Here is a 115,343-nt window from a genome sequence, read left to right on the forward strand (position 1 = left end):
CGGCAATCCGGAAAAATCCTTGCTGGAGATTGAAACCTATGTGCATACGCTGCTTGCCGACGGAAAAATTCCGATGGGCATGGGCGGCGAGCATTTGGTGTCACTTCCGGTCATGAGAGCAGTGGCCAGCAAATATGACGATTTGGCGATCATCCATTTCGATGCCCACACGGATCTCCGTGAGCATTATGAAGGCGAAGAATATTCGCATTCGACGCCGATCCGCAAAATCGCGGATCACATCGGACCGGCGAATGTCTTTTCATTCGGCATCCGTTCCGGCATGAAAGAAGAATTCGCGTGGGCAAAAGAGCAAGGCATGCACATTTCGAAATTCGAAGTGCTGGAGCCGTTGAAGGAAATCTTGCCGACGCTTGCGGGACGTAATGTCTACGTGACGATCGATATGGACGTTCTCGATCCGGCGCATGCACCGGGTACAGGCACAGTCGATGCAGGCGGCATCACATCGCGTGAGCTGCTCGCTTCCATCCATGCCATCGCGGCATCGGGTGTAAATGTGGTCGGATTCGACCTCGTCGAGCTGGCACCTGTATACGACCATTCCGATCAGACGGCGAACACGGCGAGCAAGCTGATCCGTGAGATGATTCTGGGTTGGGTGAAATAAAGAAAAGCGAAATCTAGACACGAACACAAATCAATTTACGAGCCGGCCGGCATATTCGCGGCCGGCTGTTTTTCTGTTTTATTTGGAATCGACGATAAACGGTTAAGAATCGACGATAAACGCTTGAAAATCGATGATAAACCGGAAAGAATCGACGATAAATGTTTCAGAATCGACGATAAACATTTCGCCGGCGCAAATAGCTTATCCCCAGAAAAGAGATTAGCTGCTTTTCATTTATGTCGAAATTGAAACTTAATTGAAAAAAGCCGATTACTCAGGCTATAATATAAAGGTTATCAACAAACGGGGAGGCGGTAATTATGGAAAAATCAGTGAATATTAGCCTGACGACAACCATCCGCCAGCCGGATATGGAAGAGCAAGTGATGAAGCTGCAATCCCGCGGTACGCTGACGGAAAAAAATAATCGCCGTTATCTTAAATACCAGGAGCAGCAGGATGAACTTGAAATCCGGACTATTGTGAAATTCAATGAAGAAGAAGCAGTGATCATGAGAAGCGGTGGGCTTCAGATGAGGCTGCCGTTTTTATTGCATAAAGAACAGACGGGGAACCTGACAAACGCGCAGGGGTCGTTCATGCTTACAACGACCGCACACGAGTTGTCGGTGAGCGGCAGTCATTTTAAAGTCCGTTATGATATGGCACTGGGTGCTGAACATGTCGGCGAATATGAAATGGAAATTCAATTTATGGAGGCTAAAAAATGAATGCAGTTGAGAAAGTTGAGCATGCCATTAAATTGGCGATAGCGGAAGCGGTAGAAAAAGCAGAATTGACTGCGGATCCGGTGGAAGTCCATCTGGAATCACCGAAAGATAAAGCGAACGGTGATTATGCGACGAATATTGCTATGCAATTAACGCGCGTTGCAAAAAAAGCGCCGAAATTGATTGCTGAAGCGATCGTTTCCAATATTGACAAGGAATCAGCGAATATCGAGAAAATCGAAATCGCGGGTCCTGGTTTTATTAATATCACGATCAAAAAAGATTACCTGCTGGACGTTGTGAAAACAGTTTTGGAACAGAAAGAAGAATATGGCCGCACGAATGCTGGCGCCGGTGAGAAAATCCAGGTCGAGTTTGTTTCCGCAAATCCGACAGGAGACCTTCACCTGGGGCACGCGCGCGGTTCGTCCGTCGGTGATTCGCTGTGTAACGTGCTTGATCTTGCGGGTTATGATGTGTCCCGTGAATATTACATCAACGATGCCGGCAATCAGATCAATAACTTGGCGCTGTCGATTGAAGCGCGTTATTTTGAGGAGCTTGGAAAAGGTGACAGCATGCCGGAAGACGGCTACCGTGGCCAGGATATCATTGATATCGCAAAAGCACTCGTTGCGGAGCACGGGGACAAATTCCTGAACGTGACACACGAAGAGCGTTACGCAGAATTCCGCAAACACGGTCTGAAAGTGGAACTTGCGAAACTGCAGAAGGATTTGGCTGATTTCCGCGTTGAATTCGATGTCTGGTTCTCGGAAACTTCCTTATATGAAAATGGCAAGATTGACGTGGCATTGCAAAAACTGCGTGACAATGGCCATATTTTCGAAGAAGGCGGAGCAACCTGGTTCCGTTCGACGACATTCGGCGACGACAAAGACCGCGTGCTGATCAAGAACGACGGATCATACACATACTTGATGCCGGATATCGCTTATCATGAAGATAAGATTTCACGCGGTTTCGAAAAACTGATCAACGTGTGGGGAGCCGATCACCATGGCTATATCCCGCGTATGAAAGCTGCGATCGAAGCGCTTGGCTATGACCGTGACACGCTTGAAGTGAGCATTATACAGATGGTTCAATTGTATAAAGACGGCGAAAAGATGAAAATGAGCAAACGTACCGGTAAAGCGGTGACGATGCGTGAATTGGTTGAGCTGGTTGGCCTTGACGCTGTCCGTTATTTCTTCGCCATGCGTTCAGGCGATTCGCATATGGATTTCGACCTGGATCTGGCGGTATCGCAATCAAACGAAAACCCGGTTTATTATGCGCAATACGGCCATGCCCGCATCGCTTCGATTCTGCGTCAGGCAGAAGAGCAAGGATTCACGGCTTCAACAGAGCGCCTTGAATTATTGGCGACTGAAAAAGAAATTGATGTGCTGAAAAAAGTCGGCGATTTCCCTCAGGTCATCGCGGACGCTGCGAAACAGCGCGCGCCGCATCGTGTGACGACTTACATCCAGGAACTGGCTTCCCAGTTCCACAGTTTCTATAACGCCAATAAGGTTTTGGATGCATCGAATGAAGACATGACCCGGGCACGTCTTGCGTTGATCACCGCAGTGAAGACGACACTTGCCAACGCACTCAAAACTGTCGGTGTTTCTGCACCGGAAAAAATGTAAGAGACATTCAGAAAATTTTCTGTATAATGAAATAGGATAATAAAATTGAATATCAATCATAAAGGTGCTTATGTCTAAGAACATGAGTTAAAAGGGAAGCCGGTTCGAATCCGGCGCGGTCCCGCCACTGTAAGTGTGAGCTGTCTGTCGAATGCCACTGGAATAAAATCCGGGAAGGTGCAGAATGCAATGATCACGAGCCAGGAGACCTGCCTTTATGGAACACCCATAAGCTTGCGAGGACAGGCTGGATGCGCATGTCTTTTTATGGCGTCCTTTCAGACCTCCCGCAAGTATTGTGGGGGGTCTTTTTATTTATCTGAGCAGCGACTGGCGGATACCCCCTCCGCTGGATCATTGCTGAACCGCAAATATGGAATTGGAGGAATACATAATGAAGAAGTTTTGGAAATTCGGGTTAAGTGCAAGTTTGGCAGCAGTATTGATGGCTGGCTGCGGTGGAGAAAACACGGCAACCGAAGAACAGGAAATCGAAACACCGGCAGAACCGCCGACGGAAGTGGCGGAAGCCGAGTTTCCTGTGACATTGACTGATGCTATGGGCACAGAGGTGGTAATTGAAGAAGAACCGGAAGCGATTGTATCAATGATTCCTTCCAATACAGAAATTGCCTATGAACTGGGATTGGGCGACAAAATCGTGGGTGTATCCGATTTCGACAACTATCCTGAAGAAACTGCGGATGTGGAAAAAATCGGCGGCCAGGAATTCAACGTTGAAAAAATAATCAGTTTACAGCCGGATATTGTATTTGCTCATGAATCCGGTCTTGGAATGGGGACAGAAGGGCTTGAACAGCTCACGGACGCGGGACTTACAGTATTCGTTGTCGAAAATGCAGAAAGTTTCGATCAAGTGTATGACACAATCACTGTCATCGGCCAAGCTACAGGAGCCACTGATGAAGCGGATGCACTGGTGGAACAAATGGAAGTGCAGGTTGAAGAAATCACAGAACAGGCAAGCAATGTAGAAGAAACCAAAGCTGTTTTTGTGGAAGTTGGAAGCGACCCTGAGATTTTTACAACTGGCTCAGGAACTTTCATGGATGAAATGCTGCAAATCATCAACGCTGAAAATATAGCAGGCGATCAGGAAGGCTGGGTCAGCATGGATCCGGAAGCTGTTGTAGCAGCCAATCCTGATGTGATTGTGACTACTGAAGGCGGCTATATCGAGAATGCTGAAGAATTGATCAAAACGCGAAGCGGGTTTGCAGAAGTTACAGCGGTTCAGGAAGATGCTGTCTACAGTGTCGATTCGGATGCAGTAACGCGCTCGGGTCCACGGTTGACAGTGGGCTTGCTTGAATTGGCACGCGCCGTTTACCCGGAGGTCTTCAGTGAGTAAAAATGTTCTGGCATATATCGTTTCTCTGTCGCTTTTAAGCGGAGCGATTGTGCTGGGTGTAACGATCGGCACGGTTTCGATTTCACCTGTCGTTTTATGGAATCCGGCATCGGATGAAGCAGCAGCCAATATCCTTTGGAATATCCGGATGCCGCGTGTGGTTCTGGCAGGTCTTGTCGGTGCGGCTCTTGCAATAGCAGGAGCAGCATTCCAGGGTCTTTTGAAAAACCCGTTGGCCGATCCTTACACTTTGGGAGTGTCTTCCGGTGCCTCTGTCGGCGCCGTGATGACACTCTTTTTCGGCATTTCGATCCCTTTTCTCGGTTCTTTCACGCTTCCTGTAATGAGTATGATCGGTGCGTTACTGACCATGATTTTGGTTATGGGTTTTGCCCGATTGGTTGACCGGTCGATGAAAATGGAGACTGTCATTTTAACAGGCATCATCTTCAGTTCGTTTCTGGGATCTGTCATTTCGCTGATGATTGCTTTAACCGGAGAGGAATTAAGACAGATTATCGGCTGGCTGCTCGGCAGTGTTTCGATGCGGGGATGGCCGTATGTTCAGATGGCTCTGCCTTTTATTCTCGTCGGCTCTTTCGTTCTGTGGCTGAACCGGCGGGAATTGAATGCTATGCTTTTCGGTGAAGAACGTGCGCAGCATCTTGGTGTGGATGTGAAAAAAAGAAAGTGGTCAATATTGATCGGCGGCTCGGTGCTGACCGGAGCAGCAGTTGCGGTGTCCGGTACGATCGGATTCGTCGGATTGGTCGTACCGCATATGACGCGACTAGTATGGGGGTCTGATCATCGCCATTTACTCCCTTTATCATTTATCAATGGGGCGGCGTTATTAATCGTCTGTGATCTTGTAGCGAGAACGATTATTTCGCCGACTGAATTGCCGATAGGGGTAATTACAGCATTTATAGGAGCCCCTGTATTTGCCTTTATATTTTTCCGCCAACGCAAGGGAGGAACAGCAAATGCTTGAAATTAGGAATTTGTCAGGCGGTTATGGAGAGAAGAAAATTATTGAAGATGTTTCTTTCGAAGTGGAAAGAGGCACAGTACTCGGAATACTCGGTCCAAATGGCAGCGGGAAATCGACGCTGATGAAGCTCATGAGCGGGGTATTGCCTTTTGAAAATGGAATAGTATCGATTGATGGAAAAAAAATTACTGACTTCCCGCCGAAGGAGCTTGCCAGAAAAATGGCGGTTCTCCCTCAGCTTCATGTCCATGCTTTTTCGCATACTGTCCGTGAAACGGTATCACTTGGAAGATATCCCCATCAAAGCGGCTGGTTTTCCTCCTGGTCGGAAGAAGATGAACGGGCAGTTGTTGAAGCGATGGAGCTGATGGATATCAGCCATTACGAAAAGACGCAAATTGATCAATTGTCGGGCGGGGAACAGCAACGGGTTTTTGTAGCTCAGGCACTTGCACAAAACGCTTCGATTTTATTGCTTGATGAACCGACGAACCATTTGGATATCAATCACCAAAAAGAATTACTTGATACCATCAAGAAGCAGGCTATTGAAAAAGACTTAACCATCGTTTCGATTTTTCATGATATTAATCTGGCTTCCATGTACTGTGATAAATTATTACTGCTGGATAAAGGAAAAGTCTTCCGTATCGGGGAACCGCATGAAGTGGTCAAAGAGCATTACGTGGAGACTGTGTACAAAACCAGGGTCAGCAATCACCCGCACCCGGAATTGCCGAAGCCGCAAATCACTTTGCTGCCCAATGTAAAAAGAAATATCTCCATGACACAAATCAGAGCAGAAGAATTTTCTGTTTCTGCGGAAATGGTTTTATTCAAAAGCAGCATTCCATTAAAAACTGTTTCTTCTGCAATAGTGAATCCGGGCGCAGGCTGGTTCCGAAATTTCATGAACCGCCATGTTGATGCTGCTTATAATATCGATAACAGCCTTGAGGAAATGAAGGCATTTATTGAAAAAAATGGTTTAAAATCAACCGATACAGTAGGCATGATGACAGCAGTGCAAACCCGGCACGCCATTGTGAAAGAATATGAAGGTCCTTTTGGAACCATCGTCATTGCAGTTACAGCCGGTGTAGGCAATGGAGTTGATGTGTCCAAAGCGGTTGAGCGGGCTATGCATGTCGGCACGATCAATACCTGGATCATGGTGAATGGGTCTTTGTCTGATGAAGCTTTTATCCAGGCGATGATTACAGCGACTGAAGCAAAAACAAAAGCTTTGCAACAGGAGCAGGTATTGGATCCTTTGACTGGTACAATTGCAACAGGAACTTCAACGGACAGTTGTCTTGTGGCCTCAACACAGCAGGGTGAATATTTGCCTTATGCGGGTCCTGTAACAGAAATCGGTAAATTGATCGGCCTTGGCGTATTTGAATGTACAGTGGAGGGCATCAAACTTTATCGGGAGGCAAAGAAGGCATGATTTTCCATTTACTGGCGATTACGCTTGGTTTATTGCTGGATCGTTTGATCGGTGATCCGCCGCATTGGCCGCATCCTGTTCGCTGGATCGGGAATTATATTTATAAAGTGACCCAATTATTAAATAAAGGTCCTCATGCTTTTCGGAATGGCTTCCTGTTAGTAGGGTCACTGATCGTCATTGTTTTTGTGGCCGTTTCAGGTGCCGTATTCCTTGCCTATTCGACCCATCCCGTTTTCGGCGTTGCAATAGAGGCAATTTTGATTGCCACAGGTTTGGCACAAAAAAGTTTGCAGATTGCTGCCGAAGAAGTTTATAAACCTCTGCTGGATAAAAATCTGCCAGAAGCACGTCAAAAGCTGTCATGGATTGTTGGCCGGGATACGCAGCATCTGGACGAAAGTGAAATTACTCGCGGTGTGGTGGAAACCGTGTCAGAAAATATCAGTGATGGCGTGACGGCACCGTTATTCTGGGCGTTTTTGCTGGGAGCTCCCGGATTATGGATCTATAAAGCGGTCAATACATGCGATTCGATAGTAGGTTATAAAAATGAGCAATTTCGGCAATTCGGCTTTGCATCTGCCCGCCTGGATGATGTGCTGAATCTTATTCCGAGCCGGATCACAGGATTGCTGATCTTGCTGCTGACAGTGAATAAACGAAAACTGACGATGCTGGAACGGATAAAAGAGTGGATTCAATATGCCCCGAAGCATCCGAGCCCGAACAGCGGCTGGCTGGAAGCGGCAACTGCTGTGCAACTCGGGATTCAGCTGGGGGGCGAAAATTCCTACGGAGGAGTTTCTTCTTTCAGGGCATATATGGGCACACCGGTTTATAAACTTGAAGCAGACCATATCAGAGAAACGGTGGTCCATATGCAAATTGCGGCATGGGGATTTTTCATCTTATTTGCGATAGGGGGAATAATAATTGAGTTTGCCTAATCACGGTGCCAATCCATTGATTCTTTATAAACAGGCAGGGATTGAGCCACCTGAAAACTTCCTGGATTTCAGTGAAAATATCCATCCATTTGGTCCGCCTGCATTTATAGAAGAAAATTGGGCCGGATTTTATACATTATTGAATACATATCCTGACCCGGACGCTGAACCGTTCCGAACCGCGGCAGCTGTCTACCATCAAATAGAGAAAAATCAGCTCGCTGCTGCAAACGGTGCTGCCGAAGTGTTCACTTGGCTTGCCAGACGCTATCGCGGAAAACAAGTGGCGCTCCTGGAACCGGCGTTTTCCGAGTACCGCAAAACTTTGGAAGCAGAAAATGCAGTCATCAGAGAAATTCAATTATCTTCCGACAGTGACTGGCAAATGACTGCTGCTGGAATCAATTCACACTTAAGCGGCTGCGAGGCTTTGTACATTTGCAATCCGCATAATCCTACCGGGCTTTTATTGACAGCAGAAAAACTGAAAGAAATCGCGGATCACTGCGCTGACGCAAAGTGTGAATTGGTCATAGATGAAGCTTTTGTCGATTTTATCGATGAGGAAGCATCATTTACTGAACATTTGTCTTCCTGCCCGCATGTTATCATTGTCCGTTCAATGACAAAGATGTACGCAATCGCCGGTTTGCGCTTGGGCTATGTAATGGCAGCACCTCGAATTATAGAAGAATTAATCGAAGGCGCAGCCCACTGGAATGTCAACGCTTTGTCTGCTTCAATCGGATCCCGCTGTTTTCCATTAAAAGATTATCGCGAAACCATCAGGCAAGCTGCCAGTGAAGAACGAAGGAACATGATGCAGTTCCTGGCAGAAAAAAATTGCCGCTTCACAGATTCCAGAGCCAATTTCCTTTCATTCTGTTTGCCGGCAGGCAAAGATCCGGATCTTTTTTTTCAGGATATGCTGAAAAAAGGAATCGTCTTGCGTCACACCTATTCATTTAAGGGCATGGATGGACGCTGGTTCCGCATAGGCATGAAAGCGGACACAGCGATGCAGCGTCTTCGAAAGGAGATGGCCGAATGGCTCGCGCAAAATTGATCTTCATCAGCGGCGGAGTGCGCAGCGGAAAAAGTGCCTATGCCGAATCGCTGGTCCGCGATTTTTCCGCGCAGCGAAAAATCTATCTGGCGAGTGGACGCGCCGGCGATCCCGAAATGACGGAGCGCATTGAGCGCCACCGCAAAGACCGTGAAATGGACGGCTGGCATACAATCGAACAGCCAGTCCGTATGGAAGAAGTATTGCCGTATATTCTAAAAAAAGACGCGGTGCTATGGGATTGTGTAACCACCTGGCTGGCGAACGAATTATATGAAGGCTGGGAGCGCAATGAAATGTGTTCGGAAATTCCAGGATGCATGGAACAGAAATGGATCCAGCTGCAGGACACTTTGCTGAAGCTTCTGGACACGGCTGAATTTTTGACAGTCGTTTCGAACGAAGTGCTGGATGATTTTGTCCGGGATGATCTGTACATGCGCTGGCTTGGACGTATCCATATCTGGCTTGTGAAGCAAGCGGACCAGGCTTTTGAAATGGAGAACGGCATGGCGTTCAGAAGGAAGTGAAGAGATGCGAGGAGTAATGATTCAAGGAACGTCTTCGGATGTCGGGAAAAGTATGATCTGTACAGCTTTCTGCCGAATATTGTCGGATCAGGGCTATTCGGTGGCACCGTTTAAATCACAGAACATGTCAAATAACTCCTATGTAACGGTGTTGGGTGAAGAAATTGGCCGTTCCCAAGGGATTCAAGCGGAGGCTGCAAGAACAGTCGCCAAGGTGGAAATGAATCCGATTCTCTTAAAACCGGAAAATGACATGAAATCCCAAGTCGTGTTGTTCGGCAAAAAACTGAAAGCGATGGACGGCATGAAATACCGGGACGAATTTTACGGGCAGGGCTTGGCCGCAATCGAAAAAGCCCTGGCTGAATTGGAGAAAAACTACAGCCACCTTGTCATCGAAGGGGCAGGAAGCCCGGCGGAAGTTAACTTGAACGATCGGGATTTAGTAAATATGAAAGTTGCAGAATTGGCGGATGTTCCGGTTATTTTGGTGGCTGATATCGAACGCGGCGGTGTATTCGCTTCTATAATCGGGACGCTGGCTTTGGTTCCGAATCCTGAACGGATCAAAGGCATTCTGATTAATAAATTCAGAGGCGACATCGATTTATTTGAAAATGGCATTGAATTTCTGGAAAATTATACGGGTTTGCCGGTGCTCGGAGTTATCCCTTATCTGTCAAAACATGAAATCGGCCAGGAAGATTCGCTGGGGATCAGGGAACTCGCAAAAATCAAAAACGATGCCCCTATTCGGATTGTCGTCTGCAAACATCCTTATTTATCAAATTTTACGGATATCGAACCGTTTTTACTGGAACCGGATGTCTCAATCATTTGGGCAGATTCAATAGAAGACATCGGCGTTCCCGATATTTTGATCTTACCCGGAACGAAAAGCACCATTGCAGACCTGCGTTTCTGGAAACAGCAGGGTCTGCAGGAAAAGCTCGAATCTTTAAAAGGAAATATTTGGATTGTCGGCTTATGCGGCGGTTTTCAGATGCTGGCGGAAACTCTGGCTGATCCATCAGGTTACGATGGAACCATTGCAGAAGAAGAAAGCGGATTCGGATTGATTGCAGGAATGAGAATTGAGTTTGCGGAAGAGAAATGGGTAGAGCGACGAACCGGTAAAACTGTGCTTACTGGCCGGAAAACGGCTGTAACCGGCTATGAGATCCACAGCGCCCGCGTTCAATCTTCACAGTGGCCGCTGATCGAATACCCTGATGGCAATGAAGGCTATTTGCACAACCGGATACTCGGTACGCATCTTCACGGATTATTTGATTCAGCTGAGTTCCGCTCAGCTTTTCTGGAGCCTATCCGGATTGCGAAGGGATTGCCGATTCCTGATTCAGTAATCGAATATGATCGCTTTGATAGATGGGCGCAGCATGTGAAAAAACATATCGATTGGCAAAAAGTCGAACAGTTACTGGGGGAAAGCTGATGAGCAGGAACTTAACAGTTGGTTTGTTGCTGGCATTGCAGTTTTTCTCGGTAATTCCCGTTAAAAAAAATTTACCGATGGAAAAAGCACAGCTGACGGCGATGTATGCCGTGTTGCCATTGCTCGGACTGTTATTTGGCAGTGTGCTCGCTTCTGCAACGCTGTTAATCAGGGAAACAACAGATGTCAGTTCGCTGCTCATGGCTTTTGTAATAGTTGCAGGAAGCATCATTTTGACCGGCGGCCTCCATTTGGATGGGCTGGCTGATGTCGGAGACGCTTATTTTTCCTATCAGGACAGGGAAAAACGCCTTGAAATCATGGGGGATCCGCGGATTGGCGCATTTGGTACAATGGTGTTGATTCTTTTTATGATCGGTAAAGTCATTGTCATCAGTGAAATGGCTATGAACATTTCGTTATGGACCATCGTTTTTATCCCGATTGTTTCAAAAATCGGTTTGATGCTGCTTTTCAGCTCAACCGCTTCCGCAAAAAATACAGGGCTTGCCGCTTATTTTCAAAAGTCGGCTGACAGAAAACGAATTGCAGGAGCCGCTTCGATCTGGCTTTTGATTGTTGCGACGGCAATGGTCTTCCTGATGGGGTGGCAGATAACTGGAGCTTTATTGATTGCTGCTGCAATTTTTTCTGTTATTTACCGGCAGTGGTGCCGGAAAAATTTCGGAGGCGTCACAGGCGATTTGTTCGGCGCTTATGTGGAAGGAACGGAGCTGCTGTTATGGACGATGCTTTTATTATTCATTTGATTCGCCACGCGCCAACCGCTGGCAATTTGAAAAAACAGTATATCGGTTGGACCGACGAACCGGTTTTGCCGTTCGAAGCGGTGGCGGATTTCAGAACGAAGAAAGTATGGGGCAGCGATTTGCAGCGCTGCCGGCAGACAGCTGAAAAGCTGTTTCCGTATGCTAATTACACAGCTGACCCGGATTTCCGCGAATGCCATTTCGGCGATTGGGAAATGAAAACTTATGAAGAACTGAAAAATGAACAACGTTATCGTAACTGGATAGATAATCCGGGGAAGCTTTCCCCGCCGGGAGGCGAAAGTTTCAGTAAATTGGCGGAGCGGGTCGATAAAGCTTTTGGACGCCTTCCGGAAGGAAATGAATTTACGATTATCATGCACGGCGGACCGCTCCGTTACATGCTGGCATGTGCGCGTGGACAGGAGTTTCAGGAGCAAATTGCGTTGCATGGTGATTGCCATACACTTGTATGGAGCAGCCGGAAAGCGTTTGAGGAGAGAGCAATATGCACATCATATTCGGCGGCGCCTTTAACGGCAAACGTCAATACGTAAAAGAGCGTTTAGCTGGAATGGATGTTTCCTGGCATGAAGGCCGTCTGCCGGAAACGGAAAATGGGAATGGCTTCATCGTAATAGCTGGTTTGGAACTTTGGGTAAAAGAGCAGCTTGGCCGAGGCGTCAATGAAGAACGGATCCTCGTACAAGTGAAAAAAGCTGTGGCTGAGATGCAGCAGGATCATTTTTGGGTTTTGACCGATATGAACCGCGGTATTGTTCCGGCAACTGCGCTGGAGCGTGAAATGCGGGATGTCATCGGCAGGCTCTATCAATATCTGTTTGCACAGGCGGAACAAATTACACGCATTTGGTACGGTATTCCACAAACAATTAAAGGGGCGGATCAAAATGAAAATTTACACAAAAACAGGAGATAAAGGGCAGACAGGTTTAATCGGTGCGCGGGCAGATAAAGATTCGCCGCGCATTGAAGCATACGGCACGATCGACGAAGTCAATTCTTTCATCGGCAAAGCGATGACCGAACTCGAACCTGAAAAATATGCGGATTTGTTGGTGGATCTGGAAGCCATCCAAAATGAATTATTCGATTGCGGCGGCGATTTGGCGGATGTCCGCAACAAGCCGCAATATAAAATGACGGAAACACCTGTGGAAGTTCTGGAAAAGCGCATCGATGAGTTAGTGGAAGAACCGCCTTTACTGGAACGCTTTATCCTGCCGGGTGGTTCGCCTGCAGCGGCGACGCTTCATATCGCACGCACAATTACGCGGCGCGCAGAACGACAGACCGTTACATTGATGAAATCAGGCGAAGATTTTCCGATGGTGGTCCAGCGCTATTTGAACCGCCTTTCCGATTATTTATTCGCGGCGTCTCGTGTTGTCAATTCACGTGCCGGTGTGCGGGATAACGAATACGTTCGAAGTGCAAAAGTGTTCAAAAATGTCGGCCAGGCAAAAAAGGAAAATTAATATGGCTACGAAGAAGATCGCGCTGGCCGCTTTATTCATCAGCTTATCTGCAATCGGCGGAATGGTGAAGATTCCGCTCGGCATCGCATCCATCGCGCTGGACTCGATGCCGGCAATTATTGCTATACTGTTTTTATCGGCACCGCTTGCGGGAGTTGTGGCGGCTTTCGGGCATATTGTTTCAGCATTGTTCGGCGGCTTTCCGCTCGGTCCTTTTCATGTAATCATCGCTGCTGAGATGTGGATTGCCGTTTGGGTATTCGCCAAAATGCATGCAGCGGGTTTGAATAAATGGAAATGGATCATCTTTATCGGCTTGAACGGAATTGCGGCGGCTGTCCCTTTTTATTTTCTATTATCGCCGGCATTTTTCTATGCCTCCGTTCCAGGTCTGATCATTGCTTCTGCCATTAATGCGGGAGCAGCGGGAATTGTCATGCCCTACATGAATAGATTCAGAGAGAGGGCATTTTGATGCGGCATGAATTGCAATTGGATGGCTGGATCATTACTACAGATAATTCAGCAGGAATCGGTGAAAAACCGTTGGATGCAGTAAAAGCTCCTGCTTTTATTACCGCCAAATTCGCGGCTCGTGTAGCATTGCTGGAACAATGGGCAGCAGGAAGCGAACCGCAGGCAGTGCTGCTTCAGAACTTTAGCGGTGCGAGCCAGTGGGGCCGGTATATTGCCGGTATAGAAGAACTTTTTGAGGAAGCTGGCTTGGACCTCATCCCCATTACCGGCAGTTCAGAAACGAATATGGAAACTTTGCAGTCAGGAATTGCCGTCACGATGCTGGGGAAACGCGTGCGAGATATCGGATATTCGGATTTGCAATGGTTCGCATACGGAATGCCGCTCGCAGGCGATGAAGTTTTGAAAAATATTGATCAAATCGCTGACTTGAAGAAAATTCACGGGGCTGTCCAACAAAAAATGATCAGCAGGCTGTGGCCAGTCGGTTCCAAAGGAATTGCGGCTGAAGTGGAGTTGATGATGGGCAAAGCTGTTTCGGTGACGGCTGATCTCGACCTCGTGGCTTCCGGAGGTCCCGCTGCTTCTGTGCTGATCGGGATCCGCGAAGAGAAGGTTGAAGCGGCAAAAGAGTATCTTGGCGAACCTTTTTATCCTTTATTCTTTAAATAGAATGACGAAGCATCGCCTTGAGCGATGCTTTTTTGTTTTTGCTGTTTTAAATTAAAAATGAAAACCCTTTCAATAGAACTATTGACTGAATGCTCATTCATATTTTAATATAGAACTAAGCATCGACAATCGATGGGAGTTCACGTAAACTTTGAATAAGGATTTTTGGAATATATTTTTAAGGGGGAGTACCAATGGAGCCATTGCTCATCGCTAACTGGGTCTTGTTTTTGGCTGTTACGGCATACGCAGTTTATCTGTTCATCTATCTGCTGAAATCACGCTATGATTACATCAAGCTTGGTAAGAAAGTGGAATTCGAAGATAATTTCAACGAACGTATCCGCAAAGTCATGGTCAACGTTTTTGGCCAGAAAAAATTAATGAAGGATAAGAAAAGTGGGACCATCCACGTCATGTTCTTCTATGGCTTCCTGCTTGTTCAAGCCAGTGCCATCGACTTTATCATCAAAGGCTTGGCACCAGGTTCTCATTTACCGCTTGGACCGCTCTATCCGGCATTTACATTTTTCCAGGAAATTGTTACTTTAACAATCCTGGTTGCCGTAATATGGGCGTTCTACAGACGTTATATTGAAAAGCTGGTACGTCTGAAACGAGGCTGGAAATCAGGTCTTGTATTGATTTTCATCGGCGGCCTGATGGTTACCGTTCTTGTAGGTAATGGCGCCGGCATGGTCTGGCAGGGCCACGAAGCAGCTTGGACAGAGCCGGTTGCATCTGTATTCGCAATGGTCTTCGGTGCAGCTTCGACGACAGTTGCCGCAACGATCTTCTATGTTATGTGGTGGGCACATCTATTGTTCCTGTTGACATTCCTTGTTTATGTACCACAATCTAAACACGCTCACCTGATCTTCGGACCGGTCAACACCTGGTTCCACCGGGTTGACCATGTCGGCCGCTTGAAGCCGATCAATTTTGAAGAGATGGAAGAAGCGGATGATGACGACCCGGACGCCATGCCTTCATTCGGTGTCGGCAAAATCACGGACTTTACACAAGCGCAGATGATCGACTTCTATGCTTGTGTGGAATGTGGACGATGCACGAATATGTGTCCGGCAACTGGCACAGGGAAAATGCTGTCGCCAATGGATCTGATCACGAAACTTCGCGATAACCTGACAAATACAGGTGCCGTAATGACCCAGAAAAAACCGTGGGTGCCGGCAATGGCATTCAGCAACACACAAGGGAATCAGCTCGCGATGGCTGCCGGCGCTGAAGGCGTTACAATCGATGACCTTTACAGCCCGAGCCTGATCGGCGATGTAATCACAGAAGAAGAAATCTGGGCATGCACGACTTGCCGTAACTGTGAAGACCAATGTCCGGTTATGAACGAGCACGTCGACAAAATCATCGACCTTCGCCGTTACCTTGTAATGACGGAAGGAAAAATGGATAAGGATGCTCAACGCGCGATGACCAACATCGAGAAGCAGGGGAATCCTTGGGGTCTTAACCGTAAAGACAAAGAAAACTGGAGAGATGCACGTGAAGACGTTCATATCCCGACTGTCAAAGAAATGAACAAAGCCGGCGAAGAATTCGAATTCCTGTTCTGGGTCGGTTCAATGGGCTCATTCGACAGCCGCTCTCAAAAAATCGCTTTGTCATTTGCTCGCCTGATGAACGAAGCGGGAGTGAAATTCGCAATTCTCGGCAATAAAGAAAAGAACTCCGGTGATACACCGCGTCGTCTCGGAAACGAATTCCTGTTCCAGGAACTGGCGACAGCGAACATCAAAGAGTTTGAAAAAGCGGAGATCAAGAAAATCGTTACAATCGATCCGCATGCATACAATATCTTCAAAAACGAATATCCGGATTTCGGCTTCCAGGCTGAAGTCTATCACCACACTGAAATGCTGTTCGAATTATTGCAGCAAGGCAAGCTGAAACCGAAATACGCAGTCAATGAAAAGATTACTTTCCATGATTCCTGCTACCTCGGCCGCTACAACGATGTCTACGACGCACCGCGTGAGATCCTGAAATCGATCGAAGGCGTTGAACTCGTTGAGATGGTCCGCAACCGCCAGGACGGCATGTGCTGTGGCGCAGGCGGCGGATTGATGTGGATGGAAGAAGATGCCGGTCACCGCGTCAACGTTGCGCGTACCGAACAGGCACTTGAAGTCAATCCGACGATGATTTCTTCCGGCTGTCCGTACTGCCTGACAATGCTGTCAGACGGAACGAAAGCGAAAGAAGTTGAAGAAACAGTAGGCACATACGATGTTGCTGAACTTCTGGAAATGTCGATCTTCGGCAATGAAACACCGATGCCGGAAGAGACGATTGTTCAGTAAGATTCAATAAATATTGCCAAAACTTGCGGAATTCTATAAGATGAAAGATAAGAAGAGGGAGTGTAAAAGCTCCCTTTTTTCACGAGAACTTGTCGAGCGAGCGTTCGGTCACCCAAAAATCCGGACGTCATCAGGCGATTTGATTTGTGACGAAGCTAGTGAGGCGAAGCCGAGGCAAGTATTGCCTGTCACTAATTATAGAAGCGGGGAACCCTTTGAAGCTAGTAAGGCATTGGAATTTTATCAGCGGTTTTTTAGAGTTTATCAGCGGTTTTCAGAGGTTTATCAGCGATTTTTTGGCGTTTATCAGCGATTTTTTAGAGTTTATCAGCGATTCTGGTATTTATCGTCGATTCCAGGAAATAAGCCACATCCAATATTTTTTCATTCCATTTGAAAACGTTTACAACGATAGGGAGGAAAATAATCATGGCAAAAACAGTTATCATTGATGGCGCACGTACAGCATTCGGAAAATTCGGTGGTGGGCTGAGTTCAGTTACAGCAAGCGACCTCGGGGCAGCAGCGATCAAAGAAGCGATGAACCGCGCAGGCATCCAGCCGGAAGATGTACAGGAAGTCATCATGGGCAACGTGCTCCAGGCGGGCCAGGGACAGATTCCCTCAAGACAGGCTGCATATAAAGCGGGCATTCCATATAACGTTAAATCGGAAACCATCAATAAAGTCTGTGCTTCGGGTCTCCGTTCAGTGACGATGGCCGATCAGATCATTCGCCTCGGAGACGAGGAAGTGATCGTCGCAGGCGGCATGGAATCCATGTCGAATGCACCTTACTACTTGCCGAAAGCCCGTTGGGGTCTCCGCATGGGTGATGCGCAAATGATCGATGGCATGGTTCATGACGGATTATCGTGTTCATTCCATCCCGATAAAGTCCATATGGGCACTTATGGAAACTCGACGGCCGAAGAGCATGGCCTGACGCGTGAAATGCAGGATGACTGGTCTGTCCGTTCACATGAACGGGCATTGAAATCGGCTGGCATTTTCGCTGAAGAAATCACGCCGGTCGAAGTGAAACAGCGTAAAGGGGATCCGCTTCAAGTAAAACTGGACGAAGCACCGCGCAAAGGCACGACTGCTGAAGCGCTGGCGAAATTGAAGCCGGCATTCGGCAAAGACGGCACGATTACAGCCGGCAACGCACCGGGCATCAATGACGGAGCGGCGGCGCTCGTATTGATGAGCGAAGAACGTGCGCAAAAAGACGGCAAAACGCCGCTTGCTTATGTGCTGGCACATACAGAAGTCGCAGTGGAGCCGCATCGTTTCCCGGAAACGCCGGGTCTTGTCATCAATGAATTGTTGAAGAAAACAGGCAAATCATTGGAGGATATCGACCTTTTTGAAATCAACGAAGCATTCGCGGCAGTTGCACTGGCGAGTTCGAAAATCGCAGGACTGGATGCAGAAAAAGTTAATGTCAACGGCGGCTCTGTCGCACTTGGCCACCCGATCGGCGCAAGCGGCACACGCATCATCCTGACGCTGGCATATGAGTTGAGACGCCGCGGAGGCGGCATCGGAATCGCTGCCATCTGTTCAGGCGGCGGACAAGGTGATGCAATTATGATTGAAGTTCCCAAGGAGGCAAAATAAGCATGGCAATTCAGAACATGATGGTGATTGGCGCCGGACAAATGGGTTCCGGCATCGCGCAGGTTTGCGCACAGGCAGGATTTAATGTGAAATTGAACGATATGAAACAGGAAGCATATGACCGCGGGATTGAAGGCATCACGAAAAACCTTTCCCGCAACGTTGAAAAAGAGCGCATGACCGAAGAAGAGAAAATGGCGGTTCTTGGCCGCATCACCCCTTCGCTTGATTTAAAAGACGCACATGATGTCGACATCGTCATCGAAGCCGCTGTTGAGAATATGGAAATCAAACACAGCATTTTCAAGACGCTTGACGAAGTGGCGCCGAAGCACGCGATTCTTGCGACGAACACATCTTCACTTCCGATTACGGAAATCGCAGCTGTGACGAACCGTCCGGAACAGGTGATCGGCATGCATTTCATGAACCCGGTGCCGGTGATGAAATTGGTTGAAATCATTCGCGGCCTTGCGACAACGGATGAAGTTTATAAAACAATAGAAGAAATGACATTGAAACTATCGAAGACGCCGGTGGAATGCAACGACTTTCCTGGATTTGTTTCGAACCGAATCCTGATGCCGATGATCAATGAAGCGGTGTTCACGCTTCAGGAAGGCGTCGCGACGAAAGAAGCGATCGACAGCATCATGAAAATGGGCATGAACCATCCGATGGGACCGCTTGAACTGGCTGATTTTATTGGCCTGGATACGTGCCTGTACATCATGGAAGTGCTTCATGAAGGCTTCGGCGACAGCAAATACCGCCCAAGCCCATTGCTGCGTCAATATGTGAAAGCCGGATGGCTTGGCAAGAAAACTGGCCGCGGATTCTACGAATACAATTAATCGAGGGGGGAACCCGCAATGGATTTACATTTTACAGACGAACAAATTATGATGCGCAATATGGTGCGTGATTTTGCAAAGGAAGAAATCGCCCCTTTCATTGAAAAGATGGAAGAAGGCGAATTCCCGAGGGAAATCGTAAAGAAAATGGCGGGACTGGGCCTCATGGGCATCACAGCTCCTGAAAAATACGGCGGATCGGAAATGGATTTCACTTCCTATATCACGGCCATCCACGAATTATCGAAAGTGAGCGGCGTGGTGGGAGTCATCCTTTCGGTGCATACCTCCGTCGGCACGAATCCAATCCTGCATTTCGGAACCGAAGAACAGATTGCGAAATACGTGCCGAAACTTGCGAGCGGTGAATACCTCGGCGCATTCTGCCTGACTGAACCAGGCGCCGGATCCGATGCCGGCAGCCTGAAGACGAAAGCGGTTCTTGACGGTGATGAATACGTGCTGAACGGTTCTAAAGTGTTCATCACGAACGGCGGTGAGGCGGATACTTACATCGTCTTCGCTTCGACGAAACCGGAAGCCGGATCTCGCGGCATCTCCGCATTCATCGTCGAAAAAGATTACCCGGGCCTGATCATCGGCAAAGATGAGAAGAAGATGGGTCTTCACGGTTCCCGTACAGTGCAATTGACGTTCGACAATATGCGGGTGCCGGCTGAAAACCTGTTGGGCACGGAAAACAAAGGCTTTTCCATCGCGATGGCAAATTTGAACGTCGGTCGCATCGGCATCGCTGCCCAGGCGCTTGGCATTGCGGAAGCGGCATATGAGTACGCGGTTGCCTACGCCAAAGAGCGTGAGCAATTCGGCAAGCCGATTGCCCAGCAGCAGGGCGTCGCGTTCAAACTTGCGGACATGGCAACTCAGGTCGAAGCGGCGAAATTGCTCGTCTACAATGCAGCCAGCCTTTATTCCGAAGGCAAGGATTGCAATAAAGAAGCGTCGATGGCGAAACTATATGCATCGAAAGCCGCCATGGATATCGCGATTGAAGCGGTCCAGGTATACGGAGGCTATGGCTATACAGAAGATTATCCGGTGGAGCGACTGTTCCGCGACGCCAAAGTGACGGAAATCTATGAAGGCACGAGTGAAATCCAACGTATCGTCATCAGCAAACAACTACTAAAATAGCAGGGGGAAATTGACAATGAATTTCAAATTAAGCGAAGAACATGAAATGATCCGTAAAATGGTGCGCGACTTTGCAGTGAACGAAGTGGCGCCGACTGCAGAAGAACGTGACGAAGAAGAACGTTTTGACCGTGAAATTTTCGATAAGATGGCGGAACTGGGCCTTACGGGTATTCCGTGGCCGGAAGAGTACGGCGGAATCGGTTCCGATTACCTGGCATACTGCATCGCGGTTGAAGAATTGTCACGCGTCTGTGCTTCAACTGGCGTAACACTTTCTGCGCATACGTCGCTTGCGGGCTGGCCGGTATATACATTCGGGACAGAGGAGCAGAAACAGAAATACCTTCGTCCGATGGCGGAAGGCACGAAAATCGGTGCTTACGGTTTGACTGAACCGGCTTCAGGTTCTGACGCTGGCGGCATGAAAACTTCCGCTAAGGAAGACGGCGACCACTACATCCTGAACGGTTCGAAAATCTTCATCACAAACGGCGGCATCGCAGATATCTATATCGTTTTCGCAGTGACTGATCCGACTTCAAAACATAAAGGGACGACTGCGTTTATCGTAGAAAGCGGTTTCGAAGGTTTCTCGGTCGGCAAAAAAGAGCGCAAACTCGGCATTCGCTCAAGCCCTACAACTGAAATCATTTTCGATAACTGCCGCGTACCGAAAGAAAACATGCTCGGCGAACTTGGCCAAGGGTTTAAAATCGCGATGCAGACACTTGACGGCGGACGTAACGGAATCGCTGCACAGGCAGTCGGAATCGCTCAGGGCGCAATGGACGCTGCCGTCGGTTACGCGAAAGAGCGTGAGCAATTCGGCAAGCCGATCGCTGCAAACCAGGGGATTTCCTTCAAACTTGCGGATATGGCGACTTCGATCGAAGCTTCACGCCTGCTGACTTACCAGGCGGCATGGCTTGAGTCGAATAAATACTCATACAGCAAAGAATCGGCGATGGCGAAATTGATGGCCGGCGACACAGCGATGAAAGTTACTGTAGAAGCAGTCCAGGTATTCGGTGGTTACGGCTATACGAAAGACTATCCGGTTGAACGCTTCATGCGCGATGCGAAAATCACGCAAATCTATGAAGGCACACAGGAAATCCAGCGTCTGGTCATTTCCCGTATGGTCACTAAATAATCGGAGGCAGGCCAATGAATGAAAAGCGTGCAATACAGTCTTCCGTTAAAGATGAAAGCCTGATCGAAAAGCGCCGGGCGCAGATGATCCGCGGTGCTGTCACGCTTTTCAAGGAAAAGGGCTTTCACCGGACAACGACACGGGAAATCGCCAAAGCCGCCGGTTTCAGCATCGGCACTTTATATGAATACATCCGGACAAAAGAAGACGTTCTTTATCTCGTTTGTGATTCGATCTACGACGAAGTGCATTCACGCCTAGGTGCGGTCGATCTGAAAAATGGTTCAGTCGAGGTGCTTGTAACGGCGCTTGAACATTATTACGGTTTGATCGACGAAATGCAGGATGAATTCGTGGTCATGTATCAGGAGTCGAAATCATTGCCGAAGGATGCGCTGGAATATGTGCTGAAAAAGGAAATCGAAATGGTTTCCCTTTTCGAGCGCCTGTTGACGGAATGCGCCGAGCGCGGCCAATTGAATCTGACACCGAAAGAAATCGTATTGGCGTCTCATCATTTATTCGTTCAGGGCCAGATGTGGGCATTCCGCCGGTGGGCCCTGCGCGATTTCACCATAGAAGAATTCATCAGTATGCAAACGAAATTCCTTATGCAGGGGATGGCAGGGGAAAAAACCACGATAACAGGGGGCTATTAATAAATGGCTACAATCCAGGAAACAAAAGCGTATCAGCTGAAAAATCACATCCGTTTCGTGACGGCTTCGAGTCTTTTCGATGGCCATGACGCATCGATCAACATCATGCGCCGCATTCTGCAGGCAAGTGGAGTGGAAGTGATCCATCTCGGACATAACCGTTCGGTGGAAGAAGTCGTCAATGCCGCAATCCAGGAAGACGTGCAGGGAATCGCAATTTCCTCTTATCAAGGGGGCCATGTCGAATACTTCAAATATATGTATGATCTGCTGCAGGAAAAAGGCGCCGGCCATATCCGCATCTACGGCGGCGGCGGTGGTGTAATCCTGCCGCGTGAAATACAGGAACTTGAAGAATACGGCATCGCCGGCATCTTCTCTCCGGAAGACGGGCGTAAAAAGGGCCTTCAGGGCATGATCATGGAGATCGTCGAGGAATGTGATTTTTCAACGATTAAACCAGATCAGCCAATCGAAGGGTTAGCAGCGGACAACCCGGTGGCACTTGCAAATTTCATCACGGTTGCCGAAGAAGCGCATACGCGTGAAGTCGATACGGACGAATTGCTGGAAGCGGTTCGGGCCCGTTCGAAACACACCCCGGTTCTAGGCATCACTGGAACAGGCGGCGCCGGGAAAAGTTCGCTGACGGATGAATTGATCCGCCGTTTCCTCTCTGAACTGCCGGATAAGAAAATTGCGATCCTGTCGATTGACCCGACAAAACAAAAAACAGGTGGCGCCCTTCTCGGTGACCGTATCCGCATGAACGCCATTTTCAACAACCGTGTTTTCATGAGAAGCCTTGCGACACGGGGTTCGCGCTCAGAGCTTTCAGGCGCGATCGGTGACGTTTTGGATGTCGTGAAAGCGGCAGGGTTCGATCTGATCATTGTTGAAACAAGCGGCATCGGACAAGGGGATGCGGAAATCGCCAACTTCTCCGACGTATCGATGTACGTCATGACAAGTGAATTCGGTGCACCTTCACAACTTGAAAAAATCGACATGATCGATTATGCCGATTTGATTGTCATCAATAAATTCGAGCGCAAAGGTTCTGAGGACGCGCTTCGCCAAGTCCAGAAACAATTCCAGCGCAGCCATCTGTTATGGGATAAAGATTTGGATTCGATGCCGGTATTCGGTACGATCGCGAGCCAGTTCAACGATAAAGGAACGAACTCGTTATTCGCAGCTTTGGTTGCTGTCGTCAATGAAAAATGCGGCACAGACTGGACAACGGATTACGAGCAGTTCGTCAAAACACAAAAAGAGAATTTGATCATCCCGAACGAGCGCCGTTATTACCTCCGGGAATTGACGGATACCGTTCGCGGCTATCATGCGAAGGCGAATGAGCAGGCAGCCTTCGCGCGCCGTCTCTTCCAATTGGAAGGTGCGATCGATGAAGTGAAGAAAAACGCACCGGATGATGCATTGGTGAAATCACTCGAATCATTGGCCGAAGGCGTTAAAGCCGAGCTGACCAACGAATCAAAACGCATCCTTGAAAACTGGGATGCACTGAAAGAAGCCTATACAGGCGATGAATTTGTGACAACGGTGCGTGACAAGGAAATCCGTACGATTTTACGCACGGAAAGCTTATCAGGCTTGAAGATTCCGCGTGTCGCTCTTCCGAAATTCGTGGATTATGGTGAAATCCTGAGCTGGGTTTACGCTGAAAACGTACCGGGTTCATTCCCTTATACGGCTGGGGTGTTCCCGTTCAAACGTGCAGGTGAAGACCCGAAACGCCAGTTTGCAGGCGAAGGGACACCGGAACGTACAAACAGAAGATTCCATTATCTGTCAAAAGACGATGACGCGAAACGTCTGTCGACGGCATTTGATTCTGTAACGCTTTACGGCGAAGATCCAGACCACCGTCCGGATATCTACGGCAAAGTCGGCGAATCAGGGGTGTCCATCTGTACACTTGACGATATGAAGAAATTATATGACGGCTTTGACCTTTGTGCGCCGTCGACATCCGTGTCGATGACGATCAACGGCCCGGCCCCGATCATCCTGGCGATGTTCATGAACACGGCAATCGACCAGCAGGTCAAGGTGAATGAAGAGAAATTCGGCCGTCCGTTAACGATGGAGGAATTTACAGAAGTCCGTGAAAAGACGCTGCAAGTGGTGCGCGGAACGGTTCAGGCCGATATCCTGAAAGAAGATCAAGGTCAGAACACATGCATCTTCTCGACTGAATTTGCGCTTCGGATGATGGGCGATATCCAGCAGTACTTCATCGACCATAAAGTGCGCAATTATTATTCGGTGTCGATTTCCGGTTACCATATTGCGGAAGCTGGAGCGAACCCGATTTCACAGCTTGCGTTCACATTATCGAATGGTTTCACGTACGTGGAGTATTATTTGAGCCGCGGCATGAATATCGATGACTTTGCACCGAACCTGTCGTTCTTCTTCTCGAACGGCCTGGATCCGGAATATACGGTGATCGGCCGTGTGGCTAGACGCATCTGGGCAATCGTCATGCGCGACAAATACGGTGCCAATGAACGCAGCCAGAAACTGAAATACCATGTTCAGACTTCAGGTCGCAGCCTTCATGCGCAGGAAATCGATTTCAATGATATCCGCACGACGCTGCAGGCATTGATGGCATTGCAGGATAACACGAACTCGCTTCACACCAACGCTTACGATGAAGCCATCACGACTCCGACGGAAGAATCCGTTCGCCGCGCAATGGCGATCCAGATGATCATCACGAAAGAGCATGGCTTGTCGAAAAACGAAAACCCGCTGCAAGGCGCATTCATTGTCGAGGAACTGACGCAGCTGGTGGAAGAAGCGGTAATGCAGGAATTCGACCGCATCAACGACCGCGGCGGCGTTCTTGGCGCGATGGAAACGCAATATCAGCGCGGTAAGATCCAGGAAGAATCGATGCATTACGAAATGCTGAAACATACAGGCGAATTGCCGATCATCGGAGTCAACACTTACTTGAACCCGAATCCGCAATCGGATGAAGACATCAACTCGATGGAAATCGCCCGTGCCACAAAAGAAGAAAAAGAGACGCAAATTGCGAATCTGCGTGCTTTCCAGGAGCGCAACGATTCGGCTGAAGCACTTGAACGCTTGAAGCAGGTCGCTAAAACCGGCGGCAACATCTTCGAAGAATTGATGGAAACTGTCAAAGTGGCGAGTCTCGGCCAGATTACGACTGCCTTATACGAAGTCGGCGGGCAATATCGCCGGAATATGTAAGAGAGTGGAGTGGAAACCCGTTTGCATCCAGGTGCAGGCGGGTTTTTCATATGTCGAAATGGTGGGAATCGGGTGTTCGGGGTTTTAGTTCCTGCATTTTCTCAGGCACCCTTTCCGTATCCGCAAAGTGATTCGATATATTCAGGAAACTTCGTTATAATAGAAGGAACTAGTCAGCAGGACATAAAGGATGTTTTAAATCATGCCGAAATATTTAAATTACCTTATCGTTATTCTTTGTATCATCTTGATCGTTTTTCTGTACAATAGGGCATTGGGTTCGATTCCGTTTATCATCCTGTCATTGTACTTGTTCTATTACGGCTGGAAAGTATTGGGGAAAAGAAAAAACAAGTCACGGTAGCGGACTGCAGAGACTTTGTATATAATGAATTAAGTTAAGAGAGAAGAAGGGACGTGGACTAATTGAAATTACGTGAATTATCCAGAGAAGAACTGATCGAAGAGTCGTTTGTCGACTTAACATATGCATTATTGGAAGAAACTCATGAAACAAAAACATACCCGGAAATCGTTGAGGAAATTGAGAATTTGCTTGGACTTTCGAAAGAAGAGATGAAAGCGCGCCTTGTACAATTCTATACGGATATGAATATTGATGGACGCTTCCTGATCCTTGGCGAAAACCGCTGGGGCCTTCGCGAATGGTATCCGGTCGAGCAGATCGAAGAAGAATCGGCTCCGACTGTCAAAGCCCGCAAGAAGAAAGCTAAAGTTGCGGATGACGAGGAATTCGACGAAATGGACCTTGAGATGGAAGACGAACTCGATTTTGATGATTTCGATGAAGACGACGAAGATGAAGACGATGAGGACATCACACCGAAACTTGGTGAAGAAGTGGAAGTTCTCGACTTTGATACAGTTCCGGATGAAGACGAAGATGAAGAGGATGTCGACGTACTTGTTGAAGACATCGACGGAAACATCATTGACGAAGATGAAGACGATGAAGATGAAGAAGACGAGTTGAAGTAAGCTGAACTTTTTTTACCTTGACTTTAACCGCTGGTCCGGATAAGATTTTACTGGGCTCCTTAAAATAGGAGATTGATTCGGAACAGTTTATGCGCTCCCTCTGCACGCAGCAGGAGGGGCGCTTTTTATTTTTCCCCGGGTCATATAAGTTGGAATAAAAAAATAAAAATATACCGCTTCGTCGCTTTGGACTAAGCTCCCGCAATAAGCCGAGAAAACCACTCGTCTTATTGCTCCGCTCCGTCCTGGCGCGCTCCTTCGCTGGAGTCGACTTCTGGATATAAGAGAAAATAAGTGGACTCTTGAAAAAGTATCTAGCTGTAAAACACTCGGGCGAATACCCGAGTGAGCGAGCTCTATCACAATCGCATTTTATAAACCGATCCTCTCTGCAGTGAACTTCCTGAAGATATGGAGTAGAACAGCGAAGACTCCTGCGGCTTAGCGACGCGACCGATACACCGCAGGGAGCGAAGCGGACGAGGAGGATTGGGCGGGAGCCAAGACATTGTCCGAAGCTTGCGAGGGCAAGTCTTTGCGACGAAGCAGCGCAGCGATGCAGGAGCACGGGTTTTGGAAAGCGAAGCAGTTATGCGGAATATCGATTATTTAAAATTATTAATTCAGCTTATAAAGCTAAGTAAACCATCTTCTTTCAAAATCGAGGAGGAAACAAACATGACAAAGTATATTTTCGTAACCGGCGGCGTAGTATCGTCGCTTGGCAAAGGAATCGTAGCCGCTTCGCTGGGGCGTTTATTGAAAAACAGAGGGTTGAACGTAACGATCCAGAAATTCGATCCGTATATCAATATCGATCCGGGCACAATGAGCCCCTATCAGCACGGGGAAGTCTACGTGACGGACGACGGCGCGGAAGCCGACCTGGATCTTGGCCACTACGAGCGTTTTATCGACATCAACCTCAACCAGTATTCGAACGTGACGACAGGGAAAGTCTACTCGACCGTCATCCAGAAAGAGCGCCGAGGTGATTATCTTGGCGGAACGGTCCAAGTGATTCCGCATATCACGAATGAAATCAAAGACCGTCTCCTGCGTGCTGCGAAAACGGCGAAAGCTGACGTTGTCATCACGGAAATCGGCGGGACAGTCGGGGATATCGAATCCCTTCCGTTCCTGGAAGCGATCCGCCAGATGAAATCGGATCTTGGACGCGAGCAGGTCATGTATGTCCACTGTACGCTGATTCCGTTCCTGGGGGCTGCAAAGGAAATGAAGACGAAACCGACCCAGCACAGTGTCAAGGAATTACGCAGCCTGGGTATCCAGCCTAACCTGATCGTTGTCCGTACGGAGCATCCGGTGCCGCAGGATATGAAAGACAAAATTGCGTTGTTCTGCGATATCAAAGCGGAGGAAGTAATCGAATCACGCGATGTCGATGTGATTTATGAAATCCCTCTCCGCCTGAAAGAGCAAAACATGGACCAGATCGTTCTGGATCATTTCGGCATCGAAGCGCCGGAAGCGGAAATGGGCGAATGGTCAGAGCTTGTTGAAAAAGTGAAATCCTTGAAGAAGACGGTCCGCATCGGACTGGTCGGAAAATATGTCGAGCTGCAGGATGCTTATATTTCTGTAGTGGAAGCAATGAAGCATGCCGGTTTCGCTTTCGATGCTGAAATCGAAGTGGACTGGATCAACGCCGAACACATCACCGCTGAAAATGCGGCTGAACTGCTGAAAGACTCTGACGGAATCCTTGTTCCTGGCGGATTCGGCGACCGCGGTATTGAAGGCAAGATCGCTGCGATCAAATATGCGCGTGAAAACAAAGTGCCGTTCTTCGGTATCTGCCTCGGCATGCAGCTGGCTTCTGTTGAATTCGGCCGCAGCATCCTCGGCATGGATGACGCCAACTCTTCCGAATTGAATCCGAAAACACCGTATCCGGTCATCGATCTGTTGCCGGAGCAAAAAGATGTTGAAGACCTCGGAGGCACGCTTCGCCTTGGACTTCAGCCTGCCAAATTGCAGGAAGGGTCGAAAGCACATGAAGCTTACGGCGAAACATTGGTTTACGAACGCCACCGTCACCGTTATGAGTTCAATAACGAATACCGCGAGCAGTTTAAAGCAGCCGGCTTTAAATTCTCGGGCACAAGCCCGGATGGCCGCCTTGTCGAAATCATCGAGCTTGCCGATCACCCATGGTTCGTGGCGAGCCAGTTCCACCCGGAATTCATCTCACGCCCGAATCGCCCGCAACCATTGTTCCGTGAATTCATCAAAGCTTCTTTGGATAAGAAACAAGTGTAAGACAAAACAAAAGCCTTTCCGAAATATGTTTTCGGAAAGGCTTTTGTTTATTCTGCCAGCATCTCTTTGATCATCAACTGAATGCTGTGATAGACATACAGCGCCGCCATTGCATGAGGCACGATGGGACGGCCGCCGGTTTCACTTGTCCTGATGCCTTTGTCGATGCCGAGCGACAGGAAGACTTCGGGCAGGTCACTGTTATAGGATTCTGCACACAGCATGGCAAATGGGATGGCAGCATCCGACAGTCTGCCTGCCAGTTCATCCCCTTCGTCTTTTTTTGCTAGAATAAAGACACGGTCTGTGCTTGTCACCAGGCTGTCGGGTTTCCAGGCCCTTGCAGCAGCGAGAGGTTCGGCCCCGTCGATTGCTGCGGCCAAGACGGCTTTCATTTCACCGAAGGCTGCAATGTGAATTATGCCTTCGCTGACAGCTGCCTGGGCAAGGAGACGCGCGATATCTTCAACTGTTTCCTCATGTCCTTCGATGTGCTGGAAGAGACCGGTCAATTGTGTGGACAGCATTTTCAAATCTATCACCTCATGCAGAATTATAACAGATGAAAAAAGTCGGAAAGCAGGATCAGGAGGGAATCTAATGAAAAAGATTATGATTGTGGACGATCAGCTGGGTATCCGGATGCTTTTGGAAGAGGTTTTCTCAACGGAAGGATTCACGACGCTTTCTGCGGGCACCGGTCAGGAAGCGCTCGATATTTTCAAGAATGAACGGCCGGAGCTCGTCCTGCTGGATATGAAAATTCCGGGAATGGATGGCATTGAAATCCTGAAGCGAATGAAACGGGAATGCAAAGGCGCCCAGGTCGTGATGATGACGGCTTACGGAGAACTGGATTTGATCGAAGAAGCGAAGAACTGGGGAGCTGTCTGCCATTTCACAAAACCGTTCGACGTCTTCGAGTTGCGCGAGACTGTAAAGAATTTGTTAGACGACTGATACACTGGGAAGTGGCGTAGTGATACAGTTTTTGTTATGATGGGATAGGTATTTGCTTTATTCGACAGCTGAGGAGGAAATTTGGCATGGCATTAGTTTCAATGAAAGAAATGATGATAAAAGGTAAAGAAGAAGGATATGCGATCGGTCAGTTCAACCTGAACAACCTGGAATTCACACAGGCGATCCTGCAGGCGGCACAAGAGGAGAATTCTCCGGTCATTTGTGGTGTTTCTGAAGGAGCAGCCCGATATATGGGTGGATTTACAACGGTTGTGAATATGGTCAAAGGGCTGATCCATGATTATAAAATTACTGTGCCAGTGGCAATCCACCTGGATCACGGTTCAAGCTTCGAAAAGTGCAAGGAAGCGATTGATGCCGGTTTTACCTCAGTTATGATTGACGCATCACACCATCCTTTTGAAGAAAACATAGAAATTACAAAACAAGTCGTGGAATATGCACATAAACATAACGTTTCGGTTGAAGCGGAACTTGGCACTGTCGGCGGACAGGAAGATGACATCATCGCGGATGGCGTCATTTATGCGGATCCTCAGGAATGCAAACAGCTGGTTGAAGAAACTGGAATTGATTGCTTGGCGCCTGCTCTAGGTTCTGTCCATGGACCTTACAAAGGTGAACCGAATCTTGGCTTCAAGGAAATGGAAGAAATTTCACAGCTATGTGACGTGCCGCTTGTTCTTCACGGTGGTACAGGGATTCCAGTGAAAGATATTCAACGTTCTGTATCGCTTGGGACTGCGAAGATCAACGTCAACACGGAAAACCAGATTGCGTCTGCAAAAGCGGTCCGTGAAGTATTGGACAATGACAAAATCGTTTATGATCCGCGCAAGTACATGGGTCCTGCCCGTGAAGCGATCAAAGCGACTGTCATTGGAAAAATGCGCGAATTCGGAAGTTCGGGCAAAGCGTAATAGATTGAATTAAAATAGATGGAAGAGAGAAGAAGCGACCAAATCATCGCCTTCTCTTTTTTCCGTACTACAGGAGGAAAATTGATTATGAAATTTTTTATTGATACAGCGAATTTTGAAGAGATTAAAGAAGCGCATTCATGGGGCATCCTTTCAGGTGTTACGACTAACCCGTCATTGGTTGCGAAAGAGAAGAACGTATCTTTCCACGATCGTTTGAAGGAAATCGCGGCTCTTGTCGACGGTTCGATCAGCGGGGAAGTTATCGCACTTGATGCAGAAGGCATGATCAAGGAAGGCCGCGAACTGGCTGACCTGGCACCGAATATCACAGTTAAATTGCCGATGACGCCGGACGGCTTGAAAGCTTGCTCGGTTCTTGCAGCAGAAGGCAAGAAAGTCAACGTGACATTGATCTTCAGTGCGAATCAGGCATTGCTGGCAGCACGCGCAGGCGCAGCTTACGTATCCCCATTCCTTGGACGCCTTGATGATATCGGCCATAACGGCATGGATCTGATTGCGACGATCGCTGAGATATTCGCAATCCACGACATCGATTCTGAAATCATCGCTGCATCGATCCGCCACCCGCAGCACGTTACTGAAGCGGCGCTTAATGGTGCACACATCGGTACTATGCCGATTAAAGTTATGGAACAGATGTTCAAGCATCCGTTGACAGATAAAGGGATCGAAGCATTTTTGGCTGACTGGGAAAAACGGACTGAAGGATAAAGGAGAATTATGATGGACGTTTATAAAATTACAGGAGGCAAACGCCTTTCCGGTACGATAAAAGTCAATGGAGCAAAAAACAGCGCCGTAGCTCTGATTCCAGCTTCGATCCTAGCGAATTCACCTGTTCAGATTGAAGGCTTGCCCGGTATTTCTGACGTGTGGACGCTGAAGAGCATCTTAGAGGAAATCGGTGGCGAGGTCAGTTTTGAAAATGGCACGATGACCATCGATCCGACAAAAATGATCGATATGCCGTTGCCGAACGGCAATGTGAAAAAATTGCGGGCTTCCTATTATATGATGGGGGCGATGCTTGGCCGTTTCAAACACGCGGCTATCGGTTTGCCGGGCGGCTGTTTCCTTGGGCCGCGCCCGATCGATCAGCACATCAAAGGCTTTGAAGCGCTTGGCGCCAAAGTGACGAATGAGCATGGTGCCATTTATCTGCGGGCTGATGAACTGCGCGGCGCGAAAATTTATCTGGACGTCGTTTCAGTAGGCGCTACGATCAACATCATGCTGGCAGCCGTTTTGGCGAAAGGCCAGACGACGATTGAAAATGCTGCGAAAGAACCGGAAATCATTGATGTCGCAACTTTATTGACAAATATGGGTGCGAAGATCAAAGGTGCCGGAACGAATGTCATCCGCATCGATGGGGTGGAGGAGCTGCATGGCACTAACCATACGATTATCCCTGACCGCATCGAAGCGGGAACTTTCATGATCCTGGCCGCAGCTGCGGGAGATGGCATTACGATCGATAACGTGATTCCTTTCCATATGGAAGCTTTAACTGCCAAATTACGTGAAATGGGTGTTGAAGTACAGGAAGGCGAAGAATCGATCTATATTCCGAAACCTGAGAAATTGCAGGCGATAGACGTCAAAACCCTGGTATACCCTGGTTTTGCGACAGACCTTCAGCAACCATTTTCAGTGCTGATGACGCAGGCGGAAGGTTCGTCGATGATAACGGATACCATCTATTCGGCCCGTTTCAAACACATTGATGAACTTCGCCGCATGAATGCGAGCGGCAGAGTCGAAGGCCGGGCAGCGGTCATCACCGGTCCGACTCCTTTGACTTCAGCCACTGTGGTCGCTTCCGATCTTCGGGCAGGTGCAGCGTTAGTGATTGCCGGACTTCTTGCTGAAGGTGAGACGGAAATTCGTGAAATCTACCATATCGAACGCGGTTATGCTGAAATCATTGAGAAATTGCGCGGCCTGGGGGCAGACATCCGGAGAGAGACGATCGATCCGGTGACAAGTGTGAAGTCTGACCTTAGTACAGACGCTAATTAACTCGGATTTGGCTTTACAATATATGTTATAATTTGATGGATATATAGTGAGCTGAACGGGAGGAACAGATGATATGGAACGCAGTTTATCAATGGAATTAGTGCGTGTAACTGAAGCGGCAGCAATCGCTTCCGCAAGATGGATGGGCCGCGGCCTGAAAATTGAAGCGGATGATGCGGCCACTTCGGCTATGAGAACCGTATTTGATACGATCCCGATGAGGGGCGTCGTCGTAATCGGCGAAGGTGAAATGGACGAAGCGCCGATGCTTTACATCGGAGAAGAGCTTGGTACAGGCAATGGTCCGGAAGTGGACGTTGCAGTTGACCCGCTGGAAGGAACGAATATTGTAGCGGCGGGAAGCTGGAATGCGCTGGCGGTTTTAGCCATTGCTGACCGGGGGAATCTTTTGAATGCACCGGATATGTATATGGATAAAATTGCGGTCGGCCCTGAAGCTGTAGGGAAAATTGATATCAATGCACCGGTCATCGATAACCTTCGTGCTGTGGCGAAAGCCAAGAACAAGGATATCGAAGAAGTGGTCGCTACGGTTTTGAACCGTGAACGGCATGCCGGGGTCATCCAGCAGATCCGCGATGCCGGAGCCCGCATCAAACTCATCAACGACGGGGATGTTGCCGGAGCCATCAATACGGCTTTTGATCAAACAGGTGTGGATATCCTGTTCGGCATCGGTGGAGCACCTGAAGGGGTTATTGCGGCTGTAGGCCTGAAATGCCTGGGCGGAGAACTCCAAGGCAAGCTGATCCCACAGAACGATGAAGAGAAACAGCGCTGCATCGATATGGGGATCGACATCGATAAAGTTCTGATGATGGATGATCTTGTCAAAGGCGACGACGCAATTTTTGCGGCTACCGGTGTAACTGATGGTGAGTTGCTGCGCGGCGTTCAATTGAAAGGCGGCTTTGCAGAAAGCCATACCTTGGTCATGCGCGCGAAATCAGGGACGGTCCGCTTTGTAGAAGGGCGCCACAGTCTGAAGAAAAAACCGAATCTCGTTATGAATGATTGATCAATGAACTTCAACTTGAGTCCGGCTGACTGCCGGGCTCCTTCTTTACAATCTTCCAATCCATAACCCCAAAACCCAAACAAAAAATTAGAATAAGAGTGGTGTCCTCATACATGTCAATGATTACAATTTCCGCTTTGGAAAACATGACCCTGAAAGAACTTTATAATTTAGCAAAAGAGTACAAACTGGTTAACTACAGCAAGCTCTCAAAAAAAGAATTGATTTTCGCGATCTTAAAAACCCGGGCTGAACAGGAAGGCTTCTTCTTTATGGAAGGGGTTCTTGAAATCATCCAATCCGAAGGTTTCGGATTCCTGCGCCCGATCAACTATTCACCAAGCTCACAGGATATTTATATTTCTGCATCCCAGATCCGCCGCTTTGATCTGCGGAACGGAGATAAAGTTTCAGGGAAAGTTCGTCCGCCAAAAGAAAATGAACGCTATTTCGGGCTTCTTCAGGTAGAAGCGGTAAATGGCGAAGATCCGGAAGTCGCAAAAGAACGCGTTCATTTCCCAGGTCTGACACCACTGTACCCTGACCGTCATATCCGTCTCGAAACAACGCATCATCATTTGTCTACACGCATCATGGATCTGGTGTCGCCAGTCGGTTTTGGCCAGCGCGGCTTGATCGTGGCACCGCCGAAAGCCGGCAAAACGATGCTGCTGAAAGAAATCGCCAACTCCATTACAACCAATCATCCTGAAGCCGAATTGATTGTACTGTTGATCGACGAGCGTCCGGAAGAGGTGACAGATATCGAACGTTCAGTGAATGCGGACGTCGTCTCTTCGACATTCGATGAGATTCCTGAAAACCATGTCAAAGTGGCTGAACTGGTGCTGGAACGTGCGATGCGCCTTGTCGAACATAAACGTGACGTCATCATTCTCATGGACTCGATAACGAGATTGGCTCGTGCATACAACCTGGTGATTCCACCGAGCGGCCGTACCTTGTCGGGCGGGATCGACCCTGCAGCTTTCCACCGGCCAAAACGTTTCTTCGGTGCTGCGCGCAACATTGAAGAAGGCGGCAGCCTGACGATTCTGGCGACTGCGCTTGTGGAAACAGGCTCCCGTATGGATGAAGTCATTTATGAAGAATTTAAAGGGACCGGTAATATGGAGCTGCATCTAGATCGCTCCTTGGCCGAGCGCCGCATTTTCCCGGCACTTGATATTCGCAGATCCGGGACGCGGAAGGAAGAATTGTTGATCGGAAAAGAAGAACTTGATAAACTGTGGAAAATCCGCAAAACGTTTTCGGATTCACATGATTTCGGAGAACGTTTCCTGAAGAAATTAAATCAGACGGAAACAAACGAAGAGTTTTTCGAGCAATTATCCACAGAAATGAAAGCACACCGGACATCCAAGAAGATGATTTAATTTCTTGCAATCATGACCGAAACTTGTTATTATAGTATCAATGAGTCAAAAGCAAAGCTATTGCATATACGGCCTAAAGAGCCGTGTAAGGCAATAGTAAAATAGATTAAACTCTGTTCCGGATGGTTCAGGGCGAGAGGAGAAAAACACAATGAAAACAGGAATTCACCCAGAATACAAACAGGCAACAGTAACATGCTCTTGCGGTAACTCTTTCACTACAGGTTCTGTAAAAGAAGATATCACAGTTGAGCTTTGCTCGGAATGTCATCCATTCTACACTGGCCGCCAAAAATTCGCAGCTGCTGACGGCCGCGTTGACCGTTTCAACAAAAAATACGGTCTTAAAGAAGAAATCAACAACGAAGAAAAATAAAAACGAAAAGCGAAAGCGCCCGTTAAGCTCTGACAGGCATAAGATGGATCAGCGAAGTGGCCTTGGCCGTGCAGCTGAGCTGGCTTATGACCCGAAGAGCTGGGCCGCTTGAGTCTGGACACTTCAGAAAAAATACCTGCCTTGCGCGAAAACGCCGGGCAGGATTTTTTTTTGCTTTTTATCACAAAAATGCCTACATAATCTTAAAAAAATAGAGTAAACGACGCTGGATTTAGGTATTATTAAGAATAACCAAGCGTTTGAAAGGGGTCCCTACAATGTATGTAATGAAACAGACAGGCTGGGTGGAAGTGATCTGCGGAAGCATGTTTTCCGGTAAATCGGAGGAATTGATCCGCCGTGTCCGCCGCTCGCAATTCGCCAAACAGAAAATCGCCGTCTTCAAACCGAAAATTGATGACCGCTACAGTAAAGAAGCGGTCGTATCACATAATGGCACAACAGTTATCGCATTGCCGATCACCCATTCAGAAGAAATGTGGGAGCATATCACTGACGAATTTGATGTGATTGCCATCGACGAAGCACAATTTTTTGACGAAGGCATCGTTGAAAACGTTCAAAAGCTCGCGAACCACGGTTACCGGGTGATTGTAGCCGGTCTCGACCAGGATTTCAGGGGTGCGCCATTCGGACCGATGCCGGCATTGCTCGCAATTGCCGAACAAGTAACAAAACTGCAGGCAGTCTGCACGGTCTGCGGTTCACCGGCGAGCCGGACACAGCGCCTGATTGACGGAAAACCTGCCGGGTCGGATGATCCCATCATCCTGGTCGGTGCCTCAGAAGCATATGAGCCAAGATGCCGCCATCATCATGAAGTGCCGGCAGGCGTAACCGTTTCTAAATAGAAGCCTATCTGCTTTTTGGTGTCACAGTGACAGCTGCAAATGGTTTCGCTGCTCCTGCATCGCTGCGCTGCTTCGTCGCAAAGGAGTTGCCCCAAAATCCCTTTTGGGACAACTCCTTGGCTGACGCTGGGACCCGAAAAAGTGAAGCCAAAAGAGAAAGTGACACTGTACTTTTACGCTAAGGGCAGAAAGTATATAATATAGAAAGAACTTAAAATCGCAACAGGAAAAAGAGGTGACGGCGATGTTTGATCGTTTGCAGTCTGTAGAAGATCGATACGACCGTTTGAATGAATTATTGAGTGATCCCGATATTGTCAGCGATACAAATAAGCTGCGCGAATATTCGAAAGAGCAATCCGATCTGCAGGAAACAGTGGAAGCCTATCGTGAATATAAAGAAATACAGTCGCAATTGGCTGACGCTAAAGCGATGTTCGATGACAAAATGGACGCCGATATGCGTGAAATGGTCAAAGAGGAAGTAAATGAATTGGAAGATAAAGTGGAGGAGATTGAAGCGCGTCTCCATATTTTATTGATCCCGAAAGATCCGAATGACGATAAGAACGTCATCATGGAAATCCGCGGAGCAGCGGGCGGAGATGAGGCTGCGCTGTTTGCTGGTGATCTTTACCGCATGTACAGCCGTTTTGCGGAATCGAAAGGCTGGAAAGTGTCGATTATGGATTCTTCTCCGACAGGTCTTGGCGGTTTCAAGGAAATCGTCTTCATGGTTTCCGGAAAAGGCGCTTATTCCAAATTGAAATTCGAAAACGGCGCTCACCGCGTGCAGCGTGTCCCGGAAACGGAATCAGGTGGACGGATCCATACGTCGACAGCAACGGTGGCTTGTCTGCCGGAAGTTGAAGAAGTGGAAGTCGAAATCCATGATAATGACATCCGTGTAGACACATATGCGTCATCAGGCGCCGGCGGACAATCGGTCAATACGACGATGTCAGCGGTCCGGTTAACGCATATTCCGACAAATACGGTCGTAACGTGTCAGGATGAAAAATCACAGATCAAGAACAAGGCGAGTGCCATGAAAGTCCTTCGTGCACGCGTCTACGATAAATTCCAGCAGGAAGCACAAGCGGAGTATGATGCTGTCCGTAAATCAGCAGTCGGAACGGGTGACCGTTCTGAACGTATCCGCACATATAATTATCCACAGAACCGGGTGACGGACCACCGTATCGGATTGACGATCCAGAAATTGGATCAGATTCTTCAAGGGAAAATGGATGAAGTGATTGACGCATTGATCGTGGAAGAGCAGTCTGCAAGAATGGAAAGCCTCAACAATGCATAAGAAAGAACAAATTTTTGAGGCCCTTAACTGGGCTTCTTCTTATTTATCGGAGAATGCGCGGGAAGAGGCGGCGGCAAGGATCCTTCTGCAGCATGTGCTTGGCGTCAGCCATGCGGGATTACTGGCTTCTCTGCGGGATGAGCTTGGTGAACTGGATAGTGAACAATTCTGGAACCTTGTCAGGCAGTTTGCAAAAGGCACGCCTGTTCAGCATCTGACCGGCTATGAAATGTTTTATGGCAGGGAATTTTCCGTTAATCCGGATGTGCTTATTCCCCGTCCTGAAACGGAAGAATTGGTGGAAGAAACACTTGCAGCCATCCGCGTCAATATCAGGGTCCCATCGCCGAAAATCGCTGATATCGGGACAGGCAGCGGGATCATCGCGATTACGATGAAAAAGGAATTGCCGTCTTCGGAAGTCACTGCGACTGATATTTCCCCGGAAGCCCTGGCTGTGGCCCGGCAGAATGCAGCGGCCCTGGAAGCGGACATCAATTTCAAACTGGGTGACTTGCTTGATCCGCTGAAAGGCCGGAAATGGGATGTCATCCTGTCGAATCCACCTTATATCGCTCATTCAGAGGCAGATGGGATGGCAGATACGGTTAAGGACTACGAACCGCATTCCGCTTTATTTGCTGAAGAAAATGGCTTGGCCCTGTATCATAAGATGATGGAAGGCATTCCTGATCTGCTGAATAAACCCGGTATTGTCGGAGTGGAAATCGGACATCTGCAGGGAGAAGCCGTAAAAACGATGATGAAAAAAGCTTTTCCACAGGCTGAAATTTATGTAAAGAAAGATATCAACAAAAATGACCGGATGGTTTTCTGCATCAACAGGTGATTTGTGCACAAAATGGGTATAAGTTTGACAGACTTACCCACATTTGTGGACAATCAGAGGGGAACCTAAGGAAATAGGAGTTGCTGAGATGAACACGGAAGTAATTCTTGTGGACAAGAATGTGAATAAAGAAGAAACTTATACACAAGCTGTGGATATCATTCGCGGCGGCGGAGTAGTGGCGTTTCCGACTGAAACTGTCTATGGGTTGGGGGCAGACGCTACGAACGGTGAAGCCGTCAGTAAAATATTCGAAGCTAAAGGGCGGCCATCAGATAATCCATTGATCGTACATGTGGATTCGAAAGAAGCGGCTGTCCAATGTGCCGACTCTGTTTCGGACAAGGCATTGCAGCTGATGGATGCGTTTTGGCCAGGGGCGTTGACATTGATCCTGAAATCCAGACCCGACTTGTTTGCACCCAATGTCACTGCTGACCTGGATACGGTAGGGATACGTGTGCCGAACCATCCGGTGGCGCTGAATTTACTGAAACGTGTGCAATTGCCGATTGCAGCGCCAAGCGCCAATACGAGCGGGAAGCCGAGCCCGACACTCGGGGAGCATGTTTATCATGACATGGAAGACAAGATTCCACTGATACTTGATGGAGGGGCGACAAAAATCGGCATCGAATCGACAGTCATCGATATGACAGCCGAACCTCCAGTCATCCTGCGTCCGGGAAATGTGACGAAAGAGCAGATTGAAGGCGTCATCGGGACTGTCAGATTATCTGCTGAAATCCATGGCAATGCACCGAAGTCTCCGGGCATGAAATATACGCATTACGCGCCGGATGCACCGGTTTATCTGATTGAAGATGACAACAAATTAATCACCATGGCTATCGGGCATTTACAGGGCAAAGGCAAAAAAGTGGCGGTATTGAGCCCGACAGAATATCCGGAGGCCGATTACCATTTTCCTCTGAGTGCAGAAACTTTATACAGCAGCCTCCGCAAATGTGATATGACCGATGCCGATTTGATCCTGGCGGGCGTTCCGGCTGACCGGGACGACAATGATTTCATGATGAACCGTCTGGAAAAAGCGGCAGACCATAAATGGTTCAGCTGAATGAATGATGGAAAGCGGGTGACAGGATGAAAATCGTATTTGTTTGCACGGGAAATACTTGCAGAAGCCCTATGGCCGAAGCGATTCTTGCGTCAAAAAAACTTAAGGGCATCGAAGTTCGTTCTGCTGGAGTTTTCGCAGGCAGCGCACCGATTTCCGTGAATGCCGGAGCAGTTCTTGAAAATCAGGGGATTGAATTCGATCATACTTCGCGGCCGTTGATGACGGAAGACCTCGAATGGGCGGATATCATCTTAACGATGACTTTGTCGCATAAGCAATTGATACTTCAGCAGCATCCGGGCGCTTCGGACAGATTATTTACATTGAAGGAATATGTTTCAGGTGCAGCCGAAGATGTCAGCGATCCATACGGGGGTTCCTATTCCATATACGAAAAAACATATGAAGAATTGCGCGGATTGATCGACAGGCTGGAGCAGAAATTGCTGATGGCCAAATAAATCCGAAAGTCAGCCACCGGCATTTATGCGGGTGGTTTTATTTTTCTACTATTATTAAGCAGAGCTAAATATTAAACAGAAGGCGATATTCCGCAAAACAGCTGCGCTTTCCAAAACACGTGCTCCTGTCTCTGTCCCCAGTGAATGAAGGTTCTCTTTATAGGCTTTTACACATAAAGGTGTTAAAATGAAAACAAAGTGCAAGAGCTCCAAAGCTTTTGTGCTGACAGAAAAGGAAAGAGGGTTAATTATGAAAATCGCTATTTCTTCAGATCATGGCGGCAACAATCTCCGCAAGGAAATCGTCAATCTTTTAAACGAGATGGGGATGGAATATAAAGATTTTGGCCCGCATACAGACGATTCAGTGGATTATCCGGATTACGCCACTCCGGTTGCAGAAGCAGTGGTGAACGGAGAAGCGGATCGCGGGATCCTGATCTGCGGCACCGGCATCGGCATGTCGATCGCAGCCAATAAAGTCAAAGGGATCCGTTGTGCCCTTGTACATGACGTTTTCAGTGCAAAAGCGACGAGAGGCCATAATGACTCGAATGTCCTCGCTATGGGTGAACGCGTTGTAGGTCCCGGGCTTGCGCGTGAAATTGCCAGAACATGGCTGACTGAGGAATTTGAAGGCGGCCGCCACGATAAACGCATTCAGAAAATCACAAACTTAGAAAAATAAGGGGTGGTGGACATGCAAACTTTATGGCAATTGCAGCTGGAAGAAACTTTGGGTGAACTGGAACAGGATATCATTTTCAGAAAAGGCCAGGTCTTTGTAGTCGGCTGCTCCACTTCGGAAGTCATCGGAAAGAAAATCGGCAGCGGAGGCGGAATGGACATTGCCGAAAGTTTGTATGAACCGCTTCAGAAATTTGCAGAACGCCATAAGCTTTTTTTAGCATTCCAAGGTTGTGAACATATCAATCGCGCGCTGACCGTCGAACGGCACGCCGCTGAGAAATATGGGTGGGAGCCGGTATCTGTCATACCGGTGGCAAAAGCCGGCGGTTCGATGAGTGCTTATGCATACAGCCGGATGAATGATCCGGTAGTCGTCGAAGAAATCCAGGCGCACGCTGGTATTGATATCGGACAGACGATGATCGGCATGCATTTAAAAAGAGTGGCCGTTCCGGTACGCACATCTGTTAAACTGATAGGAGATGCGATTGTTACTACCGCAACCACCCGCCCTAAATTGATCGGCGGCGAACGTGCCAGTTACAGTCGTGAGTATGTTCAATTACAGGAGGGAAATCTAGATGGAATTGATTAAAGCGCAAGATCAGGCAGTATGGGAAGCGATGAATGCGGAAAAAAACCGCCAGGAAGCGAATATCGAACTGATTGCATCAGAAAACTTTGTCTCGCAGGCTGTTATGGATGCACAGGGATCGGTATTGACCAATAAATATGCGGAAGGCTACCCGGACAAACGTTATTACGGCGGCTGTGAATATGTGGATATAGTGGAAAACATTGCAAGAGATCGCCTGAAAGAAATCTTCGGAGCGGATCATGCAAACGTCCAGCCGCATTCAGGTTCACAGGCTAATATGGCCGTGTATACTGCTGTTCTTGAAAAAGGCGATACGATTCTGGGGATGAACCTCAACCACGGCGGCCACTTGACCCACGGCAGCAAAGTGAATTTCAGCGGCATGCAATACAATTTCGTGGAATACGGTGTAGATGAAGAAACACACTTGATCGACTATGAAAAAGTACGTGAAGCGGCACTTGAACATAAGCCTAAAATGATTGTAGCTGGAGCAAGCGCTTACTCGCGCAAAATCGATTTTGCGAAATTCCGTGAAATCGCTGATGAAGTGGGTGCCTATCTTTTCGTGGATATGGCGCATATCGCCGGCCTCGTAGCTGCCGGTGCCCATCCAAACCCGGTGCCGCATGCTCATTTCGTCACTTCCACCACTCATAAAACCCTTCGCGGTCCACGCGGCGGACTGATTCTCTGCAAAGCGGAATTCGCTAAGAAAATTGATAAAACAATTTTTCCGGGAATCCAGGGCGGGCCGCTTATGCATGTGATCGCTTCCAAAGCAGTAGCTTTCGGTGAAGCACAGCAGCCCGAGTTCAAGGAATACATTGAACAGGTTGTCAAGAATGCCAAAGCTCTGGCTGAAGGCTTGATGGCAGAAGGCGTCGATATCGTTTCAAAAGGAACCGATAATCATCTGATGCTGATCGATACGCGTTCACTCAATCTGACAGGCAAAGTGGCTGAAAAAGTCTTGGATGAAGTCGGAATTACAACGAATAAAAATACGATTCCGTTTGATCCGGAAAGCCCATTTGTCACATCAGGGATCCGCCTGGGGACACCGGCCGTTACGTCACGCGGCTTCAAAGAGCCTGAGATGAAGGAAATCGCTTCGATTATCGCAATGCTTCTGAAAAATCCTGAAGATGAAAAAGCGAAGAAGGAAGCGGCAGATCGCACTGCTAAATTGACTGCCAGTTTCCCGCTATACAAATAAGATGGATGCAGCAGCTGTCAAATAAGGCAGTTGGCTGCATTTTTTCTCAATTCACTACGAAAGCAGGGGTTCCTGATGCCAAACAATAAAATAGAAAAGGAAAAATATATAATTATTGATTGGCTCAGTCGCCTCGGTGTCGAATTTCAGACAGGATTTGTCGTTGTCAATTCGGAACAGGAAGATCAGCCGATTCTATATGCGAATAATGCATTTTATGAAATGACCGGTTATTCCGAAGAGGAAGTGCTCGGAAAAAATGGCCGATTTTTACATGGTGAAAAAACAGACAAAATAGTGAGTGAAAAAATCCGGGAAAGTTCGATTTCGGATAAGGCAGGGACTTTTGAAATCGTCAATTATCAAAAAGACGAAAAACCGTTCTGGAATGAAATTACGGTTCAGCCGATCAGCGTAGAAGGCGGCAAGCACCGGTACACACTCATGTTGATGAAAAACATTGATGACCGGAAACGGGAAGAGGCTTTGATCCAGCTTCAGCAGGAAGCATATACCGGTATCGAAAAAGGTTATATGCTCAATTCGCTGCTGGAGAATGTCTGCAGGATCATCGAATCGTTCTTCAAAGATGGCACCACATGCACGATCCTGTTCATCGATGAAAAAAACAGGTTCCGGGACGTGGCAGGGAAATCCATGCCTAAAAAATTCCGTAACCACATTAACGGCCAGGAAGCAAGACCGAACTCGGGATCTTGCGGAGCAGCTTTCCACAGCGGCCAATCGGTGATCGCTGAAAATATGCTGGAGGATGACTTATGGACAGAATACCGCGATTTGGTCATCGAGCATGGTTTCAAATCAAGCTGGTCTGTTCCGTTTCTGGATAAAGACGGAAATGCCATCGGCACACTGGGCATTTATTTCCCTTCTATTACAAAGCCTGAGGAGAAGGATTATAATTTCCTGGAAAGAATTGCACCCACTATTTCATTGACTGTAAAGTATTCCCGTCAACAGGAGGAAATGCTGAAACTTGCCTATATGGACCGGGCGACAGGACTTCGCAACCGCAATTACTTCATGATCGAACTGGCTTCACTGCTTGAAGAGAACAAGGAAGGCATGATCGCTTTCTTGTCGGTGGATGAATACTTTAAAGTGGTGGATCAATATGGCCACCGTGCAGGAGATCAATTGATCCAGGAAATCGGCAAACGTTTCAGTATGGCGACTTCTTCACGGGAAGCATTGATCGCCCGTTTTTCCGATTCTACATTAGCGCTGGTCAGCCTGATGCCGCTGGATCAAATTCCGGATTACCTGGAAGAGCTGTCGAAATTATTGACCGAACCGATCACAGTCAGAGATATGGAATTGTTCCTGTCGCTGAAAACCGGGGTTTCCATCATTACTGCGATGCAGCAGGATGTGGAAGAGTTGATCCGCCATGCAGACAGTGCCTTATCGAAAGCGAAATTGCTGGCAGGGGATTCGATCTGTTATTACGAGAACGAACATGATGAATACATGATGCGCAATCTCCGTATCGCGAACGAGTTGTCAGCAGCGCTGAGACGTGATGAAATCAAAGTTCATCTGCAGCCGAAAGTGGATATGCAGACGGGGAAGATCCTGAGCTTTGAAGCGCTCGCCCGTTGGAATTCCCCGGAACTCGGCAATATAGCACCCGATGTTTTCATTCCGGCGGCAGAAAAGAACGGCAAGATCCGGATGCTGGAACAAAATGTCCTGAATCGGGTGCTGGAATGGCTGCAAAAGCGGAAGCAGCAAGACCAGGAACTGATGCAGGTGGCCATCAATATTTCAGCGGATCATTTCTTCCATCATTCATTTGTTCCGAACCTCGTGGATATGACAGAGAGATACGGCATCGACCGCAGACTGATCCAACTTGAAATTACGGAGCGCATCGGGTTTGTAGATATCGAGGCAGCCCGTAAGATCTTTAAACAATTGACGAATTATGGATTTACAAGTTCAGTGGACGACTTTGGGACCGGCTACTCTTCTTTAAGCTATTTGCAGAAGCTGCCGGTCAGCGAAGTGAAGATCGACCGTTCGTTCATCTCCAAAATGCATGAGCGGGATACGCTGGCAATTGTCCGTACCATCATTCAACTGGCGGAAAACCTGGGGCTCACATCTGTCGCTGAAGGCGTAGAAACGGAAGAGCAGAAGGAGCAATTGCTGAAGCTCGGCTGCCGCATCGGCCAAGGGTATTATTTCTATCGCCCGATGCCGATGGATGATGCAAATATTCTATAGGATAAAATTGGTTTCGCTGATGCGAAGCCTTTTTTTATTGGCTTGAATCGTGAAATTTCGCAACGGGACAAAACTGTCGGCCTGCCGAACATTTAAATGGAAAAAAGTCAGAAAAATTACAATGCTTGCTGAGGACTTCAGAGCTTAATGATTTCTGTTATACTATTGAATGATAATGTGGAAAAAGGAGAGATGCGCCGTGGGAAAAGTACATGTTTTTGATCACCCGCTGATTCAGCACAAACTGACATACATCCGCAATAAATCGACAGGAACCAAAGAGTTCCGTGAACTGGTGGATGAAATCGCAACGTTGATGGCCTTTGAAATCACCCGGGATCTGCCGCTGGAAGAAATCGAAGTGGAAACACCAGTGCAGCTCGCTAAGTCTAATGTTCTGGCTGGCAAGAAATTGGGCGTTGTTCCGATTCTGCGCGCTGGCATCGGCATGGTGGACGGTATCTTAAAATTGATCCCTGCTGCAAAAGTCGGGCACATCGGTCTTTACCGTGATCCAGAAACCTTGATGCCGGTCGAATATTATTTCAAAATGCCGTCGGATGTTCAGGAACGGGAATTGATTGTTGTCGATCCAATGCTTGCAACTGGAGGCTCAGCGATTGAAGCTGTCAATTCATTGAAAAAACGCGGAGCGGTGAAAATCCGGTTCATGTGCATCATTGCAGCTCCGGAAGGCGTCGAAGCTTTGCAGCAGGCGCATCCAGATGTGGACATCTACATCGCAGCGCTTGATGAAAAATTGAACGACCACGGCTATATCGTTCCAGGTCTTGGAGATGCCGGAGACAGATTGTTCGGTACAAAATAATATAGAAAAGCGACGGCACCCGTTTAGCCCCGACAAGCGCTGGAGAGCTTGAAAGTAATGGCGTCTTTTGCCATTACTGGCAAGACCGAAGCGACTCGAGGGGCTGGGTCGCCGGAGTCTGGACAAAGAAAAGCGACAACGGCCGTTCAGCTCCGGCAAGCGTAAGACGGTCCGGCAGAGTGGCGTCCTTTGCCACGGCAGCTGGACTGGCTTACGACTCGAGGAGTTGGCCCGTTGGAGTCTGGACACATAGAAAAGCGACGGCAAAGAGATGGCCCAAGGTTTATGGGCCCATCTCTTTGCGACGAAGCAGTGCAGCGATGCAACTTTTAATCCTGCAGCAGCTGGAGTTTAGAAAATGATAAAGTGAGGCTGATCCACTTGACCAAGAAATTGAAAGTCATGACGATCTTCGGTACACGTCCGGAAGCCATCAAAATGGCGCCGCTTGTACTGGAACTTCAAAAACATCCCAACACGATCGAACCGCTTGTGACAGTAACTGCCCAGCACCGTGAAATGCTTGATCAGGTACTGGAGACATTCAAGATCACACCGGATTTCGATTTGAACATTATGAAAGACCGCCAGACGCTGATCGATGTGACGACCCGTGCGCTGGAAGGCCTGGATAAAGTGATGAAGGAAGCGAAACCGGATATCGTTCTGGTGCACGGCGATACGTCGACGACTTTCGTCGCCAGCCTGGCCGCTTTCTATAACCAGATTGCGGTAGGACATGTAGAGGCAGGTCTTCGCACGCATAATAAATTCTCGCCTTATCCGGAAGAGATGAACCGGCAGTTGACCGGCGTCATCGCGGATCTGCATTTTGCGCCGACTGAAAAATCAGCGCAAAACCTGCGGACAGAGAATAAAAAGGAAGAAGCGATTTATATCACCGGCAATACGGCAATCGACGCATTGCAGACAACGGTGAAAGAAAGCTATTCACATCCAATTCTCGAGAAAATCGGTTCTGATCGCATGATCCTGCTGACGGCACACCGCCGTGAGAATCTCGGGGAACCGATGCGCAATATGTTCCGTGCGATCAAACGCCTGATCGAAGAGCATGAGGATATCCAGGTCGTCTACCCGGTGCATATGAATCCGGCAGTTCGTGAAGTGGCGGACGAAGTGCTTGGCCGTGACCCGAGAATCCATCTGATCGAACCGCTTGAAGTATTGGATTTCCATAATTTCGCGGCACGTTCCTTCATTATATTGACGGATTCCGGCGGTATTCAGGAAGAAGCGCCGTCACTGGGTAAACCGGTATTGGTGCTGCGTGACACGACTGAACGTCCGGAAGGCATCGACGCAGGCACATTGAAGCTTGCGGGGACGGATGAAGAAACGATTTATGGTTTGGCGAAAGAGCTATTGACAGATGAAGCGGCTTACAAGGCAATGGCCCATGCCTCAAATCCTTATGGTGACGGCAAGGCGTCTGCACGAATAGTGGAAGCGCTTCATGAGTATTTCAATAAGAAATAAACGATACATTTAAAAAGAAAAAGTATCCTTGATATACCGCTCAGTCCATAGGCGCGCCTGTGCTAGAGAAGTCTTTAGAGATATGGAGCAAAACAGCGAAGAGTTGACCGACGCCTGCGAGGGCAAATCTTTGCGACGAAGCAGCTCAGCGATGCAGGAGCAGTGGCTATGCCAAAGCTTAGGTAAAGTCTTCGGAGCTGTTTTGCGGAATATTGGCAACCATAGATTTTCGCTTAATTTTATTAGTTGTGAATTTTTGTCCACAATATGTCAGGTGCGATTTGCTTGTGAAGTTTTTCACTTCTATCAATTGACATGATTTTACCCCTATTGTATGCTTACAAAGGGTATGCATGAGAAGGTTTTTTTACATAATATTTTATGCTAAAAGCCTGATGCGACTGCTCTTTTTTAGGGGTAAAATGTCAAATCAACGAATTTCGAGGGGTTTATCATGCACCCAAAAAAAAGTCCCTTACAAGCGATGGCACTTTACAGCGCCATCCTCTCACAACTTGTCGGGTCCGTACTCATCGGTGCGTTCACAGGTATGTGGCTCGATCGACAGTCCGGAACCGCCCCGCTCTTTCTTATCATCTGCCTTTTCGCAGGCATTACCACAGGCGTCTGGGCAATGCTAAAGACCGTCCAAAAATTCGAATCAGGAGACAAGTGAACATGGATGGACTCAGAGAGATTTTCGCAAGACAAAAAAGGATAATTTATATTATCCTCGCTGTGTTCGTACTTGGCTGGGGATTCACCTCATACCAGGACATCTTCGCGGGTCTGATCATCGGAACTTTATTCGGCATTTATAATATGTGGATACTGGTTCGGCGGATGGACAAATTTGACCGGGCGGTGGCTGAAGGCTCGAAGGTTCGTTCCCTTGGAACGGCATTACGGTTTGCATCAGGTGTTGCAGCTGTTGCGATAGCGATATTATTCGCAGAGCACATTCACTTGGTCAGTACGGTAATTGGGTTGATGATCCCTTATGTCCTGCTTTTGGCAGAACGGATCATCTACCACGTGAAACACCATTAAGAATGTGGAAAGAGAGGTGAAACTATCGTGGATCATGGAGCTCCAATGTGGCAAGATCCGCTGTTCGGTCTGTGGTTCAACTTATCCAACGTTATGATGCTTATCGTAGCTGCGGTTGTCGTGTTCCTTATTGCGTTCATTTCGACACGGAACTTGAAACTCAAACCGAGCGGGATGCAGAACTTCATGGAATGGATCATGGATTTCGTGAAGGGCATTATCAAGAGCAATATGGACTGGAAAGACGGCGGGCGATTCCATGTACTCGGAATTACGCTGCTCATGTTCATTTTTGTCTCGAATATGCTGGGACTGCCGTTCAACATCATTATTGAAGGAGATCTTTGGTGGAAATCACCGACAGCTGATCCGACAGTAACGATGACGCTTGCAGCAACAATCATCATTTTGAGTCATTATTACGGTATTAAGCAAAAAGGTCTCAAGGGCTATGGTGCAGATTATCTGAAACCGATGCCATTCCTATTCCCGTTGAAAATCATCGAGGAATTTGCGAATACGCTGACACTTGGTCTGCGTCTTTACGGGAACATCTTTGCCGGGGAAATCCTTTTGGGCTTACTCGCAGGTTTAGGTGGAGCAAGTATTTTCGGCTTTTCAATGGCATTCCTGCCAACAATGGCATGGCAAGGGTTCTCGATCTTTATCGGTGCAATCCAAGCATTTATTTTCGTTATGTTGACGATGGTTTATATATCGCATAAAACTAGCGAAGACCATTAAGTATAAAAATGCCTTTGTCGGGCATAACACAAAAAAACAACTATCCTGAGGAGGACACATTACAATGACAGGTTCATTAGGTTTATTAGCAGCAGCAATCGCAGTAGGTTTAGCAGCACTAGGCGCAGGTATTGGTAACGGTCTTATCGTTTCAAAAACAGTTGAAGGTATCGCTCGCCAGCCAGAAGCTCGTGGCGCACTTCAAACAGTTATGTTCATCGGTGTTGCTTTGGTAGAGGCACTTCCTATCATCGCAGTAGTTATCGCGTTCATCGTTATGAACCAATAGTAGAGAAAAGCGGAAGCGCGCGTTCAGCTCTGACAGGCATAAGACAGACCAGCGAAGTGGCGATCAGCTGCGCAGCTGGGCTGGCTTATGACCCGAAGAGATGGGCCGCTGGAGTCTGGACAGCATCATAACCCAGACACGAAAGCTAAATGGCGAGAATGCTTCGGCATATTATCGCCATTTACGCTTGTATGCATCATTTTACGACTGAAAAAACATCTTAAAAGATCTTACTATAGAAGAAACGTATATTTAGGCTCTTGAAGGGAGTGAAACAATCGTGTTTTTTGATCACCTCGTACTCGGTGCAACCGGGGAATTTTTGAATGCTGGAGATATCCTATCAACATTAGTGGTGTTTATCGTATTGATGTTGCTATTGAAAAAATTCGCATGGGGACCTTTGATGGGCGTTATGCAGCAGCGTGAAGATTTGATCGTAAGTGAAATCGAAGCAGCTGAAAACAGCCGTCTTGAATCCCAAAAAATGCTTGATGAACAGCGCAGCCTTCTGAAAGAAGCGCGTACACAAGCACAGGAAATCGTAGAGAATGCCAAAAAGCAAGGCGAAGTTTCGCGTGAGGAAATTATCACGACGGCACGTGCTGAAGCTGGGCGCATGAAAGACGCAGCAGTTCTTGAAATTGCGAACGAAAGAGACAAAGCGATTTCTGCAGTACGTGAAGAAGTTGTGGCATTGTCATTGCTTGCAGCTACTAAAGTGCTTGAAAAAGAAATCTCTGAGGAAGACAACCGCCAGTTGATTAATGAAACGATTGCGAAGGCAGGCGAAGTGCAATGAGTCTAGCTGCAGAACGCTATGCATTAGCATTGTTCCAAACGGCACAGAAACATCAGGTAACCAGTGAAGTTGAACAGGATCTGCGTGAAGTGAAAAAAGTTTTCGCAGGAACTCCTGAACTTTATGAGTTGATGGTGTCACCGAAGCTATCAGCTGAAAAGAGAGTCAATCTCATCAATGAATTGTTCAAGCAAGGCAATCAATATGTGATCAACACGATCCAATTGATCGCTGAGCGCGGACGTCTGAATGAAGTTGGAAACCTGGTCGATGCTTACATCAGCCTCTCCAACGATGCACAGGGAATCCAGGATGCAAAAGTATACTCGACACGTCCATTGACGGAAGAGGAACGCGCATCAATTTCTTCTGTGTTTGCACAAAAAGTAGGGAAACAATCATTGCGAATTGAAAACATCATCGATCCATCGTTGATCGGTGGATTGCGTCTTCAAATCGGAAACCGTATTTATGACAGCAGCGTCAGCACGAAAATGGCTCGCCTGCAGCGTCAATTGATCGGTTAATTAATGAAATTATGAGAGGGTGACATACATGAGCATCAAAGCTGAAGAAATCAGCAGTCTGATCAAGCAGCAGATTGAAAATTACCAATCAGAGATGAAAGTTGACGACGTCGGTACAGTAATCACAGTTGGTGATGGTATCGCTCGCGCTCATGGCCTCGACAACATCATGGCTGGAGAACTTGTTGAGTTCTCTACTGGTGTATTGGGTATGGCACAAAACTTGGAAGCCAACAACGTTGGTATCATCATCCTTGGGCCATTCGCAGACATCAAAGAAGGCGATGAAGTGCGTCGTACAGGCCGCATTATGGAAGTACCGGTAGGAGAAGAACTTATCGGACGTGTAGTAAATCCGCTTGGACAGCCAGTTGACGGCCTAGGCCCGATCAACACAACGAAATCCCGTCCAATCGAAAGCCCTGCACAAGGGGTTATGGCACGTAAATCAGTTCATGAACCACTTCAAACTGGTATCAAAGCGATTGACGCATTAGTGCCGATCGGCCGCGGACAACGCGAATTGATCATCGGTGACCGCCAGACTGGTAAAACATCTGTAGCGATCGATACAATTTTGAACCAGGCTGACCAGGACATGATCTGTATCTATGTTGCAATCGGACAAAAAGAATCGACAGTACGTAACGTAGTTGAAACTTTCCGTAAAAATGGCGCGTTGGACTACACAATCGTCGTGACGGCATCTGCTTCTCAGCCGGCACCATTGTTGTACCTTGCACCTTACGCGGGTATCACTATGGCCGAAGAATTCATGTTCGAAGGCAAACACGTTCTTATCGTCTATGATGATTTGACAAAACAAGCATCAGCATACCGCGAACTTTCGCTATTGCTTCGTCGTCCTCCAGGCCGTGAAGCTTACCCTGGTGACGTTTTCTACTTGCACTCACGCCTTCTTGAGCGTGCAGCGAAGTTGAACGAAACTCTTGGCGCAGGTTCGATTACAGCATTGCCGTTCGTTGAAACGCAAGCTGGCGATATCTCTGCTTATATTCCAACAAACGTAATTTCGATCACTGACGGACAAATCTTCCTTCAGTCGGATCTATTCTTCTCGGGTGTACGCCCAGCGATCAACGCCGGTCTTTCTGTATCACGTGTAGGTGGTTCAGCTCAGATCAAAGCGATGAAGAAAGTTGCGGGTACGCTGCGTCTTGACCTGGCTGCATTCCGTGAACTTGAATCATTCTCCCAATTCGGTTCAGACCTTGATGCTGCGACAGCTGCTAAGCTGGAGCGCGGTAAACGGACTGTTGAAGTTCTTAAACAGGACTTGAACAACCCGATCAAAGTTGAGAAGCAAGTTGTTATCTTCTATGCATTGACTCAAGGTTTCCTTGATGACATCGCGATTAAAGATATTTCTCGTTTCGAAGCAGAACTTACAAGCTGGTTGGATTCGAACCACACAGAAATTTTGGAAACGATCCGTACAACGAAAGGTTTGCCTTCTGACGAAGCATTTGGCGCGGCAATCAATGATTTCAAACGCACATTCGCAAAATCAGAGTAAACGTTTCAGCTGGATCAGAAGAAAAAATTATAAGGTGGTGAAATACCAGTGGCATCTTTACGCGATATAAAAAACCGAATTACGTCAACAAAGAAAACAAGTCAGATTACAAGAGCCATGCAAATGGTTTCAGCTTCTAAATTGAACCGTGCTGAAATGAATGCGAAAGCGTTCGTTCCATACATGGCGAAAATTCAGGACGTCGTAGCTTCGATAGCTGCCGGATCGAATGACGCAAGCCATCCGATGATGATCACTCGTCCTGTGAAGAAAACTGCATATCTTGTAATCACATCCGACCGTGGGTTGGTTGGCGGATACAACAGTAACATTCTGCGTACTGTGAGCAACAAGATCCGTGAACGCCATGCGTCTAAAGATGAATTTGTTATCCTGTGCATTGGCCGTAAAGGTCGGGATTTCTTTGCGAAACAAGGCATGACCATCCTGGACAGTGCTATCGCACTTCCGGACCATCCTTCATTCGCGGATATCAAAGAAGTTACGCGCAAAGCTGTTGGTATGTTCTCAGAAGGTGCATATGATGAAGTTTATATGTACTATAATCACTTTGTCTCAGCAATTCAGCAGGAAGTCACTGAAACGAAGGTACTGCCATTGACGGATATCAAGCCGACCGGAGCGACTTCTACTTATGAATTCGATCCATCAGCTGGAGCGATCCTGGAAGTTCTTCTTCCACAATACGCGGAAAGCCTGATTTTTGGTGCCGTTCTTGACGGCAAAGCAAGTGAACATGCGGCTTCAATGACAGCGATGAAGAGCGCGACCGATAATGCGTCTGAATTGATCGACGGATTAACACTTTCATATAACCGTGCGCGTCAAGCTGCGATCACACAGGAAATCACTGAGATCGTCGGCGGGGCAGCGGCTTTAGAATAACGAAAAGCGACAGCGCCCGTTAAGCGCTGACAGGCATAAGACAGGACAACGAAGTGGCCTTGGCCGCGCAGTTAGGCTGGCTTATGACCCGAAGAGCGGGGCAGCGGGAGTCTAGACACACGAAAAGCGACAGCGCCCGTTAAGCTCTGACAGGTATAAGACAGGACAACGAAGTGGCCTTGGCCGCGCAGGTAGGCTGGCTTATGACCCGAAGAGCTGGGCAGCGGGAGTCTGGACACTCGAAAAGCGACAGCGCCTGTTAAGCTCTGACAGGCATAAGACAGAATAACGTAGCGGTCCTGACTGCGCAGTTAGGCTGGTTTATGACCCGAAGAGCTGGGCAGCTGGAGTCTGGACACGCGAAAAGCGACAGCGCCCGTTACGCTCTGACAGGCATAAGACAGAATAACGTAGCGGTCCTGACTGCGCAGTTAGGCTGGTTTATGACCCGAAGAGCTGGGCAGCTGGAGTCTGGACACTAACGAGAAAACAAACATTAAAGCAACGACGCCCTTTTTAGGCGTCCGCGCTTATGAATTTGATTCAATAAAAGTAAGACAGGAGGGAATTGCATGAACACAGGACACGTTCTTCAAGTTATGGGTCCGGTTGTAGACGTAAAGTTTGCTGATGGACATCTTCCAGAAATCTACAACGCCCTAACTGTAAATATTGATCGTCCCGGTCAGGCACAAGTCGTTTTGACACTTGAAGTGGCTTTGCACCTTGGCGACGATTCAGTTCGCACAATTGCGATGGAATCCACTGATGGATTGCAGCGCGGTTCAGTCGTAACCGATATGGGCAGCGCAATTACTGTTCCAGTTGGAGAAGCGACATTAGGCCGGGTATTTAACGTACTTGGTGAAGTTATCGATTTGGGTGAAGAAATCCCGGCATCAGAACGCCGCGATCCGATTCACCGTTCTGCACCAACATTCGAACATCTTTCAACAGAAGTTCAAATTCTTGAAACAGGTATCAAAGTTGTTGACTTGCTTGCCCCTTACATTAAAGGTGGTAAAATCGGTCTCTTCGGTGGTGCCGGTGTAGGTAAAACAGTTCTTATCCAGGAATTGATCAATAACATCGCTCAAGAGCACGGCGGTCTTTCAGTATTTGCCGGTGTTGGTGAGCGTACACGTGAAGGAAACGACTTATTCCACGAGATGAGCGATTCCGGCGTTATCAAGAAAACAGCAATGGTCTTCGGTCAAATGAACGAGCCGCCTGGTGCACGTATGCGTGTTGCCCTGTCCGGTTTGACAATGGCTGAATATTTCCGTGACGAACAAGGCGCGGACGTACTATTGTTCATCGATAACATTTTCCGTTTCACACAAGCAGGATCTGAGGTTTCCGCGTTACTTGGCCGTATGCCATCTGCCGTTGGTTACCAGCCGACACTTGCTACAGAAATGGGTCAATTACAGGAACGTATTACGACGACAAGCACTGGTTCTGTTACTTCAATTCAAGCGATCTATGTACCAGCCGATGACTATACGGATCCGGCTCCGGCTACAACTTTCGCCCACTTGGATGCGACAACCAACCTTGAGCGTAAACTTTCCGAGATGGGTATCTACCCTGCGGTGGATCCACTTGCTTCAACTTCACGCGCATTGTCGCCTGAAATCGTTGGAGAAGAGCATTACGCAGTGTCCCGTCAGGTTCAGGAAACGCTTCAGCGTTACCGCGAACTTCAGGATATCATTGCGATCCTTGGTATGGATGAGTTGAGCGATGAAGACAAGTTAACGGTTAACCGTGCTCGCCGCGTTCAAAACTTCCTGTCCCAGAACTTCCACGTTGCTGAGCAGTTTACAGGCCAAAAAGGTTCTTACGTACCTGTTCAGGAAACGATCAAAGGATTCCAGGAAATCCTTGCCGGTAAATACGATCACTTGCCTGAAGATGCTTTCCGTTTGGTTGGACGCATTGAAGAAGTTATCGCTAAAGCCAAAAGCATGGGCGTAGAAGTCTAAAATCAGGGACCAGGAGGGAAAAAAATGAAGACCATTACAGTCAATATTGTCACTCCCGACGGCCCGGTATACGATTCAGATGTTTCCATGGTAATTGCGGTTACAGCATCCGGTGAGATGGGCGTCCTGCCTGGACACATCCCGACAGTAGCACCTCTTGGAATCGGCGCAGTCCGGTTAAAGAAAGACAACTCGACGGAATTGGTAGCTGTAAGTGGCGGATTCCTTGAAATTCGTCCTGAAAAAGTAACAATTCTTGCTCAATCAGCAGAGCGCGCGACTGACATTGATGTTGCTCGTGCTCGTGAATCTGCCAAACGCGCAGAATCATTGCTTCAGGCGAAGAAAGATGAAGTCGACTTCAAGCGGGCTGAGCTTGCTTTGAAGCGTGCGATGAATCGTATCAACGTTTATGAGGGTAATATATAAAGAAGAAAAGCGACAGCAAGAGATTGCCCATAATCGTTTGGGCAATCTTTTGCGACGGAGCAGCGCAGCGATGCAGGAGCAGCTTTTTCCTCAGAGTTGGCAGCTGAAATCTAGACACAGTAAAAAAAGCGGGCAAAAGTGATATCAACTTTTGTCCGCTTTTTTATAACTTTATCTCCGAAGGAGTGATCGAATGGAAATCATGATAGGGCAGCAGGCATTAATATCCATCTTTAGCCATATCTTTTTTACAGGTGTCTCATTTTATGCGCTCCGGGCTGTCATGTTCGAAAAATGGATCCGTAAGCATAATGTATTACAGGCACAAATATTATATATATTCCTTAGTATCGCATTGGGTACAGCAGTTTCAACGTTCTTTTTGAATGTTTCATCATGGTCACGGCAATTGCCTTATCTCTTCTAAGAGTTGGCAATTCGGCCTGAATCTGTTTTTCAGGGGTAGGCCCAATTGCCAAATTATAGTTTTTCTACAGGAAATAAATCAAATATCTATGTTTATTCTCCTATAGAGGGGGAAAATATTCATTGTAATCAAATTGTAATATTAAATGCGTCCCGACGGACAGAAAGCGAAATGTTATGACGAACCATATGAATAGGAACATATTAGATGCTTTTAAATGATCTGCCGGATACTTGTTATTTTAATAAAATACATGTATCATAGTAAAGGTTTTGTTTTTTAAAAATAACATTGGACTTTTATATATTATTATATTGAAAACGACAGATTTTTTACAGATTATTTTATACTTGGAGGGCGTTGCAGTGGAACAGATCATCGTAAGAGGCGGCAGTAGGTTAATCGGTAAAGTGAAAGTGGAAGGTGCCAAGAATGCAGTTCTTCCTGTCCTGGCGGGAGCTTTACTTGCTGGTTCAGGAAAAAGCATCATCAAAGAAGTTCCGCATTTGGCGGATGTGTATACGATTCAGGAAGTGTTGAAAAGCCTGAATGTAAACATCGAATACTTCCCGGAAAAGAACGAAATGCATATCGATTCTTCACAAACTTTATCAAGTGAAGCTCAATTTGAATATGTAAGAAAAATGAGAGCTTCGATTCTGGTTATGGGACCGCTTCTTGCTCGAAATGGATTTGCTCGTGTGGCGCTTCCAGGAGGCTGTGCAATCGGCTCGCGTCCAATCGAACTTCACTTAAAAGGTTTTGAGGCGATGGGCGCGAAAATTACGTTCGGCAACGGTTTTGTAGAAGCGGATGTAAATGGAAGATTACGCGGAGCACGAATCTACTTGGATTTCCCAAGTGTCGGAGCTACTGAAAATATCATGACCGCTGCATCGCTTGCAGAAGGTGTGACGATTATCGAAAACGCAGCGAAAGAGCCTGAGATTGTTGATTTGGCTACTTTCATCAACGAAATGGGCGGCAAAGTCTATGGTGCAGGTACCGATACGATCCGTATCGAAGGCGTTGAAGCATTACAGGGTGCAGAGCATTATATCATTCCTGACCGTGTAGAAGCCGGAACTTTCATGGTGGCAGCAGCCATCACTGAAGGCGATGTCACGATTGAAAATGCAGTTCCTGAACATATGGCAGCATTGATCTCAAAACTTGGCGAAATGGGTGTACGCGTAGATGAAACACCTGAAGGCCTTCGTGTCCGGGCAACTCGTCCGCTTCGTTCGATCGACATCAAGACGATGCCGCATCCTGGATTCCCGACGGATATGCAGTCTCAGATGATGTCATTGATGCTTACTGCCAAAGGCAACGGCATCCTGACTGAAACGGTATTTGAGAACCGCTTTATGCACGTGGAAGAATTCCGCCGCATGAACGCTTCAGTGAAGATTGAAGGACGCTCTGTTATTATGGAAGGGCCTTCGAAATTACAGGGGGCGGAAGTGTCGGCTACGGATTTGCGTGCGGCAGCTGCCCTGATATTGGCAGGCCTTGCTGCTGAAGGAATTACCCGTGTCAATGAATTGCAGCATTTGGATCGCGGATACGTAAATTTCCATGGAAAATTGGCGGCCCTCGGTGCAGATATCGAACGCGTCAACACAGAAAATTCAACTGTCACGGAAGAACAGACGGTCTGATACTTTCATTCATAATCATATCCGAACCCGCTGGCAAAATTGCCGGCGGGTTTTTATATGGAATAAATGAAAAATTTCCCGGGAAATAATCAGATGATGTGCTACATGGTGAAGGACGATATTTTCTTATTACTACTGCTTTTCTAAAATAACAAATATTTTTAGAAATATTATGCAGGAGGGAGAGGCTTTGTGATAAAATACTCAGTTAGGAGAGTCTTTACAGAGAGAAATATAATAAGTAGTACTTTTACCGGAAGGGGAAGCAGGTATGTTGTTTTCAAAAGATATAGGAATTGATTTAGGGACGGCGAACGTTCTTATCTATGTTAAAGGGAAAGGCGTAATACTTAATGAGCCCTCAGTCGTTGCGCTGGACCGAAAAACGCATCAGGTGATAGCTGTCGGAGCAGAAGCGAGAAAGATGATCGGCCGGACGCCAGAGAATATCATCGCTGTGAGGCCTTTAAAAGAAGGTGTGATTGCAGATTTTGACGTAACGGAAATCATGCTCAAGTATTTCATCGATCAGTTGAAGGTGAGAGGCTTCATGAACAAACCGCGCATCCTTATTTGCTGTCCGACAAATGTTACGAGTGTTGAACAGAAAGCGATCCGCGAAGCGGCTGAAAAATCAGGAGGCAAAAAAGTCTATCTTGAAGAAGAGCCCAAAGTTGCAGCGATTGGTGCCGGTATGGATATCTATCAGCCATCGGGCAATATGATTGTGGATGTCGGCGGCGGGACTACTGATGTGGCAGTATTATCGATGGGCGATATCGTAACGAGTGAGTCGATTAAAGTCGCAGGTGATGTGTTCGATAATGACATTCTTCAATACGTGAAGAAGCAATATAAATTACTGATCGGTGAACGCACAGCCGAGAATATCAAGATTGAAATCGGAACTGTCTTTAAAGGCAGCCGTAAAGAAGAGATGCAAATCCGCGGACGTGATATGGTTTCAGGTTTGCCGCGGGTCCTCACCATCCATTCGGAGGAAATCGAACTGGCTTTACGTGAATCTGTGAATCTGATCGTAGCATCGGCTAAAAATGTTCTCGAGAAAACGCCGCCTGAGTTGTCTGCGGACATTATCGACAGAGGCGTCATCCTGACTGGCGGCGGTGCCATGCTGCACGGCATCGATCAATTATTGGCCGAAGAATTGAAAGTTCCTGTTTTCATTTCTGAAGATCCGATGAACTGTGTTGCGAACGGTACAGGAATCATGCTTGCTTCCCTTTCCCGGAAATCAAAACCTTAAATAGAACAATCTCAATTATATATGCAGAAACCACGAATTTTTAGTATAATGGCAACATGTGAACGTAACTTGTTTAAGGCAGTTCAGAATTGTGGATGCTAAGACTTAAGGCATTGAGTCAGCATCATTGGAAAGGTTGACGACGTAAATGACAGAGCCGACTAAAAAAGTTTCTTCCCGCAAAGAACATAAAAAGGGAGATGCGAATGACGGGAAAAAACAGAAAAAAACATGGTGGGTGCAGATTCGCTTATTCCCCATCTGGCTGCGCATCATATTGGTCCTTGTTTTAATCGTTTTGGCAGCGGCTCTGGGGGCGATGGTCGGTTACGGGGTAATCGGAGACGGAGAACCAAGAGATGTACTGAAATGGGAGACATGGCAACATATTATTGATATCATTAGCGGTAAGAAATAACAGGGATACTTTTTGTATCCATTTCATAATAGGGGGTTGGCATCTTGTTGACGACAGAACAGATCAAAGCGATCCTGCCGCACCGTTATCCATTTTTGATGGTGGATCGGATGTTGGAGCTGGAACCCGGAAAAAGGGCAGTTGGCCTGAAAAATGTATCGGCAAACGAGGAATTCTTCAATGGCCATTTTCCAGGTTATCCTGTAATGCCCGGTGTGCTGATAGTGGAAGCTCTGGCACAGGTCGGTGCTACTGCAGTCCTGAAGATGGAAGGCAACGAAGGGCGCCTCGCATTCTTTACCGGCATTGATAATTGCCGTTTCAAACGGCAGGTGGTTCCAGGAGACCAGCTAAGGCTGGAAGTGGAACTTACGAAACTGAGAGGACCAATGGGCAAAGGCCATGCCATTGCGACAGTGGATGGGGAAATCGCTTGTGAATGCGACATCCTTTTCGCATTGGGGCCGGTCGCATCTACTGAAGGATAACAGCAGCTGCACAGGGAGCAATAAAACCAAAAAATTAAACGATAATTCCTGCGATTAGTTTTTTGATCGAATATGGGGGGCATCTTATGTATAAGACATTACCGACTTCAGTAAAAAGCAGTATAACCCGCTCGATTTCCAAACAGTTCGAGCAGTATATGGCAGGGATTGAATGGAAAGAAGAACGCTTTGATATTGAAAACTTCCTGAAGGTATGGAGAAGATACATACTCGAAAATGCAAAATGGTACGATGAACTTTCAGATGAAGTAAAATCGAGCAGTGAGTTCCATGCAGATCTGGCGGAGAAGATGAATCAGACAATCTCAAAAATGCTGTCGGAGCCGCCATCAGCTGAGCAAGTTGAAAAGCTGGAAGCACTCCAAAAAGAAAAAAATATTGCTGAAGATTATTCGTGCAAAGCAGAAGCGGCATATATCCTGAACAAATGGAATAAATAGATTGAAAAAGACTTGATGAGGAAAAGATCCCTCATCAAGTCTTTTTATTTATCCGTTTGCTTTTTCGTCTTTACGGAGCACTGGCCGTGACCGCATGTCGCTTTCAAAACGCTCCAGCAATTCTTCGCCTTCCAATCCATCCTCCAGCAGTTCGGATAGGAGTGTCTCCGCATATTTGCGGCGTGCGCGTTTCAATGTCCCTTTCATCAGGACAGAAATATGATCACCGATTTGCTTCACTGCATAAATGCCGACTTCAAAAGTGGCGGGCTCGTTTTCAGGATAGGAAATGACGACTTTGACATCGTAGATTTTGCCGGATTCCATCAAACTTCTGAATTTCTCTTCATAAGCGACATCCATCAGCATCTCAAGGACCCAGGAACGGTGGCTATTTTCCTGATTTATGATAATCCCGTCTTCCAATGGGAATTTGGTGACATCATCATTCTCGACAAGTCCCATGGACAGCATCTTAAAGGTCTTCATCTTTCTGCCTCCTCAAACCAATCTTTTTTTCCAGTATAGCATAGCCGGCTTTTTTTAGGCGCCGAAGAAAACAAATCGAAAGCTTGGAAAATCCTGATTTGCATTTCCTCAAAAAGTTCAGGAACCATGCAGATCCCAAAGGAAAAGAATAAAAAACTTTTTTTATTCCAAATCAAAATAGAGATTTGAACCGCCGAAAAGCATCAAAAATCAGATTTCACCTTTTGCATAAAATTCAGTTTATTTAGTATGCTGACTTTACCGGAAGGAGGTGAAAATAGATGAATCAAGTGGGGCTGGTTGGCAGATTGACCAAAAATCCGACGTCACGGACACTGAGCGAAGGGCGTGTACATACTACGTTCATTGTCGCCGTTTCCAGAAACTTTAAAAACCAGAAAGGGGAAATCGAAAGCGATTTTATGCTTTGTTCCACTTGGGGAAGGCCAGCCGTCAATGTGGCGAAGTTCTGTGTAAAAGGTTCGCTGGTCGCAGTATCGGGAAGGCTGCAGTCCCGGCATTATGACAAAGAAGACGGTACCAGGATTTACGTCACCGAGGTCTTAGGGGACCAGATTCGTTTTCTGGACAGAAGAAAAACACAAGAAGAAACCGCTCCCTTGCAGAAGGAACCGGAATCTGTAGAAGATTTTGATTTCCCTTCGCCGGAAGCGGCAACGATCAACGCATAAGTATTTAAATTTGATGGGAGGCACTTAGCCATGCCAAAAGACGTTCAACAGCAATTAGAAGTGCACATGGAGCAACTGATCCGCCTAACAGCTCTGCTCCATCGACGATTGGCGGAGGCGGAGCGGGAGCTAAGTGAACTGAAGGAAAATTTCCGTTCCGTCACCAAGGTTTGAAATTTCACTCATAAGTTCAGCAGAGCATGGAGGGGTGGGGACCCGGCCATGCTCATTTTGGAATTATAAATTATATAAATTATGCAAAGAAAATTCCCATTTTAAACCGCTTCGGCGCTATGGACAAGCCTCCCGCAATAAGCCGAGAAGAGCACTCGTCTTATTGCTCCGGTCGGCATTCGCCTGCTCCGGAGCCGCGCCTTAGCTTAGTTCTACTTCTGGATATCAAGTGAAGGAGTATAGACTTCTTTAAGTTCGGCGTGGCGTTGAGCACCCACTCGGACGAATGTCCGAGTTAGCTTATGGAAACCACGAAACCACTTTAGCACTAGAAACATTTCTAAGATATGGAGCAAAATAGCGAAGACTTCATGGTGATCAGCGAAGTGCTGACATCCACTCGGACGAATGCCCGAGTTAGCTTATGCAAACCACGAAACCACTTTAGCACTAGAAACATTTCTAAGATATGGAGCAAAATAGCGAAGACTCCATGGTGATCAGCGAAGTGCTGAGATCCACTCGGACGAAGTAGAACGAGTCCGAGTTAGCTCAGTGCAAGCCACCAGGAAAGCGGAGCTGTTTTGCGGAATATCGGCTACTATAGCGAATAAGTGAATAGTTCCTTCAGCTCATTATCAGAAAGCTCGGTCATCCACTGGCTTGACTGGATGAATTGCTCAGACATTTCCTGTTTTTGCGTGAGCAATGAATCGATTTTCTCTTCTATCGTACCGATCGTCACAAATTTATGCACATGCACAAATTGCGTCTGTCCGATTCGGTAAGCACGGTCCGTCGCCTGGTTTTCAACAGCTGGGTTCCACCATCTGTCAGCATGCAATACGTGTGTTGCGGCAGTCAGGTTCAATCCAGTGCCGCCAGCTTTCAATGACAGGATGAAAATCGGGAATTTTCCTTGCTGGAAAGCATTTACCAGAGAATCCCGCTGGTTTTTCGGCATATTGCCCGTCAAGAACGGAACTTCATGGCCGTATAGTTCGTTGATCGCCTGCTGCAGAAGATGGCCCATCCCGATATATTGCGTGAAGATGAGGCATTGTTCACCGCGTTCGGCAATTTCTCCGGCAAGGGTGACGATCCGTTCAAGTTTTTGGGAGCGCGGAAGGATTTCTTCCGCCGATGTATAAGGCTCTTTTAAATACAAAGCCGGGTGATTGCATAATTGTTTCAGCTTGCTGAGCATTTTCAGTACAAGCCCTTTTTTCTCGAAGCCGCTCAATGTCTCCATTTTTTCGACCGTGTCCTGTACAAGCCCTTCATAAAGAGCGGCCTGTTCCGGAGTCAGCGGACAGTATTCAAGCTGTTCCTGTTTTTCAGGAAGGTTCAGCTGCAGGTCAGGATCTTTTTTCGTACGGCGCAGCAGGAACGGCTGGATGCGCTGACGCAATTTTTCCTTCGCTTCTTCAGAATCGTCGCGTTCAATCGGAATCATGAACGTTTCCTGGAATTGTTTGATGCGGTATAAATAGCCTTTATTGATAAAGTCGAAAATCGACCACAGCTCAGACAAACGGTTTTCAATCGGCGTACCAGTCAGCGCGATGTGATGCTGTCCTTTGAAACGGCGGATGGTGCGCGATTGTTTCGTATACATATTCTTAATGTTCTGTGCTTCGTCGAGAGTGATGCTGGTCCATGGCAGGTCCTGCATCTCTTCTGCATCGGATGAAGCGATGCCGTATGTCGACAGCACGACATCCGGCTGCTCCTGTTCAAGGAAACGTGCAAACTCTTCGTCTTTCGGGCGAACGGGACCGTAATGCATATACACTTTCAGGTCCGGGGCAAACCGTTCGAGTTCTTTTTGCCAGTTCCCGAGTACGGAAGTCGGACAGATGATGAGGGACGGCTGCGCTTGTTTTTCCTTATGGACGTGGAGCAGATAGGCGATCAGCTGAACCGTTTTGCCGAGGCCCATATCATCTGCAAGGCACAGGCCGAATCCTTCTTCCCGCATGAAGACGAGATAGTCAAAACCGGTTTTCTGATAAGGACGCAAATCCGTCAGCAGGTTTTCAGGAATTTCAGTGGCCGGCAGATCGCGTTTATCCAGCAGTTTATCCAGCAGGACTTTTAATGATTTGTTCAGATTGAATTCGACAAGCGGATCATCTTCTTCAACCGCTTCTTCCAGCATAATTTCCGGCACGTTCTGGAACAGCATGTCTTTGATGGTCCAATCCGCATCTTCCGCTTCATCGATCATTTTACGAAGCTGCATCAGCAAATTGGAATCGACGCGCACCCATTCATTGCCGATGCGGATGAATTCCTTGTTTTCGGAAACGAGGCGTTCAAAATCCTGCATGCTGAGTTCGTGGCCATTCAATGAAAACTGCCAGTCAAAACGGATAATCTGATCAAGTCCGACAACCGATGCTTTTTTGGCAGGGGAGTGGACATTCGCTTTCACGCGCACTTTCGATTCCTGGACAGCCTGCAGCCAGGATGGAATCGATACTTCAATGCCGAAAGCCTGGAGGATTTCCGTATCATCCCGGAGGAATTGGAGCACTTGCGCATCGGACCATTCGCTGTGGTAAAGAATCGTTTCATCAAAGCTGTCGACGGACGGGCACAGACTCAGAACCAATGCCTGTTTCTCCGCGATTTCAGCGTGGCGGCTGCGCCATTTCTCCGGCAGCACTTTCTCGAGCGGTTCATTCATACGGCGTTTTGATGGCGTCCAATATACACTGCCGCGTTTTGAACGGAGTACGACTTTGAATGACCAATCCGGTGTTTCGTCCGGTTCGCTGAGTTGCACGGCCATTACATAATCATCCGCAGGTTCCAGTCCATCCCAGCCAGCCTGCTGGATAAAATGCTGGATATAAGGAAGCTGGGCAGTCGATAAACCTTTTTGGCGGAGCTGCTGAGAGATGGTGTCACTCAGAAATGCCTGAATATCCGCATCGCCGTATTTGCTGTCGATAAGGATATCTTCGCCCTCAACTGTTACATGCTCCCAAAGGTGGGGATCGTTCAGTGAGTTTGATACTTTACCGGCAATATCCAGCCAGGCGGCATCTTCTTCAGTCTGCCCGATGAACGATACGTAATGATGCTCTTCGGCAGAAAACAGCCTGACAAAATCGGCAGGCGACAGTACGAGGTCAAGGCCATCCATTTCCGACTTCAAGCCGAAAAAGCTGTCCTTATCCATGAAATATAAAAAAGGAGTCCATATTTCCGGGGGGATCCGATTTCCATTTTCGTTGATGGCCTGGATGCGGAAGCTGTTTCCCTTGATGACTTTTAAATAATAGATGCGGCTTCCTTCTGTTTGGAATTGAGTCATACCAGATTTCCTTTCTCAATCTCTTCCTGCAGTGCACGGAGACGTTTATTCTGTGTCCGGATTTCTTTCATATAGGATTTCCAGAATTCCATTTGATCGCTCTTTTTGCAAGCGGCTTTCATTTTCTTCCAGATCCGCACGGCCTGTTTATAGCTGCTGCGGCTGCGTTCGTCCAAATGTGACATCGCGTAGCGGTGGTAGAGCGGCAGGACGTAATCCGGTGCCGCTTCCTGCACTTCCCTGAGTCCGCATTCTTCAGCGAAATACAAAGGGGAGCTATGCATATGGTGTAATTCTGCCCATTGCTTGAACAATCCTTTTTCGATCAGATAAGTGGAATAGGCAGGCAGCCCGTAGTGGCCGAATTGGCGGAACAAGTCTTCCCACTCCGCTTCATCCAGATTGATGAGTGAGAACAGGCGGCTGAGTGTTCGGACATACTGATGGCGATACTGTGTATATAAGCCTTCAAAAAGGAACGTTTTCACATGCGGGCGGACAGCGGTCAGAATCACTTGAAGCGCTTGAAGATGCTGTTCCGTTTCCGCCAGGATGGCCAGCTGGATCCAGTCATGGGCATCATTGGCTGTTATCTTTTTCGGTTCCACCTCTTCTTTCAGCAGAATGGCGAAAAAGATATTGATGCGTTCATCAGGCCGCGGGAAAGCTGCCAGTTCCTGTTTACGCAATTTGTCATTGGTGAACAGATTGGTCCAGAACAATTGGTAAACGGTCAAGCGCTGTGAAGACGAACCGTCTTTGATGGCAGCAAACGAACGCACCATCTCCTGGAGCCCATCAAAGAAAGCGTCCGATTCGAATGTCCGGTGCTGGTTATGCAATTGGTCGAGCAAATCGCGGAGATCCTGCAATTCGTCTTCGAACCAGGTTTTGAAAAACGAATGATGGACATCATTCGTACCTGATATATACGTCGGCCAGACTTCAGCCAATGAAATGAAGTGGGCATATGCCCGGAACAGTGTTTTCCACTCGCGTTCGAGCGGGACAAAGGACAAAGCATTTTTCAATCGGCCTTCATACATCTGTTCAAAGTAAAAGTAATTTCTTGTCGTATAATCCGGGATCGGATCGCGCCAGACGCTGCGGATCACTTTGGTCCATTGCTGCGGCGAACGCTTATTGCCGATTGTAGAGAGCTGTTCTTTTTGCTGGTCTCGCCAGTCGGCAACCCAGGCGGATAAAGAACCGATTTTTTGATAGAGTGCGAAGATGACAGCAAGCCTGTGACGGCAAAGCTCTTCCTGCGGACATGCACAGACAGCCGTCAGTTTATCGAAGTTCATGACGACTTTTACTGAATGGGCGTCTTTCACTATCGCTTCCAGCAGCAGCCGTTCTTCATTGAAAGACTGGATTTGCACACCATCATGGCGCACTAAAAAAACTGCTTTTCGAACCATTTCCTCATCCAGCGCACGCGCAGGATTGAGGGACTTCTCGATAGCAGCCATATAATTGTGGATTATTTCTTCATATTGTTGTGCCAGGGATTGAACCGTAGCCATTTGCATCGCCCCAAAATAAAACTTTCCTTCTATTATACTGCTTTCCGCCTTGCCCGTAAATGCAGAAGGAAAGTTCGGCACTTATCGTTGTTGTAAATATATTTTTCAATAAGGTTCTTTTTTGATACAGTATAGATTATACTGGATAAAAAGTAATTCAATTTACCTAATAAAATTAGACAGGAGAATGACTTTGGGCCATTTGTATGTGCTGGGGATCCCTGATTTACAATTCGTATTAAATCAGGAAGATATTGCTGTATGGGAACTTTTTTTATTGAACCATGAAAAACGATATGAGAAAATCCATTTTCAGGTGACAGGCGATGAAGGCTGCTACACGTTTAATGATATCGGCACATGCAATGGACCGCTCGACACTGTGCAAATCGATTTTGAGGATAATAAAGTGAAGTTCAGGAAAGGGGCGGCATCGGGCAAGGAATTTGAAAAATTTCTATTTTATATGCTCACCCAGCTGTTTGTAAGAATTGAGAAGGACAGGATCCAGTTCCTGACTACGCCGCCGGTGAAGAGCGTTAAAAGATTGAACACAAGAAGCTGATTCTTGTGTTTTTTTAGTTACGGAATGGGGAATATATGGTATGATTAACTAAACAGAATATTCTAAATTCAGAGAGGGGGGGAACCGTCATGTTGCACGTCAAAATGATGAAACCATTCTATACAAAGAAAGAAAATCATCTGGTGAAATTCGTCTTTGCCTATCAATACCTCTCCATTATGAAAGATGATGAATTATTTCATTTCATCCCGGTTGAAGGAAAAGAGATCGTAGTCAATACGAATACTTTCCAGGTTGAAAATTTGTCTGATGTATTCGTTTTCCAAAAAGGGAACCGCTTTATCCGATTGCCGCTCTATCAGCTGCTGCTGGTATCCGATATCCATATGCATCTCCAGTCTATTTTGCAAGGTGAAAGTGCGGGCATCGCTGAAATTCCGGATCAGGCCAAAACAGAAGCTATGGAAGTGATCGAGGAACTGGAACACGAAAATTTCGAGCGGATGATCGATTACGCACTTGAGTCAAGAGACGAAGTGATGTTCAACGAACTTATCGCATTACAACAGCTAAATGGAGGTCTGCCAAGTGAAGCTTGAACCATCCCTTGCCAATTTCATATCTGACTGACTGCGCCTGCCCGGAATAGAAAAGGGAAGGCGCTTTCGTTTGCCCTTTTTTAAATGCTAAAACCCTTTTCCTGTAAATGCGGAAAAGGGGTTTTATGGTTTATGAATATACATGATCCACCTCTACATCATTGTGAAAAAGTTGACGATCAGCATTACGGCCGCTGAGCCCCCGATTCCCAAAGCAAGATCTTCCCATCCAAGTTCAAGCACTTTTTCGAAATTCATCCCAATCCACTCCTTCTGTGTGTTCTAAGTTAGTTATAGAAGATCTTGCGTGCAAGCCATAGAATCCAGCTGGATTTATAACTTAAATTGATTGTATTCAATTATCAAAAATTTGTCATGTTACTTTATTACTAAAAATTCTAAATAATAAAAAAACTACGCGTGAATAGGCTTTTTACTACTGAAGTTACATTATTATCAAATATTATATTGAAATATTCAAAATAGACTGGTATATTTAATAAAAGAATTTTCAAAAAATAGGAAACCGACTACACAGAGGAGCTTGCACATCATGAAATTTTACTTATCGATGGATATGGAAGGTGTCACAGCTTTACCGGATTATACATATGTGGATTCGAAGGAACATAATTACGAACGGGGACGCAGGTTGATGACGCAGGATGCAAATGCGGTCATCACCGGCGCTTTTCAGGGTGGTGCAGAAAAATTTCTGGTCAATGACAGCCATTCGAAAATGAATAATCTGATAGCAGAAGATTTACATGAAGACGCTGAACTCATCACAGGCGGCGTGAAAGCCTATTCCATGGTGGAGGGGCTGGATGCCTCTTTTGATGGTGCTTTTTTTGCCGGATATCACGCAAGAGCCGGTCAAAAAGGTGTCATGTCCCATGCGATGATTTTTGGCGTGCGGTCGATGTGGATCAACGAAGTGGAAATCGGGGAACTTGGGCTCAATGCATATGTCGCTGGCCATTTCGGGGTGCCGGTCCTGATGGTTGCGGGAGATGACTGCGCCTGCCGGGAAGCGGAAGCGCTGATTCCGAATATCATCACGGCCGCTGTGAAGGAATCATTGACACGTTCAGCCGTCAAAACGCTGCATCCGAAAAAAGCGCAGCAATTGCTGCGGGACAAAACAGTGGAAGCCATCGAAAACCGCTCTAATGTGAAACCGCTTACGCCGCCTGAAAAACCGGTGCTGAAAATCGAATTTACGAATTATGGGCAGGCGGAGCTCGCCGCAATGATGCCGGGCTGCACGATTGAAGAAGGGACGACGATTGTCCGTTTCGAAGCCGAAGACATATTGGAAGCTTACCGGGCGATGCTTGTCATGGTTGAACTGGCGGCGCAGTCTCAGTTCAATTAAAAGGAGGGTCTGAAAAAATGGCATTATACATATTCAAACGTTTTTGGATGATGCTCGCGACGATCTTCATCATTGCGACGCTGACATTCTTCCTGATGCACGCCGTTCCGGGCTCACCGCTCGAAGCGGAACGTACGACGAACGAAACGATCCAGGCGAATCTGGAGAAGTTCTATAAACTGGATCAGCCATTGCACATCCAGTATTTCGATTATATGAAATCCATCGCGACTTTCGACTTCGGACCATCGATCAAAGACCCGAACCGGACAGTCAATGAATTGCTTGAACGCGGTTTCCCGATTTCCTTTGAACTCGGTATCATCACGATTCTCGTCGCTGTCATATCAGGGATCCTGCTGGGCACGATGGCGGCGCTGCGGCACAATAAAATGATCGATTACGCGGCGATGGCATTTGCGGTCATCGGGATTTCGATACCGAACTTCGTGCTCGCGACGCTGCTGATCCAGCAATTGGCCGTAACCTGGGGAATCTTTCCGCCGGCCACCTGGAAAAGCCCGATGCATATGGTGCTGCCAGTTTTGGCGCTTGCGACCGGTCCGATGGCGATCATCGCCCGTCTGACGCGCTCGAGCATGCTTGAAGTTCTGACACAGGATTACATAAAAATGGCGCGTGCCAAAGGCATCAAACCGATTCGGATCGTATTGCGCCATGCGCTCAGAAACGCATTGATGCCGGTAGTCACCATCATGGGGACGCTGCTTGCCGGTATTCTGACCGGTACATTCGTCATTGAAAAGATTTTCGCGATACCGGGAATGGGTAAATATTTCGTCGATTCGATCAACAATCGGGATTATCCCGTTATTATGGGAACAACCGTATTTTACAGCGCATTCTTGATCTTCATGCTGTTCCTCGTGGACATCGTTTATGGACTTCTAGATCCGCGCATCAAGCTCCACAAAAAAGAAGGTGATGTGTGATGACACAGGTCCGTGATGAGTGGTTCCGTCCACTCGAAAAAGACGGAGATGAAAAAGAGCAAGTCGTCCGCCCATCTTTATCCTATTGGAAAGATGCATGGCGGCGGCTGAAGAAAAATAAATTGGCAATGGTCGGACTGGGCTTTCTGATCTTCTTGGCAGTCATGGCGATATTCGGCCCGATTCTGTCGCCTCACTCGGTGACGACGCAGGATCTTCCGAATCAAAACCAGCCGCCGAGCGGTACACATTGGTTCGGCACGGATGAAGCCGGACGCGATGTCTTTACGAGAACCTGGTATGGTGCACGGATTTCTCTGTTTGTGGGATTGATGGCTGCCTTGATCGATTTTACGATCGGCATCATCTACGGGGGCATCGCCGGATATAAAGGCGGCAGAACCGATACGCTCATGATGCGCATTGTCGAGATCCTTTACGGCTTGCCGTATTTGCTCGTGGTGATTTTATTGCTTGTCGTTATGGGTCCGAGTCTGACTACGATCATCATCGCCTTGACCATCACCGGCTGGGTCGGCATGGCCCGGATTGTGCGGGGACAGGTGCTGCAGGTGAAAAACTATGAATTTGTGACGGCGTCGAAATCGTTTGGCGCGAAAACGTCACGGATCATCCGAAAAAATCTGATTCCGAACGCCATGGGCCCGATCATTGTTCAAATGACATTGACGGTGCCGAGTGCGATTTTCGCTGAAGCGTTCCTGAGTTTCTTGGGGCTCGGGATCCAAGCCCCGTTCGCGAGTTGGGGCGTAATGGCGAATGATGCCTTGCCGGTCATCATTTCCGGTGACTGGTGGAGATTATTCTTCCCGGCATTGTTCATTTCTTTGACGATGTTTGCATTTAACGTATTGGGTGACGGGCTGCAGGATGCGCTCGATCCGAAAATGAGGGGGTGACAGCATGACTGGCAAACAGATAGCAGATGAACTCTCACGTTCCCGACTTGAAGACGGAGCGGAAGCAGATCCAATAGAGCATGAAGGCAAACGGGGAAAAATCGTTTCACCGAAAAAGAAACGGACAATTTCATCTGAAAAGATCCTGGAAGTGGAGGATCTCCACGTCACATTCAGTACGTACGGAGGAACGGTCCAGGCAGTGCGCGGCGTCACATTCGATCTATATAAGGGGGAAACGCTGGCGATCGTCGGCGAATCGGGCTGCGGAAAATCCGTGACTTCGAACGCCATCATGGGCCTCGTTGAACAGCCGCCCGGCAAGATCACTTCCAAAGGCGTTTACTTCAAATCAAAAAACCTGGCGAAACTGTCCAAAAAAGAGATGCGCAAAATCCAGGGTGTAGATATTTCGATGATTTTCCAGGATCCGATGACGGCGCTCAATCCGACCCTTACGATCGGGGAACAATTGACGGAAGGCGTCAAACAGCATAAGAAATTGAGCAATGCGGAAGCGAAGCAACGTGCCATCGAGATGCTGGCGCTTGTCGGAATCCCGAATCCCGATGAGCGGATGAAACAATATGCGCACCAATTTTCAGGCGGTATGCGGCAGCGCATCGTTATTGCGATTGCCCTGATCTGTGAACCGGAACTGCTGATTGCGGATGAACCGACAACGGCGCTCGATGTGACCATCCAGGCGCAGATTCTGGAACTTTTTGAAGAAATCCAGATCAAGACGGGCGTTTCCATCATCCTGATCACGCACGATCTCGGGGTAGTTGCGAAGATTGCCGATCGCATCGCAGTCATGTATGCCGGCAAGATCATCGAAACCGGCACGAAGCGTGAAATTTTCTATACCCCGCAGCATCCATATACTAGAGGCTTATTGAATTCGGTGCCGCGTCTCGATCTGACCGGGGGAGAATTAAAGCCGATCGACGGCACGCCGCCCGATCTCTTTTCACCGCCTTCAGGCTGCCCATTTGCAGCGCGGTGCCCGTTTGCGATGGAAGTGTGTCAGGCCGTTTATCCGGATACGACCGAAAAATCGGAAACACACCGGGTCGACTGCTGGCTGCAGGACAGCCGGGCACAAAAATTGATCGACGAAGGGGCATTCGCCCGCTGATCCATTTGGCTGAAAGCGCCATTCGCGCATTCACATAGCAAGATATCAAACAAAGGGGGCTTTACGATGAAAAAATGGCTGGTTTTATTTCTGATGGCAATGTTCGTGTTCGTTCTTGCAGCATGTACGGCAAGCGAAGATGCGGGCGAAGAAACACCGGATGAAGGCGGAGAAAGTACGGAAGGGACAACCGAATCCGGTGGGGACAAGATCCTGTTGCTGAACAACGGAGCAGAGCCGACATCATTCGATCCATCGATCGGATTCGATGCGGTGTCCTGGTCAGCGCTCAACAACCTGATGGAAGGATTGACGCGTCTGGATGAAAGTTCACAGCCGGTTGAAGCGACGGCTGAAGCCATCGATATTTCGGAAGATGGATTGACTTACACATTCACAATCCGTGAAGAGGCAAACTGGTCGAACGGCGAACCGGTGACAGCCGGAGATTTCGTATTCGCTTGGCGCCATATGCTGGACCCGGAAACGGCTTCACCTGCTGCGTTCCTTGCTTACTTCATCGAAGGGGCGGAAGCATTTAACAGCGGAGAAGGGTCTGCTGAAGATGTAGCGGTCGTGGCGGAAGACGATAAAACATTGGTCGTGACGCTGACTGCACCAACGGAAGCATTCCTGAACATCATCACGAATCCGAGCTTCTTCCCGATCCATGAAGCGACGGCAGCCGAAAACCCGCAGTGGCACACGGAAGCGGAATCATTCGTCGGCAACGGGCCATTCAAATTGGCATCATGGAGCCACGATGAAAGTTTCACATTTGAAAAGAACGAAGAATACTGGGATGCCGAAGCGGTTAAATTGGACGGTGTCGAGTGGGAAATGGTAAACGATGAAAACACGGAATATCAAATGTATGAAGCAGGCGACCTGGACGTTTCGAATGTTCCTTCTGAGCTTTCGGAACAGCTGATGGATTCACCGGACCTCGTGACACTTGATCAGGCGGGTACGTATTTCTACCGTTATAACGTAGAGATGGAACCTTTCAACAATAAAAAAGTGCGTCAGGCGTTGGCATTTGCTGTCAACCAGGATGACATTGTTCAATACGTAACGAAAAATGGCGAGAAACCGGCTTATGGCTTCACTTCCTACGGTTTTGAAGGTCCGGACGGCACGGATTTCCGTGACGCTGCCGGCGACATTGTGAAATTCGACGCTGAAAAAGCGAAGCAATTGCTGGAAGAAGGAATGGCGGAAGAAGGCTGGGAAACTCTGCCGGAAATCACAATCACCTATTCAACAAGCCCGTCACACCAAATCATTGCTGAGACATTGCAGGATCAGTTCAAACAAACATTGGACATCGATGTTAAATTGCAAAACGTGGAAAGCTCTGTATTTGCTGCAGATCAAAAAGAATTCAAATACCAGTTGTCACGTTCTTCATTCCTGTCCGATTATGCGGACCCTGTGAACGCATTGGAGAGCTTCATCACTGGTTCTTCAATGAACCGCACGCAGTGGTCGAATCCGGAATTCGATCAATTGATCGCGGATGCAAAAACGGAAACGGATTCAGAAGCACGCTGGCAGATGCTGATCGAAGCCGAGAAAATCCTGATGGACGAAATGCCGATCTTCCCGATCCATTTCTACAATCAGGTGCAGCTTGAAAAGGAGGGCGTGGAAGGCATTTTGCGCCACCCGGTCGGCTATATGGATCTGAAGTATGCGGATAAGAACTAAAAGCGGAAACGGGCGTTCAGCTCCGACAGGCCTAAGACGGTCCGGCGGAGCGGCGTGTTTTCAGCCGCACAGACGGAGTGGCTTATGACCCGAGGAGTTGCCCGTTGCAGCTGGATAGCAATAAAATCTTTTATAACCGATGAAATCGCTCCAGGCAGACGCTTTCCGCAGGGAGCGGGCTGAGCCTCCTCGCTCGCTTCGCTACCTGCGGGGTCTCAGGACACGCTCTTAATCCTGCAGGAAAGACATTGGCCGAAGCAGGCGAGGTCAAGTCTTTGCGACAAAGCCGGCGAAGCGGCGGAGGAGCACATGTTTGCACTTCGCTGCCTTGCGCTTATTCATCTGAGAGACTTCTCTCAGCGCCAGCGTGGCTCTGGAGCAGGCGAATGCCGACCGGAGCAATAAGACGAGTGTTCTTCTCGGCTTATTGTGGGAACCTGGTCCATAGCGCCGAAGCGATTAATTAGTAGAATCAAGACATAATCTTCTAGTGAGCGAGAAATAGAAACAAAGAAGAAACGCTCGGCCGAGCGCCGGGCGTTTCTGTTTTTCATTGAACAGGGATATACTGTCTGTTGAATGAAGAACAGAAAAAGAGGAGTGTTTGCGTATGCGGAATTTGCCGAAACGATTGAAAAAAGGGGATACGGTCGGGGTGATTTCACCGTCGAGTCCGCCAAATCCGGAAAACCTGGAAAAGGCGCTGCCTTTTTTGGAAGAGCTTGGATTGAAAGTGAAGATGGGGAAATCTGTACGTGAGAAATATGGCTATCTGGCAGGCGACGACGATGCGCGCCTTGCCGATTTGCACGACATGTTCGAAGATCCGGAAGTGGCGGGAATCATTTGCGCGGGAGGCGGATACGGCGCTGCGCGTTATGCGGACCGCATCGACTACGCGATGATCAAAGAGAATCCGAAAGTGTTCTGGGGCTATTCCGATATCACCTTCTTGCATACGGCGATCGGACAATACTCGGATTTGGTGACATTCCACGGTCCGATGCTTGCTTCAGATGTCGGGAAGGATACGTTCCATGAACGGAGCCGCCGCATGTTCGGCCAGCTGTTCAGCCCATTCGAACTGTTTTATTCCGAAGAAGTTTCAGAGCTGACGGCGCTTAGCGGCGGTGCGGCGGAAGGTGAATTGGTCGGCGGCAACCTGTCGTTGATTCGCAGTTCGATCGGCACGAAATTCGAATTGGACGTCAAAGGCAAGATCCTTTTGATAGAGGATATCGACGAAGAACCGTACCAGGTGGATGAAATGCTCAACCAGCTCCGCATGGCCCGCAAATTCGATGAAGCGGCGGGCATTGTCATCGGCGACTTTAAAAACGCTGAGCCGAAAAAGCGGGAGAAATCATTGACGCTGGATCAGGTTTTTGAAAATTATTTCAGTGGCCTGCAAGTGCCGGTCGTCAAGGGCTTCAAGATCGGCCACTGCGAACCGCATTTCTCAGTGCCGCTCGGCGTTAAGGCACGTCTCGATGCGGATAATAGATCATTGACGATTTTACCGGGAGTGGAATGATATGGCTGCGATAAAATCCATTACAAGTTACCGGACTGCCGTGCCGTTGAAGAAACCCTTCAAAACGGCGCTGCGCACAGTGACTGTTGCGGAAGCTGTAGTCGTTCATATTTTGACGGAAGACGGCCGGAGCGGGTTTGGTGAAGCTCCGCCGACCCACGTCATCACGGGTGATTCACTCGACAGCATCGAATTCGCTGTCGAGTTGATCGGCGCCGCCTTGATTGGCATGGATATCCGCCGGCGTGAAAAGGTTTTTCAAAAATTGCATGCATCGATGATCGGCAATACAAGCGCTAAAGCTGCGATTGATACCGCCCTCTATGATTTGATGGCACAGGCGGCGGATATGCCACTCGTTGATTTCCTCGGCGGTTACCGCCATGAATTGGAAACGGATTTTACGGTATCGGTCAATTCACCGCAGGAAATGGCGGATGATGCCGGACAATACATAACAGAAGGGTTCGATGTGCTGAAGATCAAAGTGGGCATCGGGTCAGTCGAAGAAGATATCAAACGGATCAAAGCGATCCGGGAAAAAGTGGGGTATGATGTGCTGCTCCGGCTTGATGCAAATCAGGGCTGGGAAGCGAAGTCAGCTGTGCGCGCTATCCGCCGGATGGAAGACGCGGGACTTTCGATCGAATTGATCGAACAGCCGGTTCATGCCAAAGACATTGAAGGCCTGAAGTTCGTCACCGATAACACGATGACCGATATCATGGCGGATGAAAGCATCTTTTCGCCGAAAGATGCGCTGCGGGTGCTGCAGCTGCGTGCCGCGGACCTGATCAATATCAAATTGATGAAAGCGGGCGGAATCCATCAGGCGCTGAAGATCAATGCGCTGGCGGAAGCTTACGGAGTCAATTGCATGACCGGCAGTATGATCGAAACGAAATTGGGGGTCGGGGCAGCGGCGCATTTTGCGGCCAGCCAGCCGAACATCACCCGCTTCGATTTCGATCCGCCACTGATGCTGAAGGAAGATCTGTTGCCGGGCGGCATCGAATATGAAGGGAAGACGATCCGTTTTCCTGAAAAATCGGGACTCGGCATCGACAGCGATTTATTTCTTAAACGACTAAAAGGACGGAGTGGATGAAAATGTACCAGACCGAATCGACAGTGTGGGTCTGCAGTGTACCAGTGGCGACTGTCTGGACGAGTCCGGAAAGCGTCCGGGAAGTCGACGCCCACGGCACTGGGGAAACCGTCAGGATCAATAAATGGATTGAAACGATGAATGAACTGGAAAATCATGATTTGACCCATAGCGGCCGCATCCAGACGCAATTGCTGTACGGGGAACCGGTGGTTTTGGGGGAAGTGCTGGACGGCTGGGCGAAAATCGTTGCCGTCTGGCAGCCGAGCAGCAAAGATGAGCGCGGGTATCCAGGGTGGGTGCCTTTGCATCAGCTGAAAGAAACGACGGTAATGGATGAAATGGGCTATGTTCGGGTAACGGTGCCGAAAGCGCAATTATGGTCAAACCGCTCGAAACCGCTTCTGGTCGTGCCGTTCAATACGATTCTGCCTGTCAAACAAAAGGGGGAGTCGATCTGTGTTCAGACTCCGCAAGGCGAAGCTTTCATCAAAGCGGAAGCGGTGCAGTTTATTCCTTCGATCGACAGGATTCCAGCAGGCAGCGGCCATAACATTGCGCAGCTGGCAGAGGATTTTCTTGATCTGCAGTATTTCTGGGGAGGCATGTCGAGCTACGGCTATGATTGTTCCGGCCTCAGCTATAATATGCTGAAGGCGAACGGCATCATCATCCCGCGGGATGCCCATGACCAGGCAGCGGCAGGCGACGGGATCGATAAGGACAATCAAGAGGATTGGCACATCGGAGATCTTTTGTTTTTCGCATACGAAGAAGGTAAAGGAAGGATCCATCATGTCGGCATCTATTACGGCAATGGGCAGATGATCCATTCCCCGACTCCCGGAAAAGCCATTGAAATCATCGAGCTGGCCGGCACGGTCCATGAAAAGGAATTGTGTGCGGTGCGCAGGTTCATACAGGAGGAATACAACCATGACAACTGAGACTCTATTATCCGTAAAAGACCTGAAGCGCCATTTTGATCTTGGCAAAGGAAGTACGCTGAAAGCGGTCGATGGCATTTCGTTTGATATTAAACGGGGTGAAACGTTTGGGCTTGTCGGCGAATCGGGCTGCGGCAAATCGACCGCCGGACGCACGATCATGGGGCTTTACAGCAACACCGACGGCTCCGTCGAATATGATGGAGTCGATATCCATAAAATGTCGGAAAAAGAACGTTTCGATTATCTGCGCAATATGCAGATGATTTTCCAGGATCCCTATGCGTCGCTTAATCCGCGTTCGACCGTATTCGAAATCATTGCGGAGCCCATGCAGGTCCATGGCCTCCATAAGGATAAAAAATCCTTGCAGGCACGCGTCCATCAATTGCTTGAAGACGTCGGCCTGAACCGGGATCACGCGAACCGCTATCCGCATGAATTTTCGGGAGGCCAGCGCCAGCGCATCGGCATCGCACGAGCTTTGGCACTGGATCCGGATTTCATCATTGCAGATGAGCCGATTTCGGCACTGGATGTCTCGGTACAGGCGCAGGTCGTTATGCTGCTGCAGAAATTGCAGAAGGAAAAAGGGCTGACATATCTGTTCATCGCCCACGATCTCAGCATGGTCAAATACATCTCCGACCGCATCGCCGTCATGTATCTGGGGCATATGGTCGAACTCACGACATCTGACCGTCTTTATGAAAATCCGCTTCACCCTTATACCTCGGCACTTTTATCCGCCATCCCGATCCCGGATCCGGATATCGAAGAAGCGCGTGAACGTGTCATTCTGGAAGGGGAGTTGCCAAGCCCGATCAATCCGCCGAGCGGCTGTGTCTTCCGTACCCGCTGCCCGCATGCGATGGCCGTCTGTGCGGAAAAGGTTCCGGTATGGCAGGAGCAGGAGCCGGGGCACTTTGTCGCGTGCCATTTATACGAACAATAAATTTTATACAAGCAGAACTAAAAAATTTAGATATACATTGCTTCGGCACTCTGGACAAAGCTCCGGTAATAAGCCGGAAGACCACTCGTCTTCTCCCTGGTCGGCATTGGTCTGCTCTATATCTTGAGAAATCTCTGTTTATACTTACACTCAAGTGTTTCATTAATGATAATTCTCCGCTTTTATGATATAATAAACAGATACTGTTTCTTAAAGAGAGGCGTGGATAGCAATGGCATTTCAACCACATGAAAAAGAAGTATCGGAATTCGTAGCGGCCCGGCGCATCGGAGAATGGATCACATTCTCACGCAATAACGTCGAGGTATCAGGAACTATTTTTAAAATCATGGACAACTCGGTGATCGTTGAAATTTCACCGGAAGATGCAAAGGAAATCGGCGCAGCTTCCAACATGACCGTGATCTCACATAAGAAATATACACCAGTCGAATAATTCAGCCAAAACTCCTGTCAGCCGCAGGGGTTTTTTCTTTGGGCTTTTGTTTTTACAGCTTTTCATGATTTCTTTTACAAAATGTGCCTTATTATGCGTTTCAATCTTCATCGGTTTTTGGTAAAGTAAGGTAGAATGAAATAAGAAGATTTTGAATCGCCATAAAAGGGGATATTACATATGATATTTGATTTCAAGTTTTGGCATTATTTCGTCAGACAGGGCCAGCTCATACATAATCTCGACAACTCGGAAATGCGTAATTTCAATAAGCGTCTTGCCTGGCTTTTCAGTCTGGGCCTGCTGCTGTTTGCGCTGCGTGAAATCTGGGGGATGAACACGGCGACATTGACGCCATATCTGGTCGAAGGCGATATTGATGCCTATACGCTTGCCCGCTGGGTTTCGCTTGCAGGCACATTGATCTGGGCCGGGATCTACCTGTCGTTCCATACATACGGAGTGGCATTCCTGCTCAACAGCCTTTTGGATGTGCCGTGGCGTCAGGCATTGGTCATGCAGACATATGTAACGGCCATCCTCCTTATCGAAAAGGCATTGCTGTTTTTCATTTTCGCTTTGCTTGGCTATGCGACCTCGTTGTCCGTATTTTCCTTCGGCCCGCTCGCTTCGCTGATTTTCGATCATCCGTTCATCATTTTGACGTTTAACCAATTGACCATCTTTACATCCCTTATCATCGCGATCCAGTATCGTTTCCTCCGCAATTATGTGAAGTTCACTCCGCAGCTCCTTTTATTCGGATTGATCCTGCTCCATATCCTGGTTGCGATTTTCATCGGCGCGCTCAGCTTTGTGCCGATTGCGGACATACTGGCTGGCTTTACGGAAGGAGGCGGTTCAGTTGAATAAATTCTTTATGATCGGATTATCGATTGCCGTCACTGCCTTTATCGCCAGCAACGCGATTCTTTTGTTCAGTGATAAAAGCCTCGTGGATAAAAAAGTCTATATCAGTGAATACGAACGCACCTATACAAGCACGTATACCGAAAGATTGCCGAAAGAAGCAGTGACAGCACCGCTGGGAGTCACGGAAGTTTTCATCCAGGACAGCGAAGCCGTCGAACAATGGATCATCAACGAAGGCGATTATGTCCAGGCTGGATCCCAACTGGCGATGCTGAACGAATCGGAAAGCGAAGAACAGCGCGCGATTTGGGAAGCGCAGCAATCAGCGCTTGAATCAGAGCTGAGCGAAATCCAAAACACGAAGAGGGCGCTGGAATCGGAACGTCCGCGCCAAACGCGCCCAACCACCAATTCTTCGTCAGACCGGGATACGGTAACGAATGAAGACGGCAATACCGTTGAACTCGATCTGTCAGTCTCGATGGAAGTCGAAATTCCGCAGGACGGTTCTTATGCCGCCGGAATTGCAGAAGCCGATCAGCGCATCGCGGCTATTGAAACACAATTGGCCGTCATCAGCGCGCAATTGGATCAAAGCATGGCGAATCCCGCACTTATCAGCCCGATCGAAGGGATTGTGGGGGACATCGATACAGATTCACAGCCGATGAGCGTTGAGATTTATTCCACAGAAAAATTAATCAGAACCTACGTCATCGAAGAGGAATGGATGGATGTAAGTCCGGAAGACCGCGTATTCGTCCAGATCGACGGCCTCGCCCAGGCGATGTCTGCGACCGTCCTGAGCGTATCACAGCTGCCGGCCCAGGATTCCAAATGGCTGGAAGCTTATCGTGCACTGGATCCAGTGGATCAGCATAATCCGATCGCGATTTACGAAGTCCTCATCATCACGGATGAGCCGATCACAGACACCGTTCCTTACGGCAAGACCGCCAATGCCTCGATCATCATCAATGAAGCATCCGACGCAGTCGCCCTGAAAGAAGCGTGGCTCTATGACCGCTACGACGGATCCGCGAAAACATACATCCTGAACCGCTTCGGCCGGACAGAAGCCGTGGCAGTCGACATCGCATTCGACCTGGACGGGAAAGCCGTCCTGAACAGCGGCGTGCAGCCGGGGGCCACGGCCATCGAGCATGACCGCCACCGGTTTGCGAAGGGGCCGCGTGCATTCCTGCCGTTCCCGGGCACCAAGCCGGATGTGGAATATGCCAAGACCGTCAACTGGCGCAATTATATTGAATATCTTTTGGCAAGATAATGGAGAGACCCGTGAGCGGCTGCTTGCGGGTTTTTTGTTTGGGGTATTGGTGGGGGAAAGATGTGGTGTGGGGGTTATGTCACGGATAGCTGGATTTGTTTGATGGATGGACGAGTTTGTTTAACGGATCAGCGTATTTGTCTCACAGATAGCATGGTTTATTTCACGGATAGCGCGTTTAATCTCAAATATGGCATTTTCGATCGGTTTCTCTGGATGGCCAGTGGATTTTATTCCATGGATAAGCAGATTAATCTCACAACTGCCGGATTTTTTATAAGAGCCATTATTCTTTATTGCAAAAAATGGTACCATAAGGAAATGGTAGTTACAGAAATGGAGTGGGAATGATGAACGGAACGGATTGGCGGTTTAAGATTGCCCACCGGGAAGCGCTGATCGGTATAGGGCTGGCGCTGTTCAATTTTGTGTGGTGGTTCGGCTTTGCGTATGGCATGGGTTCGGGGCCAGTCGAAGAATATACATATGTGTTCGGGTTGCCGGCCTGGTTTTTTTACAGCTGCGTCGTGGGATTTCTGCTGATCGCGGTACTCGTCATCGTCATCGTGAAGTTCTTCTTTGTAGAAGTGCCGTTTGATGAGGAAGAGGAGGAGAAAAGATGAATTATTCCGTTTTGATCCCGATGATCATCTTTTTGATCCTCATCTTTTTCATCGGCTACTGGTCGAGCCGCAAGCTGGCGTCGTCTTCGAATTTTGTCAGCGATTACTTCCTCGGGGGCCGGGAGCTTGGCGGTTTTGTGCTGGCGATGACGATGGTCGCGACATACGGCAGCGCTTCGAGTTTCCTCGGCGGTCCAGGGACTGCATACACGATGGGCTTCGGCTGGGTGCTGCTCGCGATGTCACAGGTGGTCACCGGTTATTTCGTGCTGATGATCCTCGGCAAGAAATTCGCCATCATGTCGCGCCGCTATAAAGCGGTGACGATGATCGATTTCTTGAAAGCCCGCTACAACAACAGCAAAACCGTCGTTTTATTGTCTGCGCTCAGCATCATCATTTTCCTTTTCTCAGCGATGGCGGCGCAGTGGATCGGAGGGGCGCGGCTGATCGAGTCGCTCACCGGGCTGTCGTATAATTCGGCGCTGTTCCTGTTTGCGGTAAGTGTGCTCATCTACGTCACGATCGGCGGTTTCCGCGCCGTGGCACTGACGGATGCTGTGCAGGGGGCGGTCATGCTCGCCGGCACGGCAATTCTGCTCGTCGCGGTGATCATCACCGGTGGCGGCATCCCGAATATCGTGCAGGATCTATTCAATGAAAACCCGAATCTCGTGACACCCTACGGAGCGGAAGGCGATTTGACGGCTGCATATGTGTCGTCGTTCTGGATCCTGGTCGGCGTCGGTGTTGTCGGCCTGCCGCAGATTGCGGTTCGGGCGATGTCTTATAAAAACTCGCGTTCGATGCACCGTGCACTGATTATCGGTACGCTCGTCACCGGCATCATCATGCTGAATATGCACCTGATCGGCGTCTTTGCGCGCCCGATCCTGCCGGGCATCGAGGTCGGAGACACAGTCATTCCGTTAATCGCGCTCGAAACCTTGCCGCCGTGGCTTGCGGGAATCGTCCTGGCAGCTCCGATGGCGGCGATCATGTCGACAGTCGATTCGCTCCTGTTGATCGTCAGTTCCTCGATTGTCCGGGATGTCTATTTGAATTATATAAAGCCGGAAGCGGATTTAAAAACCATCAAACGCATTTCTTTCGGTGTGACGGGTGCGCTTGGCGCAGGTGTCTTCCTATTGGCACTGGACCCGCCGGATTTATTGATCTTCCTGAATTTATTCGCGTTCGGCGGTTTGGAAGCGGCCTTCATCTGGCCGGTCGTCCTCGGGCTTTACTGGAAATGGGGCAATAAATACGGGGCGATCGCATCGATGATCACAGGTATCACCACGTATATCGCGCTGCATTTCTACAATCAGGAATATGGCAACCTGCTCGGCGTCCACACAGTGACGTTTCCAGTGATGCTGTCGCTCCTGGCATTCATCGCCTTCAGTCTGCTGATTGACCGGAAAGCGTACAGTTATGAAGCATAGCGATTCACTTTAGCAGCCAATAAAAACCGAAAGAAGGCATGACCGGATTGAAACCATGGAAAATTTACCTGATCCTGACGGGCGTCATGCTCATCTGGGGATTTAATCTCGCCACAGTTAAATACATGATTGAATTCGTCGAACCGGTCACGTTGACGGCGTTCCGGATTCTGTTGGCCGGAGTTTCGGTTTTCATCATATTGGCTTTTTTCCGGCTGCTCAGCTGGCCGTCCTGGTTCGATTGGAAATTCATCCTGCTCGGCGCCTTGCTGAATGTCGTGGCACATCATTATTTCCTGTCGAACGCGCTGACGATGACCACCGGCACGAATGCCGGACTCATCCTCGGCACAGGTCCGATGCTGACGGCCGTGCTCGTGTCGCTCATCATGCGCAATTACCCGTCGCGCCTGCAATGGCTCGGTGTGGTGATCGGCCTGGCCGGCGTCATCATCACGGTACGCGTCGGCAGCGGTCCGGCGAACGGCATGAATTTCGGCGATCTGCTCGTCTTCATCTCGATCCTGGCGCAGGTCTTCAGTTATATCGTCATCGCCAATGCAGCGAAAAATCTGGATCCGCGGCTGATGACCGGCTATATGTTCATCACCGGATCTGTTGTGCTGTTCATCATCTCCCTCATCCAGGAGCCGGGGGGGATGGCAGCATTCGGCGATGTGCCGCCGATTTTCTGGTATGCCTTCGTCTTCTCCGCTGTGTTCGGCACTTCGGTCGGCCACATGCTCTATAATTACTCGATCGGCCAGGCGGGACCGACCAAAGCGGCGATTTTCATGAACCTCAATACGCTGTTCTCACTGGTTGCAGCGTCCATCATTTTAAATGAAACCATTCTGCCCGGGCATCTTGGCGGATTCGTCCTCATCGTGATCGGTGTCCTATTCGGCTCAGGTGCCGCAGAAGACCTGTTGGCTAAAAGAAGAAAACGGTTCAGCGGAGGCTGAGCCATTTTTTATGGTGTTCTTAGCAGCCGAATTTTACTAAATGCTCTGATTTATCTCCAAAACCTGACCGCTATGTCTTGTTCTTAAGCCCGTTATTATTTATGATGAGGACAAAGGGAGATATGAGATGGACTCCTGAATGATCTTGAAAATCCGCCCTGTCATTATTCGCGGTGATCTGAATATAATAGAAGAAACTAACGAATGGAACGGAGATTATTATGACATTATCCCTTAACCCGCGGGCGGAAGCGCTCAGAATTTCCGGGATCCGCCAGTTTTTCAACCAGCTGGTGGATTATCCCGATGCCATCAATTTGACGATCGGCCAACCTGATTTCCCGACGCCGGAAGCGGTGAAACAAGCAGGCATGGCTGCGATTGAAGCGAATAAAACCAGCTATTCCCATAATGCGGGGCTGATCGAGCTGCGCCAGGAAGTGGCGTCGTTTTTCAGCGACACGTATAAGCTGACATACAATCCCCAAACAGAAATCATCATCACGAATGGCGCCAGCGAAGCGCTGGATTCGCTGCTGCGCACGATTCTGGAAGAAGGCGACGAAGTCATCATCCCGGCGCCATGCTATACCGGCTATGTGCCGCTGGTTGAGCTGAACGGCGGGAAAGCGGTTCTTTTCGATACATCCGATACGGGCCTGGTGCCGGATCCTGAACGCCTTGAAGCCGCCATCACCGATAAAACAAAAGCGGTGCTGTTCAATTTCCCCTCAAATCCGACCGGTGTCAGTTTGACGAAAGCACAGACAGACGCGTTGGTCGAGGTATTGAAAAAACACGAAATCTTCATCATTTCAGATGAAATCTATTCCGAGAACGTCTTCGAGGGTCAGCATGTTTCATTCGCGTGCTATCCTGACATCCACAATCGGACGTTCCTGGTGCACGGCCTGTCGAAATCGCATTCGATGACCGGCTGGCGCATGGGATTCCTGCTCGGACCGGAAGAATATTTGAATCATGTGATCAAAGTGCACCAATACAATACGGTTTGTGCTTCGCTGCCGAGCCAGCATGCGGCAATCGAGGCGCTGCGCAATAACCGGTCAGTGCCGGAAGAAATGAACGATGCCTATAAAATACGCCGTGATTACGTTTACGGCAAGCTGCTGGATATGGGATTTGATGTCGTCAAACCGACCGGCGCATTTTACATATTCCCCTCAATCGAGAAATTTGGCCTGTCGTCGTTCGAATTTGCAACGCGCCTGTTGAAAGAAGGGGGAGTAGCGGCTGTGCCTGGTTCGGCATTCACTGCATATGGTGAAGGCTTCCTCCGGATTTCGTATGCCTATGCGATGCCGACTTTGGAGCAGGCGATGGAACGGCTGGCCGAATGGCTGGCGACAATGAAGAAGATAGAGAGGGGATGACGTATGGAACTGCTGTGGAATACACCGGAAAAGTTGCAGGATCTGCTTTGTGAAATGGTAGGCTGGAAAAGTATTACGCTGTCTGAAGGGGAAGTGGAATTCGCTTTCAAGCTGAAAGAGAAGCTTGAATTGATCCCTTATTTCCAAAAGAATCCAGAAAAAATTCATCTCGGTGAAGTGAATTGGGACCGCCAATACGTCACGGCTCTCTATAAACATCCGGAAGCAACCGACACGATCGTATTGATGAGCCATTTTGATACGGTCGAGACGGAAGAATACGGCGATCTCGAACCGCTTGCCCATAAGCCTTTGGAACTGACGGAAGCGTTGAAGGATTTCCGCGACGAGCTGGACGAATTTGCACGTGCGGACCTGGATTCCGGTGACTACCTGTTCGGTCGCGGCGTCATGGACATGAAAGCGGGGCTTGCGATGCATATGGCGATGCTTGAAAAAGCTGCAGCCAATGAATGGCCGGTCAATCTGCTGTTGTTGACAGTTCCGGACGAGGAAGTCAATTCTGCCGGAATGCGCTACAGCGTGAGTAAATTGCTGGATCTTGAACGCGAATTCGGGCTGGAATATATTTTATTCCTTAATGGTGAACCTTCGTTTGCACAGAAACCGGGTGACCAGGATCACTACATCTATACAGGCTCGATCGGCAAAATCATGCCATCCGCCATGTTCTACGGCAAAGAGACGCATGTCGGCGAACCGTTGTCCGGCATCACGTCGAGCTATATCTCAACATACCTGACCCACCGGATGGAATGGAATCCGGCGTTCAAGGAAACGGTGTACGGCGAAACGACGCCGCTGCCGGTGACCCTGACGCAGCGTGATATCAAGAATTCCTATTCGGCGCAGACCCCGTACCGCACGTTCGCGATGTACAACGTCTTCACGATGGAGCACAGCGCTGATGAAGTTTTTGACTTGTTTGAAGGAGTGGCAAAAGACGCCGCTGCGCATTGCATGGAAGATTACCTCGCGATGTGCCGCAGTGAAAACATTGAACCGGTAGGCGAGATCCGCGTCATGCGCTATCAGCAGCTGATGGAATACGCACTTGAAAAATTCGGGCTCGATTATTTCAACGATTTGATCCGTGACACACTCATGCACCCGGAATGGGATGTCCGCGAAAAATCGATGCATATCACCGACATCCTGCTGCTGAATTGCCAGGAGCTGACGCCGGCGATCGTCCTCATGTTCGCACCGCCTTATTATCCGGCGGTCAATTCATCGGAAGACGAACTCGTCAAACGCTGCGTCGCTCAAATCACCGAAAATGCGGAAGCCAAATTCGGGCATAAGCTCAATCAAATCCATTATTTCAACGGCATTTCCGATCTCAGCTACGTCAATTACGGCGACCAGGAAGACGGCTGGATCACATATGAAAACAACACGCCGATCTACGGCGATTCCTACAGCATCCCGTTCCAGTCCATGAAACAATTAACTGCGCCGGTGCTCAACATCGGCCAATTCGGCAAAGACGCCCACAAACGCACCGAACGCCTCCACATCCGGAACGCGTTCGAGCAGATGCCCGCGCTGCTGGAAGAAATGATCTTGAGCATACCTGTGAAAAGCCGCCTGTGAGGGGGCTTTTTTTGGTGGTGAAAGGGCGGTGAAGATATTTGGGGGCGTGAGATAAATAGGAGGCGTAAGATAAAACCGGTTATCCGTTAAGTACATCACGCTATGTGTTAAACAAACGAGCCTATCTGTGAGACAAACTCTGCTATCCGTGAGATAAACCTCCCCCCAAGCGATTCAACCCACAACCCAAGGCTTGATCGGACTACTTTCGAACGAATATTTTTGAAAAATTGAGATACAACTCGCAAACCGTAAGATAAAAGTACAAAACTGTAAGAGTGCTGCCTTAAATCGTAAGTGAATCCATAAAACGGTAAGATATCCTGCAATAAAATTATTTATTAAAAATGACATTTTGCTAATTATATTGGGGTAAAGTACTATGAGAAATCAGAGTTCAACAGGAAGGATTGACTGCGTTGCAAATTTCCATTATCATACCGTGTTACAATGAAGAAAATAATATCCACAAATTTCAGCTGGAAATGCAGCAGGTCATTGACCAGTCATTTTCCTATGAGCTGATTTTTGTAAATGATGGAAGTCAGGATAATACAGAAAACATTTTGCGGGAACTAGCTAAAAAGGACGACAAACTTTACTATATATCACTGAGCCGAAATTTCGGAAAAGAAGCGGCGATGCTTGCCGGACTCGAATTTGCCAAAGGCGATGCCGTGATCATCATGGATGGAGACTTGCAGCATCCGCCTTCGCTGATTCCACAGATGATCGGCAAATTCGAAGAAGGATACGACCAGGTGATTGCGAAGCGGAACCGTAAAGGGGATTCGCTGATGCGTTCCGGACTTTCTTCATTATATTACCGCCTGATTAACTGGTTCGTTGAAGTTGAACTGGAAAATGGCGTCGGTGACTTCCGTTTGCTTAGCAGAAGGGCGGTAAATTCCTTATTATCAATGAATGAATATAATCGCTTTTCCAAAGGGCTTTTTGCTTGGATTGGTTTTAAGGAATATATCATCGATTACGAAAATGTTACGCGGGAAGATGGTAAAAGCTCATGGACCCTGCCTCAGCTGCTGAATTATGCTTTTGATGGACTGCTGTCTTTTAACAATAAACCTCTTCGGGCATCCATCTATATTGGCACTACGCTGACTGCAGTTTCAGTTCTGTATGTAATTGTTATGCTTATCCAAATTATTTTCCGCGGCGTCGATGTACCCGGTTATTTTACGCTCATTTCAGCGATTCTCCTGGTGGGAGGGGTCCAATTGACTTTCCTCGGCCTCATTGGAGAATATATAGGAAGGATCTATTATGAAACAAAAAAACGACCGCATTATCTTGTCCTTGAAACAAATATGGACCGTACCGATTCTGAGAAACATCAAAAATAAAGAGTTGACGGGGCAGATGTTCCGTTTTGTATTGGTCGGTTTCCTGAACACGGCTAACTATTACATTCTATATCTTTTTTTCATGCATATATTAACCCTGCCTTATATGGGGGCGCATTTATCGGCATTTTTCATCAGCATGGTAGGTTCCTTCTATTTTAATTCTTATTTCACTTATAAAGTGAAACCGACTTTAAGGAAATTTTTGCAATTCCCGTTAACTTATGTGGTGAATATTTCCGTTTCAAGTACAGCTTTATTCCTGCTGGTGGACCTGTTGAATTTCAACGAGAATATTTCACCTTTGATCGCGCAGGGAATCACGATTCCTGCCACTTTCTTCGTATCCAAAAAAGTACTGACCAGTGAAAAAAATGAAGTCATTGAACAGGTGAGAAAATAAAGATAGCATTTATAAAAGCATTCTATTGTAAACTGCACCTCCATTGTTAGACACGATCATCAATGGAAGTGCAGTTTTTCTATGACGAAATTTATGATCAAAAATCGAATCGTTTGATAAGATGCGGAAACTGTAAGATAAAAAAGCAAAATCATAAGATATCCACTCCACGCCCTGATTCCCCTAGCCACCCCCACCCAAGAAAGCTACAATATAAGCTAACTGAATAAGCTAACTGATCAATCCATCTCAAAAGGAGCCTGCCTACATGAAAATCATAAAAGCTACAATCCACAAAGTTTATTTTCCATTAAAAGAGCCGTTCATCATTTCATATGCCAGCTTTGATGATATGCCGGCGCTCATCCTCAAGCTTGAGACGGACGACGGACTTGCAGGTTACGGAGAAGCGGTGCCGGATGAGCATGTGACAGGGGAGAATGTGGACGGGGCATTTGAAGTATTGCGGAATGTGCTGATTCCGCGGATTCTCGGCCGCAGCCCATTCGACATCGAACAGATCCATCATGTGATGGATTCCGCCATCGCCCGCAATCCCGCGGCCAAAGCTGCGGTCGATATTGCGTGCTATGACTTGATGGGGAAAGCGGCGGGTCAGCCGGTCTATAATCTGATCGGCGGGCGCGCACATGACAATCTGCAGTATCCGAAAGTGCTGAGCATCGAAGCGCCAGGGATTATGGCAGAAAAAGCGAAACGCGCGCAGGCGCAGGGATTCTCCAGTCTGAAATTGAAAGTGGGCAAGGATGATGCAGCTGTAGATATCGAACGGATTTATGCAGTCCGGGAAGCGGTCGGAAAAGACATGCCGATCCGCATCGATGTGAATCAGGGGTGGAAAACGGCCGGACTGGCTGTTCAGACGATCAATCGCCTGGAAGACGCGAACCTGGCATGGATCGAGCAGCCGATTAAAATGGGGGACATCCGGGGCCTTTCGGAAGTGAGAGGCAAAGTGTCTACACCGGTCATGGCGGATGAATCGGTGCATTCGATGCAGGATGTGCTCGAAATCATCCGCTTGGAATCAGCCGATTACATCAATATCAAATTGATGAAAAGCGGCGGGATCTTTCCGGCTGTGCAGATGGCAAAAGCGGCAGAAGCGGCTGGCATCATCGCGCAGATCGGCTCGATGGTTGAATCATCGATTGGATCGGCGGCAGGATACCATGCGGTCATGTCCCGGAAAAATATTGAAACAGCCGAGCTGACCGGTCCGATTTTATTTGCGGAAGAGGTTGGCGATCTCTATTACCGGCCGCCTTATGTCAAACTCAGCGGCAAGCCGGGGCTCGGGATCGAAGTCGACCAGAAGCAATTGGATAAGCTGACCACCCAAACCGCGATAGTTGAAGGAGGCCGATAAACCGATGGACATCAAACAGCGGATTGAAGAATACTTCAACCATTTCCATGCGAATCCGGAAGTGAGCTGGAAGGAATTCGAAACAACGAACAAGTTGAAGGAAATAATGGAAACGCTCGAAGTGAAGCATCATGCATTCGATGACGTCACCGGATTGGTCGCTGAAATTGGCGAAGGCGAGAAAATAGTGGCGGTGCGGGCAGACATCGACGCATTGTGGCAGGAAGTCGACGGGATCGAGCAGGCAAACCATTCATGCGGCCATGATGCCAATATGGCGATGGTATTGGGAGCCTTGCTCTATTTAAAAGAAGAAACTCTGACGAAACGTGTGCGTTTTATCTTTCAGCCAGCGGAAGAACAGGGGAATGGCTCGCTGTCGATGATCGAACGTGGAGCGGTTGAAGGCGTCAGCCATCTGTTCGGCGTCCATTTAAGGCCGGCGGAAGAATTGCCGCTTGGAAAAGTGTCACCTGCGCTGTATCATGGATCGGGCATTTTCCTTAGAGGGAAGATCATCGGTGAAGATGCGCACGGAGCACGTCCGCAGCAGGGAAGAAATGCCATGGACGTCATAGCGGCAATCCATCAATTCGTCAAAACGGTTTACTTTTCACCATTTGAATCCTATTCGGCGAAACTGACGAATGTGCGGATGGGAGGCGACAGCCTCAATATCATCCCTGGCAGCGCTGCGTTTGCGCTTGACGTCCGTTCCCAGTCGAACTCCGTGATGGAAGAAATGAAAAGCCGGATCGATGAGGGATTCGCACATATTGCCAATCTGTATAATGTCGAAATGGACTGGGAATGGACCGATTTCACGCCGGCAGCGGAGGTTTCAGCTGAAGCGATGGACATCGCGAAAACAGCGATCCGTAACATTATAGGAGAAGAGAATACAGCTGAACCGCTGCATACGCCGGGTGCTGACGATTTTCATTTCTATACGATCGAAAATCCAGGATTGAAAGCAGCGATGATTGGCATAGGAGCGGATCTTACGCACGGGCTTCACCATCCGGATATGGCGTTTGACCAGGAGGCTCTTGATATCGGGGCACGTGTACTTGCGGAAATAGTGAGAAATGCCTGACAGCATTTCCTGGGAAATAATCTGCTAAATTAATGCTAATGACACTGACACGGATAAATTTCATGTGATATGGTGAATAGTGCGAGTGGAGTACTCTTATAAAAGAGTGCTCCTTTTTTACTTATGGCTTCCCAGGCACCAGGTTTTTTCCAAATGCGATAAGGGTATAGTTAATAAGTTTCAAGTAAAGGGAGGAATTTGAGATGGATGCAATTTATAACGCGTTGACGTGGATCGTCGACGAAGGCAACAACTTATTATGGACATACATACTGATTGCTTTACTGTTGGGGCTCGGCGTCTATTTCACGATCCGCACAAAATTTGTGCAGGTTCGTTTGTTTGGAGAGATGTTCCGCGTCATCAGCGAAAAGAAGGACGGAGAAAAAGGTGTTTCCGCTTTCCAGGCCTTCACCATTTCGACCGCATCGCGTGTGGGCACGGGTAATATCACCGGTGTAGCGCTGGCGATAGCTATCGGTGGACCGGGAGCGGTCTTCTGGATGTGGATCGTCGCAATTATCGGGATGGCCACGGCGTTCATCGAAAGTACATTAGCGCAGGTCTATAAAGTGCGCGACGGCGAGCAATTCCGCGGCGGGCCGGCCTATTACATGGAAAAAGCGCTGGGCAACCGGAAATTGGGGATCGTCTTCGCGATTCTATTGACATTGGCATTTGGATTTATCTTCAACTCTGTTCAGTCGAATACAATCGCTCAATCATTCGGTGATGTCTTCAGCCTGCCGGATTGGGTTGTCGGGCTCGGCCTTGTGCTCCTTGCGGCCGTTATCATTTTCGGCGGAGTCAAACGGATCGCCAATGTCACGCAGGTGGTTGTGCCGGTGATGGCAACCCTCTATATACTGGTGGCATTGTATATCGTCATCATGAACTTCACAGAAATTCCCGCTGTCTTCACGCTGATCGTCCAAAGTGCATTCGGCCTTGAAGAGGTGGTCGGCGGCGGTATCGGTGCAGCCATCATGCAAGGTGTGCGCCGCGGTTTGTTCTCGAACGAAGCCGGTATGGGTTCTGTTCCGAACGCCGCAGCATCAGCAAACGTTTCGCATCCGGCGAAACAGGGGCTTGTACAAAGCCTTGGGGTATTCTTCGATACGATCATCATCTGTTCAGCAACAGCTTTCATCATCATCCTGGCCGATCTTTATAATACGGGCGAACAGGAAGGAATCTTGCTGACACAGGCTTCACTTAACGTACATGTCGGCGATTGGGCGCCGTACTTCCTGGCGATTGCGATTCTGTTCTTTGCCTTCAGCTCGATCATCGGGAATTATTATTATGGTGAAACGAACATCGAATTCATCAATGCACACAGCGGCTGGTTGACCGCTTACCGTTTTGGTGTACTTGCGATGGTCATGTTCGGTGCAATGGCGAAAGTAAGCCTGGTCTGGAATATGGCCGACCTGTTCATGGGTCTGATGGCTGTGATCAACCTCGTCGTCATCGCGCTGCTCGGAGGCACCGCCTTCAAAGTGCTGGACGATTACACGAGACAGCGGAAAGCCGGAAAAAATCCGGAATTCTATGCAAAAGACATACCGGGCTTGAAAAATACGGAATGTTGGGGAGAAGACAGGGATTAACTGGATAATCTGCGGACCCTTTCGCCTGATGGCGGAAGGGTTCTATTGTTTTTATGGAATAATTCTTTCCGCCGAATAAAACAAAAAGCCAAGAAAAAGTTCTTTCGCACTAGTAATTAAAGGTGACGTGAATTCACATAAAACTTTAACAAAGGGCCGTTCACAATCAGGCTGGCGCGTTAAAAATTTTGTGTTATAATAAATCAATGTATTAAGAGGCATGATGTCCGTTAGATGACGGCTGTTGCAATCGAAAGGAAGTTACGGAATGTTTAAAAATTTATGTGTTGTCGGACTTGGTTATATTGGATTGCCGACAGCAGTTATGTTCGCTAATCACCAACTCCATGTGCACGGAGTCGATATAAACGAAAAAGCGGTAAAAATGATCCAGAATAAACAGCTTCATATAGAAGAGAACGGGTTGCAGGAAAGGATGGAGAAAGCGATAGATGAAGGCTTTCTGACAGTCGGTACTCAACCTGAAAAAGCCGATGTTTTCATCGTGGCAGTGCCTTCGCCGATCAACAGCGATAACACGGCAAACCTTGAATATGTACGGAAAGCTACAGCATCCATTGTGCCTTTCCTTGAAAAAGGCAACCTGGTCATTCTGGAATCGACTGTTCCTCCGAAAACGGTGGAAGATGTCATGCTGCCGGAATTGATTAAATCAGGGCTTGAAATCGGGACGGATATTCTCGTTTCCCACTCACCAGAGCGCGTTATTCCTGGTAAGATCTTTGAAGAATTGATCAATAATGACCGCATCGTCGGCGGGATCAATGAAGAATCTTCATTGAAAACAAAAGAATTATACGAAATCTTCGTCAAAGGCCAGATCCATTTGACCGACGCAACGACTGCAGAACTTGTAAAAGTCATGGAAAACACGTACCGTGATGTGAACATCGCATTCGCAAACGAACTTGCCAAAATGGCGGACCGTTTGGATGTGAACGTTTGGGAAGCGATCAAATTCGCCAATTACCACCCACGCGTCAATGTTCATTTCCCGGGGCCGGGTGTCGGCGGGCATTGTATCGCCGTAGATCCGTGGTTCCTGGTCGAATTACAGCCGGAAACAGCGAAACTGATCCACCTGTCACGCAATACGAATGATGGCATGCCGGCTTATGTGGCTTCACAGGTGCAGCGAATTTTGACTGAACAGAACTCAGCGGGCAAGAAAATTGCTGTTTTCGGATTGGCCTTTAAAGGGAATGTGGATGATATGAGGGAAAGCCCATCCACTGATGTGATCGATGAGCTTCAGAAGTTGGGTATGGATGTCATTTCATACGACCCTCATATCAAAGAGAATCTGCACCATACGCAAGTGCAGGGAATGGAAGAGGCGCTTCGTGACGCCGATCTTCTAATTATCTTGACGAACCATGATGAGTTTACTGCGATGGATCCAAAAGGGATTTCGGATCTGATGCGCAGCAAGACTGTCTATGATACAAAGAACTGTCTCGACCGCACGAAATGGATGGACGCTGGCTTTGCGTCTTATCTTCTAGGAAACAGTAAATAATAAAGTGCCGGAATTCGTTCAACTTCTTTGAGTTGGACAGCTGGACACATTTTTAAAATAATCCGAGTGAGAACTCAAATCAGGTGATTCCCTTATGAAAGAACGTTTTTTTGGAATAGAAGTCAATACAGAAGGTTATGAAGAATTGATGAGCAAGATCTTCGGCCGGATCCGTCAAGGGGAAAAGTCGTTTATCGTTGCCATCAATCCTGAAAAACTTATGGCATCCCGGAAGGATGATCAGCTGCGCTCGATTTTGCAGACAGCTGATTTTCAGATTCCGGACGGTGTAGGGGTCCTGCTGGCTTCAAAACTCCGCAAAGGCGAAATTCGCCAGCGTGTAACGGGGATCGATATGATGGAGAACCTTTGCAGGACTGCTGCAGAAAAAGGTGAATCCGTCTTCCTTTACGGCGGCAAGCCGGGAGTGGCAGAAGCTGCAGCGGCGACACTGCAAAACAAATATCCCGCTCTTCATATTGCCGGGATAATTGATGGTTACGAAAAGGATGCGGCACTGATCCGAAACAAGATTGATGGATCAGGCGCATCGATTCTATTTGTAGCGATGGGGAGTCCGAAACAGGAGCAATTCATCATCCGTGAGATGCATAATTTAAAACCGTTCGTCTACCAAGGAGTCGGAGGATCATTTGATGTGTTCGCGGGTAATGTGAAACGCGCCCCTGCGATTTTCCGTAAATTTGGTCTGGAATGGTTATATCGTTTGATAAGGGAGCCGTTCAGGTGGAAACGACAACTCGCCTTACCAAAGTTTTTGCTCGCGGTTATAAATGAGCGAAAAAAGATAGAAGGTTCCTGATATGTCCAAGCTGAAAATTGCTTCCATCCTATTTTTGCTTTCCACCTTCATCTTAAAATTTTCCAGCATGCTGCGGGACCTGGTCATAGCAGGTCTTTTTGGCGATTCTTATCGCGCAGATGCTTACATAGCCGCCATGACCATCCCGAATGCACTCGTTTTATTCATGCTGACGGGGATGAAAGATGCCTTCCTGCCGAGTTATTATAAATTCGATGCGATTGGCAAAGGGGAAGAGCATCTGACGAATATCGCCAAAGGCACGATGTGGATTTCCCTGATTCTTTCAATAATCGGGGTGATTCTTGCGGCACCGATCGTCCGGGTCATCTATCCGAGCTTCGGGCAGTATGAAGATGGCTTCTTCATCGCCACATGGACGATCGTCATCTACTTTGCATCACTTGTCTTCGTCGGCATCAATGCGGTTTATGAAGGTTATTTTGACGCCCAGCGCAAATTCTCTTTCTCCGTATTCTCGCAAACAAGCGTCGTTTTGATGACGATCGCATTCGCTTTGCTTTTCCACGATCAATTAGGGATCATCGCTGTACCGATCGGCTATTTCGTCGGAACGATCTTTTCATTGGTATTAAAGATCCTATACCGAACTCCTAAGAAGTTCATAAAGTGGAAGCAGCCGCTCGATAAAGAAGAAGTGAAACAATTCTATGCGATTTTCTGGCCTGTAGGCCTGACGATCGCAGTCGGCCAGATCAACCTCATGGTCAACACATTCTATGCGGCGGGCTTAAACGAAGAAGGGGTCGTCGCAAATCTGAACTACGCGTTCCGCCTGGTCAATATTCCGCAGGCGATTTTCGGAGTGACGATCGCAACAATTGCATTTCCAATCATCGCCCGGGCTAAAGTGCTGCATGATATGGCATTTTTCCGTAAAGGCATCGAAAAGGGCATTCTTTACATGCTGATGTTCATCACGCCGACCTTGGCGGGAATGTGGCTCTTGATGGAACCACTTGTGGAAGCAGTCTATGAACGCGGTGCTTTCTCACCGGAAGCGACTGCATTGACTGCGTCCTATGCCATCCTTTATATCGGTTCGACATTCTTCTATAGCATCCAGGCGGTAGTCGCCAAAGGATTCTATACATTGGAAAAAGGCCATCTGATGATGCGCATCGGTCTGGGCTCGATTCTGCTGAACGTCGTTTCGAACTATATCTTTTCCCAATTATTCGGTGCACCGGGTATCGCCTTGTCTGCATCTCTTGTAGGGATGTTCTATTCTGCAGTGACATTCACGATGCTGTGGAAATTGATCGACGGCATGGAAGCCAAATATCTGTTGAAGAATACGTTCCAAATTGTGCTGGCAACAGCCGCTATGCTTGGAGTATTGGTGGTCATTGAATGGCAGACGGCAATCAGCACATTGCCTTCAATCCTGCACATTGCAATCCTTAGTTCAATTGGGGCTGTAATTTATTTTGCAATCCTGTTATTGTTTAAAAATGAGTTTGCAAAAAAACTGATTGAAAAGGGCGGGGACCCGAAATCCCTGCTGTAATGCCGACTTTACTGAAAGTTCTTGCGAGGATTGGGATGACGGCTTCTAGTATAAAGACCGCAGCGACTGAAAAAATAAAAGATAATTCTTGCATAATCTAAATCTTTTCACTAGTATGTTAGATATAGAATAATTTTCTCGTTTCATTATATAGTTATAGTTGAGCGAGACGATTGAAGAAAACACCGGATTCCGGTGTTTTTTTTTATTTACCCAAAAACATGAATTATTTTCCTGAAAATGTGTCATTTCTCTTTCAAATTCAGATAAGTATGTAATGTAAGGGTGAACAATTTGTTGTTATTTTAAAATAATTTCAAGTTTTTGCCTATTATAGTTATTTTTTGTTCTTTTCTAAAAACTCCTGTAATATTATTGACATATTCTTCTTGGCTATCTATACTGAGGATGTAGTTGCTGTTCTGCTGAAATTAAGTCAAAAGACGCAGGCCGGCAAATTATTTTTAAGATACTTAAGGAGGAAATTATTCTATGGCTAAAAACACACGCAATAAGTTCATGGTTGGAGCGGTAACAGCTGCAATGGTAGCAACAGCAGTAGCTCCAGTCGCAGGAGCGCAAGACGTAAAACCGAATGCTGACGTATCGTACTCGGACGTAAGCCCGGATAGCTCACATTTTCCGTTTATCTACAAAGCTTTAGATTACAAAATCATGACTGGTTACGCGGATAATACGTTTAAACCGACCCTGAAATTGACTCGTGGCCAAGTCGTCAAAGCACTTGGTAAGTACGTAGTTGCTGCAAGCGGCAAACAACTAAGCGAATTCGACCTTACAGGTGTTACACCATTCAATGATGTTCCTTCATCAGTTAAAGACCAGGAACTTTACACATTCTCATTGATCGTAAAACAAGCTGGTATCTTCAGAGGCGATAACAACAACTTGAATGCATCACAATTGATCACTCGTGAGCAAATGTCTCAGGTTCTTGTAAAAGCTTTCGATCTTAAAGATCTTCCTGGAGACCTTTCGAAAGTAACGGATAACGCTTCAGCTAACGCTCAATACCGTGGTTATATCGACATCTTGTCTGAAAACGGTGTTACAAGTGAATCTGCATTCCGTCCGAAAGAAAATACTAATCGTGCACAATTTGCAACTTTCTTAGTTCGCGCTTATGAACTTGCAAATCCTGTGCCAGAAGTTCCAACTCCTGAAGTTCCAGAAGTGATTGAAGAAGGTTTGAACATTTCATTCGCTAAAACTACACTTGCTGCTGACGGTAAAGACAACACAGTTGTTACTTTCACTGTAACTGGCGCTGACGGCAAAGCTGATCCAACTGCTGATGACATTGTTCTTGGTCTTGACGCAACTTACGGATCTTTCGCTAACGAAACTGTAACAGTTCAAAACGGAGTTGCTACAGTAGTATTGACTTCTGAACAAAGCAACAAAGCTGTTCAAGGTAAAGTTACTGCAACAGTTGTTGAAGCTGGAGAAGGCCATAAAGACCTTATCGGTAAAGTTTCTGCAACAGGATTCTTTAACTTGGTAGTAAACGACGGTACAACTGAAGTTCTTAACCTTACAGGTGCAGAATCTAATCAAGCTGACCGTGCAACACTTCACTTTGACAAAGCTGTAGAACTTTCTGATTTTGTGCAAACTACAAATGCTGAAGGCGCTCTTCTATATCAAGCACGTCAATCAGACGGTACATGGGGACCAGCAGTAACTGCTGCAGCTGTAGCTGGACTTCCAGCAGTAGATGTTCGCCACGCACTTAAAGCGGGCGCATTGACATTTACACAAGATGGAAACACTCCAATTACTATCCTTGGACTAAAACCAGTTGCTGGAGATAACAAATCTCTTGAAGTAATTTTCGAAAAAGTTAATGATCTTGATAACAACAAAGCTGTAAACGTTGCTGCTAGATATGTTTCAGATTTCGGAAGAGTTTCTAATTCTTCAACTTCTTTCACTTTGACTGATGCACGTACTCCAGAAGCTACGGCAGTTACTAATCAAGGCATGAAAACCGTTGCGGTTAAATTCTCTGAAGCTATCGATTTTGCTACTTTCAAAGTAGATGCTACTTCTCCTCTAGCAGGCGCAGTTCGCTACGGTGAATTTGATGTTAGAACTTTGGAAGATACTCGTGATATGGCTTATATCACAACTGCTGCTTACTTAACTGCTGGACAGCACAAAGTTGAAGTTTCATCTCCAACTGATTTTGCTGGAAACGTAGGAGCAACTCAAAACTTGAACTTTACTGTAGCTGCTAACACAACTACACCAACAGCTACTGCGGTTGTTCAATCACCTGAGCAATTCCGTGTTACTTTCAACACACCGGTTGATGCTGTAACAAATGGCGATTTTGAAATGCAACGTTATGACGAAGCTAATGATACTTGGGTAGCGGCAACTAATGTTCCATTAGCTGTTCAACATCCAACAAGTACTGAAGCGGTTATTGAGTTGACTCAAGACTGGACTGTAATTTATAACACTTCTAATACAAACAAAAACTATTATAACGATAAGTACCGTTTAGTATTTACTAAAGGAGCTTTAGTAAATACAGATAATGGCTTAACAAATGACCGTTTTGTAGTAGATTTAAGTGCAGCAGGTTCTGCTTTGACTACACCAGATACTGTTAGTCCATCTATCACAAGCATTGAAGCTACTAACGCAGCTGCTGATTCATTCATCGTAACTGCAAGTGAGCCAATTAAACTTGCTGGTAAAGACAATGCAGGATCTACATTAAGCCAGCAACAAGCTGCTACTGGCAACACCCTTCCAGAAGCTAAAGTTCAGTTCCTTGGAACTGATGCTGACGGAAAACCTGCTACAGTAAATGGTAACATTGGTGCTTACACAGACACTAATGATTCAGCATTCTATGTAGCTGCAAATCAAGATCTTCAAGCGTTAGTTGATGCTGGATACAGCGAGGACTGGACTATCGTAGTTAGCCAATTGACTGATGATGTTGGAAATACTGCAACTACGACAACTAAAGCTTTCAAAGTTGCTAAAACAGTAGTTAATCCGGATGCTACACCATTCGAAATCCAAGCTACTTCAGCAACAGTTAACACTGACGGAAGCGGATATGTGGTAATTGACTTCACTGAAGGAATTCAATTCACTGGAGAAAATGACGCAACTGATATCGAAAACTATACTTTGAATGGTAAAGACCTACCAGCTACTACATCATTTACTAAATATGATCTTGATAATAACTTAGCTAATGGCTACGAAACTGTAGTAATTACATTGCCAGCTGGCGCTTTAAGCGGAGTAAGCAACGTAATCAACGTTAAGAGAGATCTTGTTTCTTACGATGGTTCTGTACTACGCGGATCTAACGAAGTTGTAATTCCAACTACTGCTCAATAAAACTAAACGAAACGTTACTCTATAAGCCGCAAGGTGAAAAGAGTGGAATAAAAGCTCCTGTCATGGGAGCTTTTGTTCTAACTATTTGATTGAATGAATCGGGGAAGTTCCGATTGTTGAGAACAGTTCATTGATCATCAGCCTAATCCTCCTGCGTCCGGTGCGGATCTAACAATCCAAAAGGGCGAAGTCAGGTAAAGTCGTACTCATGGAATGAGGCGGGGCTCTTTAAAAAATAACTATGGCTAGGATGACGAATCCATGTAGGCAGGGCAAGGTAGTTTGATGTGCGAAACCAAGCTAGCAGTTCACATCAAATCTGATTAGTTGAGATGCCAATCGGCGTTAGGGCCTAATTTGAACTGTTAAACCCGACGTTCTTGCGCCTGGATAGTGGAAGCCTAAGGTTATTAAAACAAGGGATCAATCAAATGGAACGTTTGAAGTCCTGCTTGAAGAGGCGTGTTAGCGCCATTGATGCCTGCAGGATGGCAGCGGGTTTGTAGTAGTGCTGATCGCCGGCCGATTGTACTTGTTCAGTAATGGATGAGGAGGAGAAAACCGGCAGGAGCGAAGAAACCCAGTCTGTGGTAATTTCTGGAACTTATTTCCCTAAAATATGTTTCAATTTTATAAAACCCTGTACCCGTCACTGTTGTGGCGGGTCTTTTTATGGTTAAAAAATTGAAAGAATAAGTAAAATATTTTAAATATTATTGTAATTTATTTGCAATATGATATAATTATTAAAGGGAAGTAAGTAATATACATAGACGGATCGCCGTATGCGGTGAAAGCCGCCTGTCCGGTGAAGGCCCGAAACGAAATCCAGCAGATATAGAGAAAATTGGTATAAGACGGGAATAGTGCAGAAGCAATTGCAGAAGTTGAAGAAGCAATTACAGAAACAGCGGCATCTATAGTAGCGCTTAGCCAAGTGAATACTAGCTTTAATCGAGGTAATTTCTCTAGAGCGCAAGCAAATGCTGTTCAAGACAAATTGAATGAAGCATTTGCGCTAGCTAATGCATTGCCTAACGGTGATGTCAAAACAGAATTTTTGGCAGAACTGAATGGTCTTCAAGCAAATCTTGATGCAGCTATTGAAGCGCGATATGTTTATTATGACGTCCTTGAAGAAGGAACAAGCTTAGAAACATTGAAGCTTTCCATATCGACATCAATTTTTAACACAGCAAATGGAAGAACACAAGACAATAAACCAGTTTACGTACAAAGCGGTGGAGAAGCCAATGTGTTATATCTAAGATATATTAAAAATTCATTGGTACTTCCTCCAGCTGCAGGAGACACGGTTACACTCAATCTTCGTTTCAGAGATAACGTTAAGAATATTGATGTAACGTTTACTAACCTTGGAAATGGAAACTGGGATATTGAAAGTGATTGGCTTGTAGAAGCCCAGTAAAATTTGGCTTCAAAATATTGAAAAAGGATTCATGGCTCACCAAGAGCTGTGAATCTTTTTTTAAGTATATTATTGGGGTTCTACAATAATTGTTAAATAGCGAGTAATAAGTAAAGAAGAAGAAACGCATAATGTTGAAATAGTATATTTATAATTAATAAACCTACAAGAGATAAATATATACTAATTTTTGTGATTTAATAGGAATAGTATTTTATATATCAAAAATTGTAAAATAATTTCAATATAATATTGACTTAATACCTAGTAGTGATATGATTTTCATAGGGAAATAAGTTTATATAGAACAGACGGATCGCCGTATGCGATGAAAGTCGCCTGTACGGTGAAGGCCCGAAACGAAAGCCGAAAGATATAGAGAAAATCGGTATAAGACGGGAATAGCGATTCAGCATTAGCTTTATTGGCAGCACAAGCAGCAGTTGATACTGCTGAAGTATTAGCAGGTAATCTAAATGCGCAATCTACACAAGCACAAGTTACAGCGGCACAAAATGCAGTTAACGAGGCACAGGCCAAAGTTAACGCGCTTCCTGCTTCTCCAGTTAAATTAGGTTTGCAGGCTCGTGTAACAGTTGCTCAAGGGTTAGTAACTGCAGCCCAAAACAGAATTTATGCTGTTGCAACTCAAGCGGTTATTACTGCAGAAAATTTAGCAGATGGACTTGCCCAGGATGGGACAGCAACACAAGCTGAGATTGATGAGGCCCAAACTGCAATTGGCAACGCGCAGGTTTTAGTTAATGCACTTCCTTCAGAAACAGAAGTAGATGCAGTTAAAACAGATTTGCAAGTACGTTTAGATGCTTCACAAAAGAAAGTTGATTCTGCTAAATCAGCTCTTGCTGGATTAACGAAAGCAATTGAACTTGTTACAGCATTTGTTTCAAAAGTGGATACTGTAGATGAAGTAAAAGAATTGGTTACAAACGATGCCAAGCGCCAGGAAATTGCGGCTTCTTACACTCCAGCATCTAATTCGCTACAAAGCGTAAAATCAAGTTCGAAGAAAACAGATTTGGTAAATGGTCTGGAAGCAGCAAATGATCTTGTGATTGCTGCAAGTTTTGTTAATGCTCTTCAAAAAGCTACAGGAGATCTCTCGAGTGATGCGCTAATCGAACAAGCAAATCTCAGATTGACATCTGCTAAAGGCAATGTTAATTCATTGCCAAACGGAGATATCAAAACAGCTTTGCAAGACTTAGTCCAAGCTGAAGAAACGAAGATTAACGATTATGTAAAAAATATTGTTTCTTATAACTTGGTAAGACAAACAGAGCAAACTGTAATTCTTAAGTTTTCGAAAGAGCATACTATAACAACAACGCTTAAACAGCGAAGTGCCGAAAACAAACTAATAGAAATTTCTAAGCCGTATACAACAGGGGTAAACTCCCAAGCTCACTTATCATTTAAATACCCGAGCAATAAAGCAGTTGCCGGAGATACAATCACAGTTAATGTTCCTTTTAAAGACGGTACAATAGTACCGGTTACATTGACTTTCAATGGAACTACTAAGCTTTGGGAAGTAACTGGAGAGTTTTTGAAAGTATCACCAATTAATCTTTAATATGGGTGAATCTTAACTTCGGGTAACAGCCAATCAAAAACCTGAAATGAAAGCTGAATACTTCCAAGCAGGAGTCCCTTAACTCTTAAATGAGTTAGAGGGCTTTTTGCTGTCCTGTTTTAATTTCCTCTATATTAATTTGTGAAAGGACTATATAACTTAAAATTGAAAATTTAAGTGAGAATTATATATATTTTTTATTCCTATAATAGTATTATTGAGTTGGGAAATAAGTTTCAGAAATGTAGTCGCAGATGGCACGCCGTATGCGACGAAAGTCGCTTGTGTGGTGTAGGCCCGACCCGAAAGCCGACAGACAGAGAGAAACGGTATAAGACGGGAATAGCAGTAATGTTCCACCATCCCTTACAAATTTAGGCCCAGCAGTCGGGGCTCCTGTTTATACGTTTAACGATGGAGAGGAATGGATTGAAAACATTACGAAAATTACTGCAAACGGAATTGAGTTAACAGGATTCTATACAGACGACTTAGTGATTGAACCCGAATCAGAACTGTTTGATTATATTATTTTTCCTAACCCAGGGACGGAAGAGGAAATAGATGGAGATTATGTAATCGTACTGCTTTTAGCAAAAATAGTAGAAGAAGGGTTAATTGATGAGAATGTCTCATCTCTTCAATTTGTTATCGAATCACGAGGGTATGACAACGTTATTTTAGATTTTGAATTTACACCTAGTGAAGAAACGGAATAAACGTAAATATCACCTGAATAAAAAAATAAACCTTGCCAACTGGCAGGGTTTTTCTTATGCAGCAATATTGAATAAAAATTAAGAACACGGTACCTATCAGCGAGGTAGCAACTCACAACATTTATACATTCAATTTCGTCATTGCCAGTTAATATTATCAATCTGTCTCAAATCCCCCAAGATAGAAAAATCTCTTGAGGGATTATATATTCTTACATTACACATACGATTTTCTCGTGTGTGGCTTTTGTTATGTTATCTAATTTTAATCAGAGATACCATTTCGGGAAAAGATTCGCCTACTTAATGTAAGCGATTCCATTAAGGTGAAGCTGTAAAAATCAGCGATTATGAATGTTGTGTAAATTAATTGTAAGTATATTCGAAATGCATTGACTAGGAGACTTTTATTACGTAAAGTTGGTGTAGGGAATAAGTAAAAAGACATACCACTGACGGAACGCCGTATGCGATGAAAGTTGCCTGTACGGTGTAGGCCCAGGCCGAAACCCGCGACAAAAAGAGAAGAGCGGCATAAGTTGGGAATAGCGAACCAGATCCAGATGAAGAATTACCAGGTGGAACTATTCCTGAAGGTGATTTCCCCGGAAATATTTTTAATGGAGATGTCACAGTCAACATTGAAAACCTTCCATCGTTGGAAAACGCAACAGTAAGAGGAACTTTGACAATCACCGGCGGTACACTTGGTGTCCCATTGGAATTGAACAATATCACAGTTGGAGGAGATTTTGATCTTACAGCCTTCGAAGGTAATACAACTTTCAATGATGTAGTGGTTGATGGTGATATTTTCCAGTAAATATTATTTCTTAAGTATTTAAAAAACCGGCAATGCAGTTTTCCGCTGGAAAAACAGCTATGCATTGCCGGTTATTATTCTGTCCAATTTGAGGAGGAAAAAACAAGCAATGGCAAAAAATAAGTTTAAAAAACCATTTAATGCGCTATTATCCCTGGGCTTGGCAGCGAGTCTTGTATTGCCTGTAATGCCGACACCTATTTATGCTGCAACAGCCGCATCCGATTTGCTGATTTCAGAGTATATTGAAGGAACCAGCTTCAATAAAGCAATAGAACTCTATAATGGTACGGATGCTGCCATCGATTTGAGTCAATATACATTGGAATTGCATTCAAATGGCGCAGCTGAAGCTAATCAGAAACTCGCTTTGTCAGGAACATTGGCACCTGGTGATACTTTTGTCGCTTACCACAACGATGCGGATGATCTGATCAAAGCGGTGGGTGATTTGGCGAACTCTACTGTCATCAATTTTAACGGAGATGACCCGGTCGTTTTGCGTAAAGGTGGAACCATCATTGATTCCATCGGCCAAGCAGGCGCACGCGTTAATAATAAAGCAGACGTTACACTGGTCCGTAACGCCAACATCACAACAGGCGATACAGTGATCGATGATGCATTCGATCCTGCTAAAGAATGGACCGTGTACCCACGAAACACTTTCGACCACCTCGGAACGCATCTAATGGATGGATCTGCCCCGGGTGACCCTGATCCTGATCCAGGAAATCCGGATGAGCCAGGTGATATCATTTCGATCGGAGACGCACGTAACGCTGAAATCGGACAAGTGGTCACGATCAAAGGCGTCGTAGCGGCGAACTTAAAGAACACGATTTCCGTTCAGGATGAGACTGGGGGAATCGCAGTACGTCCGACAAGCCTAGGCCTCGCGATCGGTGAAGAAGTGACATTGACTGGGACACTCGCAGATTATCGCGGATTGCTTCAGCTTGATGGCGCGACTGTTGTCAAAAAAGGTGAAAACGCTGGCGAACCTGCAGCTCAGATTGTGACTGGAGCGGAAGTTGGCGAAGAAACAGAATCCGAGCTTGTCAAGATTGAAAATCTCCAATTGGTCAGCGTCCAGGATGGTGGCGGCTGGGAAAACTTTACAGCGAACGATGGAACAGTTGATTTCCTCGTCCGTGACGAGAGCAATTCGCTTGGCCTTGAAGTCGGCATGAGCTATGACTCGATCACTGGGATCGTTCAGCAGTTCGACAATGACTATCAGGTAATTCCCCGTTCTGAAGCGGATATCGTAGCGGATGCTTCGATTCTTCAGCCGGTTATCGCAACACCGGGCAGCGGCACATTCGTTGGAAGCGTAGACGTGACATTGTCGACTTCGACAAGCGGAGCGGATATCCTTTATACAACGGATGGCAGCGACCCGAAAGCGAATGGAACAGTTTACACGGCACCGATCACCATCTCTGAAGATACGACGCTGAAAACTATTGCGAAAGCTGCAGACGGCACGTTCAGCGATGAAAGATCGTATGAATACAAATTGACGGATAGCTTACAGATCCATGACATCCAAGGCGCGGGCCACAGCTCTTCATTCGATGGCGAGACAGTGGATGGCATTGAAGGAGTCGTGACATACCATTATGTATTGAATGGCGCGAACTATTACCATATCCAAACACTGGATGCGTTGGCGGATAACGATCCGAAGACATCTGAAGCAATCACACTTTACAGCGGCAATAAAGCATGGCCTGTATCTATCGGCGACCTTGTGTCCGTTACTGGACAAGTGAGTGAGTATGCAATTGATGGATTTGGAGATCGTCAGGAAACTGATTTGAAAACGACACAGATCAACGTTCGTGATGATCGCGGAGGCAACGTCCAAGTCCTTGAGCGTGGCGTAGCACTTCCAGAACCGATCACGATTGACGAAAGCAATATCCCGACTGCTATCGACAGCGACTACCTGCAAGTTTTCAATCCTGAAACAGACGCCATCGATTTCTGGGAAAGCCTTGAAGCGATGCGCGTAGAAGTTGGTACTGTGAAAGCTGTTTCACCACAGGAAAACGGCGACCTCGTCACAGTTCTTGAAGGTTCAGAGACAGACACGATTCACGGAGGTCTGCTTCTGAAAGAAAATGATGAAAATCCTGAACGCATCCAGTTCCGCCTGGAGCCGAACGGACCAGCACGTGATTTTGAAGTGGCGACCGGCGATAAATTCGAAGGCCCGATTGTCGGTGTCGTCGGATATTCGTACCAAAACTACAAAATCTACGCTTCTCTTGATGAAATGGAAGCAAAACACGTAGAAGGCGATACAAAGCCTGAAACAACAACTATCGTTAAAGCTGAAGACAAATTGACAATTGCATCGTATAACCTTGAGAACTTCTCGAACAATACATCTTCCACATCGAATGACAAAGCTCAGAAATTAGCACGTGCCTTTGCTCAGGATATGGAAAACCCGGACATCATCGGGGTAACGGAAGTACAGGACAATAACGGTCAAAGCCCAGGCGGCCCGGAAGCTGCACAAAGCTACGAGCGTTTGATCCAGGCGATCAAAGATGCTGGCGGCGTCGAGTATGAATACTTGAACGTTGATCCGGTAAACAATGCAGATGGCGGCGCACCGGACGCGAATATCCGTGTCGGTTTCCTTTACAATCCTGACCGCGTATCGGTAACAGGCGGAGAAAATCCTGGAAGCGCAACAACAGCTGTCGACTATGTAGACGGCAAATTGACGCATAACCCAGGGCGCATCGATCCGAATAATGCTGCATTCGACAGCAGCCGCAAACCGCTTGCAGCACAATTCGATTTCCAGGGTGAAAGTGTAGTTGTCATTGCGAACCACTGGAACTCTAAAGGCGGCGACACACCGACATTCGGTTCACAACAGCCACCAGTTCTTGGCAGTGAAAAGCAACGCAATGAAATCGCAAAAATCGTCTACGATTTCGTAGAAGATATCAAACAGGATAATCCTGAAGCGAATATCGTTTCTGTCGGAGATTTCAACGATTTCCAATTTGCAAATCCATTGAAAATCCACGAAGGCGAATTGATGACGAACATGATTAACCTTGTGGAAGCGAAAGATCGCTATTCTTACGTTTACCAAGGAAATTCACAAGTATTGGATCATATCCTTGTATCCAATAATATGGTCGCAAATACTGAAATCGACGTTCTTCACATCAACGCGGACTTCACGGATATGGCAGGACGCGCGAGCGACCACGATCCGGTTATGGTTCAAGTAGATCTGACTCCTGGTGATGACGGTGAAACTGTTGAACCGATCGAGCCAGAACGTTCATTTACGTACACGAACTTGAAAACGAAGAAACTTTCAATCAGCCGTCCAAGCGTTTCCATTACATTGGATGCAGCTTCCGAAATCGCGGAAGGTGTCTTCTTCACTGGAAAATACGCTGAGTTCCACGGAGCAGGGTTTGTTGATACGAAAGTGACGATCAACCCGAAAGAAGCTGGCGCGATCATTGATTTCAAAGGAACTGAAGTTGGCCATGTCGTTATTGACGGACCGAACGTTTCCGAAATCCGCGGCGCTGAAAACGTTGAAAAAATTGAATACATCAACGGTGCAGACGCAGATGCGATTAAATTTTACACAATTGATGGAAAGCCAGTCGGCTCTCCATCAATTCCTTCTGATAACCAGGCACCAACTGTAACAAAACCATTCTTGAATGTAACTGCTAAACAAGGCGAAACGCTTACATATGAGTTGAAGGACTACTTCAATGATGCGGATGGCGATGCTTTGACATTTAATGCAACTAAAGGGAAAGTCAGCGGATCTGCATTAACGCTGAACCTTGAAGCCGGCACGCACATCGTCGGTGTAACGGCGACTGATGGTGAAGAATCTGTCACGTCTACATTCTCGGTGACAATTACACCAGCAGTTTCCGAGCCAGGCGACAATCCGTATTACTCGGATGCATATGGAAAACAAGGTCAGGCATTAAAAGACGCTCTGCACGAAATCATCGATGGGCATAGAGAGCTTTCATATTCTGAAGCCCGCGATGCTTTGAAAGTAACTGACGAAGACCCGAACAACCCGAATAACGTTCTCCTTCTTTACTCAGGCGAATCACGTGCCAAGTCCATGTTCGGCGGCAATGTCGGCCAGTGGAACCGCGAGCACACATGGGCGAAATCCCACGGTGACTTCGGCACAAGCAAAGGCCCTGGCACAGACATTCATCACCTGCGCCCGACGGACGTCCAAGTGAACAGCTCACGCGGCAACCTGGACTTCGATAACGGCGGTTCTTCCGTTCCACGCTGTGATGAGTGTAAACGTGTCACCGGCGTATCATGGGAGCCACCAAATGATGTGAAGGGCGACGTAGCGCGGATGCTGTTCTACATGGCTGTCCGCTACGAGCCGGGCGACAAAGTTGACCTGGAGTTGAACGATCGCTTGAACAACGGAAGCAACCCATACCATGGCAAACTTTCAGTGCTTCTTGAGTGGCACGAGCAAGATCCTGTCGATGAGTGGGAACGCACCCGTAACGATAAGATCCAGGACTTCCAAGGCAACCGCAACCCATTCGTCGATCATCCGGAATGGGCAGCATCCATCTTTGATGCGAGCTGAATTTTAATCGATAAAAAAAGGTAAGCACCTGCGAATGCAGGTGCTTTTTTCTGTTTTATAGATTATAAGTGATAATTTTAACCGGCTTCAGTCATGCGTTTTTCTGATCAGTCATCAAATTTTTTCCCAAGTTTATGATATAATGTTCAGGTATCTTAATGCCTGTTGGACATTCAAACCAATTAATTGAATGCCAAAATATATCAAAGATACACGATATACGATTCGCCTGGCTTTTTAGTTCCAGGTCCAATTTATAATAGAAAGATGAGTGATTAAATGTGGAAGAAGATAGTGGCTGCTGTCACTTTAATCCTGGTTGTAGCAGCACTCATAGTTGCGGCATTTGTTTTTTTGAAGAATGAAACGCAAGTTTATGCTTCAGAAAAATTTAGTGTGTCAGTTACTGTGCCATTATTCATGAAGGTCGAAGAAGCGGAAATCACAGAGCGTTCAATTGAAAATGTAATAGATATTATACATACGAGAAAGCTCAGTTTGTTAGGCTTTGATATAGGGGCATTTGAACTGACTGAACGGACCCTGGGAAATGGCTCACAGTTTATATTTGAACGGGTCATAAATGAGAGTTTTATTCCACTTCCGTTGGTAACAGCGGTGCAGGAGCTTGGGGAAATCAATCATAAAGATTGGAATCCTGTCGTGGTCGAACATGAATATCATAAAGATTTTGGCACAGATCCCACTGTTAATCCATTTGGCAAAATAGAATTTGAAGGTGGAGATATATTGCAGGGTAATGTATATATTTCCACTCAAATGATAGAGGAATATGAAAATGGTGATTCAAGTTATGTGCGTGAATTACAGGAAGAAGTACGTGAATTGGAATTGAAGGACGATTCCATAGAAAAATCATTCTGGCTGAAGAAGGATGAAATTGCTGAATCATGGCTGCTGGTATCAGAAGAAGATTTATTTGATTCGGCTGAAGTTGAAGATGACTGGATAGATTTTGCTCTCCACAATCAGACACAGCAATTGAATTGGTTGACATCTGACGGGCCATTTACGAAATTGCCACATTCACTGGAACCATATACACCTATGGGTTATGGCCGTGCAATAGGACGTTTTGAAGATAATATTTCCCTGAGATGGAATGCAGATACTCCTTCCGTATTTTTTGAATCGATGATTTTAAACTCCCGGGCGAATCTTATCAATTATTTCGAGGAGTATGATGGAACTCGGTGGCCGACCGAATACACAAGTACATGGCTTAAAGATTCTTACGGTATTACTGCAACCTATGTAGATACGCGTTTTAACGAGTATGTTGCTTTTTATTTGGATCAAACTGCAGAACTTTATGATGCGGATATTGATCAGGAAGATTTTGCGGTTGAAATTTACGCTGATTACTTGTTGAGCCGTATTGAAGTTGGCGAAACGATTGAAGCGGGCGAAGGTTTTCTGATTGTAGATTATTTCGATGAAGATCCTGAGACCCCGATCACTCATGCATCTCTGAACCACGAATTGGGTTGCTTGAAAATTCTTCTGGCAGCTTACGGAAACACTGAAGATGACAAATATTTGAATGCTGCGAGTAATATCGTTCAAGGAATCGAATATTTAGGGGAGCAGGATGGAGGCTGGATCCGCGAGAGCGGGGATTTATGGTACCAAGTGAATCCGGATGGTACATTCGAGGGCAATGATTATCCACATCTGACTCTAATAGACTTACTAGAAACCCAAGAATTGTTCGAAGAACTTGGCATGGAACAAAATAATTATTTTAATGAGTTAATTGATTCGAAGTTAGGGTATATAGAGGCAGTAGACATTCAATTAAATGACAAGGCGATTGAACTATTGAATAACAGAAACATCAGCTATTCAGAAGCGTCCTGATGCATTATTGAGAAAGTCTGGCAATCCTTTTAAAATGGAACTTCTATTGTAAGAGAAATTTGCAATAAATAATATTTTAATATTTTTAAATTTGTAAAATATAGAAATATTATTTTAAGTATGGTAAAATTCTACATGGAATTACATTTATTATTAAAATGTTGATTTGCAGACTGAATACTTTTTGCTTTTATGTGGGAGCAAAGCAAGATGAACACTTATAACATGAGGAGGAATTTATTTATGATCAAAAACAACCGCAACAAATTTATGGCCAGTGCAGCAGCATTAGCATTGGTGGCGACAGCAGTAGCTCCGGCAGCAGGTGCACAAGTAAGCACGAACGCAGATGTTTCTTATTCGGATGTAGACCCGAAGAGCTCTCATTTCCCGAACATCTACAAAGCGCTGGATTATAAGATCATGACTGGTTTCCCGAATCATACCTTTAAACCGAACCAAATGGTTACACGCGGACAAGTTGTAAAAGCACTTGGTAAGTATGTTGTCGCTTCAAGCGGCAAACCGCTAAGCGAATTTGATCTTAAAGATGTTCCGCCTTTTAAAGATGTTCCTTCAACGATCAAAGACCAGGAACTTTACACGTTCTCGTTGATCGTAAAGCAAGCGGGTATTTTTAGAGGGGATAACAATAATTTGATGGCTGGAAAACTGATCACTCGTGAGCAAATGTCACAAGTGCTTGTTAATGGCTTCGGATTAGAAGATCGTCCTGGAAATCTTTCGAAAATTACGGACAACGGTTCGGCTAACAGCCAATACCGTGGCTATATCGATATCTTATCTGAAAACAGTGTTACAACGGAATCAGTTTTCCGTCCGAAAGAATCTACTTCACGCGCTCAATTTGCATCTTTCCTAGTTCGCGCTTATGAAATTCAGCATAATGAAGACAGAGAAACTCCTTCACAAGCTGTTGCAGCATTTGAACTTGCAATGGGCGGATTTGTCAGCGTTGGAGAAGAATTCGGATTTGACGTAGCAGTAGATCCGGCTAAAGATAACACTTTCAACATCTCTGTTCCGGCTGATGCTCCTGAAGATGGTGAAGAAAGCGGCACAGGTTTCTTCCAGTCATTAGCTGACGAAGGAATCGAAAAAATTACAATCGGTGGAACTGCCTATACTATTTCTGATGGCGAAGGCAATGTAGCTTCGGGAGCACAGGCAGCTAAAGAGGCTATTATCATGGCGGTTGGTATGGAAAATACTGTGAATATTACAGTTGAAATCCCTTATGCTGACGGTACTGATGTAACAACTGAAACTTATACATTCAATTTCGTTTCATAAATCAAAAACTAGCAATAGAAGAAATCGACAGCAGATACGCTGTCGGTTTTTTTATTGTTCAAATATCAAGGAAATAAAAGTTTTACATGAATCGATAAGGATATAAACAATGCTTATATGATCCTATCAGCTCTGTAAACCTTATATTTTTACATGCTATACTTAAAAAGAATTAGATAAAATTTTGTCCTAGTACGTTTATTTTAGCTATATTTATAAAAAATAAGGGTATATACAACTAACGTATTAAATAGCATAGTGAGGTGGGGCAGATGAGAAGAATTTTTGGACTTTTATTATTTATTGTCATAGGAATGGGTTTACATACAACTGTTATGGCGGAAGAGCCGGAAATGCATCGGGTTATTGTCATTTTTGAAGAAGGCGGCGAGCAGCAGGCCATAGAGGAATTGGATGGAATCGTAACAGAAACGTACGATTATATAAATGCAGCGTCGATTATTGCATCAGAAGAATCGATCATGAGGTTAAAAGAGTCGGATTTTGTGGCACATGTAGAAGAAGATATCCTTGTACAAGGGAATATTCAGCAGATCGGTTGGGCCATTCCGCAAATCGGAACTCCGCTGTCCTGGAATACTGGTTATACAGGAAAAAATGTGAAAATTGGCGTGATTGATTCTGGTATTGCGGAACATCCTGATTTAAAGGTCGCTGGTGGTGTTTCAATCGTCGGCTATACAAACTCCTACATTGATGACAGCGGCCATGGTACGCACATCGCAGGCATTATAGGGGCATTGGATAATAGCATTGGGATAAAAGGCGTTGCTTCGGGAGCAAGCCTATATGCGATCAAAGTTTTTGATGCAAATAATAAGGCTTACTTAGCGGATGTTATTAAAGGCATTGAATGGGCAATTGCAAATGATATGGATATTATTAACTTAAGCTTGGGCGTGACCAAGGATTCAGAAGCTTTCAGGCAGATTATCCGAAAAGCTCATGCTCAGGATATGATTCTGGTTGCTGCAGCAGGAAATGGAGGATTTGCAAATCCTGCTGGAGATCTCGTAGAATACCCTGCCCGTTATGATGAAGTCATTGCGGTATCAGCTGTTGACGAATCATTAAATCGCGCGCATTTTTCGGCTGCTGGGCCAGCAGTTGAGATTGCGGCTCCAGGAGTAGCGATTAATAGCACATATTTGAATAAGAACTATATGACAATGAGTGGAACATCAATGGCGACACCTTACATTGTGGGCCAGGCAGCTCTAATAAAAGAGGCGTATCCATCATTGACGAACGAACAGGTGCGCTCGGTTCTTCCTGATAATGCGCTGGATTTAGGAGCGAAAGGATGGGATCCCATATTCGGCGTAGGTATGATCCAAGCTGCTGCCTATGACATGCCTGCATTCGGCAAGACTGCCACAAAAAATCCGGCTGAAACACTCCATATTGAAAAAACATCCATTGTTGGAATTGAAGGTCTTGCTAAAACCGCTAAAGCCATAATAGGGTTGAAAAATGGAAAAAATGTGGATATGAGCGAATATGTAGCTTGGAAATCTACAGATGAAAGTATTGCGAAAGTTGAAAAAGGCCGCATTACTTTCCTTGCTGAAGGAAACACAAAGATTACAGCTAGCTACGGGAATCTGACAGCGGAAATGCAGGTGTCTGTTGAAAAAGGGCCAACAGTATTAGCTGCTCCATTTAAAGATGTTACTGAAGAACATTGGGCATATGATGAAATCCGTGAAATGTCGTCAAAAGGAGTTATTACCGGATACACGGCAACAGGTAAATTCGAACCGTTTCATCGCATCCGACGTGAACACGTTGCAGTAATGCTGGATCGTGCCTTCCCGTTACCGGTCATTCAAGCATATTCGCCTTTCCCGGATATCAGTGAAAATTATCATTATTTCGATGCTATCAAAGCGGTCCAGCAAGCAGGGATTTTCAGCGGCAATGAAACAGGCTTTGCACCTAAAGAGGAGTTGACGCGTGCACAGATGGCTAAAATACTGGTGCTGGCTTTTGATTTGAAGGCAGATGGGGAACATCCTTTTCCTGATGTAGCGAAAAGCCATTGGGCAAATGATTATATTTCAATCCTTTATCATACAGGAGTTACAACCGGCTCATACGGAGAATTTAAGTTGGACGAGAAGGTGACGCGCGCCCATTTCGCAGTATTCATGTCACGTGCTTTTGAATGGCAGGAAAATCAGAAGAATATTCAATAGAACATCAAAAAAGACGGACCGCAATTCGCGGTCCGTCTTTTTTTAAGTCTACTTTCAGATCGTCATTTCCGATTGACGAATCAATTAATCTTCGTCAGCAAATCAGAACGAATCCATGCAACGCCGTTATTTTTGTCGTCGTTAGGATTTAAATCGGAAATCACTTTGTACCAGATATAATTATCAGTGGCCTTCTGTTCGCCGATAATGATGACAGGGTAACCAAGTGAGTTGTTGATGCCCAGATCTGTACGGTTATATTGATAAAGTTTATTGCCGAGCGGCTGGTCACGCACATTAGTCAAAGGTGTATTCGTGAGAGCCAGCTGGTATTTGTTGATGTCTTTTTTACCAAGTGCTAGATCAGCCCGGAACATGTGACCGGCGATTTTCGAACCCCATGTCGGGTCTGAAGCGTATTTCACATTGAAGCCGGATGTTTTATTGCCAGGAGCCGCACCATTCGCATAAAGACCGAGCGGATTTGCGTAGTTGGTGTTCATATATCTGACTGCAAAAGCTTCAATGCTGTCTTCAGGTTCAGTGTACATTTCGCCGGCATCCGGATTACTGTCGAACACTTTGATGCCGAAAAGGTTATTTTTATTTTGAGCGTTGGCGCTCATGCCATAGGCACTTTCATGCATAGCTGCAGCCAATATGAACAGGGCGTTGACGTTGTATTTGTTCTGTGTCTCGATCAAATACTTTCCTTTGCCGATCAATTTCGATCTGGTAATGGCGTCTTTATACGTCCCGGACGAACTGTTCAGTTCTGCAAGGCGTCCCATGATGAACGAGTCAAGTTCTTCTGCAGTATAACTTGTTTTAGAACGGACGGATTGGTATTGGAAATATGGGTAGTGCTGGAACAGGGTCTTGCCTTTCTCGTCGGAGAAGTTCACGCCG

104 protein-coding genes and 1 riboswitch (2 of these 105 only partly in view) are annotated in these 115,343 nt (G+C 47.0%); of the genes, 99 read left to right on the plus strand and 5 right to left on the minus strand.

What is annotated here, in order from left to right; all coding sequences use genetic code 11:
• From speB to pyrG, 27 genes are all read left to right on the plus strand, one after another.
• On the plus strand, positions 1 to 631 hold the 3' portion of the coding sequence (gene speB / locus IQ294_RS00865) for an agmatinase (protein WP_203332127.1). 242 nt of this gene lie to the left of the window's left edge; the window shows 631 of its 873 coding nt (coding positions 243-873); its start codon lies beyond the left edge, outside the window; the stop codon is at positions 629 to 631.
• Between the two features lie 323 nt (positions 632 to 954).
• Positions 955 to 1,365: a YwiB family protein gene (locus tag IQ294_RS00870; RefSeq protein ID WP_203332128.1), complete on the plus strand. Its 411-nt coding sequence runs from the start codon at positions 955 to 957 to the stop codon at positions 1,363 to 1,365.
• Positions 1,362 to 3,023 (plus strand): arginine--tRNA ligase, encoded by a 1,662-nt coding sequence (gene argS / locus IQ294_RS00875; RefSeq protein WP_203332129.1) that lies wholly within the window; start codon positions 1,362 to 1,364, stop codon positions 3,021 to 3,023. Before IQ294_RS00870 ends, argS begins: the two co-directional genes overlap by 4 nt.
• Positions 3,024 to 3,068: 45 nt before the next feature.
• Positions 3,069 to 3,254: riboswitch (cobalamin riboswitch) on the plus strand.
• A 163-nt stretch (positions 3,255 to 3,417) separates the two neighbouring features.
• Positions 3,418 to 4,395 carry an ABC transporter substrate-binding protein gene (locus IQ294_RS00880; protein WP_203332130.1) on the plus strand — a complete coding sequence of 326 codons (978 nt, stop codon included), beginning with the start codon at positions 3,418 to 3,420 and terminating at the stop codon, positions 4,393 to 4,395.
• Positions 4,388 to 5,389 carry an iron chelate uptake ABC transporter family permease subunit gene (locus IQ294_RS00885; protein ID WP_203332131.1) on the plus strand — a complete coding sequence of 334 codons (1,002 nt, stop codon included), beginning with the start codon at positions 4,388 to 4,390 and terminating at the stop codon, positions 5,387 to 5,389. The genes IQ294_RS00880 and IQ294_RS00885 overlap by 8 nt, the downstream gene beginning before the upstream one ends.
• Positions 5,382 to 6,842 (plus strand): adenosylcobinamide amidohydrolase, encoded by a 1,461-nt coding sequence (locus tag IQ294_RS00890; RefSeq protein WP_203332132.1) that lies wholly within the window; start codon positions 5,382 to 5,384, stop codon positions 6,840 to 6,842. Before IQ294_RS00885 ends, IQ294_RS00890 begins: the two co-directional genes overlap by 8 nt.
• Complete coding sequence (cbiB, locus tag IQ294_RS00895) at positions 6,839 to 7,792, plus strand: adenosylcobinamide-phosphate synthase CbiB (protein WP_203332133.1); 954 nt, start codon at positions 6,839 to 6,841, stop codon at positions 7,790 to 7,792. Before IQ294_RS00890 ends, cbiB begins: the two co-directional genes overlap by 4 nt.
• Positions 7,779 to 8,858: a pyridoxal phosphate-dependent aminotransferase gene (locus tag IQ294_RS00900; protein WP_203332134.1), complete on the plus strand. Its 1,080-nt coding sequence runs from the start codon at positions 7,779 to 7,781 to the stop codon at positions 8,856 to 8,858. The genes cbiB and IQ294_RS00900 overlap by 14 nt, the downstream gene beginning before the upstream one ends.
• A complete protein-coding gene (locus IQ294_RS00905; protein WP_203332135.1) occupies positions 8,840 to 9,388 on the plus strand; it encodes a bifunctional adenosylcobinamide kinase/adenosylcobinamide-phosphate guanylyltransferase in 549 nt (182 codons plus the stop codon). Before IQ294_RS00900 ends, IQ294_RS00905 begins: the two co-directional genes overlap by 19 nt.
• 4 nt (positions 9,389 to 9,392) lie before the next feature.
• On the plus strand, positions 9,393 to 10,844 hold the full coding sequence (locus tag IQ294_RS00910; protein ID WP_203332136.1) for a cobyric acid synthase: 1,452 nt from the start codon (positions 9,393 to 9,395) through the stop codon (positions 10,842 to 10,844).
• The gene (gene cobS, locus IQ294_RS00915; RefSeq protein ID WP_203332137.1) at positions 10,844 to 11,614 is read left to right on the plus strand and encodes an adenosylcobinamide-GDP ribazoletransferase; all 771 of its coding nucleotides are present in this window, start codon (positions 10,844 to 10,846) and stop codon (positions 11,612 to 11,614) included. The genes IQ294_RS00910 and cobS overlap by 1 nt, the downstream gene beginning before the upstream one ends.
• Positions 11,587 to 12,171: a histidine phosphatase family protein gene (locus IQ294_RS00920; RefSeq protein WP_203332138.1), complete on the plus strand. Its 585-nt coding sequence runs from the start codon at positions 11,587 to 11,589 to the stop codon at positions 12,169 to 12,171. The genes cobS and IQ294_RS00920 overlap by 28 nt, the downstream gene beginning before the upstream one ends.
• Positions 12,123 to 12,554 carry a bifunctional adenosylcobinamide kinase/adenosylcobinamide-phosphate guanylyltransferase gene (locus tag IQ294_RS00925; RefSeq protein ID WP_203332139.1) on the plus strand — a complete coding sequence of 144 codons (432 nt, stop codon included), beginning with the start codon at positions 12,123 to 12,125 and terminating at the stop codon, positions 12,552 to 12,554. The genes IQ294_RS00920 and IQ294_RS00925 overlap by 49 nt, the downstream gene beginning before the upstream one ends.
• Positions 12,526 to 13,113: a cob(I)yrinic acid a,c-diamide adenosyltransferase gene (locus IQ294_RS00930; protein WP_203332140.1), complete on the plus strand. Its 588-nt coding sequence runs from the start codon at positions 12,526 to 12,528 to the stop codon at positions 13,111 to 13,113. Before IQ294_RS00925 ends, IQ294_RS00930 begins: the two co-directional genes overlap by 29 nt.
• Before the next feature lies 1 nt (position 13,114).
• Positions 13,115 to 13,588, plus strand: a complete 474-nt coding sequence (locus tag IQ294_RS00935) for an ECF transporter S component (protein WP_203332141.1) — start codon at positions 13,115 to 13,117, stop codon at positions 13,586 to 13,588.
• Positions 13,588 to 14,262: an alpha-ribazole-5-phosphate synthase gene (locus tag IQ294_RS00940; protein ID WP_203332142.1), complete on the plus strand. Its 675-nt coding sequence runs from the start codon at positions 13,588 to 13,590 to the stop codon at positions 14,260 to 14,262. Before IQ294_RS00935 ends, IQ294_RS00940 begins: the two co-directional genes overlap by 1 nt.
• 194 nt (positions 14,263 to 14,456) lie before the next feature.
• Positions 14,457 to 16,601 (plus strand): (Fe-S)-binding protein, encoded by a 2,145-nt coding sequence (locus IQ294_RS00945; protein WP_203332143.1) that lies wholly within the window; start codon positions 14,457 to 14,459, stop codon positions 16,599 to 16,601.
• Between the two features lie 146 nt (positions 16,602 to 16,747).
• The gene (locus IQ294_RS00950) at positions 16,748 to 17,053 is read left to right on the plus strand and encodes a hypothetical protein (protein ID WP_203332144.1); all 306 of its coding nucleotides are present in this window, start codon (positions 16,748 to 16,750) and stop codon (positions 17,051 to 17,053) included.
• Positions 17,031 to 18,224, plus strand: a complete 1,194-nt coding sequence (locus IQ294_RS00955) for an acetyl-CoA C-acetyltransferase (RefSeq protein WP_203332145.1) — start codon at positions 17,031 to 17,033, stop codon at positions 18,222 to 18,224. The genes IQ294_RS00950 and IQ294_RS00955 overlap by 23 nt, the downstream gene beginning before the upstream one ends.
• 2 nt (positions 18,225 to 18,226) lie before the next feature.
• Complete coding sequence (locus IQ294_RS00960) at positions 18,227 to 19,078, plus strand: 3-hydroxybutyryl-CoA dehydrogenase (RefSeq protein WP_203332146.1); 852 nt, start codon at positions 18,227 to 18,229, stop codon at positions 19,076 to 19,078.
• 18 nt (positions 19,079 to 19,096) lie between these two features.
• Entirely contained in the window at positions 19,097 to 20,233 is a 1,137-nt protein-coding gene (locus IQ294_RS00965) for an acyl-CoA dehydrogenase (RefSeq protein ID WP_203332147.1), read from the plus strand.
• A 16-nt stretch (positions 20,234 to 20,249) separates the two neighbouring features.
• On the plus strand, positions 20,250 to 21,389 hold the full coding sequence (locus tag IQ294_RS00970; protein WP_203332148.1) for an acyl-CoA dehydrogenase: 1,140 nt from the start codon (positions 20,250 to 20,252) through the stop codon (positions 21,387 to 21,389).
• 14 nt (positions 21,390 to 21,403) lie between these two features.
• Entirely contained in the window at positions 21,404 to 22,048 is a 645-nt protein-coding gene (locus tag IQ294_RS00975; RefSeq protein ID WP_203332149.1) for a TetR/AcrR family transcriptional regulator, read from the plus strand.
• 3 nt (positions 22,049 to 22,051) lie between these two features.
• Positions 22,052 to 25,303 carry a fused isobutyryl-CoA mutase/GTPase IcmF gene (gene icmF, locus IQ294_RS00980; protein ID WP_203332150.1) on the plus strand — a complete coding sequence of 1,084 codons (3,252 nt, stop codon included), beginning with the start codon at positions 22,052 to 22,054 and terminating at the stop codon, positions 25,301 to 25,303.
• A gap of 202 nt (positions 25,304 to 25,505) precedes the next feature.
• Positions 25,506 to 25,667: a hypothetical protein gene (locus tag IQ294_RS00985; protein ID WP_203332151.1), complete on the plus strand. Its 162-nt coding sequence runs from the start codon at positions 25,506 to 25,508 to the stop codon at positions 25,665 to 25,667.
• Between the two features lie 62 nt (positions 25,668 to 25,729).
• Positions 25,730 to 26,302: a DNA-directed RNA polymerase subunit delta gene (gene rpoE / locus IQ294_RS00990; RefSeq protein WP_203332152.1), complete on the plus strand. Its 573-nt coding sequence runs from the start codon at positions 25,730 to 25,732 to the stop codon at positions 26,300 to 26,302.
• A gap of 678 nt (positions 26,303 to 26,980) precedes the next feature.
• Positions 26,981 to 28,585: a CTP synthase gene (pyrG, locus tag IQ294_RS00995; protein ID WP_203332153.1), complete on the plus strand. Its 1,605-nt coding sequence runs from the start codon at positions 26,981 to 26,983 to the stop codon at positions 28,583 to 28,585.
• 47 nt (positions 28,586 to 28,632) lie between these two features.
• Here pyrG and IQ294_RS01000 read toward each other — a convergent pair whose 3' ends face one another.
• On the minus strand, positions 28,633 to 29,112 hold the full coding sequence (locus IQ294_RS01000; RefSeq protein ID WP_238942610.1) for a DUF2529 family protein: 480 nt from the start codon (positions 29,110 to 29,112) through the stop codon (positions 28,633 to 28,635).
• A gap of 73 nt (positions 29,113 to 29,185) precedes the next feature.
• Here IQ294_RS01000 and IQ294_RS01005 point away from each other — a divergent pair, with 73 nt between their 5' ends.
• From IQ294_RS01005 to IQ294_RS01170, 34 genes are all read left to right on the plus strand, one after another.
• A complete protein-coding gene (locus IQ294_RS01005) occupies positions 29,186 to 29,545 on the plus strand; it encodes a response regulator (RefSeq protein ID WP_203332155.1) in 360 nt (119 codons plus the stop codon).
• Between the two features lie 86 nt (positions 29,546 to 29,631).
• Positions 29,632 to 30,489, plus strand: coding sequence for a class II fructose-bisphosphate aldolase (locus IQ294_RS01010; RefSeq protein WP_203332156.1), 858 nt, complete (start codon positions 29,632 to 29,634; stop codon positions 30,487 to 30,489).
• Positions 30,490 to 30,576: 87 nt separating this feature from the next.
• Positions 30,577 to 31,227 carry a fructose-6-phosphate aldolase gene (gene fsa / locus IQ294_RS01015; protein WP_203332157.1) on the plus strand — a complete coding sequence of 217 codons (651 nt, stop codon included), beginning with the start codon at positions 30,577 to 30,579 and terminating at the stop codon, positions 31,225 to 31,227.
• A 12-nt stretch (positions 31,228 to 31,239) separates the two neighbouring features.
• Positions 31,240 to 32,538: a UDP-N-acetylglucosamine 1-carboxyvinyltransferase gene (murA, locus tag IQ294_RS01020; protein ID WP_203332158.1), complete on the plus strand. Its 1,299-nt coding sequence runs from the start codon at positions 31,240 to 31,242 to the stop codon at positions 32,536 to 32,538.
• A 73-nt stretch (positions 32,539 to 32,611) separates the two neighbouring features.
• Positions 32,612 to 33,577 (plus strand): class II fructose-bisphosphatase, encoded by a 966-nt coding sequence (gene glpX / locus IQ294_RS01025; protein WP_203332159.1) that lies wholly within the window; start codon positions 32,612 to 32,614, stop codon positions 33,575 to 33,577.
• Between the two features lie 113 nt (positions 33,578 to 33,690).
• Positions 33,691 to 34,974 carry a transcription termination factor Rho gene (rho, locus tag IQ294_RS01030; protein WP_203332160.1) on the plus strand — a complete coding sequence of 428 codons (1,284 nt, stop codon included), beginning with the start codon at positions 33,691 to 33,693 and terminating at the stop codon, positions 34,972 to 34,974.
• A 151-nt stretch (positions 34,975 to 35,125) separates the two neighbouring features.
• On the plus strand, positions 35,126 to 35,350 hold the full coding sequence (rpmE, locus tag IQ294_RS01035; RefSeq protein WP_203332161.1) for a 50S ribosomal protein L31: 225 nt from the start codon (positions 35,126 to 35,128) through the stop codon (positions 35,348 to 35,350).
• Positions 35,351 to 35,628: 278 nt separating this feature from the next.
• The gene (locus tag IQ294_RS01040; protein ID WP_203332162.1) at positions 35,629 to 36,222 is read left to right on the plus strand and encodes a thymidine kinase; all 594 of its coding nucleotides are present in this window, start codon (positions 35,629 to 35,631) and stop codon (positions 36,220 to 36,222) included.
• A gap of 244 nt (positions 36,223 to 36,466) precedes the next feature.
• On the plus strand, positions 36,467 to 37,540 hold the full coding sequence (gene prfA, locus IQ294_RS01045) for a peptide chain release factor 1 (RefSeq protein WP_203332163.1): 1,074 nt from the start codon (positions 36,467 to 36,469) through the stop codon (positions 37,538 to 37,540).
• Entirely contained in the window at positions 37,533 to 38,390 is an 858-nt protein-coding gene (gene prmC / locus IQ294_RS01050) for a peptide chain release factor N(5)-glutamine methyltransferase (protein ID WP_203332164.1), read from the plus strand. Before prfA ends, prmC begins: the two co-directional genes overlap by 8 nt.
• Positions 38,391 to 38,478: 88 nt before the next feature.
• Positions 38,479 to 39,471: an L-threonylcarbamoyladenylate synthase gene (locus tag IQ294_RS01055; protein WP_203332165.1), complete on the plus strand. Its 993-nt coding sequence runs from the start codon at positions 38,479 to 38,481 to the stop codon at positions 39,469 to 39,471.
• Positions 39,472 to 39,497: 26 nt separating this feature from the next.
• Positions 39,498 to 39,935, plus strand: coding sequence for a low molecular weight protein arginine phosphatase (locus IQ294_RS01060; protein ID WP_203332166.1), 438 nt, complete (start codon positions 39,498 to 39,500; stop codon positions 39,933 to 39,935).
• 250 nt (positions 39,936 to 40,185) lie between these two features.
• The gene (rpiB, locus tag IQ294_RS01065; protein WP_203332167.1) at positions 40,186 to 40,623 is read left to right on the plus strand and encodes a ribose 5-phosphate isomerase B; all 438 of its coding nucleotides are present in this window, start codon (positions 40,186 to 40,188) and stop codon (positions 40,621 to 40,623) included.
• Positions 40,624 to 40,635: 12 nt separating this feature from the next.
• Entirely contained in the window at positions 40,636 to 41,220 is a 585-nt protein-coding gene (locus tag IQ294_RS01070) for a TIGR01440 family protein (protein ID WP_203332168.1), read from the plus strand.
• Positions 41,207 to 42,442, plus strand: a complete 1,236-nt coding sequence (gene glyA / locus IQ294_RS01075) for a serine hydroxymethyltransferase (RefSeq protein ID WP_203332169.1) — start codon at positions 41,207 to 41,209, stop codon at positions 42,440 to 42,442. Before IQ294_RS01070 ends, glyA begins: the two co-directional genes overlap by 14 nt.
• A gap of 75 nt (positions 42,443 to 42,517) precedes the next feature.
• On the plus strand, positions 42,518 to 44,692 hold the full coding sequence (locus tag IQ294_RS01080) for a bifunctional diguanylate cyclase/phosphodiesterase (RefSeq protein WP_203332170.1): 2,175 nt from the start codon (positions 42,518 to 42,520) through the stop codon (positions 44,690 to 44,692).
• 199 nt (positions 44,693 to 44,891) lie between these two features.
• The gene (gene upp / locus IQ294_RS01085; protein ID WP_203332171.1) at positions 44,892 to 45,521 is read left to right on the plus strand and encodes a uracil phosphoribosyltransferase; all 630 of its coding nucleotides are present in this window, start codon (positions 44,892 to 44,894) and stop codon (positions 45,519 to 45,521) included.
• A gap of 381 nt (positions 45,522 to 45,902) precedes the next feature.
• Entirely contained in the window at positions 45,903 to 47,021 is a 1,119-nt protein-coding gene (gene wecB / locus IQ294_RS01090) for a non-hydrolyzing UDP-N-acetylglucosamine 2-epimerase (protein WP_203332172.1), read from the plus strand.
• Positions 47,022 to 47,475: 454 nt separating this feature from the next.
• The gene (locus IQ294_RS01095) at positions 47,476 to 47,697 is read left to right on the plus strand and encodes an AtpZ/AtpI family protein (RefSeq protein WP_203332173.1); all 222 of its coding nucleotides are present in this window, start codon (positions 47,476 to 47,478) and stop codon (positions 47,695 to 47,697) included.
• A gap of 2 nt (positions 47,698 to 47,699) precedes the next feature.
• The gene (locus IQ294_RS01100; RefSeq protein ID WP_203332174.1) at positions 47,700 to 48,071 is read left to right on the plus strand and encodes an ATP synthase subunit I; all 372 of its coding nucleotides are present in this window, start codon (positions 47,700 to 47,702) and stop codon (positions 48,069 to 48,071) included.
• Between the two features lie 27 nt (positions 48,072 to 48,098).
• The gene (gene atpB, locus IQ294_RS01105) at positions 48,099 to 48,815 is read left to right on the plus strand and encodes a F0F1 ATP synthase subunit A (protein ID WP_203332175.1); all 717 of its coding nucleotides are present in this window, start codon (positions 48,099 to 48,101) and stop codon (positions 48,813 to 48,815) included.
• A gap of 64 nt (positions 48,816 to 48,879) precedes the next feature.
• Positions 48,880 to 49,104 (plus strand): F0F1 ATP synthase subunit C, encoded by a 225-nt coding sequence (gene atpE, locus IQ294_RS01110; protein ID WP_203332176.1) that lies wholly within the window; start codon positions 48,880 to 48,882, stop codon positions 49,102 to 49,104.
• 280 nt (positions 49,105 to 49,384) lie between these two features.
• Positions 49,385 to 49,906: a F0F1 ATP synthase subunit B gene (gene atpF, locus IQ294_RS01115; protein ID WP_203332177.1), complete on the plus strand. Its 522-nt coding sequence runs from the start codon at positions 49,385 to 49,387 to the stop codon at positions 49,904 to 49,906.
• Entirely contained in the window at positions 49,903 to 50,433 is a 531-nt protein-coding gene (locus tag IQ294_RS01120; RefSeq protein WP_203332178.1) for a F0F1 ATP synthase subunit delta, read from the plus strand. Before atpF ends, IQ294_RS01120 begins: the two co-directional genes overlap by 4 nt.
• Positions 50,434 to 50,461: 28 nt before the next feature.
• The gene (atpA, locus tag IQ294_RS01125) at positions 50,462 to 51,970 is read left to right on the plus strand and encodes a F0F1 ATP synthase subunit alpha (protein ID WP_203332179.1); all 1,509 of its coding nucleotides are present in this window, start codon (positions 50,462 to 50,464) and stop codon (positions 51,968 to 51,970) included.
• Between the two features lie 48 nt (positions 51,971 to 52,018).
• Positions 52,019 to 52,876: an ATP synthase F1 subunit gamma gene (atpG, locus tag IQ294_RS01130; RefSeq protein ID WP_203332180.1), complete on the plus strand. Its 858-nt coding sequence runs from the start codon at positions 52,019 to 52,021 to the stop codon at positions 52,874 to 52,876.
• Positions 52,877 to 53,448: 572 nt separating this feature from the next.
• Positions 53,449 to 54,864 (plus strand): F0F1 ATP synthase subunit beta, encoded by a 1,416-nt coding sequence (gene atpD / locus IQ294_RS01135; protein WP_203332181.1) that lies wholly within the window; start codon positions 53,449 to 53,451, stop codon positions 54,862 to 54,864.
• Positions 54,865 to 54,888: 24 nt separating this feature from the next.
• A complete protein-coding gene (locus IQ294_RS01140) occupies positions 54,889 to 55,293 on the plus strand; it encodes a F0F1 ATP synthase subunit epsilon (protein WP_203332182.1) in 405 nt (134 codons plus the stop codon).
• 193 nt (positions 55,294 to 55,486) lie between these two features.
• Positions 55,487 to 55,720, plus strand: coding sequence for a DUF1146 family protein (locus tag IQ294_RS01145; RefSeq protein WP_203332183.1), 234 nt, complete (start codon positions 55,487 to 55,489; stop codon positions 55,718 to 55,720).
• Between the two features lie 365 nt (positions 55,721 to 56,085).
• On the plus strand, positions 56,086 to 57,384 hold the full coding sequence (gene murA, locus IQ294_RS01150; RefSeq protein ID WP_203332184.1) for a UDP-N-acetylglucosamine 1-carboxyvinyltransferase: 1,299 nt from the start codon (positions 56,086 to 56,088) through the stop codon (positions 57,382 to 57,384).
• A 274-nt stretch (positions 57,385 to 57,658) separates the two neighbouring features.
• Positions 57,659 to 58,651, plus strand: coding sequence for a rod shape-determining protein (locus tag IQ294_RS01155; protein ID WP_284699715.1), 993 nt, complete (start codon positions 57,659 to 57,661; stop codon positions 58,649 to 58,651).
• A 148-nt stretch (positions 58,652 to 58,799) separates the two neighbouring features.
• Positions 58,800 to 59,069 (plus strand): DNA-directed RNA polymerase subunit beta, encoded by a 270-nt coding sequence (locus tag IQ294_RS01160; protein ID WP_203332186.1) that lies wholly within the window; start codon positions 58,800 to 58,802, stop codon positions 59,067 to 59,069.
• Positions 59,070 to 59,113: 44 nt separating this feature from the next.
• Entirely contained in the window at positions 59,114 to 59,557 is a 444-nt protein-coding gene (fabZ, locus tag IQ294_RS01165) for a 3-hydroxyacyl-ACP dehydratase FabZ (protein WP_203332187.1), read from the plus strand.
• Positions 59,558 to 59,643: 86 nt separating this feature from the next.
• Positions 59,644 to 60,018: a hypothetical protein gene (locus tag IQ294_RS01170; protein WP_203332188.1), complete on the plus strand. Its 375-nt coding sequence runs from the start codon at positions 59,644 to 59,646 to the stop codon at positions 60,016 to 60,018.
• Positions 60,019 to 60,066: 48 nt separating this feature from the next.
• On the opposite strand, the gene IQ294_RS01175 is transcribed toward IQ294_RS01170, so the two are convergent.
• Positions 60,067 to 60,507 carry a YwpF family protein gene (locus tag IQ294_RS01175; RefSeq protein WP_203332189.1) on the minus strand — a complete coding sequence of 147 codons (441 nt, stop codon included), beginning with the start codon at positions 60,505 to 60,507 and terminating at the stop codon, positions 60,067 to 60,069.
• 281 nt (positions 60,508 to 60,788) lie between these two features.
• On the opposite strand from IQ294_RS01175, the gene IQ294_RS01180 reads away from it, so the two are divergent.
• On the plus strand, positions 60,789 to 61,199 hold the full coding sequence (locus tag IQ294_RS01180; protein WP_203332190.1) for a single-stranded DNA-binding protein: 411 nt from the start codon (positions 60,789 to 60,791) through the stop codon (positions 61,197 to 61,199).
• A 30-nt stretch (positions 61,200 to 61,229) separates the two neighbouring features.
• The gene (locus IQ294_RS01185) at positions 61,230 to 61,373 is read left to right on the plus strand and encodes a hypothetical protein (RefSeq protein WP_203332191.1); all 144 of its coding nucleotides are present in this window, start codon (positions 61,230 to 61,232) and stop codon (positions 61,371 to 61,373) included.
• 601 nt (positions 61,374 to 61,974) lie between these two features.
• On the opposite strand, the gene IQ294_RS01190 is transcribed toward IQ294_RS01185, so the two are convergent.
• Both IQ294_RS01190 and IQ294_RS01195 read right to left on the minus strand, forming a co-directional pair.
• A complete protein-coding gene (locus tag IQ294_RS01190) occupies positions 61,975 to 64,698 on the minus strand; it encodes a DEAD/DEAH box helicase (RefSeq protein WP_203332192.1) in 2,724 nt (907 codons plus the stop codon).
• Positions 64,695 to 66,227: a hypothetical protein gene (locus tag IQ294_RS01195; RefSeq protein WP_203332193.1), complete on the minus strand. Its 1,533-nt coding sequence runs from the start codon at positions 66,225 to 66,227 to the stop codon at positions 64,695 to 64,697. The genes IQ294_RS01190 and IQ294_RS01195 overlap by 4 nt, the downstream gene beginning before the upstream one ends.
• Before the next feature lie 193 nt (positions 66,228 to 66,420).
• Here IQ294_RS01195 and IQ294_RS01200 point away from each other — a divergent pair, with 193 nt between their 5' ends.
• From IQ294_RS01200 to IQ294_RS01375, 36 genes are all read left to right on the plus strand, one after another.
• Positions 66,421 to 66,792, plus strand: a complete 372-nt coding sequence (locus IQ294_RS01200; RefSeq protein WP_203332194.1) for a hypothetical protein — start codon at positions 66,421 to 66,423, stop codon at positions 66,790 to 66,792.
• Positions 66,793 to 66,881: 89 nt separating this feature from the next.
• The gene (locus tag IQ294_RS01205) at positions 66,882 to 67,352 is read left to right on the plus strand and encodes a transcriptional regulator (RefSeq protein WP_203332195.1); all 471 of its coding nucleotides are present in this window, start codon (positions 66,882 to 66,884) and stop codon (positions 67,350 to 67,352) included.
• Positions 67,353 to 67,905: 553 nt separating this feature from the next.
• A complete protein-coding gene (locus tag IQ294_RS01210; RefSeq protein ID WP_203332196.1) occupies positions 67,906 to 68,730 on the plus strand; it encodes a M55 family metallopeptidase in 825 nt (274 codons plus the stop codon).
• A 17-nt stretch (positions 68,731 to 68,747) separates the two neighbouring features.
• The gene (locus tag IQ294_RS01215) at positions 68,748 to 69,683 is read left to right on the plus strand and encodes an ABC transporter permease (RefSeq protein ID WP_203332197.1); all 936 of its coding nucleotides are present in this window, start codon (positions 68,748 to 68,750) and stop codon (positions 69,681 to 69,683) included.
• Positions 69,683 to 70,603 carry an ABC transporter permease gene (locus IQ294_RS01220; RefSeq protein WP_203332198.1) on the plus strand — a complete coding sequence of 307 codons (921 nt, stop codon included), beginning with the start codon at positions 69,683 to 69,685 and terminating at the stop codon, positions 70,601 to 70,603. The genes IQ294_RS01215 and IQ294_RS01220 overlap by 1 nt, the downstream gene beginning before the upstream one ends.
• Positions 70,604 to 70,607: 4 nt before the next feature.
• The gene (locus IQ294_RS01225) at positions 70,608 to 71,744 is read left to right on the plus strand and encodes an ABC transporter ATP-binding protein (RefSeq protein ID WP_203332199.1); all 1,137 of its coding nucleotides are present in this window, start codon (positions 70,608 to 70,610) and stop codon (positions 71,742 to 71,744) included.
• A gap of 66 nt (positions 71,745 to 71,810) precedes the next feature.
• Positions 71,811 to 73,454: a peptide ABC transporter substrate-binding protein gene (locus tag IQ294_RS01230; RefSeq protein ID WP_203332200.1), complete on the plus strand. Its 1,644-nt coding sequence runs from the start codon at positions 71,811 to 71,813 to the stop codon at positions 73,452 to 73,454.
• 610 nt (positions 73,455 to 74,064) lie between these two features.
• Positions 74,065 to 74,988 (plus strand): S66 peptidase family protein, encoded by a 924-nt coding sequence (locus IQ294_RS01235; protein ID WP_203332201.1) that lies wholly within the window; start codon positions 74,065 to 74,067, stop codon positions 74,986 to 74,988.
• 1 nt (position 74,989) lies between these two features.
• Positions 74,990 to 76,096, plus strand: a complete 1,107-nt coding sequence (locus IQ294_RS01240) for a mandelate racemase/muconate lactonizing enzyme family protein (RefSeq protein ID WP_203332202.1) — start codon at positions 74,990 to 74,992, stop codon at positions 76,094 to 76,096.
• Positions 76,093 to 77,043, plus strand: coding sequence for a C40 family peptidase (locus tag IQ294_RS01245; RefSeq protein WP_349291311.1), 951 nt, complete (start codon positions 76,093 to 76,095; stop codon positions 77,041 to 77,043). Before IQ294_RS01240 ends, IQ294_RS01245 begins: the two co-directional genes overlap by 4 nt.
• The gene (locus IQ294_RS01250; protein ID WP_203332203.1) at positions 77,033 to 77,998 is read left to right on the plus strand and encodes an ABC transporter ATP-binding protein; all 966 of its coding nucleotides are present in this window, start codon (positions 77,033 to 77,035) and stop codon (positions 77,996 to 77,998) included. Before IQ294_RS01245 ends, IQ294_RS01250 begins: the two co-directional genes overlap by 11 nt.
• A 232-nt stretch (positions 77,999 to 78,230) precedes the next feature.
• Positions 78,231 to 78,455 (plus strand): DUF2187 family protein, encoded by a 225-nt coding sequence (locus IQ294_RS01255; RefSeq protein WP_033540947.1) that lies wholly within the window; start codon positions 78,231 to 78,233, stop codon positions 78,453 to 78,455.
• Positions 78,456 to 78,635: 180 nt separating this feature from the next.
• Positions 78,636 to 79,328, plus strand: a complete 693-nt coding sequence (locus tag IQ294_RS01260) for a hypothetical protein (RefSeq protein WP_238942579.1) — start codon at positions 78,636 to 78,638, stop codon at positions 79,326 to 79,328.
• On the plus strand, positions 79,321 to 80,616 hold the full coding sequence (locus tag IQ294_RS01265; RefSeq protein WP_203332204.1) for an efflux RND transporter periplasmic adaptor subunit: 1,296 nt from the start codon (positions 79,321 to 79,323) through the stop codon (positions 80,614 to 80,616). Before IQ294_RS01260 ends, IQ294_RS01265 begins: the two co-directional genes overlap by 8 nt.
• 350 nt (positions 80,617 to 80,966) lie before the next feature.
• Positions 80,967 to 81,239, plus strand: coding sequence for a YhdT family protein (locus IQ294_RS01270; RefSeq protein ID WP_203332205.1), 273 nt, complete (start codon positions 80,967 to 80,969; stop codon positions 81,237 to 81,239).
• Positions 81,236 to 82,687 (plus strand): sodium/pantothenate symporter, encoded by a 1,452-nt coding sequence (gene panF / locus IQ294_RS01275; RefSeq protein WP_203332206.1) that lies wholly within the window; start codon positions 81,236 to 81,238, stop codon positions 82,685 to 82,687. Before IQ294_RS01270 ends, panF begins: the two co-directional genes overlap by 4 nt.
• Positions 82,688 to 82,734: 47 nt before the next feature.
• Positions 82,735 to 83,652, plus strand: a complete 918-nt coding sequence (locus IQ294_RS01280; protein WP_203332207.1) for a DMT family transporter — start codon at positions 82,735 to 82,737, stop codon at positions 83,650 to 83,652.
• A 221-nt stretch (positions 83,653 to 83,873) separates the two neighbouring features.
• Positions 83,874 to 85,046, plus strand: a complete 1,173-nt coding sequence (locus IQ294_RS01285) for an aminotransferase class I/II-fold pyridoxal phosphate-dependent enzyme (RefSeq protein WP_203332208.1) — start codon at positions 83,874 to 83,876, stop codon at positions 85,044 to 85,046.
• A gap of 3 nt (positions 85,047 to 85,049) precedes the next feature.
• The gene (locus tag IQ294_RS01290) at positions 85,050 to 86,663 is read left to right on the plus strand and encodes a M20/M25/M40 family metallo-hydrolase (RefSeq protein WP_203332209.1); all 1,614 of its coding nucleotides are present in this window, start codon (positions 85,050 to 85,052) and stop codon (positions 86,661 to 86,663) included.
• Positions 86,664 to 87,082: 419 nt separating this feature from the next.
• Positions 87,083 to 88,027, plus strand: coding sequence for a glycosyltransferase family 2 protein (locus IQ294_RS01295; RefSeq protein ID WP_203332210.1), 945 nt, complete (start codon positions 87,083 to 87,085; stop codon positions 88,025 to 88,027).
• Complete coding sequence (locus IQ294_RS01300; RefSeq protein ID WP_349291312.1) at positions 87,948 to 88,430, plus strand: GtrA family protein; 483 nt, start codon at positions 87,948 to 87,950, stop codon at positions 88,428 to 88,430. The genes IQ294_RS01295 and IQ294_RS01300 overlap by 80 nt, the downstream gene beginning before the upstream one ends.
• A gap of 268 nt (positions 88,431 to 88,698) precedes the next feature.
• Positions 88,699 to 89,820: a mandelate racemase/muconate lactonizing enzyme family protein gene (locus IQ294_RS01305; RefSeq protein ID WP_203332211.1), complete on the plus strand. Its 1,122-nt coding sequence runs from the start codon at positions 88,699 to 88,701 to the stop codon at positions 89,818 to 89,820.
• Positions 89,821 to 89,824: 4 nt separating this feature from the next.
• A complete protein-coding gene (locus IQ294_RS01310) occupies positions 89,825 to 90,916 on the plus strand; it encodes an amidohydrolase (RefSeq protein ID WP_203332212.1) in 1,092 nt (363 codons plus the stop codon).
• Positions 90,917 to 91,119: 203 nt separating this feature from the next.
• The gene (locus IQ294_RS01315; protein WP_203332213.1) at positions 91,120 to 92,529 is read left to right on the plus strand and encodes an alanine/glycine:cation symporter family protein; all 1,410 of its coding nucleotides are present in this window, start codon (positions 91,120 to 91,122) and stop codon (positions 92,527 to 92,529) included.
• A 268-nt stretch (positions 92,530 to 92,797) separates the two neighbouring features.
• The gene (locus IQ294_RS01320; RefSeq protein ID WP_203332214.1) at positions 92,798 to 94,069 is read left to right on the plus strand and encodes a nucleotide sugar dehydrogenase; all 1,272 of its coding nucleotides are present in this window, start codon (positions 92,798 to 92,800) and stop codon (positions 94,067 to 94,069) included.
• Positions 94,070 to 94,163: 94 nt separating this feature from the next.
• On the plus strand, positions 94,164 to 94,892 hold the full coding sequence (locus IQ294_RS01325; protein ID WP_203332215.1) for a WecB/TagA/CpsF family glycosyltransferase: 729 nt from the start codon (positions 94,164 to 94,166) through the stop codon (positions 94,890 to 94,892).
• A 1-nt stretch (position 94,893) separates the two neighbouring features.
• Complete coding sequence (gene murJ / locus IQ294_RS01330) at positions 94,894 to 96,423, plus strand: murein biosynthesis integral membrane protein MurJ (RefSeq protein WP_203332216.1); 1,530 nt, start codon at positions 94,894 to 94,896, stop codon at positions 96,421 to 96,423.
• 492 nt (positions 96,424 to 96,915) lie between these two features.
• The gene (locus IQ294_RS01335) at positions 96,916 to 99,813 is read left to right on the plus strand and encodes an S-layer homology domain-containing protein (protein ID WP_203332217.1); all 2,898 of its coding nucleotides are present in this window, start codon (positions 96,916 to 96,918) and stop codon (positions 99,811 to 99,813) included.
• 937 nt (positions 99,814 to 100,750) lie between these two features.
• On the plus strand, positions 100,751 to 101,242 hold the full coding sequence (locus IQ294_RS01340; protein ID WP_203332218.1) for a hypothetical protein: 492 nt from the start codon (positions 100,751 to 100,753) through the stop codon (positions 101,240 to 101,242).
• A 424-nt stretch (positions 101,243 to 101,666) separates the two neighbouring features.
• Positions 101,667 to 102,839, plus strand: coding sequence for a coiled-coil domain-containing protein (locus tag IQ294_RS01345; protein ID WP_203332219.1), 1,173 nt, complete (start codon positions 101,667 to 101,669; stop codon positions 102,837 to 102,839).
• A gap of 494 nt (positions 102,840 to 103,333) precedes the next feature.
• Complete coding sequence (locus tag IQ294_RS01350) at positions 103,334 to 103,558, plus strand: hypothetical protein (protein WP_203332220.1); 225 nt, start codon at positions 103,334 to 103,336, stop codon at positions 103,556 to 103,558.
• A gap of 658 nt (positions 103,559 to 104,216) precedes the next feature.
• Positions 104,217 to 104,381, plus strand: coding sequence for a hypothetical protein (locus IQ294_RS01355; RefSeq protein WP_203332221.1), 165 nt, complete (start codon positions 104,217 to 104,219; stop codon positions 104,379 to 104,381).
• 109 nt (positions 104,382 to 104,490) lie between these two features.
• The gene (locus IQ294_RS01360; protein ID WP_203332222.1) at positions 104,491 to 109,020 is read left to right on the plus strand and encodes an endonuclease; all 4,530 of its coding nucleotides are present in this window, start codon (positions 104,491 to 104,493) and stop codon (positions 109,018 to 109,020) included.
• 279 nt (positions 109,021 to 109,299) lie between these two features.
• On the plus strand, positions 109,300 to 110,901 hold the full coding sequence (locus tag IQ294_RS01365) for a hypothetical protein (protein ID WP_203332223.1): 1,602 nt from the start codon (positions 109,300 to 109,302) through the stop codon (positions 110,899 to 110,901).
• A 243-nt stretch (positions 110,902 to 111,144) separates the two neighbouring features.
• Positions 111,145 to 112,215 (plus strand): S-layer homology domain-containing protein, encoded by a 1,071-nt coding sequence (locus tag IQ294_RS01370; RefSeq protein ID WP_203332224.1) that lies wholly within the window; start codon positions 111,145 to 111,147, stop codon positions 112,213 to 112,215.
• A 272-nt stretch (positions 112,216 to 112,487) separates the two neighbouring features.
• Positions 112,488 to 114,434: a S8 family peptidase gene (locus IQ294_RS01375; RefSeq protein WP_203332225.1), complete on the plus strand. Its 1,947-nt coding sequence runs from the start codon at positions 112,488 to 112,490 to the stop codon at positions 114,432 to 114,434.
• Between the two features lie 80 nt (positions 114,435 to 114,514).
• Here IQ294_RS01375 and IQ294_RS01380 read toward each other — a convergent pair whose 3' ends face one another.
• On the minus strand, positions 114,515 to 115,343 hold the 3' portion of the coding sequence (locus IQ294_RS01380; RefSeq protein WP_203332226.1) for an S-layer homology domain-containing protein. It continues 1,202 nt past the right edge of the window; only the last 829 of its 2,031 coding nucleotides appear in the window; the start codon falls outside the window, past its right edge — the gene reads right to left on this strand; the stop codon is at positions 114,515 to 114,517.

The organism is Planococcus beigongshangi (assembly GCF_016820495.1).
In the GTDB taxonomy this organism is placed as follows: domain Bacteria; phylum Bacillota; class Bacilli; order Bacillales_A; family Planococcaceae; genus Planococcus; species Planococcus beigongshangi.

What these genes read in the sequence shown, in the direction of transcription:
- IQ294_RS01230 (WP_203332200.1), top strand. Translation starts at nt 71,811, where the DNA reads ATGAAAAAATGGCTGGTTTTATTTCTGATGGCAATGTTCGTGTTCGTT.
- IQ294_RS01220 (WP_203332198.1), top strand. Translation starts at nt 69,683, where the DNA reads ATGACACAGGTCCGTGATGAGTGGTTCCGTCCACTCGAAAAAGACGGA.
- IQ294_RS01320 (WP_203332214.1), top strand. Translation starts at nt 92,798, where the DNA reads ATGTTTAAAAATTTATGTGTTGTCGGACTTGGTTATATTGGATTGCCG.
- atpA (WP_203332179.1), top strand. Translation starts at nt 50,462, where the DNA reads ATGAGCATCAAAGCTGAAGAAATCAGCAGTCTGATCAAGCAGCAGATT.
- IQ294_RS01305 (WP_203332211.1), top strand. Translation starts at nt 88,699, where the DNA reads ATGAAAATCATAAAAGCTACAATCCACAAAGTTTATTTTCCATTAAAA.
- cbiB (WP_203332133.1), top strand. Translation starts at nt 6,839, where the DNA reads ATGATTTTCCATTTACTGGCGATTACGCTTGGTTTATTGCTGGATCGT.
- IQ294_RS00880 (WP_203332130.1), top strand. Translation starts at nt 3,418, where the DNA reads ATGAAGAAGTTTTGGAAATTCGGGTTAAGTGCAAGTTTGGCAGCAGTA.
- IQ294_RS00970 (WP_203332148.1), top strand. Translation starts at nt 20,250, where the DNA reads ATGAATTTCAAATTAAGCGAAGAACATGAAATGATCCGTAAAATGGTG.
- IQ294_RS01270 (WP_203332205.1), top strand. Translation starts at nt 80,967, where the DNA reads ATGAACGGAACGGATTGGCGGTTTAAGATTGCCCACCGGGAAGCGCTG.
- IQ294_RS01160 (WP_203332186.1), top strand. Translation starts at nt 58,800, where the DNA reads ATGACAGAGCCGACTAAAAAAGTTTCTTCCCGCAAAGAACATAAAAAG.
- IQ294_RS01095 (WP_203332173.1), top strand. Translation starts at nt 47,476, where the DNA reads ATGCACCCAAAAAAAAGTCCCTTACAAGCGATGGCACTTTACAGCGCC.
- IQ294_RS00930 (WP_203332140.1), top strand. Translation starts at nt 12,526, where the DNA reads ATGAAAATTTACACAAAAACAGGAGATAAAGGGCAGACAGGTTTAATC.
- IQ294_RS01100 (WP_203332174.1), top strand. Translation starts at nt 47,700, where the DNA reads ATGGATGGACTCAGAGAGATTTTCGCAAGACAAAAAAGGATAATTTAT.
- IQ294_RS01040 (WP_203332162.1), top strand. Translation starts at nt 35,629, where the DNA reads ATGTATGTAATGAAACAGACAGGCTGGGTGGAAGTGATCTGCGGAAGC.
- IQ294_RS01195 (WP_203332193.1), bottom strand. Translation starts at nt 66,227, where the DNA reads ATGGCTACGGTTCAATCCCTGGCACAACAATATGAAGAAATAATCCAC.
- icmF (WP_203332150.1), top strand. Translation starts at nt 22,052, where the DNA reads ATGGCTACAATCCAGGAAACAAAAGCGTATCAGCTGAAAAATCACATC.
- panF (WP_203332206.1), top strand. Translation starts at nt 81,236, where the DNA reads ATGAATTATTCCGTTTTGATCCCGATGATCATCTTTTTGATCCTCATC.
- IQ294_RS01310 (WP_203332212.1), top strand. Translation starts at nt 89,825, where the DNA reads ATGGACATCAAACAGCGGATTGAAGAATACTTCAACCATTTCCATGCG.
- IQ294_RS01235 (WP_203332201.1), top strand. Translation starts at nt 74,065, where the DNA reads ATGCGGAATTTGCCGAAACGATTGAAAAAAGGGGATACGGTCGGGGTG.
- prfA (WP_203332163.1), top strand. Translation starts at nt 36,467, where the DNA reads ATGTTTGATCGTTTGCAGTCTGTAGAAGATCGATACGACCGTTTGAAT.
- murA (WP_203332158.1), top strand. Translation starts at nt 31,240, where the DNA reads ATGGACGTTTATAAAATTACAGGAGGCAAACGCCTTTCCGGTACGATA.
- IQ294_RS01215 (WP_203332197.1), top strand. Translation starts at nt 68,748, where the DNA reads ATGGCATTATACATATTCAAACGTTTTTGGATGATGCTCGCGACGATC.
- IQ294_RS01010 (WP_203332156.1), top strand. Translation starts at nt 29,632, where the DNA reads ATGGCATTAGTTTCAATGAAAGAAATGATGATAAAAGGTAAAGAAGAA.
- IQ294_RS00905 (WP_203332135.1), top strand. Translation starts at nt 8,840, where the DNA reads ATGGCTCGCGCAAAATTGATCTTCATCAGCGGCGGAGTGCGCAGCGGA.
- IQ294_RS01255 (WP_033540947.1), top strand. Translation starts at nt 78,231, where the DNA reads ATGGCATTTCAACCACATGAAAAAGAAGTATCGGAATTCGTAGCGGCC.
- rho (WP_203332160.1), top strand. Translation starts at nt 33,691, where the DNA reads ATGTCAATGATTACAATTTCCGCTTTGGAAAACATGACCCTGAAAGAA.
- IQ294_RS01185 (WP_203332191.1), top strand. Translation starts at nt 61,230, where the DNA reads ATGCCAAAAGACGTTCAACAGCAATTAGAAGTGCACATGGAGCAACTG.
- glyA (WP_203332169.1), top strand. Translation starts at nt 41,207, where the DNA reads ATGGAATTGATTAAAGCGCAAGATCAGGCAGTATGGGAAGCGATGAAT.
- IQ294_RS00955 (WP_203332145.1), top strand. Translation starts at nt 17,031, where the DNA reads ATGGCAAAAACAGTTATCATTGATGGCGCACGTACAGCATTCGGAAAA.
- IQ294_RS00925 (WP_203332139.1), top strand. Translation starts at nt 12,123, where the DNA reads ATGCACATCATATTCGGCGGCGCCTTTAACGGCAAACGTCAATACGTA.
- IQ294_RS01225 (WP_203332199.1), top strand. Translation starts at nt 70,608, where the DNA reads ATGACTGGCAAACAGATAGCAGATGAACTCTCACGTTCCCGACTTGAA.
- IQ294_RS00965 (WP_203332147.1), top strand. Translation starts at nt 19,097, where the DNA reads ATGGATTTACATTTTACAGACGAACAAATTATGATGCGCAATATGGTG.
- IQ294_RS01210 (WP_203332196.1), top strand. Translation starts at nt 67,906, where the DNA reads ATGAAATTTTACTTATCGATGGATATGGAAGGTGTCACAGCTTTACCG.
- IQ294_RS01055 (WP_203332165.1), top strand. Translation starts at nt 38,479, where the DNA reads ATGAACACGGAAGTAATTCTTGTGGACAAGAATGTGAATAAAGAAGAA.
- IQ294_RS01285 (WP_203332208.1), top strand. Translation starts at nt 83,874, where the DNA reads ATGACATTATCCCTTAACCCGCGGGCGGAAGCGCTCAGAATTTCCGGG.
- IQ294_RS01060 (WP_203332166.1), top strand. Translation starts at nt 39,498, where the DNA reads ATGAAAATCGTATTTGTTTGCACGGGAAATACTTGCAGAAGCCCTATG.
- IQ294_RS01180 (WP_203332190.1), top strand. Translation starts at nt 60,789, where the DNA reads ATGAATCAAGTGGGGCTGGTTGGCAGATTGACCAAAAATCCGACGTCA.
- IQ294_RS00960 (WP_203332146.1), top strand. Translation starts at nt 18,227, where the DNA reads ATGGCAATTCAGAACATGATGGTGATTGGCGCCGGACAAATGGGTTCC.
- argS (WP_203332129.1), top strand. Translation starts at nt 1,362, where the DNA reads ATGAATGCAGTTGAGAAAGTTGAGCATGCCATTAAATTGGCGATAGCG.
- IQ294_RS00920 (WP_203332138.1), top strand. Translation starts at nt 11,587, where the DNA reads ATGGACGATGCTTTTATTATTCATTTGATTCGCCACGCGCCAACCGCT.
- IQ294_RS01365 (WP_203332223.1), top strand. Translation starts at nt 109,300, where the DNA reads ATGTGGAAGAAGATAGTGGCTGCTGTCACTTTAATCCTGGTTGTAGCA.
- IQ294_RS01335 (WP_203332217.1), top strand. Translation starts at nt 96,916, where the DNA reads ATGGCTAAAAACACACGCAATAAGTTCATGGTTGGAGCGGTAACAGCT.
- IQ294_RS01315 (WP_203332213.1), top strand. Translation starts at nt 91,120, where the DNA reads ATGGATGCAATTTATAACGCGTTGACGTGGATCGTCGACGAAGGCAAC.
- IQ294_RS01375 (WP_203332225.1), top strand. Translation starts at nt 112,488, where the DNA reads ATGAGAAGAATTTTTGGACTTTTATTATTTATTGTCATAGGAATGGGT.
- IQ294_RS00870 (WP_203332128.1), top strand. Translation starts at nt 955, where the DNA reads ATGGAAAAATCAGTGAATATTAGCCTGACGACAACCATCCGCCAGCCG.
- IQ294_RS01145 (WP_203332183.1), top strand. Translation starts at nt 55,487, where the DNA reads ATGGAAATCATGATAGGGCAGCAGGCATTAATATCCATCTTTAGCCAT.
- IQ294_RS01000 (WP_238942610.1), bottom strand. Translation starts at nt 29,112, where the DNA reads ATGCTGTCCACACAATTGACCGGTCTCTTCCAGCACATCGAAGGACAT.
- IQ294_RS01005 (WP_203332155.1), top strand. Translation starts at nt 29,186, where the DNA reads ATGAAAAAGATTATGATTGTGGACGATCAGCTGGGTATCCGGATGCTT.
- prmC (WP_203332164.1), top strand. Translation starts at nt 37,533, where the DNA reads ATGCATAAGAAAGAACAAATTTTTGAGGCCCTTAACTGGGCTTCTTCT.
- IQ294_RS01140 (WP_203332182.1), top strand. Translation starts at nt 54,889, where the DNA reads ATGAAGACCATTACAGTCAATATTGTCACTCCCGACGGCCCGGTATAC.
- fsa (WP_203332157.1), top strand. Translation starts at nt 30,577, where the DNA reads ATGAAATTTTTTATTGATACAGCGAATTTTGAAGAGATTAAAGAAGCG.
- rpmE (WP_203332161.1), top strand. Translation starts at nt 35,126, where the DNA reads ATGAAAACAGGAATTCACCCAGAATACAAACAGGCAACAGTAACATGC.
- cobS (WP_203332137.1), top strand. Translation starts at nt 10,844, where the DNA reads ATGAGCAGGAACTTAACAGTTGGTTTGTTGCTGGCATTGCAGTTTTTC.
- IQ294_RS01175 (WP_203332189.1), bottom strand. Translation starts at nt 60,507, where the DNA reads ATGAAGACCTTTAAGATGCTGTCCATGGGACTTGTCGAGAATGATGAT.
- IQ294_RS01290 (WP_203332209.1), top strand. Translation starts at nt 85,050, where the DNA reads ATGGAACTGCTGTGGAATACACCGGAAAAGTTGCAGGATCTGCTTTGT.
- IQ294_RS00935 (WP_203332141.1), top strand. Translation starts at nt 13,115, where the DNA reads ATGGCTACGAAGAAGATCGCGCTGGCCGCTTTATTCATCAGCTTATCT.
- pyrG (WP_203332153.1), top strand. Translation starts at nt 26,981, where the DNA reads ATGACAAAGTATATTTTCGTAACCGGCGGCGTAGTATCGTCGCTTGGC.
- IQ294_RS01205 (WP_203332195.1), top strand. Translation starts at nt 66,882, where the DNA reads ATGTTGCACGTCAAAATGATGAAACCATTCTATACAAAGAAAGAAAAT.
- atpE (WP_203332176.1), top strand. Translation starts at nt 48,880, where the DNA reads ATGACAGGTTCATTAGGTTTATTAGCAGCAGCAATCGCAGTAGGTTTA.
- IQ294_RS00945 (WP_203332143.1), top strand. Translation starts at nt 14,457, where the DNA reads ATGGAGCCATTGCTCATCGCTAACTGGGTCTTGTTTTTGGCTGTTACG.
- IQ294_RS01245 (WP_349291311.1), top strand. Translation starts at nt 76,093, where the DNA reads ATGAAAATGTACCAGACCGAATCGACAGTGTGGGTCTGCAGTGTACCA.
- IQ294_RS01300 (WP_349291312.1), top strand. Translation starts at nt 87,948, where the DNA reads ATGAAACAAAAAAACGACCGCATTATCTTGTCCTTGAAACAAATATGG.
- IQ294_RS01240 (WP_203332202.1), top strand. Translation starts at nt 74,990, where the DNA reads ATGGCTGCGATAAAATCCATTACAAGTTACCGGACTGCCGTGCCGTTG.
- IQ294_RS00975 (WP_203332149.1), top strand. Translation starts at nt 21,404, where the DNA reads ATGAATGAAAAGCGTGCAATACAGTCTTCCGTTAAAGATGAAAGCCTG.
- IQ294_RS01325 (WP_203332215.1), top strand. Translation starts at nt 94,164, where the DNA reads ATGAAAGAACGTTTTTTTGGAATAGAAGTCAATACAGAAGGTTATGAA.
- IQ294_RS01260 (WP_238942579.1), top strand. Translation starts at nt 78,636, where the DNA reads ATGATATTTGATTTCAAGTTTTGGCATTATTTCGTCAGACAGGGCCAG.
- IQ294_RS01360 (WP_203332222.1), top strand. Translation starts at nt 104,491, where the DNA reads ATGGCAAAAAATAAGTTTAAAAAACCATTTAATGCGCTATTATCCCTG.
- IQ294_RS01070 (WP_203332168.1), top strand. Translation starts at nt 40,636, where the DNA reads ATGCAAACTTTATGGCAATTGCAGCTGGAAGAAACTTTGGGTGAACTG.
- rpiB (WP_203332167.1), top strand. Translation starts at nt 40,186, where the DNA reads ATGAAAATCGCTATTTCTTCAGATCATGGCGGCAACAATCTCCGCAAG.
- IQ294_RS00910 (WP_203332136.1), top strand. Translation starts at nt 9,393, where the DNA reads ATGCGAGGAGTAATGATTCAAGGAACGTCTTCGGATGTCGGGAAAAGT.
- glpX (WP_203332159.1), top strand. Translation starts at nt 32,612, where the DNA reads ATGGAACGCAGTTTATCAATGGAATTAGTGCGTGTAACTGAAGCGGCA.
- atpD (WP_203332181.1), top strand. Translation starts at nt 53,449, where the DNA reads ATGAACACAGGACACGTTCTTCAAGTTATGGGTCCGGTTGTAGACGTA.
- murJ (WP_203332216.1), top strand. Translation starts at nt 94,894, where the DNA reads ATGTCCAAGCTGAAAATTGCTTCCATCCTATTTTTGCTTTCCACCTTC.
- IQ294_RS01190 (WP_203332192.1), bottom strand. Translation starts at nt 64,698, where the DNA reads ATGACTCAATTCCAAACAGAAGGAAGCCGCATCTATTATTTAAAAGTC.
- IQ294_RS01080 (WP_203332170.1), top strand. Translation starts at nt 42,518, where the DNA reads ATGCCAAACAATAAAATAGAAAAGGAAAAATATATAATTATTGATTGG.
- IQ294_RS01120 (WP_203332178.1), top strand. Translation starts at nt 49,903, where the DNA reads ATGAGTCTAGCTGCAGAACGCTATGCATTAGCATTGTTCCAAACGGCA.
- IQ294_RS00890 (WP_203332132.1), top strand. Translation starts at nt 5,382, where the DNA reads ATGCTTGAAATTAGGAATTTGTCAGGCGGTTATGGAGAGAAGAAAATT.
- IQ294_RS01170 (WP_203332188.1), top strand. Translation starts at nt 59,644, where the DNA reads ATGTATAAGACATTACCGACTTCAGTAAAAAGCAGTATAACCCGCTCG.
- IQ294_RS00940 (WP_203332142.1), top strand. Translation starts at nt 13,588, where the DNA reads ATGCGGCATGAATTGCAATTGGATGGCTGGATCATTACTACAGATAAT.
- IQ294_RS00985 (WP_203332151.1), top strand. Translation starts at nt 25,506, where the DNA reads ATGCCGAAATATTTAAATTACCTTATCGTTATTCTTTGTATCATCTTG.
- IQ294_RS01250 (WP_203332203.1), top strand. Translation starts at nt 77,033, where the DNA reads ATGACAACTGAGACTCTATTATCCGTAAAAGACCTGAAGCGCCATTTT.
- IQ294_RS01370 (WP_203332224.1), top strand. Translation starts at nt 111,145, where the DNA reads ATGATCAAAAACAACCGCAACAAATTTATGGCCAGTGCAGCAGCATTA.